This is a genomic window from Paenibacillus solanacearum, from assembly GCF_910593845.1.
Taxonomy (GTDB): Bacteria; Bacillota; Bacilli; order Paenibacillales; family NBRC-103111; genus Paenibacillus_G; species Paenibacillus_G solanacearum.
The window spans coordinates 1-115343 of sequence record NZ_CAJVAS010000013.1 but is presented as its reverse complement, the minus strand read 5'-3'; the positions used below and the strand labels follow the sequence as shown (position 1 = coordinate 115343).

The window sequence follows — 115343 nt, the reverse complement described above, 5'->3', positions numbered from 1 at the left end:
GTTGCTCTTGACAACCGTCGAAGCGTTATTTCATTTGCGACTCTTGGAACAACGCCTTGAGCGCAAGCTTCGTCACGGCATCCGTCGTTTCGTCGCCCTTGAGCTTCGGCTTGACCGATTGGCCGGCCCTGTCGGCCTCCGCTTCCGTATAGCCGAGCGCCATGAGCGCCGCCTTCGCCTCCGCCCATGCCGTTCCGCCATTCGATGCGGCAGCGACCTCCACGCCTACTGCGAACAGGCCGACCGCATCATCCGCAGCAGAAAGCGCTCCGAGCTTATCCTTCAGATCGAGCACCATCCGCTGCGCCGTCTTTTTGCCGATACCCGGCAGCTTCGTCAAAAAGGATAAGTTCTCCTGCCGGATTGCCGAGGCAATCACCTCCGGCTTTCCGCCGGCCAGTACGCCGATCGCCACTTTCGGGCCGATGCCGTTTACGTCCAGCAGCATGCGGAATAACGACTGCTCCTCCCGCGTTGTGAAGCCGAACAGCAGATGAGCGTCCTCCCGGACATGATAATGAATATATAATGTCACTTCGCCGTCTTTCCCGTCCTTCGGGAGCACTGCGAACGGGTTGGCGCAAAAGACGCGGTAGCCTACGCCCCTCACGTCCAGCACGACGTACTCCGTCTCCCGATGCGCGACGGTTCCTCTCAAAAAATCGATCATCGCTTGTTTACCTCGTTTATTTTTTGTTGAAGTGCGGACGAATGCGCATGACATATGGCAATCGCCAGCGCGTCGGCCACGTCGTCCGGCTTCGGCACGGCGGATAAGTGCAGGAACATCCGCACCATCTCCTGCACCTGTTTTTTCTCGGCTTTCCCGTAGCCTACGATCGCCTGCTTGACCTGAAGCGGCGTATATTCGGCGATCGGCAGCCCTTTTTGCTCGGCGGCCAGCATCAATACGCCTCTGGCTTGGCCTACCGTCAGCGCCGTCGTCACGTTTCGATTAAAAAACAGCTTCTCGATCGCCACCGCGTCCGGCTTGTATTTGTCAAGCAATTGGACCATGGCTTCGTATACTTGCTTCAGCCGCAAAGCTTCCGCCGTATGCGCCTCGGTTTGAATGGAACCGTACTGCACCGGCACGAGCTTATGCCCCTGCTTATCGATAAAACCGAACCCGACGATCGCAATCCCCGGGTCGATGCCCAATATCCGCATACCTGCACGCCTTTCGTTATTTGCTTCCTTCGTCTGTACCGGTTCCCTGCAAAAAACCGAACATATGTATTCCTTGTCATTATACCAGATATTCGCTCCTGTGACACGGCCTAGTTTCCCTAGGCTGTCCGGCCTGAGCGGCCTCATAAGGGGATAGGCTCGCGATTTATTGCCGCAAATAAAAAAACAGCCACCTCCTGAAGTTCCCCGATACGCATCCGGGGCGATCCTTCTTGAGGTTGACTGTTTTTCAGCTTTTCTTTATGGCTGCTGCGTCGTCTGCATGACCTTTTCCGTTTCTTCTACGGCAAAATCGCTCAGCGTCGACAGCACGCTGTTGTAATCGGCCAGATCGGTTACCCGGATGCCGCGGTACAACTGTTTCACCGTCTCGCGAGGCAAGCTGCTCTCCAGGTACTCGATATTGAGCTGGAAGAACGTTCGGATGACGCTGGTACCGCTGGCTCCCGGTATGCCTTCGAATAAAGACAAATTGCCCCCGGCGTCCAGACCGAAATACGCATTTTCCTTGCATCGAGGCGACAGGTCGTCCACTTTTTCCGTAAAATACACTTTGCTGCCGTCTACCAAACTGACCGATACTGCCGGATGCTCCTTGTAATAAGCCAAAATATCTCCGGCGCCCATGTAACCGATCAACTGCAGCTCTTCACCGCACACATAAGACTTTTTGGCAAACACTTCGCGCTGTCCGTCGATGGCGTTAATCATCGTCATCACATCTTTCTCCAGCTGCTCCGGTGGCTTAGCCATACTGCGGCCAAAAACGCTTTGCTCCTGCAAATTCCATGCGTTCGGCCCCGTTTCCTTGTCTCTAGCCAGCCAAATCCAAGTCGCGGCCACACCCGCCAAAAGCAGTACGGCGGCCAAATTTAGCCAGCGGCGTTTCCATCGCAGCTTTTTTTTCAATTGTTTCTTCATTTGATTCCAGAAGCTGAGCAGCATATGGCGATCCCCTCTTTAAGTTACTGCCTGATTGTCTTCCCTTCGGCCGGCTTCGGCCTTGCGGTATTCACCGTTCCACACCCGAAGCGCTTGTCGCGTCTGTTGTCGGATACGGAAACGATACCATTTTTCTTACTATTTTTCCCATTGGGATCGACGTTTATACCGATTGCATGTATACTAGACTGATTACGACCGTCTCATTTTCCCGGAAAGGAAGGATCCTTGTGCAATCTATCGTAAAAGAGATCTGGGCATGGGTTAGCTCGATCGCCATTGCCTTCGTTCTGACGCTTCTCATCGGTCTGTTCGTCTTTCAACCGACTAAGGTGCTCGGCCATTCAATGGATCCGTCCCTGCATAACGAACAGCGCATCTATGTATCCAAGCTATCGCATACGTTCGGGTATGAACCGAAGTACGGGGATATCGTCATCATTGACAGCCGTGTGGAACGTCCGCGCTCGTTCAAGGATGATGTGCTCGAGCATCCGCTACTGGAATTGATGCGCGGCGTACAGGATGAGAACATGTACGTCAAACGGGTCATTGGCAAGCCCGGCGATGTCATCGAGCTGAAAGAGCAAAAGGTGTATCGCAACGGACAGCCGCTGGATGAGCCGTATATCAATGAAACGATGCAGCCTGCCGCTGAGCGCAAATGGACGGTGCCCGAAGATTCCTTGTTCGTTATGGGAGACAACCGTAACCACAGCAAAGACAGCCGGGATATCGGCTTCGTCCCGCTCGATCACGTGCTGGGGATCAAGCTGTAACCGTACGGCAAGCGATCATTGTTCGCTTCGTGAAGCCATTCAGCGCATCGCCGCTGCTCGAATCGATTGATTCTCTACGATGAAACACATCCTTTCGGTCGCATGCCGAAATTCCACTACGGTCTCTTCATACAAAATGAGCGCTTCTTTCCACGACGGGTCGTGGCGAAGCGCTCATTTTTGTTACAGCCTGTTGCTGCGGCGATGCGATGATTCCTGCTGCTGCCGCGGCGTCCGATTACTGGTTCAACCAGGGCGAAGCTTTGCTCGAACGGGTAGAAGCCTGCGCGGCTCTTCGATTGCTGCGCGCGATCAAGCTGCTGATGGCTGCGCGCGCCGAGCTTTGCTTGTTTTTCCGTGCGGGCGCCTTTTTCTTCGAAGAAGCCGGCTCCTTCACTTGCGTAATTTCAGCTTTCTCTCCGCGCGATTTGCTGGCGGCTGCGACCTTCTCTTTACCCCCGATGTTTTCGTTCTCGCTCCCGCTCCACGGCATGTGCATTCCGAATGGGGAAGAGACATGCCCGGGATAAAACGGCTCATGCGGAAAACCGCTAACACCGGCTGCCGGATAAGCGCCCGGGAATGCCGCCTGCTCAGCAACATAAGGCATCATCGGCATATGGTGAGGAAAATACGATTGCGGTGCAAGGAACGGTTCGTTCGGCTGCACCATCGCCGGGAGTACGGCAGGATGCTCCCCAAAAGAAGGCGCATGGCCGCCGCAACCGCAGCCGGGGCCGTGGGCTATCGGTTCGACCATATTCGGCATCATCGGCATCGCATGCGGAGAAAACGAATGCGGCATCGCATAAAACGGTTCGTTCGGCTGCATCATAGCGGGCATCACCGACGGCTGTTCCGCATACGGAAACGCCGGACCTCCTCCACAGCCGCAGTCTCCTCCTGCCGACGGATGGCCAAACATGGGGAATCCGCTTTGCTGCTGTCCAAAATGGGGCATTTCCGCTGCATTCGTCATAGGCATTGCCGACATGTTTGGCATGTTCTGCATCATTGGCATGCTCTGCATCATGGGCATGCTTTCCGCTGTCGGCATCCCCGGAAGCTCCGGCTGTGCCCAAGCGTTCTCCTTGCTTTTGCCGAATGGCTGTTCATGTGTCATCGCTTCGACCGCAGGCATCTGGAATTGCTGGAACGGGTGCTGGGCCGGCTGCTCGTGGATCGCCCAATTCGGAAACGGATGATTCATATTCTCATTCGGTTCTGCATGATGAACGCCCTCAAGTCCAGGCATCGGCGAGGTGGCCGGGAACTCGATGTTCGGAAAAGGATGGATGTTCGGCATATTCGGCAAGTTCGGGACGTTCGGGGCCTCCATCACCGGCGCCACATCGGTCGGGGCCTGCGCCGGTGTTTCCGGCAGCTCCGAGATCGGCGCCGCTTCGATCGGCAATACTTGCGACGTGTCTGCCTTCGGGCTGGCAGCCGGACCGGTTGCCGGGTTCCCGTGCGGGCTTGGATTCGTTGCCGGTTTCAGCTTAGGAATATATACGATATCGCCGGTCATCAGCACATTCGGATTTTTCAGCTGCGGGTTGGCGGCCACCATATCTGCAAGCGGAACGCCCCAGGCTTTGCCGAGCTTCCAGAGCGAGTCGCCTTGGACGACCGTATGTTTATACAGGTAGTCGGTCGGCGGCGTCACCGGTTTGGCCTCGTTAGGTATTTTCACCTTCATCCCAACGTCGATCACATTCGGATCGGCGATTTGCGGGTTGGCAGCAATCAGCTTATCGAGCTCGATGTGATACTTTTGCGCGATCTCGTATAAGGATTCGCCCTTCTTTACAATATGAATCTTCACTGCAAAACCTCCTTCAAGTTTACGATCTAACGGCCTCCATCGGCCAGCCGGGTCATACGTAAGCAAACGAACTTGAAATGAGGACCTACCGCTTACGCGCCAGAGCAAAATGACATTACAGTTTATGCAGTAAGTTGGGCATTTGACCATCCGTTCTTGAAAAAAGTTCCTTTCCGTCACGACGACGAGGCGGGATCGATGCGTTTCGCTAAGCAATAATAACGATGTAACGCTGCTAAAGTTCAGGAAAAAGTGCCGTAACTCCATTTATATGCAAAAAAAGAACCTCAACTTCCGGATGAACCGCCCCCTACTGTTAGGTATGACTAACAATAAGAGCGCTGTTCAACTTGGAGTCTGAGGTTCTACTATGTTCTCGAATATGTTCCCGATGCACGTTATTCGAACACCTTCAAGCCGTCGATTCGACGAGCTTGCCGAATTTCGCATCTACTTTGCTAATGTACTGACCGTTTATGTAGATGATTTACGGCATGCCCACTACTCTTCCGCAATGTCGGCTACGTAATCGTAAGTCGGGTAGCAGCCCAATATGCGAACCAGGCAGCCGATCGCTTCGATTTCTTGAAGGGCCGCCGGGAGCAGGACGGAATCCATCGAAGCTTCAACATCGATGTAAAAGAAATAGGTGCCGAGCTTCTTCTTAGTCGGACGGGACTCAATCTTGGACAGGTTGATCCGTCTCCAGGAAAACGCCGACAACACTTGATGCAGCGCACCCGGATAATCGGACGGCAGCGTAACCAATATCGTCGTTTTCGTCCGGTTCGCCGGCTTCTCACCTTCGAATTTGTCGCGGCCGATCAGAATGAAACGGGTAAAATTATCCTCGTGATCATGGATGCCCTTCGCAAGCGTCTCCAATCCGTACATCGTGCCAGCGGCAAGCGGCGCAAGCGCCGCGATCTCGGGCTGTGCGAGCTCCTTCACCAGTCGCGCCGCCTCCCCGTTGCTGCCTACGGCCTCCAGCTCCACATGCGGCAAATACCGCCGCAGAAACTGCTGGCACTGCGCCAGCGTCACGCCGTGCGAGTACACCTTGCGGATTCGCTTGCAGCTGTCTTCCATCGTCTCAGATGCCCCGCCTTCCTGCGGAAGACGAAGGAGATTGATCGAAATCGGGTATACCCATTCCGCCTGGATCGGCAAATCGACTTCATGCACGAGGGTGTCCACATGCAAATTCACCGAGCCCTCGAACGTATTCTCGATCGGGATGACGCTGTAGTCCGTCGTTCCGCCTACCGTTGACTGGAATACGTCGGGGATGAGCTTGTAGTTCATGTATTCATAAGACGACCGGCCGAGAAAATAATGCGCCGATTCCTCGGTAAACGTACCCGGCCCGAGCAGAGCGATTTTCTTCACGCGCGGACATCTCCTTTGATTATTTCCATCAGTTCCGATTGCGGCTCCTCGCCTGCCGCCCATGCCTCCACCTGCACGCCTTGGCGATCGGGGTTCAGCCACATCATCGTGGCTTCGATGCCTTCCTTGCGCAGCGTGCCGATCATGAAGCTTTCCAGCTCCGCCTTGCGGGAGCTGGCTCTATCAACGAGCGCGAGCATCGTCGGTCCCGCGCCGCTGAGCGCTACGCCGAGGGCGCCGTGCTCCGTCGCCTCGGCGAGAATACGGCCGAGGCCGGGCACGAGCGGCGCCCGGTAAGGCTGATGCAGCGCGTCCTTCATCGCGCGCGGGATCATATCCAGCCGCCCGGTACAGAAGGCGGCGACCAGCAGCGAGGAATGCCCGACGTTGAAGACGGCATTCTCGAGGCTTTGCTGGCGCGGCAGGACGCCGCGCGCCTTCTCCGTCGACAGCTGGAAGTGCGGGATGGCTACCAGCACTTCCAGCTGCGGGTCCGGCTCCACGCGGATATGCTCCGCCCGCGTGCCGTCCCAGAAGGCGACGACGAGGCCGCCGAACAGCGACGCACCGACATTGTCGGGGTGGTGCTCGAGCTCCGTCGCCATCTGAAACAGCGTGTCATCGGACAGCGGACTGCCAATGAGCGCATTGGCTGCTGCGAGGCCGCCTACGATCGCCGACGCGCTGCTGCCGAGTCCCCTTGTCAGCGGGATATCACTGTACATCGCGATGTCCAGCTCGGGGACGCTGACGCCCGCTCGCTTGAATACCATTTGCGCCACCTCGTAGATGAGGTTGCTTTTATCTGTCGGCACTCCGTTCATTTGATCGCCGTACAGTGTAATCCGCGTTTCGTCGGCAATCCCCATTTCAATCCAAGCATACAAATCCAGCGCCATCCCCAGCGTATCAAAGCCAGGCCCGAGGTTGGCCGTGCTTGCCGGCACCTTGACGCGAACTTTACTGATGCGGTAATGGTTCTCCCCCATCCTGCAATCTCCCCTATCCTTCGAGCTTGCGGATCGCTTCCATGACCGCCGCTTCCGAGTCCTGCACGACGAGTGGTTCCGCGCTCACTCTTTTAATCGTAATATCTAGGTGGTGTTTCATGCCGTGGCCCGCCAAAATGCAGACCGCGGACTGGCCTTTCTCAAAACCGTCTCCCTGCTTCGGCTTCATTACGCCGGTCAGGTTTAACGCTTCATATTTGAAACAAAGATCCAGATAGAGCTCATTCGATAAATGTTGTGCACACACCAGCGGGGTGCGGCCTTCCTGCAGCGTCACAGCGGCGTGTTGTCGTGAATCGGCAAGTATGCTTTGTACGTTTGCAGCAGCCCCATGTCGCTCATGCAGCTTAGCCTTCCACCCGGTAAACGCTCTTGATCGAATGGACCACGCTCATCGACTCGAATCGGTTCAATACTTTGTTCATCGCCGCTTTATTGGCGTCATGGGTAATGATAATAATTTCGGCCAGCGGATTCGTCGCATTCGGATGCTGCAGCACCGACTCGAGGCTTACCTCGTATTCGGCGAACACTTGCGTAATTTGCGCGAGCACGCCCGCTTTGTCTTCCACATGCAGAAGTATGAAGTTTTTTGAAGAAATCTGCTCATCGGTCTTCAGCTTCTTCTCCTTGTAAGGTACGAATCCGCGGCGGCCGTTTACACCCAGATTCAAATTGCGCACGACAGCGACAAGGTCAGCGACGATCGAGGTAGCCGTCGGCATCTCGCCGGCGCCTGGCCCGTAGAACATCGTCTCACCCACCGCTTCGCCATACACGTACACAGCGTTGAACACCCCGTTGACCGAAGCGAGCGGATGCGACGTTCTGACCATCGTCGGCTGCACGCTGATGCTGATATGATCGTCCTGGCGCTCGGCAATGCCCAGCAGCTTTACTTCATAGCCGAGGCGTTTGCCATAGGCGATGTCTTCTTTGGTAACTTTCGAAATGCCCTTGACGGCCACATCGCTCAGCGACACATTGGCATGGAAACCGAGCGTGCCGAGGATGGTCATTTTGCGGGCGGCGTCGAAGCCTTCCACGTCGGAGGTCGGATCGCTCTCTGCATAACCGAGCTGCTGTGCTTCCTTCAGCACATCTGCATAAGCGGCGCCTTCTTGGCTCATTTTCGTAAGAATATAGTTGGTCGTACCGTTGACGATCCCCATAATTTTCGTGATCCGATCGGAGGAAAAGCCTTCGATCAGCGTACGGATGATCGGAATGCCGCCCGCTACGCTGGCCTCATAAAACACATCGCAGCCTTTATCGGCCGCTTTCTTCAAAATGTCCGGCCCGTGCAGCGCCATTAAGTCTTTGTTCGCCGTCACGATATGCTTTCCCTGCTCCAGAGCTGCAAGAATCAATTCTTTGGCTAGCTCGATACCGCCCATCACTTCCACGACGACGTCGATGTCCGGATTTTGCACCACGTCCCACGGGTTGTCGGTCAGTACATCGGACGAAACGCTGATATTGCGGTGTTTATTTTTATCCTGCACCAAAATTTTCGAAATTTCAATGGGAGAGCCCGACTGGCTGAACAAATCGGCTTGATGGCCCTCCACAATGCGGACGACTCCGGTTCCTACCGTACCCAGTCCCAATAAACCTACTTTGATCGGTTTCATGCGCATAACCTCCTAGTGTATTTTACCCCTGCCCGACCAACGTAGCACGGGTGACGCCGTCTTGCCGGCGCAGTTTGTCCAACAGCACAGCGACGCTTTCCTCCATCAATGACGTTTCTACGGAAATAACGACGTTCGCCACGCCTTGCAGCGGGATCGTCTGATGAATCGTCAGCACATTGCCTTCCAGCCCCGCGATCATCGCAAGCACTCTCGATAAAATGCCCGAGCGATGCTCCAGATCCATCGAGATGGTCACGATGCGTTCGCGATCCAGCTTGCTGAGTGGAAAGATGCCGTCCTTGTATTTATAAAAAGCGCTGCGGCTCAGCTCTACCTGCTCGACCGCTTCGTGGATCGTTTTGACCTCGCCCCGGGCAAGCAGTTCCTTGGCCTGGATCGTCTTGATCAGCGCTTCCGGCAAAATGTCCTCACGCACCAAGTAGTAACGCTCCGACCCTACCGGTATTCCCTGCGTTGCATCTTTGTCCGGCACTTTAACAGTCCTCTCTAAAAAGACGATTGTTTTTACCTAGTGGACATTATATCGCAAACCGGATCGATCCCGCAATAGGCTTTGTTATATAAAATGTGATAAAGTAGTTTCAAGTACGCATCATGCCGCCAAAAAAGGAGAGAACCCCTGTGATCAGAGCTCGCATTATGGCTGCTGCCATGCTGTTTAACGGCAACGATATGCTGATGATGAAGCGCTCGCCGCACCGTACGCTAAACCCCGGCATGTGGGCTGCTGTCGGAGGCCATCTGGAGCCGGAAGAGATCGGCGATCCGGAGAAAGCCGTGCTTCGCGAGATCCACGAAGAGACGGGACTGCTGCCGGAGGAAATTGCCGATCTGCATCTCCAGTACATTCTTCTGCGGCTCAATCAGCAGGAAGTCCGGCAGCAATTTATTTATACAGCTTACACGCCCCGGCGCAATGTATCCTTAACGGATGAAGGCGAGCTTCACTGGATCGCCCGGGACCAGGTGCTGCATCGCAACATCCCGTTTATTTTTCATACGCTGCTCGCCCATTATTTCGAACATGGTCCTTCCGAGCATATATGGGTAGGCACCGCAGGCTACGCGGGGGATGGCAGACCGGCCGTACACTGGACCGAGCTGATCGATCCGCGCCAACTTTAATTTGTATGCTTGTCGTTGTGCAGCGCAAGCTGCAGCATAATGCCTCGCCGATCCAAGAGGACGGAGCGGGGCATTTTATATTTTTATCGAAAAATAATAGTTTAATTTTAAAAAAAGAAGCCCTACCGGGGCAAAATCTGATATAGTAGTACATACAAATTATATCGAAAGGTATGATCAACATGTCATCAGACGAATTTGGGAAACGGCTGGTTATCGACATTCAATCGGCGACATATCGCAGAGAAAACAAAACACTGCTGAACGACGTATCGTGGCAAGTTCGCAAACAGGAGCATTGGGCGATCCTCGGGCTGAACGGCTCCGGCAAAACGACGCTGCTCAATATAATCAACGGCTATATTTGGCCGACCACCGGGACGGTCAGCGTGCTTACCGAAGCGTTCGGAACGATCGATCTTCGCGAGCTTCGCAAGTCGATCGGCTGGGTCAGCTCCTCGCTGCAGGAAAAGCTGTACGGCAGAGACCTTACCCAGGACGTCGTGCTCAGTGGCAAATACGCGACCATCGGACTGTACGACCGCCCGGAAGCAGGCGACTATGATCATGCGGCTGCGCTGATGGAACAGCTCGGCTGCAAAAAGCTGTGGGATCGCCCTTACATCACCTGCTCCCAAGGCGAAAAGCAGAAGGTACTGATCGCACGCGCGCTCATGGCTTCTCCGCGGCTGCTCATACTGGACGAGCCCTGCAACGGGCTCGACCTGTTCTCCCGCGAAACGCTGCTGTCGGGAGTCGATCAGCTCGCCGCCGGCGCCGATGCGCCTACAATATTGTTTGTGACCCACCATACGGAAGAGATTCTACCGATCTTCCGTCACACGCTTCTTCTGCGAAGAGGCGAAGTGTACGGGGCCGGAGAAACATCGAAGCTGCTTACGCCCGATCTTTTGAGCGGATTTTTCGAGACACCGGTCGATGTGCATTGGCGCAGCAACCGTGCATGGGTGACGGTTTGATGATTGGTGGTTCGATGGTGACGGTTGATAGATGATGGTGCGGGTGTCTGTTCAGCGATATTGACGGATCCCGTGACGATGGTAATGGTGACTCAACGGCGTGATGCTGGCCGGCGTGACGAATGGTGATTCAACGATACGGTGGTGGGCCGTGTTGATCACATTGACGACTCGACGTTATGGTCGTGACGAGATAATAGCCGCTCAACGATGTGATGCTGAACATCGTGACGATGACATAGCCCACTCAACGATCTGATATGGCTGACGGACAGTTTCTCCATAAACAGTAATTGCTTCTTCTGCGCTAGGCAACTAAACATTCGTGTATTTGTGATGATCATAACAAATTTCCCCACTTCGAAGTAAAGTTGGTCAGGATGCGTCATTCGTAGCAGCAGTAGCCCGAATACAATTGTTTGTTGGAATAACCGGACTATTTTTTGTTAATAACCTCAAAAATTAGCCGTATAATTGCCAAAACCTACTATTCAGAGGGTAAGCCCTTCGAATAGTAGGTTTTGGTTCATTAAATGGATAAAATGCTGTTTCATTGACGAATTGAGTTGGATTGGGGCTATAAATAGCAGCTTTTGCCCTGTTCTTTTTCCAAGCTGCTCCACTAGCATCAGCTCGGTCATCCAGAGCTACCATATGATCGTCGGCCAACTTCTCCACCGTTTTTTCTGACGCCCACCATCACCCCAGCGCACCCTTCATCGCCTGCGTCACCGGCTTTCGCCTGCTTATACGACTTCGTTTCTCCGTGCCCGTGCATCGGTCTGACGCGCCATTCATCGCTTACGCCACCGCCCCTTCGCCAGCACGCCGCTTTGCTTCTCCTTCGCCCTTGCGCGCACTTCTGCCGTTCACTTCCGGCCCTCGCTATAAAAAAAAACAGCAACGACCTACGCTTCAGGCCGCTGCTGTTTTTTTATTTTAGGCGAAACGCGAGATGCTGTCCGCCAAAACTACTCCTGCTCCACAAACTCGAATTCGAAGTCGCCGATGCGGATCGTTTGACCGTCCTTGGCGCCGCGGTCGCGCAGCGCTTTGTCGATCCCTTTCTTGCGCAAGATGCGGGCAAACCGCATCACCGACTCATGCGTGCTAAAGTTGGTGCGCTTGACCAGCTTTTCAATGCCCGGGCTTTCGATAATAAACACATCGTTGTCCCGGCGAACCGTAAATTCGTCCTCTTCGGTTTCGAGCCGGTATACTTTGCGCTCCTCCAGCTCCGTCACTTCTTCCACTACCGGCGCTTCCGGAATCGCTTCGAGCAGGTCCATCGCCTTGTACATCAGTTCCTGTACACCAGCGCGGGACACCGCGGAAATCGGATACACCGGAATGTCCAAGCCGATCTCTGTCAGCCGCTCCTTGAACTGCTCAAGCAGCTTCTGCGCTTCGGGAATGTCCATTTTATTCGCCGCGATGATTTGCGGACGTTCCTCCAGCTTCGCGTTATACAGCTTCAGCTCTTCGTTGATTTTGACCCAGTCGTCGAACGGATCGCGCCCTTCCGTCGCCCCCATATCGACCACATGAATGATCAGCCGGGTACGCTCCACATGTCGTAAGAACTCATGACCGAGCCCCACGCCTTCATGGGCGCCTTCGATCAGGCCCGGAAGGTCGGCCATGACGAAGCTGCGGCCGTCGCCGACATCGACGACGCCCAAATTCGGCGTCAGCGTCGTGAAGTGATATGCGCCGATTTTCGGCTGCGCACCGGAGACGACGGACAGCAGCGTCGATTTGCCGACGCTTGGAAAGCCCACGAGCCCGACGTCCGCCATGACCTTGAGCTCAAGAATGACCCACCGCTCCTGCCCTTCCTCACCGTTCTCCGCAATGGACGGCGCCGTGTTGTTTGCCGTGGCGAAGCGGGTATTTCCCCGCCCGCCGCGGCCTCCTTTGGCAATGACGACCTCCTGGCCGTGACGCGTCAAATCCGCAATCACTTCCTGCGTATCGTCATCCACGACAATCGTTCCCGGCGGCACGCGGACGATCATGTCGTCCGCATTGGCGCCGTGCCGGCTTTTGTTCCGCCCTTTTTCCCCGCGCTGCGCTTTAAAGTGCTTCTGATAGCGGAAGTCGACCAGCGTTCGCAAGCCCTCGTCGACGCGGAAAATCACGTCTCCGCCATGGCCGCCGTCGCCTCCTGCCGGACCGCCTTCCGGCACGTATTTCTCCCTGCGGAACGCAACCAGGCCATCGCCGCCGTCACCGCCTTTTACATAAATCTTCGCTTTATCAATAAACATCATGTCACCCCGTTATGTATCAATGCCGCTATGTCAAATGGATGGTCCAAATCACCCGGCTTTCGCCGTAGCTCGCTTCCGATCCGACACCGCAGCGCTCCGGCAAACCGCTTCGCAGTTTCTTCACGGACGCTTGCATCCGTTCCGGCTCATAAGCTCCCTCGTACTCCGCTATCAGTCGCAAGCCATCCGCTTCTTTGGCCAATCGCAAAATCACCGAATTTTGCATCTCCGTCGAATCTTCTGCTTCCCGCTTGAAGCTGTCGAGCACCGATATAATCCATTGCTCGGCGACCGCTGCGTGCCGGTATTTATGAAGATGAATCTCCTCCTCAAGCCGGATCAGAAGCTGAAGCTCCTTCACCTCCGCCTGGAAGGACAACAAGTACACGATCAACGAAGGAATGCCCAGCTTGGATACGCAGCTTTCCACGCGGACCTTCTCTTTTATTTTTTCCATTAAATCCGATAATTTATCAACTTTTTTCAATTGGATATAGCCCATGACCATCTGAAGGTCATTCATCCAATCATGTCTGTAATGGTTAAACAAGCGCAGCAAACGAAGGTCCGCATCGGACGGTTCCGGCAGTTCTCCCCCGGCCAACGTTTGTTCGTTCTGGATCCGAGATTTCCCTTCGGTCATACGACCATCGTTATTCGTCGTCATTCCCTTACCTCTCTCATCCCAGCTTTGCCATTGCATCTATAACAGTATAGCACGCGCAATGGAGAAGTACACATATTTTCCAGAAACAAGCCTATGCCGATAACGGCTTTGCTGCCTAGGTCCGGGACAGCATTGGTACGTCGAGTTCATGCAAAAACATGGCGATCTGCTCGTTTGACGCAAAAAAACCCCAGCGATGTTATCTCGCCAGGGTTCTCGGTGACGTGTATTACAATTCTACCGCGGCAGCTACCGGCGCAGCGGCAGCAGGGTAGACGCTCACTTTTTTGCGGTCACGGCCCAAACGCTCGAACTTCACAACGCCTTCGACCTTGGCAAAAAGTGTATCGTCGGATCCAATGCCCACGTTATTGCCCGGATGGATTTTCGTACCGCGCTGACGAACCAGGATGCTGCCCGCCGTTACGGTTTGGCCGTCGGCGCGCTTCACGCCCAGGCGCTTCGCGATACTGTCACGACCGTTCTTCGTGGAGCCTACACCCTTCTTGGATGCGAACAATTGAAGATTCAATTGCAACATGTCTGTCTACCTCCTTACTTCTTGTTTGGATCTTGCAGTTTTATATATGCACCATACGATTGTTCAATCGATTGCAGCATGACTGTCATCGCTTCGAGCAGCAGCTGTACTTTCTCTTCCGTCTTCGCATCGGACACAGCCGGAACCTCCACTTGAAGCAGTCCATGCTTCATGCGGGTCTTCAGCTCCAGGCCGGTCAAAGCCTCGACGGCATTCACGGTGCCCACGGTCACGGCCGAGACGCCGGCGCAAACGATATCTTTGCCCGATTCGTCGAATAACGCATGACCTTCAACGCCAAAGCGCTCTATCCGTCCATCGTCCCTACGTTTGATCGTAGCGCGAATCATGGATTAGCCTTGGATCTTCTCGATCACAACTTTGGTGTAAGGCTGACGATGACCTTGCTTGCGACGATAGTTTTTCTTCGCTTTGTATTTGAAAACGATGATTTTCTCGCCTTTGCCGTGCTTTTCCACTTTACCGGACACGGAAGCGCCGGAAACGGTCGGAGCGCCTACCACGAGACCGCCTTCTTTGGAAACGGCCAACACGCGGTCAAACGTTACGGACTCACCTTCGCCAGCAGTCAGTTTCTCGATGTAAACGACATCGCCTTCCTGAACTTTGTATTGCTTTCCACCTGTTTCAATAATTGCGTACATTGCTGCACCTCCTCATATCTCAGACTCGCCTAAAGCCAGGTGGCTTGACCGAAAGGACAAGCACTTCAGATTGACAACGCACATAGGTTTCCTTAGGTAGCAGTTGCAACGTTGTTGACAACTGACATTTGGTTCCCTTATGTATCCATTGCAACGTTACCCGCTTCGTGCGGTTACAGCATGTGCTTAGCAACACGCGCTAAAACAGTTTACCACAGGTAGCCTATGAAAATCAACTCATTTATTGACCATTCATCCACTCGAACCGCAGCATATGGATGCTCGTCGCCGCGTTAGCGGATCACGAGCCCGCTGCCGCCGCATGTCGCACACGGCTCCGGCACCGTCGACTCAATGCTGTCCCTTACTTTTTTGCGGGTCAGCTCGACCAGCCCAAGCTTCGTCCAGCCGACGACGACCGTTTTGGTCCGGTCTTTTCGCGACTCGCGCACAAGCTCATCCAATACTTGCTGACGCCTGTCCTCGGATTCCATATCGATGAAATCGATAATGATCAGCCCGCCGATATCCCGAAGCCGGAGAAGCCTTGCGATTTCCCGTGCCGCTTCCAAATTCGTATCGAATACGGTTTGCTCGAGGTCGACCGATCCCGTATATTTGCCTGTATTCACATCGAACACCGTGAGCGCCTCCGTCCGGTCCACGATCAGGTACGAGCCGTTATCGAGCCATACTTTCCGTTTGAGCCCGATCTCGAGCTGCCGGATGACGTCATACGTTTGCATCAAGTCCGCTCCGGTTTCCAGCTTAAGCCGGCCGGTCCTCGGCTGGGCGCCGGGAACGGCGATATACGATTGGATCTCGCTAAGCACTTCACTGGAATCAACGATCAGCTCCTGCACGTCGTCACGGAACAAGTCCCGAACAAGCCTCGGCAGCATTTGCAAGTCGGAATGAATTTTGCGGGGAACGTCCCCCGCCGCTTCTGCGGCCAGCTCCAACTGCCGCCATCTCGCCCGCAGTTCCTCCAGATCGGCCGCCAGCGCTTCTTCCGTCTCGCCCAGCGCCGCGGTTCGGACGATAAACCCTTCCTGCTGCCGCAAGTGTCGTTCCGCAGACCGCTTCAGCCGTTCACGGTCCGCCGCGCTTTCGATTTTGCGGGAAACGCCGACGTAATCGGCATAAGGCATATACACACCGAAACGGCCGGGGATGGAATAGTGGGTCGTAAGCCGGGCTCCCTTGGTTCCGACAGGCTCCTTAACGACCTGAACCATCAGCTCCTGGCCGACTTTTACCAGATCATGAATCGGCGGTTTCGTCTTCGGCTGCTTGTCGAGATGCGCCGGGAGCAAATCGTCAATGTACAAAAATCCATTTTTCTCCAAGCCAACGTCTACGAAGGCGGACTGCATACCTTGCAGCACCCGCACCACCCGGCCGATATAAATATTGCCGGCCAATTGCCCTTGATCGCGCCAGCCTTTGTAGTATTCAACGAGCTTTCCGTTCTCCTGAACGGCAACCTCCGTATGCGCTTCATCGCTCTTTACAACAATACGCTTCATGATAGCAACACCTCGGGCTATATTGTACCACATTCCGGCGGCGAAAATCTCCGCGATTAACCGGCGAACAGATCGGATAACGGAAGGCTCCGCTTCGTCTCGTTGAAATACAGCTGCAGCAGCGCCCGTTCGGGTACGACATGCCTGATGCTGCCGCGGTCGTCAAGCACATACACCAAATGGTAGCGGTCGCGCATAAACAGCCTGACAATATCCGCCACTTGTCTGCGGCCGCCCACCACAATCGGCCGGGCCAGCGTCCCTTCGGTCCACGACCGTTTCAAGCCGGCTTCCCGGTTGAGCAAAAAGCGCATGAAATGGTAGGGCAGCCCGCGGAACTCATACCAGTTGGAGAATAGCAGGAATATACCGATCATGAGCCAGTTCAACTGAATGCCGCCTTTGGCCGTCATGACGTGAAGCGCGCTCATGACGATAAACGCGGCGCTCAAAATCAAGCTGGTAAGGGCGGCGAGATGGATCGTTCTCTGGTATGGAAGCCACAAGGAGAGAAGCGCGCGCATCACCTTGCCGCCGTCCAGCGGCAGCACCGGCATCAGGTTGAACAGAGCGATCAGCAGATTGGCTTGGATGAAGTAGTGACCCCATTCCGCGGGCAGGATACCGGTCGCCGTCAACACCCACCCAACCAGCATCATCCAGACGTTCTGCAGCGGTCCGGCCAAGGCTACGGCAATATCCTCCCATACGGAGACGCCGCCCATTTCCTCCACAACCGCCACCCCGCCGAAGGGCAGAAGCTGCACCTCGGTGACCCGCCAGCCGAAGGCTTTGGCGGCGGCCACATGCCCCAGCTCATGAATGAGGACAATGCCGAACAGCGTAACGATTTCGATAAAATAGCCGGTCAGCACGGATAACAGAAGCACGATGGAGAACAGCGGATGGATTCGGTACCGGACGCCAAACCAGACGTTCCAAGCGGTTGTACGCCGTTTAATCAAAGGAAATCACGTCCGTCGGGTTGACGGGCTTGCCGTCTTTCGCCATCGCGAAAAATAAGGTGCCGGATGCTTGTCCCTGCGGTTTGGCTACCGTTCCGAGCGTCTCCCCTCCTTTAATCCAATCGTTCAGCTGCACCTTTCCTTGATCCAAGTGCCCGTACACCGTTTCGATCCCATCCGTATGCCGTACAACGACGGTGAATCCGGTATCCTCTTTATTCCCCGCGAAAGAAACCAGTCCCGTATCAACCGCAGAAACCGGCGCGCCCGGTTTCGCTTCGATCAAGACGCCGTTCTGGCCTGGCGTGAACGCAGCGATTAGCTTGCCCTGCACCGGTATGAAATAATGCTTCGTGAGCGCGCTCACTTTCGTGGCGTCCTGATGCTTGCCCGGATTGATGGCCGGCAGGAACGACGGCGCTCCTCCGAACTTTCGTTCATACCAGCCTGCCAGCTTGACCACGTCAATCGATTCGGTCAGCGACGCGGTTACCCACTTCCTCCCTTTATCGGCCAGCGGGTCTTCCCACTGGTACATGAGCCATACCGCCGCGAATAAAAAACCGCTGATCAAAATGCGCGCCCCCATACGCCCTCTCCAGGAGCCCCGCTCGGGAGGCGGTCCCTCATCATCTCTGCCGTAAACCGTAAAATCGCGCTGCCATTTGCGGTTCCACTCCACTTCGGGATCCGTGCGAAGATAATTGGGCGCTTCTTCCTTTTCCATCGCATCCCGTTTCTCAGGATAACGTTCCCGCCCCACAGCTTCCCTGGGGAGCATCGTATGTGAGCCGTGTGTTCCGGCATTAATGGTTCCCGCTGTGCCTTCTTTCAGTCGGCGTATTTTTTCCATGCGCCTGTCGCGAACGTTTTTCTTCGTTTCCATCCCATATCCTCCTTGCCCGCGGGCTTGTATACTCCATCCTATGAGCTCGTACCGGCAAATATACGGGATGTCCGGGACAAGGAGGCAACAAAACCGCGATCCGCCGCCAAACGCAAAAAACACCCCTCATTCGCTATTAGCGAACAAGAGGTGCACAGCTCTATCTTACGGTAACGGCAAAGCAGTGCCGCTCCCGGTCGTGCGCTGCGGCACAGCGCGGCATCATTCTTCATCGAGCAGCTTGTCGTCATGCAGCCGAACGCTCATAACGAGCCCCATCGCAATCATGTTGATCATGAGCGACGTGCCCCCGTAGCTAATAAACGGCAGCGTAATCCCGGTAAGCGGCATGATCCCAATCATCATTCCGATATTTTGGAAAATTTGGAACACAAGCATCGAAACGACCCCGATAATAATAAACGAGCCGGCATAATTGTTGCAATAAATCGAGATGAGGATCATCCGGTAAATGAGCACGAAATAGAGCAGCAGCAGGCAGGAAGCGCCGACAAAACCGAATTCCTCGCCCACTACGACGAAGATCGCGTCAGTGTAGGCTACCGGTATAAAATGGCTGTGGATCGACGTTCCCTTTAAATAGCCTTCGCCCCTGAGCATACCGGAGCCGATGGCGCGGATCGAGTTCACGACCTGGTACTTCTGGTCGTTCGTCGCCGTATCGGGATTGATGAACGTATTGACGCGCGCAATCCAGTGCGTCGGCAAATCTTTGGAATCCAAATATTTTTCCAGCGGCACATGATACAGCTGAAAAAAATAAAGGAACGCGTAAACGGTCCCCGCGATCAGCAGCACCCCGCCGACGACATAGACGGCGCGAATGTTGCCGATCCAGTACATACCGATCAGGATCACGCCCAGTATGATCGCATTGCCCAAGTCCGGCTGAATGATAACGAGCACGATCGGAATGATCGCGAACAGCGCAATCGGCACGACATCGCGGAAAAACTGCAATGACTCGCCCTTGCGGCGCGCCATGTAGGCGGCGATCGTAATGATCAGCAATATTTTCACCAGCTCGACCGGCTGAAAATTGAGTCCGAACGGCAGCTCGAACCAGCCTCTCGCGCCATTAATTTTGGCCCCGAATAAATACACGCCGACCAGCAGCAATATGCCGACGCCGTATAAATAGTATGCGAGCTTCACGAGAAACCGGTAATCAAGGGCCGCGGTAATAATAAATACAAAAAAGGAAATTGAATAGATGACGGCCAATTTTTTCGGGTCAAACTTGAGCAGGTTCGAATCCAAGGTAGCGCTGTACAACAAAACCGTGCTAATCGCAAGCAGTGCAATCAGGATCGCAACGATCAGCACGTCCACTTTTTTAAATTTGTGCAGCACGACGCGTCAGCCGCCCATTCCGAGAAACTTTTTCATTTTGATCAGCATGCCGGTCTTCTCTTCCATTTGCATGAGCGGCACGGAATCGCCCAGCATGCGGCGGGCGATGTTGCGGTAGGCAATGGCCGCCCGGGAATTCGGATTCATGACGGTCGGCTCGCCGGAATTGGCCGCTTTAATGACCTGCTCGTCGTCGGGCACGATGCCGAGCAAATCGATCGCCAGCACGGAGCAAATCTCGTCGATGTCCAGCATCTCGCCTTTTTTCACCATGCTGGGGCGAATCCGGTTAATGACAAGCTTCGGCGAATCGATCTGCGGCTCCTTCTCCAGCAGGCCGATAATCCGGTCGGCATCGCGCACGGCCGCATTCTCCGGGGTAGTGACGACGATCGCTTTATCCGCTCCGGCGACGGCGTTCTTGAACCCCTGCTCGATGCCCGCCGGACAGTCGATAATGACGAACTCAAAATCGCGCTTCAGCTCAAGCACGATTTGCCGAACCGCATCCGGCTGAATCGCATGCTTGTCCTTCGTCTGCGCCGCTGGGAGCATGTACAGCTCATCAAAGCGCTTGTCTTTGACAAGCGCCTGCGCAAGACGGCAGCGGCCTTCGGCCACATCGATCAAATCGTAGATGATGCGGTTTTCGAGCCCCATGACGACATCGAGATTGCGCAGACCGATATCCGTGTCGACCATGACGACCTTCTTCCCTTGAAGCGCCAGTGCCGTTCCGATGTTGGCGGACGTCGTCGTTTTGCCGACGCCTCCTTTTCCCGATGTAATGACGATTGCCTCTCCCAATAGGTTTCACTCCTTCTCCTTCAAGAGATCAGGTTCCAATCGAACTTGTGCAAATGATGCACTTTATCGATTTCCATCACGCCGTCCTTCACGTAAGCGAATTCCATATAAGCTTCATACGCTTCGCTCGTTCCCCACTCGTCGGGAGGACGGCTGATGATACCTGCAATTCTTAGCTGCGTGGGCCGCAAATGCGAGGCGGCGATAATCGCCCGGTCGTCTCCGTCGATCCCGGCATGCGCCATCCCCCTGAGCGAGCCCATAATATATATGCTTCCCGTACTCACGATCGAGCCGCCGGGGTTAACGTCGCCTAAAAACAAAATATTGCTGTCATGCGTTGAGGTTTGCCCGGAACGGACGATGCCGCGGACAATCGCAACGTTCGATAAGGCATGCTCCGGCTTCTTGCGCTCCGGATCCTGCGTCTCGACGGATTGGACGAGCAGATTGCCCTTCTGGCTAATAATCGAGCGAACTTCGTCCTTCTCCTCATCCGTTACGGCTCTGCTGCCGAGCTTCACATGAACGTGAATGATCGGGCCGGTCAATATTTGCTGATGAGTTTTTTCCAGCTTATGCTTGAGTTCCGCCAGCACTTCCGCAAATTCGCAAGTGTCGTCGAGGAGAAACACAAGGCCGTCTTTAACCCCTTTAATCGTGACAAGATGCTTGGCTGTTGCCGTCATAAACGCTTCTACCTCCTAAGCGTAAACAATTCGGCTTGAGACGGCCTATCTCCTGCATGCAAGCGTGAAAAAGTTATTCGTCCTTCTCCATCTGAGGCTGCGGCAAGCTCTCGAACATTTTTCGAAGCGGCACGTAGATCGCCAGCGCAAAGAGCAAATTGACGAGCATGCCGGGCAGCATTTGATGGAAAAAAAACCATTCTATATCCGAATGCGTGACTTGAAAAAGCCGGTACAATCCGAAAATGATCAGTTCGTAAAATAAATTGCCGAGCGCAATGACCAGCATGCTGATCACGATGCTCGTATAGACCCGTCCGTACATCAACCCCGCCAAGTAACCGGTGAGCCCCATTGCAAAGGAAACCGGCCCAAGCATCGGCGAATAATGAATGAAATCGTAAAGCATGCCGAAGATTAATCCGAACATAAGCGCCGTATGACGGTTCATGTACAGCCCGATGAACAGTACGATGACGAGGATGAAATGCGGATCAACGATAATTTTGGTTTGCCAGGCTACGGGGATGAGCCATGGCACGATCGTGCTTTCAAGCAAAAACAAAGCGATAAGAATGAGCCAAATTTTTATGTGATTCATCCATTATCACCTGCTCCTAGCTCCGGTACTTGGACGACGAATACTTCGCGAAGGTGATTAAAGGAAGCGAACGGCTGAACCGTAGCAATATAAGTGATGCCGAAATCGCCCTGCCTTTTCTCAACAACCTTACCTACCTCAATCCCTTTAGGGAACACAAGCCCCTTGCCGGAAGTAATGATCGTGTCGCCGGGCTGGATCGGGTCCTTCGCTTCGATCTTGGTCATGACGAGCTGCTGCGTCTCCTGATTGAACGATTCGATGAAGCCGTACGATTCGCTCTCATGGCCTTTGACGGTGACCGCGATCGCTTTGGATTCCATCGCCAGCTTGTCGGCCGAATCGACGACGGTCTGTAACCCGGTAAGCAGCTGCACGTCAGCATAGAAGGACGAGACGCGCACAACGCGGCCAACCAGCCCATCCACGGACATAACGGCCATATTGGCGCGTATCCCGTCTTTCTCGCCCAAGTTAATGGTAATCATTTTATTTTGCTGATTGAACTCCGTCACTTCGGCGATCCGGAACGTATAATTGTTCATTTGCTTTTGGCGATCCGTAAAGCCCAGCGCATCCTGCAAACGTTTGTTCTGCTGTTCCAGATCGTTCAGCCTTGCCGTATCCCGCGCATAGCGGGTCAGCGTCTGCCGGAGCACCTTGTTCTCTTCATGCATCGTACGCATCTTTCTGATATCTTCAATCAAGCCCACGACAAAACCCGCGGGCTTATAGAGCAAACCTTGCGTGAAAGAAACCGTATCCTTCAAAAACTTTTCCGGCCACGTCATGGAGAACCGCCCGAAGGTGAGCCCCATGAGCGCAATGAACAAAATGAGGCCGAACATTAATATAAGCAGCCTTTTGTTACCGAGTAATTTCAATGCTTACACCTTCCAAACTGAGAAGCTAAACGAGTCAGCGTCTGGATCTGCTTGTCGGACCGGATTTGGTTTTGAACAGGTGGATGTTTTCGAGCGCGCGGCCCGTGCCGATCGCTACGCAATCGAGCGGATTTTCGGCGACGAGCACCGGCATGCCCGTTTCTCTCGCGAGCAGCTTATCCAAATTGCGCAGGAGGCCGCCGCCGCCGGTCAGCACAATGCCGCGATCCATAATGTCGGCCGCCAGCTCCGGAGGGCATTTCTCCAGCGTCACTTTCACCGCTTCGACGATGCTGTTGACCGTATCGTATAGCGCATCCGTAATTTCGTCGGAAGTAACAGCCATCGTCTTCGGCAGTCCGGACACGAGATCGCGGCCGCGAATTTCGAGCCGGGCCGGCGGGTCCATCGGCAGTGCGGAGCCGATCTCCATCTTGATCTGCTCGGCGGTCCGTTCGCCGATCATCAGGTTGTAGGTGCGCTTGATGTACTGGATGATCGCTTCATCCATCTCATCGCCTGCCACGCGGATCGAACGGCTCGTCACGATGCCGCCCAGCGAAATGACCGCGACTTCCGTCGTGCCCCCGCCGATGTCGACAACCATGCTGCCCGTCGGCTCCCATACCGGCAAATCGGCGCCGATCGCCGCCGCGAACGGCTCTTCGATCGTATACGCATCGCGGGCGCCTGCCTGACGTGTGGCATCCTCGACCGCGCGCTTCTCCACGGCCGTAATACCGGAAGGCACGCACACCATGACGCTCGGGTGGCGCTGGAACAGCAGCCGCTGCTTCTGCGCCTGACGGATGAAATACTTGATCATCGTCGACGTCGTTTCAAAATCGGCGATGACGCCGTCCTTCATCGGACGGATGGCGCGAATGTTGCCCGGCGTGCGTCCGATCATTTTTTTGGCGTCGTTGCCGACGGCTTCAATCGACTTCGTATCCGTGCGAATCGCGACGACCGACGGCTCGCGTACGACAATGCCCTTTCCTTTGACGTAAACGAGCGTGTTGGCTGTGCCCAAGTCGATTCCCAAATCTTTTGTAAATCCTCCGAACATGATGGGTGCTCCCTTCCCTATTTAAGGCGTGCGTTACACACGCGAATGGTTGATCATAACATTCGTAATTGGCGCATGATGCGCTGATTGTTCCGCATCCGGGCCGCATGGCGCTGCCGGACCGGAGTCTCAAGAAACAAGAAATTTTCAGACGCTTATTTGCGGATGATTGCATGAAAGTCCGTGTCCAAATAAGGGCCTGAAAATCCGTTATTTCCTTGATCCCACCGTCTCATCCAGATTATTCCGGACAACCGGGCATTCTTTTAAAGCGCGAAAGCGCCCAAGCCCGCGGTGGCATCGTGGAGAAAAGCAGCCTTCAATCGGCAGCTATTTCTCATTATATTACATCAGTCCAAGTTCCTTCAAACTGACGAATTTTTGATCTCCGATAACCACATGATCCAGCACCTCGATGCCGATAATGTCTCCCGCCTGGACAAGCCGTTTGGTCATTTGTATGTCTTCCGGGCTCGGCGTCGGGTCTCCGCTCGGATGGTTGTGCGCGCATACGATTGATGCGCTGCTCCGTTTGATGGCCGCGCGGAATATTTCTCTGGGGTGTACGATCGAAGCGTTCAGGCTGCCCATCGACAGCGTTTCCTGACCGACTACATGGTTTTTCGTATTAAGGAACAAACAGACGAAATGTTCCTTCTGCAGGTACCTGAGGTCCTCGGTCAGCAGCGCCGCCACGTCCTGCGGCGACCGGATCGTTACCGTGTCGCTGAGCGCGCTGCGCGCCATTCGGCGGCCAAGCTCAATACCCGCTTGAATTTGCAGCGCCTTGGCTTCTCCGATCCCCTTGATCTCCGTAAGCTGTTCCAAGCTCATATCCGCCAATCCTCGCAGACTGCCCGATGAAGCAAGAAGCCGCTGAGCCAACAAAACGGCCGATTCCTGATATGTACCTGTCCGCAGCAAAATAGCTAGCAATTCTGCGTTGCTTAGTGCTCCCGCCCCATACTGTATCATGCGTTCTCTAGGTCGTTCTTCGTTTGGGACATCGCGCAATGTGTAATTGGGCGATTCCATGCATTCCCCTCTTTCTGGTCACGTATCCAAAATATCATTATAGCATGACGTTTCATCAAAAGACAGCGACGTCAAAACGCGCAAGCAGATCGCTCAAGAGCGACATCGGAAGCCCGACGACGCTGAAATAATCGCCTACGATTTCTTCGACGATCGTTGCGCCGAGCCCTTGGATGCCGTATGACCCGGCTTTGTCCATCGGCTCGCCTGTGGCGATGTAGCGCCTGATTTTCTCATCATCAAGCGGTTTCATTCTAACGTTCGTTCTCCGATGTGAAACGTGCCGCTCGCCGGTCTGCATATCGATGACCGCGACGCCGCTGAACACCTCATGCTCCCGTCCTTGCAGCGCGCGCAGCATACGCAGCGCATCCTCGCCGTCCTTTGGTTTGCCCAGCACTTCGCCGTCCAGTACGACGATCGTATCGGAGCCTACCACGACACCGCCGTTCCCATAACGCGCTTCTGCCTTACAACGTTCGTAAACCGCCTGCGCTTTGCGACCGGAAAGTTGTTCCACAATGTCCGCCGGGGACAGTCCCGGCTCGGTCGATTCGTCTACACTACTGACGATGATTTCATAAGGCAGGTTCAATGATCGGATCAGCTCCTGCCGTCTCGGCGACGAAGAAGCGAGTATGATTGGTTTTTCGCTAGCAATCGACATAAATCGATCCCTCGTTTCGAATATTGTTCATCAGGGCTCGTCTGCTTTTCCAAAGCTAAAAAGCTACAGCTTACGGTAAATCCAGAATCCTGCCGCCAGCCCGAGCAAGCTGATCAAGTTCAGCCGGATATATAAATTCAAGTCATAGCGGATCACAAGCAAATCCGCTTTCGGCTGCCACGTGAGCTCCACCGCTCTGGTCAAAAACGATAAGCCCGGCACCGGCGAGAGCAGCTGCCCTACGAGCGTTCCCGCAACCAGGCCGATCAGCAGCATAAGGATAAGGACGAATGTATTCTTTCTCAAAATGTAGCATACCTCTTTCGTTCGAAATGCAACCAAAAAATATGTAGAAATGCCAATCGTTATTATATCATATTTGCTTTGGCGCCATAGTCCATTTGTTCCGTTAGTTGGAGAAACTTGCTTGCTTACAGCGAAGAGCACAGCTTGTACAATGAACATGCGAGAGGAGTGAACCGGATGCGGAAGCGTTGGATGCAGACCGCGCTCATGGCGTTAAGTTTACTGATCATGCCTGGACCGGCGTCTGCCGCGAAAATTGTCGTCGACGCCGGCCACGGCGGCTCCGATCCCGGAGCGATCGGCGTGAACGGACTGCAGGAAAAGCAAGTAAATCTCGATATCGCCAGACGCTTGCGCGATCTGCTGGTCAAGGAAGGCTACGAAGTATCGATGTCGCGGGACAGCGACATCTACTTGTCGCTGCAGCAGCGGGTTGATTTTATGAACGCTCAAAAGGCGGATTTGTTCGTCTCGATTCATGCCAATTCCTACAGCAGTCCGTCGGCCCGGGGCGCGATGGTGCTGTATTACGACGATAATTACCCGCAAGCGAGCTACCCGGCCAGCGAAGAAATGAAAGCTTTGACGCCGCAAAGCAGGGAGCTTGCACAGAAAGTTCTTGACAATCTGGTCGATGCCGCCGGCCTCGAAAACCTCGGGCTTGTTCCGAGCGCCGTTTATGTGGTGCGGAACGGCACGATTCCGAGCATCCTCGTGGAAACGGCATTTTTGTCGAGCCCGTCCGACGCGGCGCTGCTCGGGGACGGCACGGTGCGCCAAAGCATGGCGCGCGGCATTGCCGACGGCATCGAAACGTACTTGCCGCCGAACGTCATGTTCCCGGATACGCTCGGCCATTGGGCCCGCGAATCGATCCTTCGCCTGCAGGCGAAGAAGATCGTCGACGGCATCGGCAACCGGTACGAGCCGAACCGGTTGCTGACGCGGGCGGAATGGATGACGCTGCTCGACCGCGTATTCGATCTGTCCGCGGCGAAATCGGTCGCGGCTGCTTGCCCGGCCGGCGACAACGCAGCTGGCAAAGACGCCGCCGCGCGTGCGGTCACTGCCGCGGTATACGGCGGCAGCGGCGCTGAAGGCGGAGACGGATGCCAACCCGCCGCCGGTGGCGGAGCGAGCGGCTCGGCCGCGGGCGATGCCGCGGCCCGTGGGGCCGGCGCGTTCAAGGACATGAACGCGAAGCATTGGGCTTTCACCGCCCTCGACAAAGCGGTGAAAGTCGGCGTGCTGGAGGGCTACCCCGACGGCACGCTGCGGCCCGACCGCCCGGTCACCCGGGCGGAGGTGGCCGCGATGTTCCAGCGGCTGGCCGGGACGCCGTCGTTATCGGAGGCGAAGCAGCCGTTTAACGACGTAGCGCCCGGTTATTGGGCGCTCGGCGCAATCGCTGCCTTGAAGCAGGCGGGATGGGTCGACGGCGTGACGAGCGGGCAGTTCGCTCCCGAACGGTCGATGACACGGGCCGAAGCGGCGGCGCTGCTTGACCGGTATGTATCCGCGAAAGCATCCGCAACGAAACAATAGGCTCCCGTATAAAATAAAACAAATCTCAGAGGTTTGACCAGCGCCGACGCCATTGCGACACCGGAATGCGGCTCTCTTGATTCGTTTGCATCAGAGAATGCTGCGAAACAATGGTTGTGGTCAAAATTCAAAGCATAAGGACCTCGTCCGCCACTAATCGTGGCGGACGAGGTCCTTTCTTTTGACTAAGCTTCAAGTGGCGGGACGCCGGCTCGGCATCGGAATGCCGTCTCCCGCTCCAACGCCACTGAGGTCCTGAACCGGGTGGCAGCATGTTACTGCACCGCTACCGCCTTCAGCAGCTCTTTCTCGGCGACAATATACTGCATGAGTGAGCTTTGGGCCTGCCACATGTAGGCGGCGGAAGGATTTTTCTTGTATTCGTCGAGCGAAACGACAGCCTGATTCAAGGAGCTGTTCATTTTCGGCAAAACGGATTTCCCCGCATCGCCTAAACCGTCGCTGACCGCGGAAGCGGAAGCCGACCAGCTCTGGTGCGTCGTCTTGATTGTCTGCAGCGCTTTTTCGTCGATCGCTCCCGGTTTGGCGCTGCCCAGGCTCGTCACGGACATCGACGCAATGAGCGATACGAGTTTATCGCCTTGACTCATATAATTTTGCAGCACATCCGTCTGCTTGCCATTCCACTTCACTTTCGTCACGGCGGGAATATCATACGCCTTCAACAGCACCTCGATTTTCTTTTGCTGGAACTGGGCGCTTAAGCCGAGCGCTTCGTCACGGTTGGTCGCCATGCCGACATAGACCGGATACTTGTCTCCGGTATCGTAAACACCCGCCATTCCTTTCTTTTTGAAGTTGGCCGATTCCGTCTCCGCGCCTTGCGCCGAGCTGAAGACGCCCCCTTGCAAAAACGTGTACGATTTGGAGGGCAAATTCACGGCGACGCCTCCCATCGCCGCTCCCGCGTTCGAAATGGCGCCCGATACCGCTGCGGCATCCGCCGAAGCCTGGGTTCCTGCGCCGGCGGCCGGTTGATTACCGGCATCCCCTTGCTTGACCGCGCCCTGGACTTGGCGGACGGCGGCATCGGCGCTGCCCGGCTTGATTTTACCCGCTTCGTCCTCGCCCGAGAACATGGACAGCACCAGAAATCCGAAGGCGATCCCGGTCACAACCGCTCCGGTGACCGAAGTCGTTATTTTGAGCCATGAACCGCCATCCGAGCTTTGTTTGATGTACGAGGATTCCTGCGGCGGCGCATACCACCGGTGATCCCTCAGTCCATCCGGTCCCACGGCGTCTTCCCCCAATCGTGCGTCCTGACTGCCTCTGCGATCCGGATATGGCTGCCGTTCGGGCGAATCAAGACGATCGGGATGCTCCTGCTGCCTTCCCCCGCTCCGGTGGCTGGTATAGCCCGGCTGTTCCTCCCGTTCGATATAACCGCTCTCCGGATCAACCGCGCTGCCGCCGGTGGAACGAATGATGTGCTCCACGCGCTGCGTTTCCGTATCGAATGAGGTTTGCCAGCCTCCGTAATCCGTCGTGCAGCTGTTTAAGGTTTGTGCATCGATCAGCACCGGCTCAACCGGCTTCACGAACGCAGAGCGGCTGTCGCCCAGCGTGAATGTATCTCGGTTTTGCTCCGCATGCTCCAGGCTTTCGCCGACGACCTGATATTCCGCGGTGTCGAGCGGAATCACCTGCGGCTCCGGTTTGCTCTCCCGCTTGCCGTACGGCCGGCCGCTATCAAAACGAAACGTCATTTTGGCTTTGTTCATTGCTCCAACTCTCCCTTGTCCCTTTTTCGTATTACTAGACTATGAGACTAGCAATTGAAATAGAACAAGATCGGGAAGTTTGAAGGGTGCGGATGTCCGTCAACGCCAAAAAGCCCCCGGGAGCGCGGGAACGCACAGGCGGGCATCGACAATCACTTCGATGCTAATCTTACCTGATGTGCGTTCTGCGCCTCAGAGGCTTTGTTCATGTGCATTGCACGGAGCAGGGCCGACTCACGCCCGCTTGCCCGTCCGAACCGTCTATGCGTTTTCCAGCGCTCTAGCCAAGCCTTCCGCCGCTTTCCATATGTCGCCGGCACCCATCGTCAGCACCAGATCGCCAGGTCGAACGGTATCCAGCAAATAGCTTTGCACCTGTTCTTTTGCAGGGATGTACTGCACGTTCGAATTGCTGTTTTGCCGAATGAGCTCCACCAGCTTCGCGGAATTGATGCCTTCGATCTGTTTCTCCCCGACAGGCGAATAGATGTCGGTAATGATCACTTCGTCCGCATCCGGAAATGCGCGGCTGAACTGCTCGAACAGGAAATACGTCCGCGTGTAACGCTGCGGCTGGAATACGGCAACGATCCGCTTGCCGGTTGCCTTCGCCGCCTGAATCGTCGCTTCGATTTCCGTAGGGTGATGCGCGTAATCGTCGATCACAAGAATATCGTTCACTTCCCCGAGCACTTGAAACCGCCGTTTGGCGCCCCGGAACTCGGTGATCGCGCCCGCGATCTGCTCGAACGTCAGTCCCGCTTCCATACATGTAATCAGCGTGGCCAGCGCATTGTATACGTTATGCCGGCCCGGTACGGACAACCTGATGCTGCCCAGCACGGTGCCGCCTCGCACCACTTCAAACGATACTTTGCGGTCGCCAAGCTCGATGCTGCGCGCCATGAAATCGGATTCGTTATCAATCCCGTACGTGATCACTTCGCTCTTGATGTTCGGAATCATGTCCCGCAGATGAGCGTCGTCATTGCATACGACCGCCTTGCCGTCCTCTTTCACCTGGCTTAAAAATTGCCCGTACGCTTTTTTCAAATTTTCAAAGCTGCTGTCGTAATATTCCAGATGGTCCGCTTCGATATTGTTGACAAGCGCGATGGCAGGCTGGTATTGCAGGAACGAACCGTCGCTCTCATCCGCCTCGGCCACGACCCATTCGCCTTTTCCCGCTTTGGCGTTGCTGCCCACATTCATAATTTCGCCGCCGATCAGATAGGTCGGATCAAGCCCGCAACGTTCCTGAACAAGCGCAATCATGGAAGAGGTCGTCGTTTTACCGTGCGCCCCGGCCACCGCGATCCCCTTCTTGGCATTCATTAATCGGGCCAGCATTTGAGACCGATGCAAAATCGGAATGTTCAGCTCTTCCGCCGCTACCATTTCTACGTTATCTTTCGACAACGCGGTAGAATAGACGACGACGTCCGCCCCTTTCACGTTTTTCGCTTCATGTCCGATATAAACCTGCGCGCCTTTGGCGGCCAGCTTCTCCGTCAGTTCCTGCTGCGCCAGATCGGACCCCGAAACCTGGTACCCCATTTCCAGCATGACCTTGGCGATCGCGCTCATGCCGTACCCGCCGATGCCGATAAAATGGATGTGCTCCGATGTATTCACGCTCGTTTCACCAGCCTTTTTCAGAATCGGATTGATGATTGATCCGGGAACGAACATCCCCTATCAAATATAACGTGCCGGTGACCACTGCCAAGTCTTCCTGTTCCGTCATGCCCTTGAGCAGCTCCAATGCCGCTTTCCAGTCCGGCTCCACGATGACGTTTACATCTTCGCGGCCCATTTCCTCCAGCAGCTTGCCGGCCAGCTCGGCGAGCTCTGCGGCGGACGCTTTTTTCAGCCAATCCGGTTCGGTAAGGATCAGTGTATCCACTACCTGCAGTATATGCCTGAAATACTCCGTATGATTCTTATTCGCGAGCATTCCCATCATCAAATGAAGCCTTTTATACGAATACGTATCTTTGAGCGCAGCCGTGAGCACTTGCGCCCCTTCCGGATTGTGCGCTCCGTCGATAAGAAGCCGCGGCTGCTGCTGGATCATTTCCATTCGTCCCGGCCATTGGGCCGCTTTCATCGCCCGAAGCAAATCCTCGTCTTCCACGATAAAAGCGTAATACTGACGCAGCACTTCGATGGTCATCAGCGCCACCGCAGCGTTTTTCGGCTGATGCGGTCCGTTCATCGAGATGGTCATTTCGGGCATAGGCCGAAATACGCCTTCGAAATCGAAAACTTGTTCGTTTTCTTTGGAGGACTTCATCGTATAGCGGAACTCGCGCCCCATCAAATACAGCGTGCTGTTTTTCGCTTTGGCCGTCTGCTCGATCACCTCGATGACTCCCGGCTGCTCCGCCGCACTGACGACCGGCACGCCCGCTTTAATGATCGCCGCTTTTTCCGCAGCGACCTTTTCCAGCGTATCGCCGAGTATATCCATATGGTCGTGGCCGATATTCGTAATAACCGAGACGAGCGGCGTCACGACGTTGGTCGAATCCAGCCGGCCTCCCATGCCCGTCTCCCATACGACAAAGTCGGGATAAGCGGTTCGCGCAAAATATTCGATGGCAACGACCGTGGAAATTTCGAACATCGACGGCTGGCCGTGCTCCGCAGCCACTTCGTCGACGATCGGCTTCACCTTGTTAATGATTCGCAGCAAGTCGTCGTCGGAGATGTTTTCCCCGTTCAGACGAATACGCTCGTTGTACTTTTCGATATAAGGGGACGTGAACGTCCCCACATCATAGCCGCACTGCCGAATGACTTCGGTCAAATAGGCGCACACGGAGCCTTTACCGTTCGTGCCGGCGATATGAATGAATTTCAACCGCCGGTGCGGATTGCCGAGCCGCTCCATCAGCTGCTCCATCCGCTCCAGACCCGGCTTGATGCCGACGAGCGGGATGAACCGGACAACCCAGTCCACCGCCTCCCGCGCGGTTTTGAACGGTTCAGCGATCGTCTGCTGTTCTTCGCTCATGTGTGCTCACCCTTTCAGCTCGGTCAAACGGGCATTCACTTTATCCCGCTTTTCCGCATAGTCGGCGAGTTTTACTTTCTCTTCCTCGATGACTTTAGCCGGCGCCTTGGAGACGAAGCCTTCATTCGACAGCTTTTTCTCAATCCGGTCAACTTCCGCGTGCAATGTCTTCAGTTCTTTCTCAAGCCGCGTTATTTCCTGGGCAATGTCGATTAATCCCGACAGCGGCAAATACAGTTCCGCGCCGGTGACGATTCCTGTCATCGCCTTATCCGGCGGCGCCAAATCGAAGCTCGGCGCAATATCCGTCGAATTACAGAAGCGCACGACGTACTGGGCGTTATTCGAAATGATCGAAAGCGCTTCTTTGGACGTGACCTTGATTTGCAGCTCGACTTTTTTGCTCATCGGCACGTTCACTTCCGCACGGATGTTGCGCACCGTACGAATGATCTCCATCAGCAGCTCCATTTCCTTGACTGCATCCGGCGATTCGAAGCGCGCTTCGTGCGTCGGCCAGGCCGCCAGTGTGATCGTCTCGCCTTCATGCGGCAGATGCTGCCAAATTTCTTCGCTGATGAACGGCATGAACGGATGGATCAGGCGCTGCGTACGGTCAAGCACGTAGGCCAGCACCGACTTCGTCGTATGCTTCGCTTTGTCGTCGGAGCCGTACAGCGACAGCTTGCTGAACTCGATATACCAGTCGCACAGATCATCCCAGATGAAGTTGTACAGCAAACGGCCGGTTTCCCCGAACTCGTACGTGTCGATCAGTCGGGTAACGTCGCGAACCGTCTCGTTCAACCGGTGCAAGATCCAGCGGTCCGCCGTGCCGAGATCACCGCTCAAATCGATATCCGACGCCTTGAAATCGCCGAGATTCATCAAGACGAAACGCGAAGCGTTCCAAATTTTATTGGCAAAGTTGCGCGCCTGCTCCACTCTCTCCCAGCGGAAGCGCAGGTCTTGCCCTGGCGTCGAGCTGGTGGAGATCATGAAGCGCATCGCGTCCGCTCCGTATTTCTCGATCACTTCGAGCGGGTCGACGCCGTTGCCGAGCGACTTCGACATTTTCTGCCCTTCGGCATCCCGTACGAGACCATGCATCAGCACATCCTTGAACGGAATCCGGTCCGTAAATTCCAAGCCGCTGAAAATCATCCGCGCTACCCAGAAATAGATGATGTCATAGCCCGTTACGAGCAAATCGGTCGGGTAATAGCGTTTCAAATCTTCCGTCTGATCCGGCCAGCCGAGCGTGGAGAACGGCCACAACGCAGAGCTGAACCATGTGTCGAGGACATCCTCGTCCTGCTTCAGGTGCGCTCCGCCGCAAGCCGGACATACATTCGCGTCCTCGCGGGATACGATGATTTCGCTGCAATCTCCGCAGTACCATGCCGGAACCCGATGTCCCCACCACAGCTGCCGGGAAATGCACCAGTCGCGCACATTTTCAATCCAGTTCAAATACGTTTTTTCGAACCGATCCGGTACGAAATGGACGCCTTGACCGGACTTTTGCGCGGCAATCGCGCGTTCCGCGAGCGGCTGCATTTTGACGAACCACTGCGTGGACAAGTAAGGCTCGACGACTGCGCCGCTGCGCTCGCTATGGCCGACTTGATGAACATGCTCCTCGATCTTGAGCAGCACTCCTTGCTCCTTCATGTCCGCCACAATTTGCTTGCGGCATTCAAAACGGTCCAGACCTTGATACTTGCCTGCATTGTCATTCATTTTGCCCGATTCGTCCATTACGAGCACTTGCGGCAGGTCGTGGCGTTTGCCTACCTCGAAGTCGTTCGGGTCATGTGCCGGCGTAATTTTCACCGCGCCGGTTCCGAATTCCTTCTCGACATATTCGTCGCCGACAATCGGAATTTCCCGGCCGATGATCGGCAGCATCAGCGTTTTGCCGACCAGATGCTTGTAGCGCTCATCCTCCGGATGAACCGCTACCGCCGTATCGCCGAGCATCGTCTCCGGACGGGTTGTCGCAACGACGATGTACTCTTCGCTGTCTTTTACCTGATATTTCAAATGATAGAGTGCGCCCTGCACTTCTTTGTACTCAACCTCGATGTCGGACAACGCCGTACGAGCGGCCGGGTCCCAGTTAATAATATACTTGCCGCGGTAGATGAGCCCTTTTTCGTACAGGCGGACGAACACTTCGCGAACCGCCTTGGACAATCCTTCATCCAGCGTGAACCGCTCGCGGGAATAGTCGAGCGAGAAGCCCATTTTCCCCCATTGCTCGTGAATCGTGCCGGCGTAGTGCTCCTTCCATTCCCATACTTTCTCGAGAAATTTCTCGCGGCCCAAATCGTAACGCGACTGTCCTTCCTCGCGCAGCTTCTGCTCCACCTTCGACTGCGTCGCGATCCCCGCATGGTCGGTGCCCGGCAGCCACAGTGCGTCGTAGCCCTGCATCCGCTTCGTGCGGATCATAATATCCTGCAGCGTAAAATCGAGCGCATGCCCGATGTGCAGCATCCCCGTCACGTTCGGCGGCGGGATCACGATCGTGTAAGGCTTCGCATCCTTGTTCTGCCCTGCTTTAAAATATTGGCCCTTCAGCCAGTAATCGTACCATTTCTTCTCGGCTTCCTTCGGATCGTACGTCGTCGGCATCGCCGTCTCCGGTGCCGCCTGCAATTTCGTTTCTTCCGTCATTGCTCCAACCTCCAATGTGCATTGTGCAAGTAATAAACAAAAAAAGCCTTCGCCGCAAAGGACGAAAGGCTCTCGCTTCCGTGGTACCACCTTTATTCCGTATCGCTGCTTTGGCGGAAAAGCTTAAAGCAGGCCCATACGGCACTTAAGCAGATAACGGCTGCAGCCGGCCATCTCTCCGCTCCTTGCGGGCATCGATACGGCAACTCCGGGGCGACTTCGACAGGTACATCCTGCGGGACCTTCCAGCGTCTAGCCGGTTCCGCTCTCTGTAGGGTTCGCTGCCTACTACTCCCTTTCCACGTTTTTCATCAACATCTATGCATCATATCATAAACAACATTGCATGCTGAGTCAATATACACCTTATGTTTCATTATGCCCAAAAAAAGATCCGGACAAGCCTGTTACGGCAAGATCCGGATCTTTTTTTTAAGCTGTCTTCACTTGGGGATATACACGACTTGCCCTTCGCTGACTTCACCGTCCCCAAGACGGTTGTGCAGCGCAATTTCGCGCGGATGAATCTCGTAACGCTTGGCAATCGTTTCGAGCGTTTCCTCCTTTTGCACGATACACATGCGCAGCCGTTTAAATTCATACTTCTCATCGCGCGAGCTGAGCAAAATCTGCTTCCATTCGACCCGCTCGGCCTGCGCCGCGGCCGCAGCCTCAGGCTCTGCCTCTTCCGGCTTACGCACGTCGGGCTTGTTACCGGACCCTTGCTTAAGCAGCGAAGCAAGCCCGTACGATTTGACGACCGGCGCAGCGGCTTCCTCCGCCGGCTTCTTGCTGCCGAAGGCGATTTTCATTTCCTGAGGCTCAGCCGAGGCAACTTCCTGTGCCTGTACGGTCGCTTCTTTGTCCGGTTCCGCGGGTTCCTTGGCTTCCGCCTCCGCGGCTTCCTTCGGCTCTTCCTTCGGCTCTTCTTTCTTCTCTTGCGCCGGTTCTACGTTAGAAGGTTCGACGGCTATGGGCTCCACACGGGCTGCCGTTTCTCCAGAGATAGAGGCTTGTTCCGCTGCAGAAGCGGCGGGCGAGACCGGTAACGGCTCCGGGAAGGAGGAAGGATTGCGGCTTGCTTCATGCACGAATACGACTTCTTCCTCCACTTCCTTCCATGACTCCGTTTCCGCCGTCTGCACCGTCTCCAGCCCATTCAAGGACAAGACGCCGGTGACATTCAAGCTGCGGGCGGACAACAGATCCACGTCGAAGTTCTCGATCTCGACAGCGATGTCCTCCACTCGGCTTACCCGGTTCATCGGCAGCGTGATTTCCACCGGGATCAGATGCTCGAGCGTCTGCCCCTGCCGGTTCTGCTCGTCGATGTAAGTTCCGGTTAGCAGCAAATTGCCCCGCAATACCGCTTGCTCTCCATACGGCAGCACCTGTATATGAGGAGCAAGCTCCACCTCCTCGAGCTGTTTAATGCCAAGCAGCCCTTCCAATAAATGAACGCGTTCATAAATATCGAATCGCAATCCGCTTTGTTGTGCAGTCAATTCAAAATCCTCCCTTCGTATTTCTACCTTTTCTACTCCATTGAAGCCGAAAAGAAAGATGGTCAGCGCGGTTCTCTTTACCATTTATACGCTGCCCGGGAGAGGAGCATGACTACTATTTTTTCAATCGTTCGCGAAGACCTGTGAGATCGGCAGGCCACGGCGCTGCAACGTCCATCGTCTCCTCCGTCAAAGGATGCGGGAACAGCAGCCGCTCGCCGTGCAGCGCTTGCCTGCTCAGCCCTCGAGAGTCTCCGCCATATAACGTATCGCCGATAAGCGAATGCCCCAAATAGCTCATATGTACGCGGATTTGATGCGTTCGCCCCGTCTCCAGTATGATCTCGAGCAGCGCGGCGGACCTGTACCGCTCGATCACCCGGTAGCGCGTAACAGCCGGCTCCCCCGTTCGGGATACCCGCCGGCGCGTCGCATGATGCCGATCGCGGCCGATCGGAGCGTCGACTATCCCTTCCGTTTGGGCCGGACGCCCCTGCACGATCGCTACATAATGCCGTCCGATCCGCTTGTCTCGCATAAACGCATCCAGACGCGATTGCGACCAGTCATGTTTGGCGAACAGCACCGGGCCGGTCGTATCTTCGTCCAGCCGGTGAATATGCCTCGCCCGGCACTTCTGCCCTTCCGCCTCCAGATGCCACTGCACCGCCTGCAGCAGCGTCCCCTGCTCGCCCTCCTGCGTCGGGTGCACCTTCATCCCCGGCGGCTTGTTCGCGACAAGGCAGAAGTCGTCCTCGAACAGCACTTCTACTTCCGCCCACTCAGACATATATTGTAGCGGCTCCTCGGGAAACAGCCGCAGCCGAATGCGGTTGCCCTTCCACTCGATGCCGCCGGAGCCGCGCCATTTGGCGATCCATTTGCCGTGAAAACATTCGGGAAGCAGCGCTTCCGCATCTTTCTTGTCCACAGGCTCGCGAGCTGCAGTCAGCTCAAGCCACTCTCCCTTGCGCCGCCACTCGATCATTTCGAACGCCCTTTCCCGCTGCCGGCCGCGGAAGAGCGTTTCGCCGCGCGGAGCGCTCCCAAGCTTGCGGCAATGAATATAACGACAAGCACGGCAAAAAAAACGCCCATCACTGCGATCATCTCCAAGGTCACTCCAAAAAAACTATAATGCTTCAACATGCGCTTGTCCTCCAAGAATGCTTCAAGTATTGTCATTTTACCAAAACGGACCGCAATCCTCAAAGCGGTTACAATGCCAATTTCACCTTCAACTTACAGCCTCCGCCCATCTGTTAAAAAAAGTCGGATTATGCTAGAATGAAGTGGATATTTGCTAGATTCGGGATATCTTGCAATCTATTTTTGTGTAACGGGAGAGGACTACTATTGAACAGTGCAATCCAGTCGCTTCGGCAATGGAGTTGGCTTAAACGATCGCTGTTTTGGATCGCTTTGATTACGTTTATTACTTCCAGCTTCCTCTTTTTGACGCCTCCGGGCGGTAAAATCCGAGACTGGCTGGCGCAAACGGTCATCACGACGCAGCACCGAAGCTGGGCGTGGATTTTCGTCGGCGCCGAACGGCGCGACCTCATGGTCCGGCAAATGCAGCAGGCCATCGAGGATGCAGCCGTAGAAGAGCAGGATATGGACATGATTCAAATTCGTCAGGAGAATGTGCGCAAGAAGCGTTCGATCGACGAATTGATCAAAGTTGAAGATATTTCGGGAAAGTTCTGGAAGGGCAAGAAACTTACCGTCTACGACCCGAAGACGATTCGCGTCATGACTCCGCATAAAACGGGTGAAGGCGAACGCATCTCTTCCATGGTTACGCGGACGGGAGCGGTCGCCGGCGTCAACGGCGGCGGGTTCACCGATCCCGAGGGGCTTGGCAACGGGTTCGCCGCGATCGGAGCAATCTTCTCCGGCGGCGAAATCATATTCAATGACCAGGACGGGAGCATTCCGCAGCATATCGTCGGGTTTACAAAGGACGGTACGCTTGTCGTCGGGAAGTACGACTTTTTCCAGCTCCGTGATATGGGTATCTCCGACGCCGTATCGTTTTATCCGCGGCTGATCGCAAACGGCAAACCGCTGATTACAAGCGGCGACGGCGGATGGGGTCGCGGGCCGCGTACGGCGGTCGGCCAAAAGGCGGACGGAACCGTCATTTTCCTCATCATCGACGGCCGTCAAGCGCACAGCGTCGGCGCGACGCTCAAGGAGCTACAGGATCTATTGCTTGAAGATGGCGTTGTCAATGCCGGCAACCTCGACGGAGGCGCTTCTTCCGAGCTTGTCGTCGACGGCGAATTGCTGACGAAGCCGTCCAGCCGCTACGGCGAGCGCAGGCTGCCTTCGGCCTTCCTGGTATATGACGATCCGTCCACTGTCGTCGCGGACAAAGTGTGGGAGAATATCGACAAGATCGATCCCGGCGGTTCGTATGACCATCCGGATTACTTGCGTGAGCAAGCGGAGCTGAAAGCCAAAGGGCTGCTCAAGCCGGCCACGCCGACACCTCCTCCGGCGAAAACCGAACCAAAGACGGAACCGAAGACGGAGCAGCCGAAGACCGAAACGAAAACAGAGCCGAAGCAGGACGCCAAAAACGACGCCAAAGCCGATTCGAAATCCGACGCCAAGGCAGATCCCGGAAAAACCGGTACAGGCGCGAATCAACCGGCGGACGACGCGAAGACGCCTCCGGCGGTTACACCGCCGAAGGAGCAGACTCCCGCCGGGGCAGGAAACGGAACGGACGCGAAGCCTGGCGCCAGCGGCACGCCGACCGACTCCGGGAATGGCCAGGGGCAGAACGGAGCCGGCACAGGAGCAGCATCCGGAGGTACGGGCTCAAACGGAGCCGGTTCAACCAGCGGAGCGGGCAGTACCGCTCCCGGCAACGCCGGCACGGGTTCGGGCACAAGCGGATCGACAACAGAAGGCTCCGGTAACCCGCCGGCGCAAACGCAGTCCCCTGCAGGAACGAACGGTACGACAACGGGCACGAATACGTCAGGGTCGGGGAACTCCCCGACGCCCGCGTCGCCGGCACCGACACCGACACCGGATCCCGTTCAAGTGACGCCGCCGCCCGCTGCGGTGACGCCTAGCGGCAACAACAGCAGCAGTAGCAACGGTAATGGAACACCGATCGGCTCGAACCCGCTTACGCTGCCGACGCCTTCGGAGACGACATCCAATTCATCCAATGTGCCGCAAATTCATTTGAATCCATAAGCAATCCACTGCTACATAGACGAAGAGGACCCGGCTGACCGGGTCCTCTTCCATTATATTCGCAGCCCTCTTCTTCGAATCCGCAGTCTCCGGGAGCCTGTGCCTTCGGTTTAAAGCTGTTTCAATGCCTCATAGTGTGCTTCGATCGTAGCGTCGATATCCGCATCCGTATGCGCTGTGGATACGAACATGCCCTCGAACTGCGAAGGCGCGATGCTTACGCCGTAATCGAGCAGCAGCCCAAAATATCGATTGAATTTCTGAAGATCGGACAGCTTGGCTGTTTCGTAGTTCACAACCTGTTCGTCTGTGAAGAACGGACAAACCATCGAGCCGACACGGTTGATCGTCGAAGGGATGCCGAACTGCTTCGCATTCCGGGTAAAGCCTTCTTCCAATCTGGCTGACTTCCGTTCCAGCTCCTCGTAAACGCCCGGCTCGCCCAGCAGCTTAAGCGTCGTATAGCCCGCTGCCATCGCGAGCGGATTGCCCGATAGCGTACCTGCTTGGTAGATCGGCCCTGCCGGCGCGATCTGTTCCATGATTTCCCGTTTGCCGCCGTACGCGCCTACCGGCAAACCGCCGCCGATAACTTTGCCGAGACAGGTCAGGTCCGGCGTAATGCCGTACCGTCCTTGCGCCGAGTTCAAGCCGACGCGGAAACCCGTCATGACTTCATCGAATATCAGCAAGCTGCCGTACTTCTGCGTTACTTCCCGCAGTCCTTCAAGGAAGCCGGGGAGCGGCGGCACGACGCCCATATTCCCCGCTATCGGCTCCACGATCACGGCGGCAATCTGCTCGCCAAACTTCTCGAATACGATGCCGATCGACTCCAGATCGTTGTATGGCACAGTAATCGTATTGACCGCCACGCTCTCCGGTACGCCTGGGCTGTCCGGCAAGCCCAGCGTCGCCACGCCCGATCCGGCTTTGATCAGCAGCGAATCTGCGTGACCGTGATAGCAGCCTTCGAATTTGACGATCTTGCTGCGCCCGGTATAGCCTCGGGCCAGCCGCAGTGCGCTCATCGTCGCTTCCGTGCCTGAATTCACCATCCGCACCAATTCGATCGACGGCATACGCTCTGTCACCAGCTTGGCCATGCGCGTTTCCAGCTCCGTAGGCGCGCCGAAGCTCGTCCCGAGCGCTGCCGTCTTCGTAACGGCCTCGATCACTTCGGGATGGGTATGACCTACAATCATCGGGCCCCAGGAGCCGATGTAATCAATAAATTCGTTACCGTCGATGTCATATACCCGGGAACCGCTCGCCCGTTCCACGAATAACGGCGTCAGCCCGACGGATTTAAAAGCGCGAACCGGGCTGTTCACCCCTCCGGGAATATAAGCTTTCGCTTCGGCAAAAGCTTGGGCAGACCGCGCGTCCGACCGCTTACGATGATTGCTCATTTCATTCACACCTTTATCTTATTATCGCTTCATCCTGCCATCCCGTCTGCATGCCTCGCCTGCAGCGAAGCCCGGGAGATCCGGGCTTCTACGGGCGTATTTAAGCGTGTTCGCTCTTCTCCAGCTCGGCAAATACCACATCGCTGAGCGTTTCAATATACAGCGGATCTGTATTCAGCGATCGGGTGCGGGCAAGCTGCAGTCCGAGCGCCTTGGCCGTCTTCTGCGCTTCAATGTCCAAATCGTACAATATTTCCAAGTGATCCGAAACAAAACCGATCGGGCAGATCAGCACATGCTCGGCTTGCTTTTCGCTGGATATCGTTTGCAGCACGTCGAGAATATCCGGTCCGAGCCATGGAACGCCGGTTTGCCCTGCACTCTGCCAGCCGAACTGCCAGTTCGAGATGCCCACCTCTGCGGCAATCGCCTTGGACGTATCGAGCAGCTGCTCTGGATACGGATCGTTCATCTCCAATATTTTTTCCGGCAGGCTGTGCGCCGTGAAGATGACTCTCACACGGTCTTTGTCGACGCCTTCAAACTTGCCCAGCCCTTCCGCCACGCGCTCGGACAAAGCCTTGACCAGTTGCGGATGCAGATGGTAGCTGCGCACGAAGCTCATCCGCACGCCAAGCTCATCCGCCTTGTCTTTCGCGCGTTTGATATAACCGCCCACGCTCATCACCGAATAATGCGGCGCAAGTACGACGCCTACGGCCTGCTCGATCCCTTCGCGCGCCATGCTCTCCACGCCGTCCTCGATATAAGGCGAAGCATGCTTCAACCCTTGGTAGCATACGAACGTCGTGCCGGGATGCTGCTCATTGAGCATCGCCTCAAGGGCCTTCACCTGCTTGTCGGTGTTTTCGCGCAGCGGAAATACGCCGCCGACGATGGCCTCGTAGCGGCTCGTCAAATCATGCAGCTGCTCCGCCGTAGGCGGGTGGCCCCGGCGAATATGCGTATAATACGCTTCAATGCCTTCAATGCTCTCCGGCGTCCCGTAGGACATGACCAGAACTCCGATTCGCTTCTGCTGCGTCATGCTCTAACACCACTTTCCTGGGTCAATGCTCCGCGGGCTTTCAAAGCCTGGCGGGAGTAGTCATGTACAAACGCCGTGAGCTCCTTCATCTTATCGATCGACGCCTCCGGGAATACCCCGTGGCCGAAGTTGAACACGTAGCCCGGCTGTTGAATGCCTTCGTCGATAATCGCCTTCGCCTGCGCTTGAATCAGAGCCATCGGTCCCGTCAGTACGAACGGGTCCAAGTTCCCTTGGATCGCATACTGCGAGCCTAACCGTTTGCGTCCTTCGGCAATCGATACTTTCCAGTCCAACCCGATCACATCGGCATGAATGCCGCGGACATGCGGAAGCAGTTCGCCGGAGCTGACGCCAGGGTAATAAATTTTCGGCTGTTCCAGATGGCTCAGTTCGGCGAAAATGCGCTGGATCGTCGGCAGCACGTATTTCTGGAAATCGGCCGGAGATAGCGCGCCGACCCAACTGTCGAACACTTGCACCGCTTTGGCCCCCGCAGCGATATGCGACTTCAAATACGTGATGATCATATCCCCGAGCTTATCCATCAGCATGAACCAGACATCGGGCTCGCTGTACATCATCGTTTTCGTGCGGATATAGTCTTGCTTCTTCGACGGCTTGCCTTCGATCAAGTAGCTGGCGATCGTAAAAGGAGCGCCGGCAAACGTAATGAGCGGCACGTTCAGCTCTTGAACAAGCAGCTCGATCGTCTTAATAATATGAGGCAGATCCTGCTCGACATCGATCGGTTTCAGCTTCTTCACGTCATCCGTGGTACGAATCGGATTATGAATGACCGGACCGACATCCTTCACAATGTCGAAATCGATACCGATGGACGCAACCGGATTCATAATATCGGAATACAAAATAGCCGCGTCGACCCCCAGCTTCTTCACCGGCATCATGGTCACTTCGGCCGCGAGCTCCGGCTGCTTGCTGATTTCGAGCAGGCTGTATTTTTCTTTAATTTTACGGTAATCCGGATCGGTGCGTCCGGCCTGGCGCATAAACCATACCGGCACTGTGTCGACCTCCTGCTTCATACAGGCCCTTAAAAACAAATCGTTATAACTCATGGCTCGATTCCTCTTTTCCGCATACTCCCATAATCTACTTCTCATTATGCCCTATTTGGAAGCGTGTAACAACCGATCGGGCCGTCAGTTTCCGACAAATGTTTGACAGTCGCCTTTGCGGCCGGTTTCGTCTGTGCACATTCTAAAAAAACTCCAATCCCGCAGGACTGGAGCTTTTTCCTTCAACATGATGCGGGGATCCGTCTGCTTCCGCAGAGGGCCCCATGCCCCAAAGCCGGAGCAAGCCTCAGCCCTTCAGCCATGCGGCGATGTCTTTGGCAAAGTACGTAATGATCATATCCGCTCCGGCGCGCTTGAAGCCGACCATCGTTTCCATGACAATCGCCTTCTCGTCGATCCAGCCCTGAAGCCCCGCCGCCTTGACCATCGAATATTCCGCACTCACGTTGTAAGCGACGATCGGCAAATCGTACCGGTCTCGAAGCATCCGCATAATGTCCATGTAGGCCATAGCAGGCTTAACCATCAGCATGTCGGCGCCTTCCGCGACGTCGGCGTCCGCTTCGCGGACCGCCTCGCGCGCGTTGGCCGGGTCCATCTGATACGTCTTCCGGTCGCCAAACTGCGGAGCCGAGTGAGCAGCTTCCCGGAAAGGCCCGTAAAAGGCGGACGCATATTTCACCGAATACGACATGATCGGCACATGCTCAAAGCCTGCTTCGTCCAGCCCTTGACGAATCGCGTACACGAAGCCGTCCATCATGTTGGACGGAGCGATCACATCCGCTCCCGCTTCGGCCTGAGACACCGCCGTCTTGACGAGCAATTCAAGCGACGCATCGTTCAGTACGTCCGCACGCTTCTTCGCTTCGTTGAAATGTACGACGCCGCAATGTCCGTGATCCGTGAATTGGCACAGGCATGTATCTGCGACGACCAATAAGTCCGGCGCCCATTGCTTGATGCGGCGTGTCGCTTCCTGCACGATGCCGTTCGGGTCGTAGGCAGAGCTGCCTTCGCTATCCTTCGTCTCCGGTACACCGAACAGCAAAATCGCCTGAATGCCGAGCGCGGTCACTTCACGAATTTCCGCCTCCAGCTGATCGATGGAGAAGTGATACACGCCGGGCATCGAAGCGATCTCCTCTTTCACGCCCGTGCCGTGCGTCACAAATATCGGATAAATCAAATCATACAACGTCACTGCGTGTTCTCTGACCAGATTCCGCATCGCTTGGGACGTGCGGAGTCGGCGGTTTCGTATAAGCGGAAAACTCATTGATGATATCCCCCTGTTGGTTTATGTAGCTTCAGATCCACATCCCGCGAATCATCCCTTGATAAGACGTTCTCCGGGCCGTCCGCACATGCTCGCGACCAATGAGGCAATCGTCGATTCTTCGGCCAAATAATCGACCGAAAGGCCGGAATCCTCCGCTGTTTTTGCCGTAATCGGCCCAATACAGGCAATTCTGCAGCCGGACAGCAGCGCCAATGGATCTTCTCCCTGATCCGTCAATGCGGTGAACAGGTTCGTCACCGTCGAAGAGCTCGTAAACGTCACATCGTGAATCATGCCCTGCTTCAGCAGTTCAACCATCTCTGGTGCATCTTCCGCGTCCAGCACATTTTCATATACATCGATTTCGGTAACTTCCAGTCCGAACGCCTTCAATTTGTGAGGAAGCTCCTTGCCGGCGATGTCCGCGGTGGCTAACAGCACCGTTTGTCCCGGGCGCAGCTCCTCGGCCAGCGTGTCAAACAGCGAATCGGCCTGAAACTTGGGCGGCAGCGTCTCGACAATCAGCCCGCGCTGCTCCAGCGCTTCGGCCGTTTTGGGCCCGACGGCGGCGATTCTCGCTTGCGCCATCGACCGGATGTCGACGCGCAGCTCGCGCAGTCGCGTAAAGAATGACTCCACCCCGTTTACGCTTGTGAACACCACCCAGTCGAACGACGGCAGACGCTGCATGGCCGCATCGCGAGCAGCCTGCGCTTCCGCGCCGCTTGGCGGCTGGATACGGATGACCGGAAACTCGATCGCCTCGCCCCCGAGCTCATCGATTTGGGCAACCAAATCGCTGGCTTGGCTGCGCGCGCGCGTCACGAGAATGCGCCGTCCGAACAGCGGCTTGTTCTCAAACCAGGCGAGCTTCTCCCGAAGCTTGACGACCTCGCCGACAATCGTAACGGCAGGCGATTGAAATTGAGCCGCCTTCACCTTGTCCACGATATCCGCCAATGTCCCCGTCAACGTTTCCTGCTCCATCCAGGTGCCCCAGCGGATTAAAGCGACGGGGGTATCCTGCGATTTGCCGCCCTGTCTTAGCTGCGAGCAAATATGCTCCAGGTTGGCTACACCCATTAAAAAGATAAGCGTTCCCGAAGCTTGGGCAAGGTTTTCCCAGTTGACGCTGGAATATGTTTTATTCTTATATTCGTGACCGGTTACGATAGAGAAGGACGACGTAAAATCGCGATGCGTTACAGGAATGCCTGCATAAGCCGGTACGGCGATCGCCGAAGTAATGCCCGGCACGATCTCAAATGTAACGCCATGCTCGGCCAGCAGCTCCGCTTCCTCGCCGACACGCCCGAATACGCTCGGGTCTCCGCCCTTCAGGCGGGTGACGGTCTTGCCTTGAAGCGCAAGATCCACCAGTAGGCGGTTGATTTCTTCCTGCTTCATCATGTGCTTGTCCGGCAGCTTCCCGACAAAAATTTTGTCCGCTCCGAGCTTCATATGCTTCAGCAGGCGCGGGCTGGCAAGGCGGTCATAGACGACCACATCGGCCCGCTGGATCGCTTCCAGCCCTCTTACCGTAATCAGCTTCGGGTCTCCCGGCCCGGCACCGACTAGATATACGACACCCTTCTTCATAAAGCGGCTCTCCCCTATTCGACTATTCGGTTGCTAATGCCAATATTTCTGATGCCCCTTTGGCAATCAAAGCATCTGCGAGCTCAAGGCCCAGCCGTTCCGGATCGGTTCCGGTCTTCGTTTCTTTTAACATCTGCTTGCCGTCCGGTGATCCCACCATGCCGGTCAACGTAATGCGACCGTCTTCCGCCAATTCAGCATAAGCTCCGATCGGCACTTGGCAGCCACCGTTCAACCGGCCCAAAAAGCTTCGTTCCGCCGTCACGGTGACGGTCGTTGCCTCGTGGCGGAATTTGGCCAGCAAATCGAGCACGAACGCATTGTCGTCCCGGCACTCGATGCACAGCGCCCCTTGCCCGACGGCAGGCAGGCAAAGCTCCGTCGGCAAATATGCGTCGATGCGGTCTTTCCAGCCCATCCGGTGCAGTCCCGCAGCCGCGAGCATGATTGCGTCCAATCCCTCGGTTTCCAGCTTACGAATGCGCGAATCGATATTGCCGCGCACCGAGACGATGTTCAGATCGGGACGCCGCTGCTGCAGCTGGCATGCCCGGCGCAAGCTGCTCGTTCCGAGCTTCGCGCCGTGGGGCAGCTCCTCGAAGCCGCCGCCGTTCTTCGTAATCAAACAATCGCGCGGGTCTTCCCTCTCCGGGATCGCGCCCACCACCAGTCCTTCCGGCAGTTGGAAGGGCATATCCTTCATGCTATGTACGGCCAAATCGATTTCCCCGTCGAACAACGCCTGCTCGATCTCTTTTACGAACAGCCCTTTGCCGCCGACCTTGGACAGCGTCACATCGAGAATGCGGTCGCCTTTGGTGACGATTTTCTTCAATTCGAAGCTGGCTTCGATGCCGTGCCGCTCGCACAACGCTTTCAGTTGATCAACGACTTGTCCGGTTTGCGTCAGCGCAAGCGCGCTCTGTCTTGTTCCTACTACGATTGTACGCATCTGGTCCACCCCTTGTCCATATCCTGAAATCCTCAATTATCCATTATAACCCGGTCTCTGCCCCTTTTAACCTCAGCCATTCGCCCGCGGCCCGAATGCCTTCCGCCGTCGGGTCCGCCTTGACGCGCCGCAGCAGCTCGTTCTGCAGCTCGTTCTGCAGCTCGTCCCGCGCGGTCTGCTCCGCGACGCGCAGCAGCGGCAGCAGGTCCCAGCCGAGCATCGCGCGGAACAGCTCCTGCCGGACGCCGCTGTCCGGCACCGCCCCTTGCACAGCGAGCCTCAGCTCGTGCAGCAGCTCCAAATACGGCCCGTATTCGGGGCCGAATGTCTCTTCCAGCTGCCGCCGCACCATGGCGGCGACGGCTGGGCTTGCGCCCGCGGTCGACACCGCGAGCGTCAATCTGCCGCGGCGCACAGCCGCCGGCACGATGAATCCGCTGGCCGCCGCGTCGTCGGCCGCGTTCACGAGCTTGCCGAGCGCCTCGGCCTCAGCGCGCACAGCCGCGTTCACCGACGCATCGTCGGTGGCCGCGAAGACGAGCCGCGCCTCCGACAGCGCGGGCAGGCCGGGCGCATAGCGGCTGGGAAGCGCCGCGATCACGCCTTGCGCCGCCCACGCTTCCAGCTGCGGCGTAAACTGCGGGCTCACGACGGTGACGTGAGCCCCTGCTTCCAGGAGCGCGCCGACCTTGCGCTCCGCCACCTGCCCGCCGCCGACCACGAGGCACGGCTTTTCCTGCAAAGCAAGCATAATCGGATAATACGTCTTCGGTTTGCCGGCCACCCCGATCCCCCCTTGCCTTAAGCCCATGGGTGAAACGTCGAATATACGCCGCCCAGCACGAAATTGAGCAGCGTGATAACAAATGCGGCCAAATTCCACAGCGCCAATCGGTTGCCGGGCGCTTTAAGCACCATCCGCTGAAAAATATAAAAGAAATAAGCCAACAGCACGAACCAGGAGTTCAACACTTTCACATCAAAAAACAACGCGTAATTGCCCTCCAGCGCGATCCATACAATACCGAGCGACAAGGACAGCAGCAGCAGCGGCACGCCGACGACAGCGGCAAAAAATCCGTACTTGTCGGTCGTATCCAAACTCGGCAGCCGCTGCATTTGCTGCGACCAGCGCTTTTCCTTCAGCATCCGGTGCAGGAACAAATACATGCCGGAGAAAATCGCCGAGACGACAAACGCCACATAGCTGGCTACCGCCAGCGAAATATGAATAAACAGCAGCTCGTCGTTGATGTTCCAATAGGCCAGCGTCGGCGACATCTGCGGGTTGCTGAAAATGTTCAGCGCCAATATGGCGAAACCGAACACATTGATCAGAAACACGAACAGCTCGATCCGAAAAAATCGATTAATAACCAGCGACACGGCCACCAGCAGCCAGGATAAAATAAACAGCGTTTCGAACCGGGAAAAGGCTATCAATCTCGTATGCGAATACAAGCTAAAAAACAAATAGGCCGTTTGCAATATCCATACAAACGAAAGCAACCCTGTCCCCATCCGTTTTGCGCTTCGATTCGGACCGACAAAGTCCGAGAAGTAAAACAGGAGGCTCAGGGTGTAAATATACAAGATGGCGTCATATAACCAGGTTTGCGTGACCATGGTCTCCGTCCCCGCTTATGCTTTGGCCAAAGCGTCAGCTGGCGCGGCGCCGGCTCTCACTTTGGCAAGCAGTTCTTCCTTGATCCGCTCTTGGGCGGCTTCGGCTTCGAGCTGCTTCCTCGCGAGCTCCGCGCGCTCTTGCTGCGCAAGCTGCTCTTCCAAAGCGAATATTTTTGCAAACAAGTCCAGCGCTTCGTCTCCATGGCGTTCAGCCGCCATTTCCTTAATGCGAACAATCGGGTCGCGAAGCATTTGGTTGACGATGCTTTTGGTCAGCTTGTGAATGACTTTCAGCTCGCGCTCATCTAAATCGGGCAGCTTTTTCATCAAGCTGTCCATCGTTTCTTCATGAATGGTGGACGCTTTGTCTTGCAGCGCCTGGATGACCGGCCTGACGCCGAGCGTCTTGGTCCACTGTTCAAAAGCTGCCATTTCGGATGTGATCATTTCCTCGATTTTCACCGCCGCCTTATGCCGCTCTTCGAGATGACTGTTGACGAGCGATTGAAGATTGTCGATGTCGTACAGGAATACATTCGGCATATCGCCAAGTCGCGGGTCCAGATCCCGCGGAACGGCGATATCGATCATGAACAGCGGGCGCGAACGGCGTTTTTGCAGCACGCCGGACACTTGCTCCGCGGTCAGCACGAGACCGGCTGCGCCTGTCGAGCTGATGACGATATCCGCTTCCTCCAGATGCGTCAGCAACTTGTCCATCGTGCTCGGAACGCCGTTGAACTTCTCCGCCAGCTCTTGGGCGCGTCCCAGCGTACGGTTCACGACGATCACCTTGTCGGCGCCGTTCGCGTACAAGTGCTTCACGGTAAGCTCGCTCATCTTGCCCGCGCCGATAATGAGCACCTTCTTGTGCTCATACGTGCCGAAAATGCGCTTGCCGAGCTCGACGGCGGCGTAACTGACCGAAACCGGATTTTCCCCGATGCCCGTCTCGAAATGAGCGCGCTTCGCCATCGTAATCGCTTGCTTGAACAGCGTGTTGAAAATGATTCCCGTCGTTTTTTCACTTTGCGACAGCAAAAAAGCGTCCCGTACTTGACCGAGAATTTGCGTTTCGCCGATGACCATCGAGTCGAGGCCGCTTGTTACCCGGAACAAATGCTTAATTGCGTCGTCGTTTTCGTAGACATAAAGATGCTTGTTGAACTGCTCTCTCGGTATGTTGAACCATTTCTCGAAAAATCCGCGCAAGTAATGCCCGCACAACTGCTGGCGGTCCACTACGGCATACAGTTCCGTCCGGTTACAGGTGCCCACGATGACGCACTCCATCACGCTCGTCGTTTCCTTGAGCTCTTTGAGCGCCAGCGCCAAATTCCCCTCGGCAAACGTAAATTTTTCTCTGATCGCTACGGGTGCTGTACGGTAATTTAAGCCGGCCACGACGATTTGCATCTGGTTCACCTGCCTCCCCCTCTTTAAATTCATTTTATTATAGCATGAAAAACGAGCATTCTCGACATAATTTATGAAAGTTTTATTACAGGAGAAGCAACTCTCCCCCTAAATCCCCCAAGGGGGGACCCCCATGGGGCTCACCGCCCCCTGGACCCCGGCCCGTGCTGTGAGTTACTGTGGCGTTATGAGAGCGCGTCTGTCGTTTGCAGCGTTGTTGGCAGACGGCTCCCCTTCGCAATGCTCGGGAAGCGTCAGCCGGGTTGCTGCAAACGAAACGCTTTACGGCGAGTATGGAGTTACATCAATAACGAAATTTGAAACAGAGTCGTTTTGTTGCCATACTACGTGCTTGGAACGCGCTTTGTTCAGGTGCGGAAGCGGCTTCCTGTCGAAAGCGCTTCTGGCCCATGAACAACGCTGAACATTTGGTGCGGAGCAAGGCGTGCTTTCGGATCTTGCTCATCAATTTGCTGTCTTTTAGCCTGTTCTCCGGCCAACTTCATCTTCACGATCATTACCTTACCACACGCATGCGATGCGTGGTGTGACCAAGATCACGTATGTAATGAAAGGCGACAGTCAGTCTCTTCCATTTTCCATAGTGTCCGCCGAAAGCTTAGAAGATATACCTTACTGCAGCAGCTTCTTCTTCAGCAGATCGGAGATCGTTTTATCGGCTTTTACGAGCCGATCGTTCTGGGAGCCGATGACGCTGCCGCGAGAAGTCATCAGTTTGCTGTAAGCGTCGTATATTTCGGCAAATTGCGCATTGATGTCCAAGAACAGCTGCTGTTCGTCCGGTTTGAGCGGACGGCTCGCGCCGACTTGGAGGCGCATCAAATATTGCAGCAGTTGCGACAGCGACTCCAGCTGCGACAACTCACTTGCGCCGTAAGCCATGGTGAGGTGCTCGTGCACATATTGCGCGGAGTAGACAGCCTGCCGCAGGGCGTTCAGCGCGCCGGTGTTCGTCGCTTTTGCACTTTCCGTCAAATAGCTGCCGAGCAGCTCCATTTGAAAAAAAGAGACTTGATACAGCAGCTTTTCGGCTTTTTCCCGCGGCTTGTCGCTGGTCAGCATGCCGATCATCTGAATCACGGGCCATCCGATCAATAAGATCAGGATGGCGTAGAGCCACAGTTTCTTTTTGAGCCTTCTCATGCGCCAGCCTCCTTCTCCGATACAAGCCCTTACCTTGAGATTGTATGGGAGGCGGACAAAAGAAATAACCACGGATTTCTCCGTGGCTACCATATATGAGCTTATATTATTTGACTAATTGAGCTTGCTTCATAACCGGTGTTTCCACTTGCAACTCACCCATACCGCGAACCAGTTTCTTCGCATGCGTAACCTCCGGCTTCAGCACGGACAGCATATGTTCGATTGCCAACTGAGGGTCAACCGTCTCGCCGCAGGTGTAGCAGTCGAGCGCCGCAAAGCCTTTCTCAGGATACGTATGAATGGAGAGATGACTTTCTGAAAGCAACACCAATACTGTTGCCCCCTGTGGTTCGAATTGCTTGGACTGTACAGACAATACCGTTGCTCCACAAACCTCAGCAGCTTCTACCATTTGCGCTTGTAACCATTCTGCATTGTTGAGAAGATCAAAGTCGACTCCCCAAGTGTCTACAGCTACGTGTCTTCCGAAAGTTGAGTATTCCATCTTTCGGTTCCCCCTTCCTAGGAATAAAATGTTTTGAAAATTTCATCCGCTAGGACCTACGTCATTCACTTCTCGAGGGAATAATCTCTCGCAACATACAATGTCCTGAGTGAATCCTGGTTCCTATTTTGTTTTCAACGAGATTAAAAATAACATCTATTGAACAGAAATGCAACAGTTTTTTTTGGGCAGGCAATCGTTTCTTCCCCGGGGCGGAAGCACAACATCAAAATATGTATTACGCCCGTCTTTGGTGTATGGCCGGCCCTATAAAAATCGCTGGTTTTGTCCGCTCCCTCCGTGCATGATCGCGCATAATAATTCATAAAAAAAGAGCTTGCCGCCGCTTCTGCATTAGAAGTGGGGGGCAAGCTCTTTACGCCAATGTCATCCTATATATTAAGCTTCGAGTACAAACAACCGATGCGTCAGCTTCTGCAGCCGTTCATCGATTTGTTCGCTTATGGCGGGTTCTTGCATCACGTTTCTCAAATCGAGCAAGGAGTTGATTTGCGCCTTGATGCGCCCGATTTCCTGCTCTACTTCGTTCTTGTGGAACATTTGCTCCAGCTGGCCGAGCGTGTTTTTGTATTCGAACACGATCTTGTCGCCCGCTTCGGAACGCTCCACGATTTTGACCACTGCGCCTTGCTTGTACGTATACACCATCGTATAGCCCGTGTAGATGCGATGCACGATAGCATCCCCCTTGAATAAGGAGACAGCTTTGCGCATTAGGTTGACAAGCTTGTTGTCCGTCAAGCGGCATGTTCCCTGGCATACGTACAGATTGGCTTGCTTCTCGAACGAAAGGGTAATTTCCTGGCCCGATTCGTTCCGAAAACCGATTTCCTGATTCCCGTTTTCATACACTTTCACTTGCAGAGAGGCCTCATGGTCGACGAACATTTGCGTAAACACGGCCATCTCGGCCTCCGTTAGTTGCAGGCAGGTTTTGACATATTCAGTCGCTAACCTCATTGCCATAAAAATCCCTCGATTCATTTTTTTCGAACCTTGAAGCTTCAGCCTTATTCTCTTGTTCTATATACATTATACTACATAAATATTTAATATTCCTGCCGCGCAGACCTTGAATTTCGCCGGGAATTCAGAAAATTTCGCGTTTTCCCCTCAGAAGGCGGCATGAACGATAAAAAAACTCGGTTTCCCTTACTATGTTCCGCGCATCCTTCAGGAATTCGGAAAAGCGCCCGAAAATGGTTTTTTCCCAAGTTTGGAGCATTTCCGCAGCTTTTATGCATGCATTATGCAAAAAAGAACCCGCAGGATGCCGCCATCCGCAGGTTCTTTTTACGCTTCGTTGCTATCTGTTCCCGCAGCCGAATCGGCATACCCGATTCGCTGTTCAATGATTTGCCACAATTCTTCCTTGCCGATGCCAAGCTCGGAAGAAAACAATACAAGCGGATCTGCCTTATCCATCTCCAGCGTCTCCCGCACAATTTTGATATGCTTCTGCCATTTTCCTTTCGGAATTTTATCGGCCTTGGTCACAACGACACAGCGGGGTACCCCGTTATGGCGCAACCAGTCGTGCATCGCCTGGTCGTCCTTGCTCGGCGGGTGGCGCAGATCAATCACATGCAGCACCAGCTTCAAGTGCTCGCGTTCCAGTAAATACTGCTCTATGAATTTTCCCCACTTTTGGCGCTCCGTTTTCGATACTTGCGCATACCCGTAGCCAGGCAAATCGACGAAAAATAAGTCCGTATTAATCCGATAATAGTTCAACTGCTGCGTTTTTCCCGGCTTGGAGCTCGTCCGCGCCAAATTTTTGCGGCTGATCATCCGATTAATCAGCGAAGACTTCCCGACATTCGAACGCCCTGCCAGAGCAATTTCCGGCAAGGCGCCTTCGGGATACTGATTCGGACCAACCGCGCTGATGACAAATTCAGCCTGATTGACCTTCATGCTTTCACTCTTTTCTAAGCTCCGATTTATCTTTTTTACGTTCCGTTGTGCTTCGCACAAAGGTCACTTTAAAAAAGATAAATCTTCGCTGAAATCTTATGCGTTTATACCCCTACCGGCTTGATCAGTGCGTGTTCCAGCACTTCGTCCATATGGGCCACCGGGATAAACGTAAGTTCGCGGCGTATGCTTTCGGGAACTTCTTCGATATCCTTCTCGTTGTCTTTCGGCAGGATGACCGTGCGGATGCCCGCGCGGTGCGCAGCCATGCTCTTTTCCTTCAAGCCGCCGATCGGCAGTACCCGGCCGCGCAGCGTGATCTCGCCCGTCATGGCCACATGCCGCGATACCGGAATGTTCGTGAGCGCCGAGATCAGCGCGGTTCCCATCGTGATCCCCGCAGAAGGGCCGTCCTTCGGAATCGCGCCTTCCGGGATATGAATATGAATATCGACTTTCTCATGGAAGTCAGGCTGGATGTGGAATTGCTGCACGCGCGAACGGATGTAGCTGAATGCCGCTTGCGCGGACTCCTTCATCACGTCGCCGAGCTTGCCGGTAAGCGTCAGCTTCCCATTCCCCGGCATTACCGTCACTTCTATGACGAGCGTATCGCCGCCGACTTCGGTCCATGCAAGGCCGGTGACGGCACCAATCTGATCGCGTTCCTCCGCCATGCCGAAACGGAACTTGGGCGCGCCGAGAAATTCTTTCAAATTATCCGCCGATACGGTGACAACCGGAGCCCCTCCGACAATTTGCTTGGCCGCTTTGCGGCAAATGGAAGAGAGCTGCTGCTCCAGGTTCCGCACGCCGGCCTCGCGCGTATACTCCCTGACCGTGCTCATCAGCGCTTGCTCTTCTACGACAAGCTGCTCTTCGCTCAAGCCGTGGTCGCGCTTTTGCTTCGGCAGCAAATAGTTGCGCGCGATGTGCAGCTTCTCGATCTCGGTGTAACCCGGGATGTATAGCACTTCCATCCGGTCCAGCAGAGGACGCGGAATGTTGTGAACCGCGTTGGCGGTCGTGACGAACATCACGTTCGACAAATCGAACGGCACTTCAATATAATGATCGCTGAACGTATTGTTTTGTTCCGGGTCCAGCACTTCAAGCAGTGCGGAAGCCGGATCTCCGCGGAAATCCATCGCCATCTTGTCGATTTCGTCCAGCAGGAAGACCGGATTGCCCGAGCCTGCCGTTTTCATCCCTTGAATAATGCGGCCAGGCATCGCGCCGACATACGTCCGGCGGTGTCCTCTGATCTCCGCTTCATCCCGGACGCCGCCGAGCGATATGCGAACGAATTCGCGGCCAAGCGATCTTGCGATCGATCGGGCGATCGATGTTTTACCGACCCCTGGCGGGCCTACGAGACAAAGAATCGGCCCTTTCATCTTCTTGACCAGCTGCTGCACGGCCAAATATTCGAGCACGCGTTCCTTCGGCTTCTCCAGTCCGTAATGATCCGCATTCAATATTTCCTCGGCCTTGCGAATATCCAGATCGTCCGCCGCCTGCACCGACCACGGCAGCGCCAGCAGCCAGTCGATGTAGTTGCGAATGACAGAGCCTTCGGCGGAGGTCGACGGCATTTTTTCCAGCCGGTCGATTTCTTTCTCTATCTTCTCCTTGACCTTCTCCGGCACGTTTGCTTCCGCAAGCTGATTGCGCAGCTCGTCGACTTCGCCCGCTCGGCCTTCCTTGTCCCCAAGCTCCTTCTGGATCGCTTTCATCTGCTCGCGCAAATAATATTCCTTCTGCGTCTTTTCCATTTGCTTCTTGACGCGCTGGCTTATTTTGCGTTCGAGCTCGAGCACTTCCCGCTCGTTGTTCAGGATGCCGAGCAGCTTCTCCAGCCGCTGCCGCACATCGACGGTCTCGAGTATTTCTTGTTTATCCTTAATTTTTAACGATAAATGACTGCAGATCACGTCGGCGAGCCGCCCCGGTTCATCGATATCCGATACAGCGGCAAGCGTCTCCGGCGTTACTTTCTTCGATAAATTGATATAATGCTCGAACTGGTTCAGCACCGTTCGCATCAAGGCGTCAATCTCTGGATCTGTCGATTCCTGCTCGGGCAGCTCCTTTACATTTACCTCGTAGTATTCGTCATTGACAAGAAACTCCGTAATTTCCGCGCGGTTAACCCCTTCCACGAGCACGCGGATCGTCCCGTTCGGAAGCTTGAGCATCTGCCTTACTTTCGCTATCGTCCCAATCCGGTATATGTCCTCGGTCTTGGGCTCCTCTATGTTCACCTCGGACTGCGAACAAAGCAGGATCATGCTGTCGTCGACCATGGCTTTATCCAGTGCCCGTACGGACTTTTCGCGGCCCACGTCCAAATGCAGCACCATACTCGGATACACTAGCAGCCCCCGCAAAGGAAGAAGCGGCAAGCGTCGCACCTTTTGTTTGCTCGGTCCCACCCTCGAGCACCTCCAGATTAGACTGACTTACATACTGTGATTTACATTTTAACAAAATTGATTTCAAAACACCAATACCGGTCCCGCGCCCTTAAAAAAGAGACGCCGCGGCTCTATTCGAGCGCATCGGCGTGCAGTATCGTAACGGAAGCAGGGGAAACGGCCTCTTGCGGAAGAACGGAATGATCCGTGGAACGAACAAACTCCAGTCCGAGCGCATGATGCAGCGCCTCCTCAATGGAGTCGACCGGAATCACTTCCAGCCCGTTCAATCCGGCGAAAATTTCCTGCCAATTTTCTTTCGGGATGATGACTTTCGTCACGCCGGCCTGGAATGCGGCTTCGACCTTGGCGATCACGCCGCCGACCGGCTTCACTTTGCCATGAATGCTGATTTCCCCGGTCATGGCAATATGGTTGTCCACCGGAATTTGCTTGACGGCGGATGTAATCGCGACTGCCATCGAGATGCCGGCGGATGGACCGTCAATCGGAACGCCTCCCGGGAAATTAATATGCAAATCAAAATTGTACGGGTTGATACCCAGTCTGCGCAAGACGGTGAGTACGTTTTCGACCGAACCGCGGGCCATGCTCTTGCGGCGCAGCGTGCGCGAGCCTCCGCCCATTTCTTCCTCGTCCACCACGCCCGTGATATTGAATTTACCGCTTCCGGGCTGAACGACCGGGATGGCCGTGACCTCGATATCCATAAGCGTGCCAAGATTCGGACCGTAGACAGCTAAGCCGTTGACTAGCCCGATCTCCGGACTGTGGGAAATTTTCTTCTCCGGTCTTGGCGGAATTTGCGAGCTGTTGACGACCCATTCAATATCGGCGGCCGACACTTCTTTGCGCAGGTCGGTTAATGCCATGCCCGCGGCCAGCTGGATAATATTCACAGCTTCCCTTCCGTTCGTGGCGTATTTTTTGACGACCTCAATCGCTGGCTTGTTTTCATGGAATCCGATTTTTTTCAGCGCCTTCGATGCGATCATGCCGATCTCATCCGGAAGCAGCGGCCGAAAGTAAATCTCCATGCAGCGCGAGCGAATGGCCGGAGGCAGCTCCTGCGGATTGCGTGTCGTCGCCCCGACAAGGCGGAAGTCGGCGGGCAGCCCGTTCTGAAATACGTCGTGAATGTAGCTCGGGATGTTGGTGTCTTCCGAATTGTAGTAGGCGCTCTCCAGAAATACTTTGCGATCTTCCAGCACCTTTAATAATTTATTCATCTGATGCGGATGCAATTCACCGATCTCATCAATAAATAATATGCCACCGTGCGCCTTCGTGACAGCGCCTTGCTTCGGCTGCGGAATACCGGCAACCCCCATCGCTCCCGCTCCTTGATAGATAGGATCGTGGACAGAGCCGATGAGCGGATCGGCAATGCCCCGCTCGTCGAAGCGCGCCGTCGTCGCATCGATTTCCGTAAACTTTGCGTCCGGCCGAAACGGCGATTCGGGATTTTTCTTCGCTTCTTCGAGAACGACCCGCGCAGCCGCGGTTTTCCCTACGCCCGGAGGACCGTAGATAATGACATGCTGCGGATTTGCGCCGCATAGCGCCGCCTTGAGCGCCCGCAGCCCTTCCTTCTGCCCGACGATGTCGTCCATCGCCGACGGGCGGGTCTTCTCGGCAAGCGGTTTATTTAATGAGATGGAGCGAAGCTTCCTCAGCTTCTCCAGCTCCTTCTTCGACTCTTTGTCGACAGCGGTACGGTTGGTCTGCTGGTTTCGAAGCAAATTCCAAAAATACAATCCGATCACAATGGCAAAAAACAGCTGAATCACCATCAAAATTACACTTATGCTCATCGTTCTCAACCTCCATCCTGTTCGCTAGCGCGCCCTCGCAAAGGGCGGCTGCAAACCACAATATAATTGGTAGTATTGCCCTACCATGGAAGCATTAATCGTTCTTTGAGCAGAAACTTTTCGGGAGATGCTATACAAAGGACGAGCCAATTAAACAGCTGGGCCATTGTATGTTTACATGCAATATCGAATATGAACGGCGAGGAGTTGATTTCCGATGATCCGGCATTTCCATCCATTCAAGATTGTGCTTGTAACCCTTCTTGTCGCATTATGCGCCTGGGCGCCGCCCGCAGACGCTTCGCCGGATAAGTTTCTGCTTCCGGAAATCCGCGCGAACCATCCCGCACTGACCCATGCCGATGTGCTGATCGACGTCGGACACGGAGGAATCGACCCCGGAACGAGCTACGGCACGCTGCTGGAAAAAGATATTAATCTGGCGATTGCCAAAAAAACATTCGAATGTTTGCGAAAAAAAGGGTACGTTGTTATGCTCAACCGCAGTGGAGATTATGCGCTCAGTTCGGAGAACGGCTGGCTTCGCACGCGTTCACGGCATATTAAAGATCTAGCCCAGCGCAGTCATCTGGCTAATGAAGTAAAACCGAAGATGCTGATCAGCCTTCATGTCAATTCGGCGCGAAGGCCGGAAAAACGCGGACCGCTCGTGCTGCATCAAAAAAACGAACGAAGCAAGCAGCTTGCCGCCGCGCTGCAAGCGGCTTTAAATCCGCTCTATGGCGTGTCGGAGACACCGGTATACGGTCGAACGTATTACTTGCTGAAGCATACGCAGGTGCCTGCGGTCATTGTCGAGCTCGGGTTTATTACGAATGCGGAGGACCGCAGCCTGCTGCAAAAGTCCAATATGCAGTGGACGATCTCAGATAAAATAGCCCAAGGAGTTACGTCTTATTTGCAGCAGCAGCCGCGATAGCAGCCGGCAAAGACAACTGGGTTCGCCGGATCCGCCACCAGCGCCATACCGCACACCGGCCAGAAATTCGTGCGCAGGAAATTAGTAAAAACGAGATGAGCTTACTCGCAATAGGAAAGGTGCTTGCTCTCGATTTCCTAAAATCATGCGTCGCCAGCTTCGACCCTTCACATGAATAAGACCGCTGCCGGGAGGCAGCGGTCTTATTATGGAAGCTAATGAACCATTTGGGAAATCGGGACGAATGTCCCTCCCAATCCTTGCAGCGTAGGAATCGATTGTTTCAGCACATCCGCCGTATGCTTGCCTGGCGGCCCGACGTGTCCGATTACGATCGTGTCCGCGTTGGTTTTCACGTGCTTCTGCACGACAAGCGCCTGCTTTGCAATATGGCTGCGGGTATACACATCATCCATAAATACATCATTCTCCGCAGTCGGCACGCCGAGCTCGGCAGCAAGTTTCTTAATAACGCTCTTGTTCGTCGTCCGGCTGTCAAGGAAAAACAAGTTTTTTTCTTTGCACACGGTAAGTACGATTCGCATGACACGTTCATCCGCCGTCACGCGGGAACCCATGTGATTGTTGATCCCGATCGCGTGCGGCACTTCGGCAATGGCCGCTTCGACCCGCTTCCGCACCTCTTCATCTGTCAGGCGCGTCGTAATCGCGCCAGGCCCGAGCCATTCCGGCTTACCTGCCTGCGGCTCCATCGGCATGTGCACCAGCACTTCTTTGCCCAGACGATGCGCTTCCTCAGCGTCCTTTTTCGTTGTCGGCAGGAACGGCATAACGGCCGCGGCAAATGGAATGGATAACTGCATCATTTGCTCGGTACCCGCCATCCCGTTGCCGAAATCGTCGATGACGACAGCGATTCGCTTCGCTGCCGGCGCTTCCGGTGCAGCCGGCTCCGCGGCTTCCGCCTGCCATGGTCCTAATGCTGCGCACAATGCCGTACCGGCCAGCATCCATACCGCGAGCTTACGATTCCAGTGCTTCATATGCTTCATGGATTGCAATCCCCTTTCTGCCATACACTTGTTATTTGTTTCCATCGCCTTTTTTATTTATGCATACGCCAAAAAAGCCCGCAAGCGGAGCACGGGCTCTGCAGCAGGCTTGGCAATTCGTAGACGATAATACGTCAGTTATTATGCTTGGGCGTGATGTTTTCTTCCCGGGATTTCTCCCGTTTTCTCGAAATGATCTACGATAATGTCGATTTCCTTCTTCAGCTCGCTGAGCAGCTCGGCTTCCGGCACTTTGCGGATCATTTCTCCATACCGGAACAGCATTCCTTCGCCGCGCGCTCCCGCGATGCCGATATCCGCTTCTCTCGCTTCGCCCGGACCGTTAACGGCGCAGCCTAATACGGACACCTTGATCGGCACCTTCAGCTTGGAAATATACGCTTCAACTTCATTGGCGATCGAGAATAAATCGATGTCCAGCCGTCCGCAAGTCGGGCAGGAAACAAGTGTAGCCGCATTCGTTATGAGTCCGAACGATTTGAGCAGTTCGCGGCATACTTTCACTTCTTCGACCGGGTCAGCGCTGAGCGAGATCCGGATCGTCGAGCCGATTCCCATGCTGAGCAGCGCTCCGAGCCCTGCCGCGCTCTTCACCGTGCCGGAGAACAGCGTCCCGGCTTCCGTAATGCCCAGGTGCAGCGGATACTTGAACGCGGCGGCCGCCTTCGTATACGCAGCGATGGCCATCGGAACGTCGGACGCTTTAAGCGATACGATAATATCGTGGAAGTCCAGTTCTTCCAAGATGCCGATATGATAGAGCGCGCTTTCGACCATCGCCTCCGGTGTCGGATAACCGTACTTTTCCAGCAAATGGCTCTCCAGCGATCCTGCGTTGACGCCGATGCGAATCGGAATGCCGCGCGCCTTGCATGCTTTCACGACCTCTTCCACTTTCTCCCGGCGGCCGATGTTGCCCGGGTTGATTCTTACTTTATCAATCCCGTTCTCGATAGCCTGCAGCGCGAGTCTGTAATCGAAATGAATGTCGGCGACGAGCGGAATCGAAATTTGCTTCTTGATTTCTTTAATCGCCGCTGCCGCTTCCTTGTTATTCACGGTCACGCGAACGATTTGGCAGCCCGCTTCTTCCAGGCGGTGAATTTCCGCAACGGTCGCTTTCACGTCAGCTGTCTTCGTTGTACACATGCTTTGAATGATGACTTCATTGCTGCCGCCGATCGTCAGATTGCCCACTTTTACCGGAACCGTTTCCGTTCTGTGAAACATGCGATTTCTTCTCTCCCATGATACCAAACATCCTCCGCTCCACTCAGACTTACCTGAAATTACCAGGGGCCAAAAGCGGATTGGAGGTGTCCGGATTAATATGATCTAACGCTTACGCGCTCTCTTCTTTTTTCTTCACATCGACTGCCGTAATCGACGGCGCGATCTTGGCTTGCACCGCTTCCTTCGTCACGATGCATTTGGAGTTCTCCGTACGCGAAGGCGCTTCGTACATCACTTCCAGCATAATGCCTTCGATGATGGCACGCAGTCCGCGTGCGCCGGTATTCCGCTTGATCGCTTCTTTGGCGATTTCTTCAAGCGCTTCGGCTTCGAATTCAAGCGTCACATTGTCCATTTCCAGCATCTTTTGATACTGCTTGACGAGTGCGTTTTTCGGCTCGGTCAAGATGCGGACAAGCGCAGCTTCATCCAACGGCTCCAGCGTCGAGATCACCGGCAGACGGCCGACAAACTCTGGAATCAAACCGAATTTCAGCAAGTCTTCCGGCAGCACCAGAGACAAGTATTCGCCTGGCTTCAAGTCCGCCTTTATCCCGTCGGTACCGAAGCCGATTACTTTTTTGCCGATACGGCGCTTGATGATTTGCTCCAGCCCGTCGAACGCGCCGCCGCAAATAAACAAGATGTTGGTCGTATCGATCTGGATGAATTCCTGATGCGGATGCTTGCGGCCTCCTTGCGGCGGAACGGAAGCAACCGTGCCCTCGAGAATCTTCAGCAGCGCCTGCTGCACGCCTTCGCCCGATACGTCGCGCGTAATGGACGGATTCTCGGATTTGCGGGCCACCTTATCGATCTCGTCGATATAGATAATGCCGCGCTCGGCTTTCTCCACATCGTAGTCGGCCGCCTGAATCAGCTTGAGCAAAATGTTCTCTACGTCTTCGCCCACGTAGCCGGCTTCCGTCAAGGAAGTCGCGTCCGCGATCGCAAACGGTACATTCAAAATTTTGGCCAGCGTCTGCGCAAGCAGCGTCTTCCCGCTGCCCGTCGGTCCGACAAGCACGATGTTCGACTTCTGCAGCTCGACGTCCTCGAGCTTGTTTTGGCCGGAGTTGATCCGCTTATAGTGGTTATACACCGCAACAGACAGCGATTTCTTCGCTTGCTCCTGCCCAATCACGTACGAATCCAGAATGGAGCGAATCTCCTTCGGCTTCGGAACGTCCTTCAGGTCAAGCTCTTCCTCGTGACCCAATTCCTCTTCCACGATTTCCGTACATAGTTCAATGCATTCATCGCATATATATACGCCGGGTCCGGCAACCAATTTTCGCACTTGTTCCTGCGACTTTCCGCAAAAAGAGCATTTCAGCTGGCCTTTTTCATCGTTAAATTTAAACATGGGATCACTCCTCTTCTATGTCAAGTCACTGCGAGTGATAACCGCATCAATGAGCCCGTACGCCTTGGCTTCTTCGGCGCTCAAGAAATTGTCACGGTCCGTATCGCGCTCGATTTTCTCGTACGGCTGTCCCGTGCGATCCACATAAATTTGATTCAGCTTTTGCTTGGTCTTAATAATCCAATCCGCATGAATCTTAATGTCGGATGCCTGCCCGCGCACGCCGCCGAGCGGCTGATGAATCATAACCTCGCTGTTCGGCAAAGCGAACCGTTTGCCTTTGGCCCCTGCCGTCAACAGCAGCGAGCCCATGCTTGCAGCCATGCCGACACAGATCGTCGAAACATCCGGCTTAATGAACTGCATTGTATCATATATACCCATACCGGCAGTCACCGAACCGCCAGGGGAATTAATGTACAAACTGATGTCCTTCTCGGAATCCTGCGCCGCCAAAAACAACAGCTGGGCAATAACCAGGTTGGCGACGTCATCGTCGATCGCACTGCCCAGAAAGATAATACGATCTTTAAGCAATCGCGAGTAAATATCGTAAGAGCGCTCGCCTCGGCCTTCCTGTTCTACAACCATAGGTACCAGACTCATCGTTTCCAACCCCTTTACCCCACTAGAGTAGCATTGCAAAAACGTTACCGTATCCATTGTAGCATTTTTTGTTTGTAAAGTCATTTCGGCGGTAATACCAGGTGAGATGTTGGAGTTCCGTTATGTATTGCTAATTGATACTTATGCCCCGCTTCATCGGGATTATGTATTCTGAACTTACCTTCGTTATGTACTTCCGCTTCCGTTATGTAAGGCATATGCTCTGTCCGCGCGCCTTTTTAGGGTAAAACAAAGGCACGCATTGAAGTACACGTGCCTTTGCCTCTTATTGTATCGCCCTGTTCAATTATACGGCGCTTGCTACGGATTTGCTGTTGTCCACCAGGAACTTCACCGTTTTGCGGGAAACCAGGTCATTCACGAGCGTTTGCATGTTGCCGTTCGCCGCGAAAATGCTGCGAACTTCGTCAGCCGAACGGCCGTACATTTTCGCAAGGTTTTCAAGCTCTTCGTTGATTTCCTCTTCGGTTGCCTCGATATTTTCCGCTTTCGCGATCGCCTCGATCACGAGGTTGTTAAGCACGCGTTTCGCGGCGTCATCGCGCATTTGGCCTTTAAGCGCCTCAGCGTCTTGACCGGTGAACTGGTAGTACATATCGATGTTCATGCCTTGCGAACGCAGACGGTTTTCGAATTCTTTCACCATTTGCTCCGCTTCGTCATTGATCATCACTTCCGGAATTTCCACATTCGCCACGGCGGACGCTTTTTCTACCGCTTCCGATTGCTTCTTGTTGTCCGCTTCAGCTACTTTGCGCTCTTTGAGCTTGGCAACAAGATCAGCCTTGTACTCTTCCAGCGTTTCGAACTCGCTCACGTCTTTCGCGAACTCGTCGTCAAGCACAGGCAAGTTTTTGCGTTTGATGTCATGGAGCTTAATTTTGAATACGGCTTCTTTGCCTTTCAGCTCTTCCGCATGGTAGTTTTCAGGGAAAGTAACGGTGACGTCTTTCTCGCCGCCCTTCTCAAGGCCTACTACTTGCTCTTCGAAGCCCGGGATGAAGCTGCCGGAGCCAAGCTCGAGGGAATATCTCTCGGCTTTGCCGCCTTCGAACGGAACGCCGTCAACAGAACCTTCGAAGTCGATGGAAACGACGTCGCCGTTCTCCGCTGCGCCCTCTTCAACAGGGATCAGCTCCGCATGGCGGGCTTGCAGCTTCTCCAGCTCTGCGTTCACTTCTTCTTCCGTTACTTCTGCTGCCGCTTCTTCCAATTCCAAGCCTTTGTACTCGCCAAGCTCTACTTCAGGCTTCACGGTAACTTTTGCTTTGAATTTGAGAACTTGTCCTTTGCCGAATTGCTCCACGTCTACTTCCGGACGGTCTACAGGCACGATGCCGGTCTCGCGGACAGCGGCCACGTAGGCATCGGGAACGATGATGTCAAGCGCATCCTGGTACAGGCTCTCAACGCCGAACTTGGATTCAAAAATCGCGCGCGGCACTTTGCCTTTGCGGAAGCCCGGAACGTTCACTTTCGCTACAACTTTCTTGAATGCTTTGTCCAAAGCTTCGGTAACTTGGTCTGCATTCACTTCAATATCAAGAACTCCAACGTTCTTCTCTATCTTTTCCCAGCTTGCTTTCATTTTATGCTTTCCCCTCCAAAAATTATCCATCACATTTTAGATTCGTATGCTTTCAATCGTCAGACACGGCTTACCCCGGAATATAACCATTCTATTATAACCATAATAGTTTACGTTTTCAAGGCTTGCTATACGTAATATAAGGAACTCATTATAAATTCAGGCTTTACCGGGAAATACCGCCTGAGCGAACTGCTGCATCATCCGGTACGCCTGCTCCCACTGAAACGCAAGCTCCGCCGTTATGCCGTACAGCTCGAAGAGCTCCTCCTTGTCGCCGCCGTCAAATACCCGCTCCAGCAAGGTCAAATGAAGCGCGCAAGCCCATACGTCCACACAGGCCGCCTCCTGCCTCAGCATTTGCCGGTACGCGGAGGTGCCGAATATAAAAGCGAGAAATTCGTTCCACGTCTCTTCGGCAAAGTAAGCGAGCGCCGGATGCTGCGTTTCGCTAATTTCCCGCACACGGCCGATGATCTCCTGAATTTGCGAAGGAAACTGATCGTAGTCGGCTGGCGTCTCCTCGATACTGACTTGCGCCGCCTCGCCGTTCTTGAACAGCGTCACAGTGCCTTCCGCCCCCCGCTTCTTCAGCGTTTGCAGCGCGCGGAATTGAATGAAGGGCGGCAGCGGCGTTCCGTTCAGGAAGCGGATCAGCGCTTCGTCAATCCCGGGATGATCGATGTAGGCAAGCTGGTCGAGCGCGATCATCTGCTTGTCCGCGGACGGTTGCTGGAACAAGCTCTCCAGCAGCTTCTCCGCATACTCCGGCGATTGCTCCGCTTTCGAATGCAGGTGCCGCTTCAGCAGCTCTGCCTCGCCTTCGTCCTCCTCTTCGTCAGACGCTTCCCAATCCCCCGCGGACAAGCCGGGAAACATCAGCTGCAGCCAATCGAGCAGCGACTGCCACTCTTCTCTTGTCCGGCTGTCATCCGTCTGACAGGACAGCAGGAACCGCAGCGTTCCAATCGCTTCCCCGTATCTCTCCGTTTCCAACAAACGCGTTAATTCGAACTGATAATACTCGACGGTTTTTGGAAATAAAATCACATTGTCGGTCGGCTGTTCCGTCATACAACACCGCCTTTCCTGCTGGCATCTATAGGAAGCAGTGTACCAAAAATCGGACGGAAAGCAAAATTTCCGGGCGATTCTGCCTGCCTATGACACGCCAAAAAGCCCGAACACTCCGTTTCGGGCCCCGGCGCGGATACGCAATGCCTTTGCGCTTCCCGGCGTTCTATGCCGCAAAGGGGCACAGGCTCTTAGTCCATCTTCATGGCCGCTTGAATCAGCTGCGCTTTAATGTGCGGATTTTTGTCGATGAATGCGTACATGCGGTCGACAGCTTCTTTATTTTGCAAATAATCGCGTTCGTTCTGAATCATTTCATGAGACCACTTCAGCAGCGCCGCCTCCGCCGCGCCGAGCGTGTTCAAAGCCGTGTGCAACCCGGTGTCCTCAACGAGCCGCTCCATCGTTTCCTGCGTTACCGTGCCGAGCTTCTTGGTCGTCGCAAGCTTCTGCTCGAACTCCTTGTTGACCTTCTCGAAATGTTCCTTGGCTTCTTTATATTCTTTTTGCTGCGCGGAGAGTGTTTTTTTCATCGGGATGACCACCTTTTCATGTTGATCGTCTGCCTTCGCATGTTCTTCCATACCCATATGGTTAGAGTGGGACAAAAGCAGCGGTTTCTATTCATAGAAACCTAATAGAATGTGAAAAACTTACCATTACCTCTATCGGTAGTGTAACTTTTCTTCGACCGTTTGTCCATTTCTTCGCCAAGTTTTTCATTTCGGCCGCAGCGGACAGACATTTTCGCAATTTCGGGCGCATAACCTTTATCATCCTGCCGTCCCTTGACCGAGGGGCTTGTCAACAGACGCCGAACTTTGAAGCAGAAAGGATGAAGTCTATGTGTGGAATTACGGGATGGGTTGATTGGCATAAAGATTTGACCCAATATCCGTCCATTCTCGAACAGATGACGGATACGATGAGCCTGCGGGGCCCGGATGCCTCCGGCACCTGGATTACCGCGCGGTGCGCGCTCGGCCACCGCCGTCTTAGCGTCATGGACCCGGCGAACGGCGCGCAGCCGATGATTCGCAAAGCCGGCGAGAATACATTCGCGATCGTATATAACGGAGAGCTGTACAATGCGCCGGAGCTGAAAAAGGAGCTGGAGCTTCGCGGCCACCGCTTCCAAACCACGTGCGATACGGAGGTGCTTCTCGCTTCGTACATCGAATGGGGGCGCGCCTGCGTAGACCGGTTAAACGGCATATTCGCCTTCGCCGTCTGGAACGACGAGGAGCAGACGCTCTTCCTGGTCCGGGACCGGCTGGGGGTAAAGCCGTTCTTTTACGCTTATCAGGAAGGCCGGCTGCTGTTCGGCTCGGAACCGAAGGCGATTTTGGCGCATCCGGACTTCCCAGCGCAAATCAGCGGGGAGGGACTAGCCGAAATATTCGCTGTCGGGCCGGCGCGTACCCCCGGACACGGCGTGTACAAAAACATGAACGAGCTGAAGCCGGGCCACTGCGCGCTGTTCGACGCCAACGGCCTGCAGATTCGTCCCTATTGGAAGCTGGAAAGCAAGCCCCATGAAGACAACGTGGAGACGACGGCGGCCAAAGTGCACGACCTGCTGAAAGATACGGTCATTCGCCAGCTCGCCTCCGACGTGCCGATCTGCACGCTGCTCTCCGGCGGGCTCGATTCCAGCGCCCTGACGGCGTTTGCCGCCAACTACTACAATGAAGCGGGCATGGATACGCTCCACACGTTCTCGATCGATTACGTCGACAACGACAAGCATTTCAAAGCGAACGTCTTCCAGCCGAATTCGGATGCGCCTTGGATCAAGCGGATGACCGAGTTTCTCGGCACCGAGCACCACGCCTTCGAGTTCGATACGCCGGAGCTCGTCGAAGCGTTGAAAACGGTCGTGTACGCGCGCGACATGCCCGGCATGGCGGACGTCGACGGCTCGCTCTACTTGTTCTGCCGCGAAATCAAGAAGCATGCAACGGTCGCCGTATCCGGCGAAGCCGCGGACGAAATATTCGGCGGCTATCCCTGGTTTCACCGGGAAGAGTCGCTGAACGCGGGTACGTTCCCGTGGGCGCTGGCGACCCGCGACCGCGTCGGCCTGCTGTCCCCCGAGTTCGTCGACTGGGTGAAGCCGGAGCAGTACGTGCAGGAGCGTTACCGCCAGGCGCTGTCGGAAGTGCCGCGGCTGGCCGGAGAAAATCAGCAGCAAAACCGGATGCGCGAAATGTCGTATCTCAACATATCGCGGTTCATGCCGACGCTGCTCGACCGCAAGGACCGCATGAGCATGGCCGTCGGGCTGGAGGTTCGCGTGCCGTTCTGCGACCACCGGCTCGTCGAATATGTCTGGAACATTCCGTGGGAAGTGAAAACCTCCGGCGACCGGGAGAAAGGCATTTTGCGCAAAGCGCTCCGCGGCGTGTTGCCCGAAGACGTGCTTACGCGCAAAAAAAGCCCATATCCGAAAACGCACAATCCGAATTACTTGGCGGCCGTTCGCTCCTGGGTGCTCGACATCTTGAACGACAGCTCGTCGCCGCTGCTGCAATTTATCGATACGGCCAAAATCAGGGCGCTGGCCGAAGACGACAACGGCCAATTCAATCTGCCCTGGTTCGGACAGCTGATGACCGGCCCGCAGCTGTTCGCCTACCTGGCGCAAGTAGACACGTGGCTTCGCAAATACAAGGTCGCCATACGGTAAGACGGCAGTTCCGCGCAGCGTTCGACCGCCGCCCTGTGGCCGAGCACGCGCCGGGAATGCGCGCCTTACAATGAAGCAAGACGGGACGTCATGCGGAAACAAGCATTTCCGTATGACGTCCCGTCTTGCTTGCGGTGCTCTCCGGTTTACCTGGACAGCGTTTCCCACAATTTGCCGAGCGCCTGCGCGCGGTGACTGAGCCCGTTCTTCTCGCTCACTGTCAGCTCCGCCATCGTGCGCCCTTGCTCGGGTATGTAAAAGAGCGGATCGTAGCCGAACCCGTGCTCCCCGCGCGGCTCGCCGATAATGACGCCTTCGCAGGAGCCTTCGACCTCTGCGACGGGACGCCCTGTTCGGTCGACCAGCGCAATCGCGCACACGAACCGTGCTGGGCTCAGCTGCGTCGGCCCTGCCGGCGAATCGGCTCCGTCCAGCTTGGCCAGCTCCGCGAGCAGCTTCCGGTTGTTGGCCGCGTCGTCGGAAGGCTCTCCGGCATAACGGGCGGAATAGACGCCTGGATCACCGCCAAGCCGGTCCACGCACAAGCCGGAATCGTCGGCGACCGCGGGAACGCCGAACCGGAGGGCGACCGCGCGCGCCTTAATGAGCGCATTGGCAGCGAATGTGTCCCCGTCTTCGACGATGTCCGGAAGCTCCGGATAATCGAGCAGGCTGCGGACGGTAATCCCCTGCTGCAGGAACATCGGTTCAAATTCTTTCATTTTCCCCTTATTCCGCGTAGCGATGATGATTTCAGATCCGAGCGGCAGCACCGGCAGCCCCCCTGATGCGGTCGGCGATCGGTCCGAGCGCCTGCTCCTGTTCGGCAATCATCGAAGCGATGCCTGACTCGGCCAGCGCCAGCAGCTCATCCAGCTCCTGCCGGGAGAACGGCGCTTCCTCACCGGTCCCCTGCACTTCGACGAATTTGCCGGCGCCCGTCATGACCACGTTCATATCGACCATCGCTTTGGAATCTTCCTCGTAATTCAAATCCAGCAGCGCCTTATTTTGAATAATACCTACGGAAATCGAGCCTAAGAAATCGGTAATCGGATAACGGGATAAATGCTTGTCGCGCGCCAGCTTGTCGATGGCGATCGCCATGGCGACGAAGGCTCCGGTAATCGAAGTCGTTCTCGTTCCTCCATCTGCCTGAATAACGTCGCAGTCCAGCGTGACGGAACGCTCGCCGAGCGCTTCCAGATGGACTACGGAACGCAGCGCCCGCCCGATCAGACGCTGAATCTCCATCGTTCTGCCGCCCAGCTTCCCTTTGGCCGACTCGCGCTGATTGCGTACGGCAGTCGCCCGCGGAAGCATGGAATATTCAGCCGTGATCCAGCCCTTCCCCTGCCCCTTCATGAACGGAGGCACCCGGTCTTCCACCGTAGCGGTGCAGATCACTTTCGTATCGCCTACTTCGATCAGCACGGAACCTTCCGCGTGCTTGTTGTAATTCGTCGTAATTTTCACGGGACGCGCCTGATTGGCCGCTCTTCCATCGTTTCTCATCGGTTCGATCGCAACCTCCTTTACTTTCCGACTTTCATTGTACCAGAGCGACTATCGAAAACCAAACGGTACGAAAGCCCTGCCGGCTCCGCCAAAGATCACGTCAAAAACGCCCTTCCCGCAGCGCCAATGGAACGCATCGGCAGTCTAGGAGAGGGCGTCGCTGTATCGCTCGGACCCTGTCGCTGCGGTCCGGGCTATATTACAATTTGACCTGGTTGAACGTAGCCGGACGCATCACCGGCTTGGCATAGCTCTGGTTATCGCTTGCGCTCACTTTGGCATCGCCGTTCACCAAGATTTGCACTTTGGACGAGGCGCCTGCATTTTCCGTTAAGGAAAGAACGACCGCCTTGAGCGCTTCGGCCGGCGCCTTCTTATCCGGTCCGAGTACCTTGTCGGAGAAATTGACAGTAATGACATCATCCGCCTTGCTTACTTTGAGCAGCTCGGCTCCCGGCGTCATGACGGCAGCCAGCCCCTTCTTGGCGTCCGGACCCTCGATCAGCTGCTTGATGACCGCTTCCGCAACATTGTCCGTCCGCTGGATCAGCCGCGTGACCGGGACATAATATTTATAATCGGCCTGATTCTGATTCAGGAAATACAGCGTAACCGGGGTGGACTGGCCGAATTCGACGCTTTCCGGCTTCTCGAGATTGATGCCCATCTGCCGGCTTAACGGTTCGTCCAGCGGCGTACCGCCGACCGGCATCTCTTTCAGTTCTTTGCCCTCCACCCGGATTTGCACTTTCTCTACGGTCGGAAAGCTGGTCAGCGTCCAAGTCACGGCCTCCAGTATTTTCCGTTCATCCTGCAGGTTATAATCCGTGAACGATTTGGAGAAATCAACTATAGCAAGCTTTTGATTGATATTAATTCCTTTGACCTGCGTGCCCTTCGGCAAAAGACTGATGAAGCCCGCCGGCAGCTGCCCTTGGGATGGTCCGCCCTCGACCATATACTCTAGCGCTCGCTTCGCCGTGCTTTCCGTCTTTTCCACCTGGATGGCGATCGGAGCGACAAATCCTTTCTCGTCTTTGGCATAGACGGTAACCTGCATCGGGTTGGCAATCATAACACCGCCAGCTTTCGCACTGGTTGCGGCGGCATCGGCCCCGGCCTGCGGAGGATCAATCGGCTGAGATTGTTCCTTCGGCTTCAACACCGAGCAGCCGGACGTCACCAACATTACGCCAATTCCGGTTACAGCGGCCAACCTTGTCCATTGATACGATTTCATTGCTTTTCCTCCTTGTGCTGTTGTCAACGCGGCGGCGTTTACGGCATGACCTGCGCCCGTTGCAACTCGTCCGTTTTACTTTATGTATACGGCCCGGACACAAGTTTATGACAACAATTTGTCCGCATTTTCCCAGCGCTCGTTTTAGTGCTTTAGGCTCGGATGATCCTTGATTTCGCCGGTACCGGAAGCCTATAATAAAGGTGTCTTCTTCCAAAAAGAGGTGATTCTGACGCATGGATGACCATCTTTCCGAATTTCCCGACGAACTGCTGCGGGCAGCGGTACTGCAATCTCCGGATTGGCTATGGATATTCGGCGCCTCCGGCATTCCGGTATGCGTCTCTCCTGCGTCCTGCGCCGGCACCGGCCTGTACGAGACGGTATACGAAAGCGATTCACCCGAAATACGCGCAGCCTGCGACCGGCTGTTCACCCAGTACGTGCCGTTTCGCTCGGCATTCCGGGTTGTACTGCCGAACGGCTCCTGCATTTGGCTGGAAGGCAGCGGATATGCCTTCCGCGCACCCGACGGGCGCAAGCGGACCGCCTTATCGGGCAAGGACATTACGCCATACAAGCAAATGGAAGACCGATTGTCCCGGCTCGCCTACTACGATCCGCTGACCGGGCTTCCGAACCGGCGGCTGTTTCAGGACCGGATCTCGCAGACGCTGCACACCGCCAAGCGATACCAGCACAAGCTCGCCGTCATGTATTTGGATATAGACGACTTCAAACTTATCAACGATACGTACGGTCATGCGACCGGCGACGAACTGCTTACGAAGGTCGCCTCCCGCCTATCCCACTCCATCCGCGATCCGGACACGGTGTGCCGCATGGGCGGAGACGAGTTCGTGCTCCTGCTCCAGCAGTTCCTGCTGCCGGAGGATATCGCCGGCATCGCGCGCCGTGTCACTCATACGCTAAGCCAGCCGTTCGACTTGAGCGGGCGAAAAATATCGCTGACCTGCTCCATCGGGGCCGCCTGCTTCCCGGAGCACGGCGACGACAGCGAGGCGCTGCTGCAGAACGCGGACGCCGCCATGTACGTATCGAAGCTGCAAGGGAAAAACCACTTTCATTTTTATGCCAATACCGAATAAGACGGGAGGCCTTTCCTATGACGTATAGCCTGAACAGTAAAAAAGTAGCCGAGGCTTCCAGACAGTGGCTGCTCGGCCGCGGGGTTCGCATCGAAGACATCGCCGAGCTGACCTACTTCCTGCAGAAGGATTATTTCCGGACGCTGACGATGGAAGATTGCGTGCAGAGCGTGGAGCAGGTGCTGACCAAACGGGAGGTGCAAAACGCCATCCTTACCGGAATTCAGCTTGATATTTTGGCTGAGGAAGGGAAGCTGCTCTCTCCGCTGCAGGAAATGATCGAGAACGACGAAGGACTGTACGGCTGCGACGAAATATTGGCGCTGTCCATTGTGAACGTCTACGGCAGCATTGGATTGACCAACTTCGGCTATGTCGATAAAATGAAGCCCGGCATTCTCAAAATGCTGAACGATAAAACCGGAGAGCGCAAGCATACGTTTCTTGACGACATCGTCGGCGCTATTGCGGCGGCGGCCAGCTCCCGGATTGCGCACCGCAAGCAGGAAGAGCGGGAACAAAGCGAGAGCTGAAGCAATGCGAAGCGCGAATACAATCAAGAAGCCTTCACCCCGGTCTACCGGCGGTGAAGGCTTCTTTTGCGCGGATCTTGAAGTCGCGCGCGACGGCGCGGCGGTCGGTCGAGCCTCGCGCCTGCGGGTCAGAGCGCGGTTACTTGAGCGGCGTCAGCGTATCGGCGATCGCCTCCAGCTCCGGCTTCGAGACGGCTTTGGCCGAGCTGATCGAGAGGAACGTATCGCCCAGCTTGACGAAAAGTATCGGCTGGCCGTTCACGCTCATCCATTGGCCCGTCCCGCTCTTCAGCTTGGCGTCCGACTGGTCCGTCACTTTCCCGACAGGGACCAGCTGCTCCGACGATTCGACGATGGCCATCTTCAAAAACTGCAGCGTCATCTGCTTGGCGGTCCCGCGCACAACGTCCAGCTTGTCGTCCGTCGCCCCCTGCTGCGGAATATAGACCGTCTTCACCCCGGATGACTGGGCCGTCGTTGTCAAGATCTGCTTGTCGGCGTCGGAATAAGCGATCGGGGTCAGCTTCGGCGCCGCGCCGGGCTGCTCCTTGTTCCCGCCTTGATTGGGAGCTTGCGCAGTGCCCCCCGCCGCTCCCGTGTTATTGCCGGGCGCTGCCTGCGGCTTGCCGCAGCCGGCGAGCAAGGACGCGGCAATCGTCAGCACGAAACAACAGCGCGCCGTCTTCGTCCACTTTCGACTGTTCCATAGGGCTACCTTACGGTTCATGGAATTGTTCCTCCAATCGGATTCAGTTTGACCGTCAGCCTCACGTCGGCTCGGGCTAAGGCGTCCCGCCATCGATCAGGCGACCATACGCCGGCATACTGCCGGCGGAACGAATCGCCAGCGTGTAGCGGATCGACGCGGCGTTCCTGCAATTCGCGAACGAGTGCGGCAAACGAGGCTTCGAGCGCTCGGGCGGCGCTCTCGATCTGCGCGGCGGATGCCGGTCTGGAGGTGACGCTTTCTCCTCGGACTGCAACATCGATCCTGACGACAGGGCTGCTCAGGCTGCCATTGCCCCGCACGTCGGACCGACACGACACGCGCTTCAGCTCGGCCGTTCCGTTGTTCGCCGCAGAAGTCGACCATGACAGCGCGGGCAGGTTCGCGACGCCGCGCAGGCAGGAGAGCATCGCGCTCTGCTGCGGGGACAGCATGCCTGCAAGCTGTCCTTTCTTGAACAGCGCAGCCTGTACCGTGGCAGCGGCTTCGCCGCCAAGCCCCCGCGATATCGGCAAATACGGGAGGACCAGGTCCTCTTCGTAGCTCGCCGACCTCGAACGCAGCGGGCTCGCCGTCCAGTCCGCCTGACGCAGCAGCACCGCGCTGCTGTGGGCGGCGGCTCCGCTGCGGACGAGATGCTCCGCCGCGCCTTCCGTGACCGCCAGGAGCGGCTTCCGCCCGTCCTTGAAGCCGAGGCGGGCGATCTGATTCGCCCATGCGGATGCGAAGCCGTGCAGGCGTATCCATTCTTCGCCGATCACGATAAGCTGCGGCGCGCCTTTCCGTTCCCACTGCCATATCGCGTCGGCCAAAGAAACGAATGACTGCGTGCGGACGGATGGCGTTCCGTACGCTTGCAGCCGGTCAGCCGAACCAGCGGGGAGCGTCTCCGCCGCCGTCATGTGCATCCCACCGGCTCCCGCATCGACGCCTACGACCGTCATCACACCGCTCTCCTCCGACATGGCGCGAGGCATGCCCCCATCGTATGAAGCGCAGCCGGCTAGCTGCGTCGAGGCTGCGAGCAGCAACATCGACGATATGCGCCCGCAGCGTATAAAGCGGAAACAGCGTTTCACCCGCACCTCTCCTCTCTTCATTCATCGCATCGTCCGTCAATTTTTCCCATATTGGGGTCATTCTATGCGCCGGGTGCTTTGTGAAAGGATACGGGAGCCTCCTCCCGCGCTTCAACGCATGAGAGCACGGACAGCCGCAGCGGGAAAGCAGTGCTTGCCCCATGCTGCCTGGCCAAGCTCGGCGCGCTGCCGCAAAAGCCATTCATGAACACGAACGTAGACGAAGGCTGCCTGAAGCGCCAAGCCGTTTTTTGCGCTGCCGCCTCCCTCAAACGACTGCAGCACAAAAACGGCCCGCTCCCGCTCCCGCTCCCTCGAAGGGATGTGAGACGGACCGCCATCACTTGCTTCTGTCTATGGATTCCCACTTATTCTGTCTGTCGCTTCGCGCTTATTGCTTATAATAAACGACGTCGCCGTCGTAGACCTGTTCCGCTTGCCCCGCATCCCGCAGCCATATGAGATGCGCGATCGTCTCGGACAGTGCGAACCGGAGCTGGTGCAGGCTGAGCCGGTCGCCAAACGTCAGGCGGCATACTTCGTAGGCTGTTTTCGGCTGATCCAACAGCCGGCGCATGCCTTCGAGCCGCTCCTCGTGGTGGCCGATCAGCTCCTGCGCGCGCTGAGCTACGTGCGGGAACGGCTCTCGATGTCCCGGGAAGGCGATCCGCACCTCGAGCGCGCCGATCTCCCGAAGGCTGCGCAAGTAGCTGGCCAGCGGATTCTCATCGATGCCGCCGGGCAAATAGCTGACGTTCGGCGATATTTGCGGCAGCACGTGATCGCCGCAAAACAACACCCCCGTCTCCGCCCGGTAAAAGCACAGATGCCCCGCCGCATGGCCGGGGGTCAGGATCGGCACGTACGCGTCGTCGCCCAGAAGCACGGGATCGCCCGCCTCCAGGACGGTGACATCCGGCTGCGGCGACACGGACGGAACGAAGCCGTCCATGTGTTCCCGCATCGGCTCGCAGAGCTCCGGTGGCAAGCCGTGCTCGCGGAACAGTGCAAGCAGCTGCTCCGTCATCGGCTGCCCGGCGCCCCACAAGCAGCGGGCTTGCTCCAGTCCCGTCCGCGACAACAGGACGGGCGCGCCCGAGCGCTGCTGAAACCACCCTGTCAGCCCGTAATGATCGGGATGATGGTGGGTGAGCACGATGCGCTCGATCTGGCTACAGACAATACCAAGCTCAGCGAGCGCCGCATCCCACACAGCTTCGGCGGCTTCTGTCCGAAGCCCCGGGTCTATCAGCGTCCAGCCGCTGCGGCCGGGAATGAGATAGCTGTTCACCCAACGCAGCGGAAACGGCAGCGGCACCTTGACCTGCACGATATCCCCGTGCCGCTTGACGACGGAAGCAGTAGAGACGTGTCCGGGCATTACGATTCCCTCCGTCCGACGAAGATGAGCCGCTTCGACGCCGCAGGCTCGTACGGCGAAGCGCCATAGCCGCCGTATATGGCATCGACCGCAAGTCCCGACTTCTTCAGATGCGTCTCGAACCATTCCCGGCCGAGCAGCTTCACCTGCTCGTCGTATACGCGGTCCTTCCTTCCATCCTCTTGCAGTACGATTGTTTTGCGCACAAAGCCATCCTCGATGCGCCGGTCTTCCACGATCCGCAGCATTCCGTCCGTTCGCTCCGAGTGCGGAACGACGTTCGCTTTCACATATTCCGGGTTCAGATAATCGATAATAAACCGTCCTCCCGGCTCGAGCAGCCGGTGCATCTCCCGAAGCACCTGTTCGTTATCCGCATCGTCGTCGAAATAGCCGAAGGAGGTGAACAAATTGACGACGGCCGCGAACGGCCCGCTCAGCGGCACGTCCCTCATATCGCCGCGAACCCAGTTCACTTCCTCCGCCGAATCCAGCCTCCTTGCCTCAGCGAGGAGCACCTCGGACAAATCGACACCGGTCACCTTGAATCCGAAGCTGTTCAGCGCCATCGAATGGCGCCCCATGCCGCAGCATAAATCGAGCACTTCGGCGCCTTCCGGCAGCTCCAGCCACTCCATCATGCTGCGCACTTCCTCATACGCCCCCTGCAAATCGCGATGCTTATATACAAGCAAATAATCGTTTCCAAAGCTTTTTTCATACCATTCCGACATGTCCGACTCTTCCTTTCTGCATCAAAACCAAGCTGTGTCACCATACCTTGCGGGCGTAACACGTAATGTTAAGCCCTATTTTACCAGATTTCCGCGCGAAAGAGCACCTCTTCCTCTGCGTCAACATAATATTGGCTTCAACCGCGCGGCCCGCAAAGGTGGACAATGCGGCAAGCGATAGAGTAAATTAAGCTTAGACATTCCGGAATCTTCCAAGGACGGAGATGCGTCATGGAGCAATTGCCTATCGAATCAAGGCTTGCGGGCCGCAAGCAGAAGGAACTGTTTGAAATTATCCGAAGGGCGGGCACCGTATCGAAGATCGAGCTGCTCGAACGAAGCGGCCTGACCGGCAGCACCCTAACCCGCGCGTTAGAGGAATTGACCGCGTACGGGATCATCAAGGAAGCAGGCTTCGGCGAATCGACCGGCGGCCGGCGGCCGATTCTGTATGAAACCAACCCCGGATACGCTTATGCATTCGGTCTCGACATTTCGCGCATGCACACCCGCTTGAGCTTGTTCGACCTGACGCTGAAGCGGCTATCTTCCAGGCACTGGCATATGACGGAGCGGTTGACTCCGCCCGTGCTGCTGGAACAAATTGCAGAAGCCGCTTCGGCTATGCTGTCGAACCTAAGCCTTGCGCCCAGCTCCGTGCTCGGCATGGGAATCGGCGCCGTCGGACCGCTCGACCGGGAAACCGGCGTGCTGCTCGACCCGCTGTACTTCCCGTCGTCGGGCTGGGGGAACCTTCCGATCCAAGCTATGCTGGAGGAACGGCTCGGCTTTCCCGTGATGCTCGATAATGGCGCGAACGCGGCGCTTCTCGGCGAATCGTGGATGGACCGGGACCGGGATTACCGGCATCTGCTGTACGTGCACGCCGGTGTCGGCCTGCGTTCGGCGATGATGTCCGGAGGCAAGGTCGTGTACGGCGCGGTCGATATGGAAGGATCGATCGGCCAGATGATTATCCAGACGGACGGGCCTCGTCTGCTCGACCAAGGCAATTTCGGCTCGCTCGAGTCGTACGCTTCCATCCATGCGCTGGAGCTGCAAGCGCGCTCACGGCTGAAGCAGGGCCGGGATAGCCTCCTTCTCCGCATGGAAAGCGATCCCGACAAAATTCAGTTCGCGCATCTGCAGCAGGCGCTTCGGGAAACCGATCCGCTTACGGTCGAGCTGTTCACGCAAGCGGCTACCTACTTCGGGATCGGGCTGTCCAACCTGCTCAACATATTGCATCCGGAGAAGGTCATTCTTGGCGGCTCCCTGATCAGCAGCCATTCCGGCTTCTTCCATATCGCCACCCGTATCGCAATTCAGCGGGCGTATTATTATCCCAAATATCAGGTCGTGTTCAGCCAAGGCTCGCTTGGCGAGGAGGCCGTAGCCACCGGAGCGGCGCTAATGGTGGTCGGCAAATTGACGGAGCCGGGCTGAGCCGGCACACCATCCACGGCTGCCCGGCTGCTATCAAGCCATGCGGCAGATTCAAGCAAAAAGCTCCGCCCCGCCATCGAATCGATGACGGTGCGGAGCTTTTTAGATGACGCCGGACTGCGAGGCGTGCGTTCTGCGCGTTCTTTTGCATCGCAGTCCTCGGCCCGGTCACAGCGCCATCCGGCTTACGCCGTCGCTTCGCTGTCTTCCACCGGATCGCCGTGCATTTCCTGGAACATCCGTACGAGCTTGCCGTGCTTGCGCAGCGACTTTTCGTGAATCAGATTCAGCTTGCCGTTGTCCAGCGACCCGAACCGTTCGATCAACTGCTCATTATCGTGCGACCAGTCAAAGCCTTCGAATATGCTCAGGCAGGACGTCCAGTTTTTCACATATTTACCGTCCACGAACAGGTGACGGTGCGCATACAGCGCAATGCTTTCCTGCATGGCGCGGGCCGACGAGCTGTACTGCGGCAGTCCCGGCTGTTCCGGCATCAGCGGCAGCAGCGTGCTGTAGAACTGGTGCAAAATCTCGATAAACGTAGACGGATCGTTTTTGATTTTGCGAGCCAGCTCATACGATGACTGCATTTTGCCGGTAAACAGCATCACCGCCGTCGAGTACAGCCAGCTGAAGGACGTAAAGTTTTTATTGTATGCCGTCAAATTCGCCCGGCGCTCGACACCCGCCGCCTTCAAGAAGACGTTGTGGTCGGACACCTGCTGAATGACGAGATTAAGCGGATCGATCGAGTCGAACGAATGGCCGAGCTCCTTGCTGACCAGCTGCACTTTGGAATTGATGTCCCCGAACAGCTGCTTCTCCTCTTCCTCGCTCAAGCCGATGTAAATTTGCGCAGCCAGCTCGCTCTCCATCAATTCCAGGCGGCGACGCTCAAGCTGCTCCACTTGACCTTGCAGCTGCTCAAGCTCTTCCTTCGCTCCGGCGTCATCCGGCATTTTGCGCTGCTTGATTTTGGCGGCGGCCAGCTTCTTCTCCAGGCTGCGCGCCTCTTTCGAGATTTGATCGTTGACGTAACCGAGCGCGAGAATGCGATGCTGGCCGTCCAAAATGCTGATTTTGGAACCGGGGCGCAGAAACAGCCCGTTCTCGGTTTTCGCCAGGCTGCTGACGTCGCGCAAGCTGAGCGTGACCGGCCCGAAGAAGACGCGATCAAGCTCGCGCTCCTGCAAGTAGTTGGCGATTTTCCGCCGCTGGCCGGAGCTAAGCTTCCGCTGCACCATCGGATCGATCATCGTGTAGTTGAGCAAATCCTGCACCTGAATCGGAACGGTAGCCAAACCGTATTTTCCGCAAAAAGGGTGGATCGTCATTTTGAGATTCAAGCCTTCCATCAGCTCGCGTCCTCCTTCGTGCCTGTCGTCTCTTCATCGAGGATATCGTCTTCCCGGATCAGGAACAGGTGATGCTCCTCGTAAAATTCCTTTATAAACTGATATGCCTTCATGATGCGGGAGCGACGGGGCAGCCGGTCCTTTTCATCCCCCGTATAAATGGCGTTCCAATCGATGTGAGGCAATATTTTGGCAACGTATTGCAGCGCATATTTGTTGAATGTGCCGGTTTTGGTCACTTCGCCGTGGAAGAACATGGACAGCGCGATCTGTATGTTTTCCGTCCAGCAAAGCTCGCCTTTGGCCGGGTCCGGCAAATATTTAAGCAGATGCTCGAAATAGAAGGAGGCCAGCTTCAAATGCTCCTCCACTTCCGCATCTTCGAAGTAATACCCGTTGTTGCGCGCAGCCGACTTCAAGCGGCCTTCGAACAGCCCCGTCATGATCTCGATCAGCAAATGATACGAGAACAAGTATTCCGGTCCTTTGCCCCGTTCGGTAAACATGTCGACCGGCAGCTGCTTCATCACCGGCGCATCGAGCGCAAGGCGCGTGGCCAGCACATGGTAGAATCGGCGCTGCTCGCGAAGCACCGCCAGGTTGCCCCCGATCTTGCGCGGCAGCTTGTTGATATCGGAGAACAGCTGGCGCTCCTGCCTCGCATTGATGTCAAGATAAATCATCGTGGACATCGGGAACGCATACAGCTTGCTCAGCTTGGCTGAAATTTCTTCCATCCGGTCGTATTCCCGGCGGTCCTTGGCGCGCGCCATCGCGCTTTGCAGCGTTTCCATCAGTCGGCGGAATGCGGCGAGACGATGCTGCCCATCGACGATGTACAGCTTCTCGATCGCCTGCAGACGGTACATCTTCGCCTCTTCGTCATATTCGCCCGCCCCGCGCGCAGACAAGATGATGCCCGGGAAATAAATGCCTTGCCCATGATCCAGGTACAGCATGATGTAATCCATCATCTTGGACAAGTTTTGCGGGACGATCGCACGCTGAACCTCCAGATCGACCTCATAAATGGCAAACAGCTTGCTCATCGGCAATGTTGTGGATAATGTTTTTTGGCCGAACGTTCGGGAAGCGACTCCTGGGATTTCGATGTAAGACGATGTTTTCTGCTCCGCCAGCAGTTCCGACAGAGAAGAGATTTGATCCATAACCATATTCCTCCTTGGCTCACTTGGGAAGTTAAGCGTTATAGTATTTTACTATAAATAGGTTCATATAATTCCATTATACACCGAAAAGTACCGAAACATTCAGGATATTGGGAGATTTTGGTCCATTTTTTGATTATATCGAATTTGACATGTCGGTTCGGACGCACTTTGTCGGTCCATGGAATCAACGTGCTCCATAGCTGATTATAGCGCAGATGAAGGACCAATTAAACTTTTGCGCAGCGCACCACAGCTTATGGTAAGGATGCTATAAATAGTAAGCTGGCCTGAGGGGGATACGGCTTCGGGGGTAAAAAAAGCCGATGCTTACGGATGGACCCGCAGTATCGGCCAGATGCGCACATCAAGTTTTTTTGCAAAATGTATTAGATTTCCCGCCTGCTTAATTGGTATGACAATGCCCGCCGCCAACCGGCGTATTTGGCTTCGCTGTACGCCTCGCCCTGCTCCGGCTGGAATACCCGGTCGAGCCCTTTGAGCTGCTCCAGCTCGGACAGCCCGCTCCAGAAGCCGACTGCCAGGCCGGCCAGAAACGCCGCGCCGAGAGCGGTCGATTCGGTCACCTTCGGCCGAACGACCGAAACACTCATCATATCAGCCTGAAACTGCATGAGAAATTCGTTGCGGACGGCGCCGCCGTCTACGCGCAGCTCGCTGAGCCGCACGCCCGTTTCCTGCTGCATCACTTCGAGCACGTCGCGACTCTGGTAGGCGATCGCTTCGAGCGCGGCGCGCACCAGATGGGCTTTGCCCGAAGCACGGGTCAGCCCGGTAATCATGCCTCTGGCGTCCGGCTCCCAGTACGGCGTGCCGAGACCGGCGAACGCGGGAACAAAGTAGACGCCTTCCGTATCGTCGACCGAACGCGCGAGCGCTTCGGTTTCCGCGGCGTCGCCGATGAGGCCGAGACCGTCCCGGAGCCATTGGATCACGGCGCCGGCGATAAATACGCTGCCCTCTAGCGCGTAATCCACGCGATCGCCGATTTGCCATGCAACCGTCGTGAGCAGCCCGTTCTTCGAGAGCACCGGCTTGTCGCCGGTGTTGTTCAGAATAAAGCAGCCCGTGCCGTACGTGTTCTTCGCCATGCCTTCGCGGAAGCAGCCTTGGCCGAACAACGCCGCCTGCTGGTCTCCCGCCGCACCGGCAATCGGTACCGGAATCTGCGGATCGAGCAGCGCCGTATGCCCGTACAACCCGCTGGATGGCCGTACTTCCGGCAGCATCGCCGCCGGAATGCCAAACTTCACTAATATGTCCTCATCCCACTGCAGCGTATGAATGTTGAGCAGCATCGTGCGCGAGGCGTTCGACACGTCGGTGGCGTGCACTTTTCCTTCGGTCAGATTCCAGATCAGCCACGAGTCGATCGTTCCGAACAGCGCCTCTCCCTTGTCCGCCTTCTCGCGAATATGCGGAAACGTATCGAGCAGCCATTTCAGCTTTGTTCCGGAAAAGTACGGGTCCAGCACGAGACCGGTTTTTTGTTTAATCATAGGCTCAAGGCCTTGTTCCTTTAATGTATGGCACAGCGCGCTCGTCCGGCGGCACTGCCAAACGATGGCGTTGTGCAGCGGCTTCCCGGTTACGCGGTCCCATACGACCGTCGTTTCCCGCTGGTTCGTTATGCCGATCGCGGCGATCGATCCTGCAGGGACTTGCGCGGCGACCTGTTTCATCACTTGCAGCTGAACCTGCCAAATTTCGTCCGCATCATGCTCCACCCAGCCGGGCTCCGGAAAAATTTGCCGAAACTCCTGCTGCGCCGTATGAATGATAGCGCCTTCACGATCGAACAATATGGCGCGGCAGCTCGTCGTTCCCTGATCCAAAGATAAGATGTATCCTGACTTCGTCACAGCTTTTCCTCCCCAATCGAACGAATGAATAATTCCGATGTGCTTGCACTCGCAATCTAACATACGCGCTTTTTCGCTGTCAATGGCCGTTTGAAAGCAATGAAAAAGCGATGAAAAATGGTTGCTTCCCTTCTGCTTTCGTGCTATGATGGGTGCAACAAGTTAATCAAGGTCAGAGAACCAGAGAAGACCGCGATACAACCTCTCGGCATTGCTATGCCGGAGCTTTGTTCCGCGTCTTCTCTTTTTTTTATGTCTTTGAGGCAGACTACAGAAAAGGGAGATCTTACTATGACAAACGCAATCAACTTTTCCAGTGAACGAAGAAGCCAACTGCTGGAGCAAATGGCGGCTAAGCCTCTCGACTTGCTGGTCATCGGGGGCGGCATTACCGGCGCAGGGATCGCGCTTGACGCCCGCACTCGCGGAATGAACATCGGCCTGATCGAGATGCAGGATTTCGCCGCCGGCACGTCGAGCCGTTCCACCAAGCTGATTCACGGCGGGTTGCGTTACCTGAAGCAGCTGGAATTCAAGATCGTGGCAGAGGTCGGTAAAGAACGCGCTATCGTATACGAAAACGCGCCGCATGTCACGACGCCGGAATGGATGATGCTGCCGGTCATCGAGGGAGGCACGTATGGCAAGCTTGCCAGCTCCGTCGGTCTGTACGTTTATGATATGCTTGCAGGCGTCAAACGCGGCGAACGCCGCATCATGCTGTCCAAGGAAGAAACGCTGCGCCGCGAGCCTCTTCTTCGCTCCGACAAACTGAAAGGCGGCGGCTATTACGTCGAGTACCGCACGGACGATGCCAGACTGACGATCGAGACGATGAAAGCAGCGGTAAACCGCGGTGCGCTTGCCGTCAACTACGCGAAAGCGGAAGAGCTGCTATACGAGAACGGAAAGCTGACAGGCGTTCGCGTCGTCGATCAGCTGAGCGGCGAGTCTTATGAGATCTACGCTCACAAAATCGTGAATGCCGCAGGTCCTTGGGCCGACACGATTCGCGAAAAGGACGGCTCCAAGTTCGGCAAACGCCTGCACTTGACCAAAGGCGTGCATCTGGTTATCGATGGCAGCCGCTTCCCGTTGAAGCAGGCGATCTACTTCGATACGCCGGACGGCCGGATGGTGTTCGCGATTCCGCGCGACGGCAAAACGTATGTCGGCACAACCGATACAAACTATCAAAGCGACATCGTGCACCCGCGCATGACGGTGGCTGACCGCGATTACATTCTCACTGCCGCCAACTTCATGTTCCCGACGATCAAGCTGACGAACAAAGACGTCGAGTCGAGCTGGGCCGGCCTGCGTCCGCTCATTCACGAAGACGGCAAATCCCCTTCCGAGCTTTCTCGGAAAGACGAAATTTTCCTTGCGAAGTCCGGCTTGATGACGATTGCCGGCGGCAAGCTGACCGGCTACAGAAAAATGGCGGAACGGATCGTCGATATGGTGGCAAACCAGCTGCAGCAGGAAGGCAAAGGCTCTTATCCGGGCTGCACGACGGATAAAGTACGTTTATCCGGTGGCGACGTTGGCGGTTCGCAAGGACTTGCCGCTTACTTGAAGTCGAAGACGGAAGAAGGCGTGCGTCAAGGGCTGAGCCGCGAGCAAGCGGCCAAGCTGACGCAGCGTTACGGCTCCAACATCGACCTCGTATACGGCCGACTGAACGCCAAACAAGAAGCCGAGCAAGCGGGCTTGCCGATCGACGTATTCGCTTCGCTGGTGTATGGTATCGAGGAAGAAATGACGGCAACGCCGGCTGACTTCTTCATTCGCCGCACAGGCGCCGTGTACTTCGATATCGCTTGGGCGAAGCAGTGGAAGACGCAAGTCATTGCCTACATGGCCAAACGCTTCGGATGGTCTGAAGAAGAGACCGGGGCACATACCCGTTTGCTTGATACGCTGATTCATGACGCAGTCGAACCAAAGGCGCAGGATTAATCCTGCGCCTTTGGCGTTTCATCGGCGAATGCGTTCCACAGCTCCTTCAGGGAGCTGGTCACGGCGACCGCCCCGGAAGCGAGCGCCAGATCGACATCGCCCGGCGTACGGATCAGTCCGCCCGCCAGAATCGGAATGTCGATCCGCTTCCGCATTTCCGCGATAATATGGGGCATAATGCCGGGCATCACTTCGATGAAATCCGGCTTGATTTTGTCGGATAGCTTGTAGGTCATCTCCAGCGCGGTCGAGTCGAGCAGAAAGTGCCGCTGAATGCCGAGAATTTTATGCTTCTTCGCCGTCATCACCGCGCTGGAACGGGTCGAGATGATACCCGCGGGCCGCATCGTCTGGCATACAAATTCGATGGCGTAATCGTCATTCTTCAATCCGTTGATCAAGTCTACATGTACCAGCAGCTGTTTGCGGTGCTTCCTTACAAGCTGCCCGATACTGGCCAGTTGCGCGATGTGGCTGTCGAGAAGAACGAGCGTCGTGAAGCTGGACGACATCAAATGCTCCAAGTCCTTCATTTTCCGGATCGCCGGTAAAACCTTTTGGCCGTGAAAGTGGGAACTGAGCAAGTATGCCACTCCTTCGGGGTATTTTGCCTATATCATATCCTGTCGGACGGAAACTGTAAATCTATTCCCGCCATGCGGCCTGTTTTCGTTTGGCGAACAGCGGCCTCCCCTCCCGAGAGGCCGCTGTTCCGCTTACGTTCCCCGGCGCCTGCATTGAGCCGGCAGCGTAATCCGTTCTAATCCATATTTCCTTCGAGCCGTCCATGAACCATCGCCTGGACGGCTTTTTTCCGTTCGCAGATGAGACTCATTCGCTCCTCCGCCTCGGCCGCGAAGCGCTGCCGCATCTGCACATGACGGATGGCGGGCAAGTTGATCTGCACGGTCAGCCATGCGGATTGCGCGGCGGCTTCGGCAAGAACAGCGCCAATGCCGAGATCGGAGAGCACGTTCGGATTGGCTCCTTCTTTCATCTCGTCGATCCATTGTAGTGTGTCATCGCAAAGACTAATCAATTCCAGCGGCACCTCCGTCGCCCGCGTCGCGGCCGCCGCGATCGCCTGCTTGCGCCGCTCCTTCTCCTCCGGCGACCCGTTGGGCCATTTCAGCGCCTTCATATATTCGCGGAACGAGTCCGCGTCTCCCGCTGCAATGCGTTCGCAGTCCGCAGCAATCGCATCGAGCCTGCGGGCCGCCTGCTCCATACGCGCTTCCCATTCGCGGAATTTCGGCCCGACGGACAGCTTCGCGGTCATCGCTCCCATAGCCGCACCCAGCGCGCAGGCGACGGCAGCGACGCCGCCTCCACCCGGCGTCGGCGCAGAAGAAGCCGCGGCCGTCACAAATTCGCGAAGCGATTGAGCAAAAGGCCGCTCTTCATGCTCGATCCGGACCGTTTCGCTGGCGCCAGGACCCAACTGAAGCACCATGCCGCGCAGCAAGTTATGGAACAGCATCATCGTCGTCACAGCGCCTACTCCTCCGGGCACCGGACTCATCGCCGCCACCGCGTCCATCGTCTCCGGCGCCGTATCGCCGGCGATGCGGCCGTCTTCGCCTTCATTGATCCCGGCGTCGACAATGACAAGGCCGCTATGCGTCATCTCCGGCGTCACGAGTGCCCTGCGCCCCGCAGCGGCAAACAAAATATCCGCCTGCCGAATATGCCTCGCCAAATCCGGAGTGCGCGAGTGGCATACCGTCACGGTTGCTTGCTCCCGGAGCAGCAGCTGGGCCAGCGGTCTTCCCACCGTCTCGCCGCGGCCGACGATGACGGCATGCTTCCCCGCCAGCTCATAGCCGTAATGCTTCAGCAGCCGGATGCAGGCGAGCGGCGTCGCCGGGAATATGCCGTCCGCTCCGGAATACAGCGCCAGCTTGTTGGCCGGCGTCACGCCGTCCGCGTCTTTGCGCGGGTCGATCGCCGCCGTCACGCGAGCCGTATCGAGATGTGGCGGCAGCGGCAGCTCCACCATGATGCCGTGAACGGTGCCGTCCGCATTCCACTGCGCGATCGTCCGCAGCAGCGCAGACTCCTGTACGTCCGGCTCGAATGCGTGCAGCTCAAAACGGATCGCAAGCCGTTCGGCCGCCTTCCGCTTCGCCTCCGCATAATACGCCGAAGCGGGATCTCCCTTGACGAGCACCGTCACGATGCGCGGCTCATGTCCTTTCGCTGTCCATTCCTTCGCTTGTCCCGCAATATCGGCCGCCAGCGTATCGGCCAGTTCTTTTCCTTTCATCCGCAATCCCATCCTGAACGCCTCCTCTTTTTTGTTCAAACTGTCGTTTGGAAAACAAAAAAAAGCATTCGGTTCCGAAGAATCGAATACTTTGCCCAGGCGACCGGCCGATATCCCCGCACGCTCCCCGGTGGTTGCTCCACCTTTATCGCCAGTTGCGCACGGGTTTGTAGTTGTATTCATCATAGCGAAAAAAACGAATCTTGACAACCGATGTTATCCATAAGCGACCAGGACGGTTTCATGAATGCAAGCGTATGATTCATTTGAAGCTGCTAAATCTGCACGCCTTTCTTTAGCGATTTCATGTCGATATTCGGGTTGGACAGCAAAGGAAGCATCTTCACGCTGCTAACCATCGGGGAGTGACACTGCCGGCAGGTCGGCGCGCATTCGAAAGAAAAGTTGTCCCGCATCCAGCCCTTACAGCCTTCTTGAGCGCATGACCATATCATCGTGTTTTCCTCCGGGACAGGCTCTGACGATCTTTTCTGAAAATACACGCGTAACCCCTCCTTTGATTTAAAGAAAAACTGCCCTCAACACATTTGTTAAGGGCAGTTTCGATTCGGGCTATTACAGTTTTACTACATTTTCCGCTTGCGGTCCGCGGTTGCCTTGCACGACGTTAAATTCGACGCGTTGGCCTTCATCCAGCGATTTGTACCCGTCACCCGTAATGGCGCTGAAGTGAACGAATACGTCATTGCCGCCTTCCACTTCGATAAAACCGAAGCCTTTCTCTGCATTAAACCATTTTACTGTACCTGTTTGCATTGTATTACCTCCAAAGTTTATTTAACATGTACTTTTTATTCCTTGAAGCAAATAAAAAATTCACACATTGAAAAAGGCTCCATCGCACAAATGATCCCCTTTGCAATATGTGAATTCAGGTTTCAAATATATGATTAACTTCATGATAACACACCCCTATGAGAAAAGCAAACTGCATCTTGCATTATGATTATCTGGGAAAATCTTTCTGAAAGAAAAACGCCTTATCCGGAGAATTTTTCCGGATAAGGCGCCATGTTCGTTCGCGTAACGCTTCTACGAACAAAGAGGGAACGAGCTGATGACTGCAGGGCGATGTTTGTTTCCGCGACGGGTATCAGCCATCCTGTGTTCCTGCTATGATAAGCCGCCTTGCGTTCCATCATCCGCTTGGCTTAAATGATATATAACTTTCTTCTCGTACGGGATCAAGTATGACCGGTCGGCATATTGATGAATGTAATACTCGTCTTTGGAAACGACGGTTACTTTTTTATTGGATTCGGCATCCAGCGCATTCAAGTCCCTATGAAGAAACAAGCAATTGTTATTGGCGGTCATAAACAATCGAATTTGTCGCAAGGTGTACAAGTGATTGACCTGCAGTTCTTTCGGTACTTCGTTGTAATGGTATACGGCCATTCACGATACCTCCCTGTAATCCTTATTCTTATCGATTCGAAATGTCCGCTGACCTGATCTTAAACCTGAATTCCTTTTTCAGAAAATAATCGCCGGCAATCCATACGGCATCATCGTTATGTTTAATAATTATTCCTCCGTAGTCGATATAGCGATTGTCTCTCCACACCGTGACCGGAATTTCCAAAAACATGGCATTATCAAAATCCGCTTGGTTCACCAGCCACGGATTGCTTGCAAACATCGGATTCATCTTCAATATACTTTTTCAACATTTTCAGCTTGGGAACCGCGAATGCTTTGCCCAACGGTAAATCGCACCTTTTGCCCCTCAACCAGTGATCTAAACCCGCCCCCCGTAATCGCGCTGGAGTGCACGAAGATGTCGTTCGCGCCGCCGTCCACTTCTATAAAACCGTACCCTTTTTCGGTATGAAACCATTTCACCGTACCCGTTTGCATACAGAACCCTCCTTCATTTGTACTTATCCGCATATCGTGATAAAAAAAAATCACATATTGCAACAAGTACCTTTCAGAAGACCGATACTCATTGCAACATGTGATTTTCAGATACACCAATTTAATTTATTATAGCATTGTTTTCGGAATAATCCAACAAAACAAAATATTTAGCGTATTATCCTAAGTGCCCGGAAACCAAAGAGCCTTCTTCGTAAACTTTCCTCGGAAGGAAAGTTTATAAAGAAGGCTGGGTGCGGTTGAATCTCAAACCGGATCCGCTTCTCCGATCAACCGATCAGATCTGCAGCTCCCCAAGCTTGATAAGCTCTACTACCGCCTGCGAACGGCCTTTCACATTCAGCTTCTGCATCACGTTCGAGATATGATTACGCACAGTTTTCTCGCTAATAAACAACTGCTGTGCAATATCTTTTGTCGTTTTATCCTGTACCAAAAGCTCAAAAACTTCGCGTTCGCGGTTGGTCAGTAGAAATTTGCTTTTATGTTCGCCCTTCAAGTGTCACCCCTCCTTGCCCGGGTTTTTATTTCAATACAAGGTCTAGGGATACAGTCAACACATTTTATGAAAGGGCGGCGCCTTTGGTGCTGTATGGATGGGGTGTATATAAAAAATGGGCATCCGTCACGGATGCCCATTTCAACACGCCTTATGCATTTTATTCCGCCGGTTTCCTTTCCGCCTTCACGGCCGAAAATCGCTTCAACACGATGAAGATGACGATGGCCGCCACCGGAAGCCACAGCAGCTTCAGCCCATAACGGTACACGACGTCGGCGACGGCCGCCGCATGGCTGCCTGCCAAGCTGCCGGCAATGAAAAACAGCAGCGTCCAAACGAAGCCCGTCGTGTAAGAGTAAAGCGCATAGGTGCGGAACCGCATTTTGTTCACTCCGACGATGTACGGCATCACATGCCGCACAACTGGGAAAAAATAGCTAACGACCAGAGCAAAGCTGCCGTACTTGCCGACGAGCTGCTCGCATCGCTGAATGTACTTGACCATGTTCTTCTTCCGCTTCAGCTTCTCCATGACGGGCGTCCCGATAAACCGGCCCAGCACATAGCCGAGCGACAATCCGGAAGCGACGCCGAGATACGTGAGCAGAAAGGCGGGAATCGGCTGGAGCAGCCCGCTTGCGGCGATCGCGCCGCCGGTCATCACGATCCCTTCGTCGGGAATCGGCATCCCCACGATGCCAAGCCACAGGGCGAAAAATAAAGCGGCATAGCCGTATTGTCCGATCATCGAAAGCAGCATATCGTTTATCATTAAACTCTTCCCCTCTAATGTGACAAGAATAATGAACAAATGACAAAATAAGATGGCGCCTTTTTCATTTAAAGGCTTACTTCTTAGCATAACCTAAAATGGTTCGGAACACGTACTCTAAATTCTAAAGTTTTTCTTAATATTATGAAATCCGGCGTATTGCCCGTTTATTTCAAAAAAATCCCGGCTGTAATATAAGCCGGGATACTCGCCTTATTTGCTGATAAAATGCTGCGTGTACATTTGGCCGCACGGTCCGCCGTCGACGATCCCGATGCCGATATGCGTAAATTGGCCGCTCAGAAGATTGGCGCGATGCCCGGAGGAATTCATCAGCGCCTGGTGAGCCGCTTCCGCGCTCCGATTGCATGCGATATTCTCGCCAGCCTTCTTGTAGCGGATTCCGAACCGCTTCATCATATCGAACGGAGAGCCGTAGGTCGGCGATTGATGCGAAAAATAGTTGTTGTCGACCATATCCGCGCTTTTCAGCCGTGCCGTTCTGGAAAGCTCCGCATCGGCGGCAAGCGGACGCAGTCCGGCCTTTGCGCGCGCTTCGTTTACAAGATCGATCATTTGCCGCTCATCCGTCGACTGCTCCGGAGCCGGAGATGGCGCTGGATTGGGTGCGGGGCCCGGACTTGGCGTCGGCTCTGGGTTCGGCGCGGGGCCCGGACTTGGCGTCGGCTCTGGGTTCGGCGCGGGGCCGGGGCTTGGCGTTGGCACGGGATTCGGCGCCGGACCCGGGCTTGGCGTCGGCTCTGGATTCGGCGCGGGACCCGGACTTGGCGTCGGCCGCTTCGGGAGCTTAAGGTTGCCGTATGCCCATAAAATCGACTGCAGCGTCTGATTGTCGACCGCTCCGGTAACCGGGAGGCCGTACGCTTTCTGAAACCGCTTGACGCCGGTTTCCGTCGCAGCGCCGTAATATCCCGTTATGGTGCCCTGGAAATAGCCGAGCGACTTCAGCATCCCCTGAACGGCATATACGTCCGGACCTTTGGCTCCACGGCCGAAGGCAAGGGCATATGCGGAAAACATCAGGCTTACGATGAGGCAGGCGGCTAGCAGCACCATTGTTTTTCTTTTGCGAAGGCTTTGCAGCATGTATTCCGTTCCTCCCACAGGTTGTGCAATGGAATAGGTTACTCCAGTTCCATCATCCCCCGCTGCGGGCAATTTTATGAAAAACGAAACCAGGGCTGTATCGATACAAAAGCCGCCTCTTCGCCGGGCGAATGCGCGGCTCAAAGACGGCTTGCGGCAATCCGGCCAATGCGAATCGGGACTCGTCTGAAAGTCTTCGTTTCGCGGGGCGGAGTGCGGTGCCTGTTTATTTACTTCCGTTTGCTTCTCGCGGAAATCGCGACGATCAAGGAAACGACGCCTAGTGCAAGCGACGCGACGGACAAGTACAGCGGCGTGGAAGACGCGGCTCCTCCTGCTTGCGCATGGCTGTCCTGCCCGCCTGCGGCTGCTGCCGGAGCGGCGGTCGTATTGCCGTGGCTATCGGCAGCCGCTCCGGCCGGTTTCGGGTTCACCTTCGTGACGGAGGCCGGCTTGTCGGAGCCTTGCGCGCCGACCCACTCGACGACGCTGCCGTCCTTGTAGGTTTGGTACGCCTTCCAGGAAATCGCGGATGCGCTGTCGGCTACTTTGCCCTGCATGTAGAACTCGGCGAATTCCGTCGCTCCAATGCCTTCGCCGGTTGCGGTCCAGATGACGCCCGTCATTTTCCCGCTGGCGTCCTTGGTCAATTCGTATTTCCAGCCCGGCTTCGGTTCGAAGCGGGAAACAGATACGGCATCCAGCGGAAACTTCACTTCCACTTTTACCGTCGGAATGTCTTTTTCGTTCGGTACGCGAACGGTGAATTTCTCGTACGATCCTTGCGTCGATTCATTCGGCAGCACCGTGACATGCGCGCTGGCCATCGCTGCCCCCAGCATGGATAGGATCAGCATGGCACAAAATAATACGGATATTTTTCTCATTGTCGTTCCTGCCTTTCAGCGGTCATTATCTCCATAAGTAATGTACCGTAAACCGCTGCATAAGCAACATGACCCAACCGGGCTATTTTCCCCCCGGTTTATGGCCGATCTGTGTCAGGCCGTGCCGTACCGCATAGGCGGTAAGCTGTACCCGATTGTCCAGCTCAAGCTTGGCTAAAATATTTTTGATATGATTTTTTACCGTATTCTCGGTAATGACGAGCGTTTCCGCGATTTGCCGGTTGCTTTGGCCGCTGGATACGCAGGACAAAATTTCGCATTCCCTGGGCGACAGCACGCCGGGACCGATCTCCGGTTCGGACGATTCGCCGGCCGTGCGAAACGATTGCAGCAGGCGATCCGCCATGCGCCTTGATATTTCACCGTCCTCGTCCAGCAGCCCTTGCAGGTAAGCGATCCAATCGTCGGGGTCCATGTTTTTCAGCAGATACCCCTGCGCACCGTACCGGATCGCCGTAAACAAATCGGCCGCATCATCCGATACGGTCAGCATGACGACGCGGATGTGAGGGTACAGCTGCTTGATGCGCCGGGTCGCCTCCAGGCCGTTCATGTCCTGCATGCGGATATCCATCAGCACCAAATCCGGCAGCAGCTCCCCGCACAGCCGGATCGCCTCCGCGCCGCTTCCGGCCTCACCGATCCATTCGAAGCGGTCCTCGCCTTCGATTAAAGAACGAACCGCCTGCCGGGCAAGCGGGTGATCGTCAGCTACGAGCACTCTTGTTTTCATCGGTTGCTCCCTTCTTTGTCGTTCCAGTCACGGTCAATTCCAATCCGTTCTCCGGGGATGATTGAATTTCCAGCGTGGCGCCGAGCTCTTCGGCCCGCTTCCGGATCATGGACAGGCCGTATCGCCCGCCCGCTTCCGGCACGGCGCCTCCGCTCATGCCTGCGCCATTATCGCAGATGTACAGCCGCCAGCCGCCTTCGTCCCCCATCCTGCCAAGCTCGATCGTCGCCTGATCGGCGAGCGAGTGCTTGCGGATGTTGGTGAACGCTTCGCGGATGATCGAGAACAGCGGCACTTCCGCGGGCGGCGGCAGCGTCTCCGCGGACTCGGAGATGCGGCTCTCCACGGCGATGCCGCTGAGCGCGCTCCACTCCTTCAGCCAGGCGCGAAGGCGAGCGGCAAAGTTCCCGCCTTCCTCCGGCGGCGTGCGCAGGTTGAAGATCGCCTGCCGCAGATGGAGGTCAATCTCCGCTGCGGCCGAGCGAGCCTCCTGAATTTGCCCTTTTTTCAACTGAACGTTCAAGAAGAATAAAATTTGCGCAATATTGTCGTGCAGCTCTTGCGCCAGTCGCTCCCGCTCCTCATATACAGCGCGTTTGGCCTGCTCCTTGGACAACCGCTCGTTCATCGTCCGGATGCGATCGAACATCCAGGTCGTAAATAAAAAGGACATCAGCAGCGTCAGCAGCGTTATGTACAAATTTCCAGTTTCCATGGACAGCTCGTGCAGCAAAAAGTCATGGCGAAAATATTCAAACCCGCCGATCAGCACCGGAGGAAGAAGAATGGATAAAATTTTCAACGTCCGCATCGACACATACGTCGAATTGGCGCTCGGATTGCGCTTCACCGGTCATCCCGCCTTTTGTAAGCTTTGCTGTCTATTATACAACGTTCGCCCCAAATCACGCATCCGGCCAGTTCTGCGCAAAACCTCCGCTTGACGAAAGACTGAAATCAGACTGAAATCCGCGCATTGACAGAAACGGCGAGATGGTGTAATTTGAATTTAGTATCTGGTACTAATACTTAATACTATATCTTAGTCATTAAATATTGCGAAGTTTTACAAAACAATTCGTCCAAGAGGTGATTCTAATGATGAGTATTCCGGCGACCGGCCCCGCTTCCACTTCCGCTTACCGCTCCCATATTACCGCAATCGGCACGTACGTACCGGAGCGAAGGCTTACGAACGACGACCTGGCGAACATGGTCGATACGAGCGACGAATGGATCGTCCCGCGCACCGGCATTCGCGAGCGTCGGATCAGCGGGGAGAACGAATACACGAGCCATCTGTGCATCAAAGCGGCGCAGAACTTGATCGACCGTTACAACGTCGACCTGCGCGACGTCGATCTGCTGCTGGTCTGCACCAGCACGCCGGACTTCACCTTTCCGGCTACCGCTTGCCTGGTCCAGACGCATTTCGGCATGGCGCAGACGACGGCGATCGATCTTAGCGCGGCATGCGCCGGCTTCGTCTACGGACTTCATCTGGCCGACGGCATGATCTCCTCCGGCCTTCACCGCAAGGCGCTCATTATTGGAGCGGAAACGCTGTCGAAAATTACAGACTATACCGACCGCACGACCTGCATTCTGTTCGGCGACGGCGCAGGCGCGGTGCTGGTCGAGCGGGACGATTCCCCGTCGAGCCGGCCCTCCTTCCTCGCGTATACCGGGGGGAGCGACGGCAGCGGAGGCGCGCATCTGTACAAGACGTTCACCGCTTCCTCGCTGAACGGCATCCCGCTGCAGGACAGTGGAAAGCTCGTACAGAATGGCCGTGAAGTGTATAAATTCGCCGTGCAGACGGTGCCCAAGGGCGTTGCGGAGCTGACGGGCCTCGCCGGCATCGAAGCGGCCGACGTCGACTGGTTCATCCCGCACAGCGCCAACCTGCGAATTATCGAGTCGGTTTGCGAGAAGACCGGCATCCCGCTGGAACGGACGCTGCACACGATCGAGCGGTACGGCAATACGTCGGCGGCAACCATTCCGCTGGCGCTGGATGAGGGCGTCCGCGAAGGCCGCATCCAGGAAGGCGACACCGTGCTGCTGTTCGGCTTCGGAGGCGGGTTTGTGTACGGCGGGCTGCTGCTGCATTGGAGAGCGCTGGACTGACGCAGGCGGCCCGCAGCTTCGCCTTGACCCGGGGCTGAACAGGCTGACCGATCTGGGCTCATGTCATGGCACTTGAACCGCGCCTCTGCATAAGATAGGAAGAGATATCTTTGCGAAGGAGGTCTGCGGGTGAAGCGTCAGGTAACCAGAATCATCGAGCATATGGCCTCTTCTCATTGGCATATGACCAAAATTATTGAGGCCAACCGTCAAATCGTCAATCACATGGCGCAAATGACAACCGACATTCCCAGGGAAGATCCGAGCTTCGGCAGCGTCGACATGCTGACGGAATGTACGCTGGGCGTGAACCGGATCGTCGCATCCTACCTGGTCGGTCTAGCGGACCTGGAAGATGCGATAGCCGATAATTTGCTGATGGTCATGAAAGAGGTCGTTGTTCCCGATGAGGGAGAATAGAATGGATGACGGAAACGAGGGTATGACATGAGCCGAACTGCCTCTTACCATAAAATGCTGCGGTCGATTCAAGATTTTCAGCACAACATCGCCCTGATTCTGGAAGCGCAGGCGCACGAAGCCGCCCGCTCCAGACACTGGGTGTGCAATCATCTGGATTCCTCGCACTACATGAATCACTACGAGCAGGTGAGAAGAACCGGAGAAATCCACAACCAGCTGCTCGAGGTGATCAACGGCTTGACGCGGATGGAGCAAGCGCTCGCCAAAAACTTGCAGGCGCTGCTGATCGAACCGGAACCCGCCGTCCCGGAGGCGACGGGTGGCGGCATGGAAAATTACGGCGACATGATGTCGCTCGGAGGAACCAACGATGTATCCGGATGATGGAGCCAACCGCGCCAAGCTTCATATTTTGAACTCCTTGGCCCGAAGCCAGCGCGCCCTGGCCAAAATCATCGAGATTATGGCCGACACGGCGGAGAACACGAAGGCCGGCCAAACGCTGATCGATCAGATCGATGCGATCAGCCGGTACCAGCGTCAGATCGCCGGCAAAATGATCGGCATCCGGTTCCGCCGCAAAACGTTCGGCCGGCCGGGCAAGCCGTGGATTCACCCGATGGCGACAGCGGGGAGTCCCGTGAACCGCCGGCACGATCCCGAACGCGACACAAGAGAAGACAATACCATGAATGCCTGACAAAAACGGAGCTATCCATCTCCGTTTTTTTGCTGTCTGGCTGACCGGTACACTGCGGCAGGGCTCGTCTTGCGGCGATTCGCGAGAAATCCTCCTCGCATGATGCTATAGGCATGATGCCGAGGAGGATTGTTTGGGCATGGCCGGGGCTATGGCGGCGCCTAGTCCGCTCCCGGTTCTTCCGCAGGTGCGGCGCCAGGCTCGCCTGCTGCGCTTTTTGCGGCCAATGCCGCAGGGAGCGCCCGCCGGCTCAGCCGTTCCCGCGTCTTAAGCTGGCGGTTGAGGTACGCGGCATACTTGACCGGCGTCGCAAAGGTCGCCCGCCATTTCTCCTTCTCCCCCGCAATCTGGAACGTAATCCGCAAATCGCGGAAGTTGACCTCGATCAGCCAAGGATGCTGCGTTTCGTCGATCGCGACGTCCAGCCCCAGATCGGCAATATGCGGCAGCTCCTCATCCAGCGTAGAGGCGATGCGGAGCGCCATGGCGGCGATTCGCCGCTCGACGACCGCCGCATTCCAGCCCCAGTGCGCGAACAGGTCGGACGCCTTCAGCGAGTCTCCTCCGCAATGGATGTTGGTGACGACGGCCCCCTTTCGCGCCACCTTGCCCACCATCCCGGTATACTGCCACACGCCGCTGCCGTTCTTTTGCACCGAAACCCGAAAATCGACCGGACTTCCCTTGTACTTCATCATCGCAATGCCCTGCTGCACAAGGTAATCCCGCTTCTTCGTCCTGACGATGTCGACGAGCTGGCGAATCCCTACTTTTCTCCGTCTCGTCCGGCCGAGCATGTTGATTTCCGCAATCATGCCCTCGTTCACTTTGCGGACGCGTATAATACCGTTGCCAACGGACGAGGTGCGCGGTTTCAAATACAGGCAGGCGTTTTCGTCCAGCAGCTGCTTTACCGAATCGTACGTGACGTCGTCGGTCATCGGCAAATGCGGCAGCAGCATCTCGTTTTTGGACAAAATGCGGTGAATTCTCAGCTTGGAGACGACATTATGCTGATTGAAGACGACCCTTCCCATTTGCTTCAAACGCAGAATCGCCCGTTTGACGTGCAGCATATTGCTCCTCGTCCGGTTGATGATGACGGCCGGAAGCGGTCGTTCCATCCTCGAGGTTCCCGTCCAGCCCATCACCGTGCTCTTGCTCCAGTTGATATCAAACAGCGAAAAGAAGATGACCTCTTCTCCCTCTTTGCGGGCTGCTGCGATGTAGAAGGCCGGCTTCTCGAAGCTGCTCCGGCCGTTCATGAGCCGCTTCAGGAGCGAGGGCTGATACAGTATTCCAATCATCGCATAACCTCCGATCCCAGATTACGGCTTCTCGTTTGCGTAAAGCGCAGTAATATAACTCCATTGCGCCGCCAAGCCCTGGTCCAGCGACACCTTCGGCTGATACCCCAGCTCTGCGCTGGCGAGCGCGATATCGGCTCGAGTGGCGAACGGGTCCCCCGGCTGCTCGGGCGAGTATTGCATGTTCAGCGGTTTGCCGGCGAGACGCTCGATCTTTTGCATGATCTCATTGACCGACGCCGTTTCCGTGCCGCCAACATTGAATACCGTTCCGTGCTTCGGATAGTGCATCGCCTTGATATTGGCGTCCACCAGGTCGCTTACATACGTATAGTCGCGCGTTTGCTCCCCGTTGCCGTAAATAAATAGCGGCTGGTCCAGCCAGGCGTTCTTCATGAAACGATGAAAGCCCATGTCCGGGCGCTGCCTTGGCCCGTATACGGTAAAATAGCGCAGCGCCGTATAAGGAACTCCGTATTGGTTGTAATACAGATAGCAAAGCTGCTCCCCCGCCAGTTTGGTAAGTCCATAGGGAGAAATCGGACGCGTCGGCGACGCCTCCGTATTGTACTGCCCCCCTCCTCCGCCATAGACGGAGGAGGATGATGCGAAGACCAGCTTTTGAAGCCGAGGGGCTTGCTTGCACGCTTCAAGCAGCTTTTGCGTAAGCAAGATGTTCGCCTGCAGGTAGTCGGCGAACGTCGCTCCCCAGCTGTTGCGGACACCGGCCAGGCCGGCCAGGTGAAACACCACATCGGCCTGTTCGATCAGCCGGCCCAGATCCATGCCCAGCAGATCGGCGGGATGCCACTCAAAGTGGGGATGCCCGATCGCATGCCGCAAATTGTCTTCCTTGATTTTCAAAGCGGACGCCGGCTGCAGCTGATCGACGCCCTTCACGAGATGACCCTGACTGAGCAATGCTTCGCATAAGTGCGATCCGATGAACCCTGCCGCTCCAGTGACCACAATGTTCATGTCGTTTCACCTCTGGCGATGCCCGTGAAATGCCACCCTTTGCTGCGCATTTCCGCAGGATCGAGATAGTTCCGCCCGTCGAAGAAGTAGGCGGTTTCGGCGATGGACGCCCATGCTTCCCATGGATAGGAGGAAAATTGCGGCCAAGGCGTCGCGAGCACGACCGCATGGGCGCCCGCGACCGCCTCGCTGGCCTCCGTCACGACGTTGACGCGGGACAACATCTTACGGTCAATGCCCTTGCTCCAATGAATGTGCTCCACCGATTCGACGGTCGGGTCGACGACGCGAATTTCCTGTACGCCCCGGTGCAATAATTGCTCGATCATCTTGATGCCGGGCGATTCCCGCTGATCGTCCGTATTCTCCTTGAACGCGACGCCCAGCACGGCAATCCGCTTGCCCTCCAGCGGAAGAACCGACTGCATCTTATCGGCGAACCAGGCGATCTGCGAGTCGTTGATGCGTTTGACCTGACGCAGCAGCTCGAGCTCCGTTCCTTGCTGCGTGCCGAAGTAGAGCAGCTCGTCGACATCCTTCGGAAAGCAGGAGCCGCCGTACCCGATTCCTGCATACAAGTGATGCGGCGATATCCGGGGATCCAGACCCATTCCTTGGGCGACTCCCCGGATATCGGCTCCTACCCGGTCGGCCAGTCGGGCCATCTCGTTGATGAACGAAATTTTGGCGGCCAAAAAGCCGTTCGAGGCGTATTTGATCATTTCGGCCGTTTCGTAGTTACAGACGACATAGGTCGTCTGCAGCGACGCGTACAGCCCTTTTACTTTGTCCATGGCGGATTCGTTCTCCCCGCCGATGACCGTTCTGGACGGATGGAGCGAATCGTACAGCGCCTCGCCTTCGCGTAAAAATTCCGGATTCGACACGACCTCAACCGGATAAGTTTGCATATCGATGATTTCCGAGAGCCGTTCCTTCATCCAGCGATTCGTGCCGATCGGCACGGTGCTTTTGGTGACGATGATTTTCGGTTCATTGATATGGGCTGCGATCGTATCCAGAACCTGGCGCAAGTACTTTAGGTCAGCTCCCCCGTTTGGCATCGACGGCGTCCCGACCGAGATCATCAGAACCTCGCTCTCCGTTACGGCGCTCCGGCTGTCGGAGGTGAACGTCATGCGCCCGCTGCCGAGCAGATCCCGGAGCATCTGGTCCAATCCGGGCTCCGTGAACGGCAGCTCTCCGTTATTCAGTCTTTCGACTTTGCCGGCGTCGATATCGTAGCCGATGACCTGGTGTCCCAGACTGGCAAGCACGAGCGCCGTTGTCGTACCGACGTAACCCGAACCGACGACAGTAACTTTCAAGTCCCTCTCCCCTTTGCAATAGCGTCGTATCCGGCCGCACTCAATCAGAAGATGGACGAAGGGTATCCGGGCTATCGGTTTCCTCCGGCCGCTCCGCCGATATTTGCGCTTCTGCCGGAGCCTTCTCCGGCGCCCGTTTGACGCCGTCTCGCTTCGGATTCCATGCCCGGACTTTCGGGTTGCCGCTGATCATGAATATAGCGGATTTGCCGAAGTCGACGGCAACCCTTCCCTGCTTCTCCGCCAGTTTTTGCGCCAGGATGACGGCGTTGACGCCGGCGGAGACGAAGACAATATCGCAATCCACCGATTTCATCTTTTGGAGCACGGCCGGTATTTCCCCATAGCGGTCGATCCGGATCGTTCGGACGATCTCAATCTCGAAATCGCCGTATTTTTTCCCGACGAGCCGTTTGAATTGATGGGCCCAGCGGGAAACGACGGCGACGCGTTTGCCCCGAAGCATTTCCCAGAACTCCACGAACTCGACCATGTGACGATTGATGAACGTATGACACAGCTTCGCCGGTTCGATCTCGAACCGTTCGAAGCAGGCATCCGTCAGCGGACGCAAATATTGCTGCTGCTCCGCCAATATTTCCTTATCATGCTTGTGAGGAATGCCGACAATGTCCGCCTTCTTGATCGACTTGATCAAGCTGTCGCGCAGCTCGATGTTCGGAAGGCGAACCCCCTTCCAGTTCGTGCTGCGCGATAACCTGGCCCAGCGGGTCGCCAGAATTTTGCGAATCGGCCAGACCTTATACTGGGCTAGGCAGAGATTCTCCCCGTCGCCGACACGGACGACGGAGAGCGGCTTTTTCTGCTCCACAGCCTTCTCGATCTCCTCAATGACCTCAAGCGTCGACAACCAGTTGCGCTCGTCTCTGCCCATCGCTCATTCCCGCCCTTCCGTTGGTTTGTTAACGTCTTCTGACGATGCGTCCCACCTTCAGCCGGCCTTTCTTCCAGACAAACTTCGCTTTATACCGGTTGCCCCAGCGCTTTAATGCGGTTTTGTACAAGTATCTCGTCACCTTGGCATATTTCTTGCGGTTTTGAATCCGCGAATTGTTGTCCTTATGCCGCAGCCGGTTATACAGCGCCTTGTGCGTCGCCTTGAATTTGTACCGTCCCGCCAGCTTGAGCAGAATTTGCCTGTCTTCGGCGAAGCGGCCGCCCTGCGGCACCTTCGTAGACCAGCCGCCTACGCTGCGGAGCGCCTTGGTCCGGTAGAAGCGCGGATAAATCATCGGATGGAACGTGATGAAGTCGTATTTGCCGCGAATTTGGCGTTTGACCTTCGTGCCCTTGTACCTCAGCTTGCCTTTCTTTAATTTCCATACTTTTTCGTTTCCGTAGACGACCGCGACTTTGCGGCTCGACTTCCTCATCTTCTTCAGACAGGTCGCCAGCGTCCGGGACTCATACCAGTCGTCCGCATCCAGCTGCGAAAAGTATTTCGTCTTGACCATCGACAAGGCGCGCTTGAGCGTAGCGGAGACGCCCCGGTTTTTTTTGCGCCGTACGTAACGGATACGGGGATCCTTCAGGAACGGCTTGACGACCTTGGCCGTTTTGTCGGTGGAACCGTCATCCAGAATAAGCAGCCGCCAGCGGCCGGTCGTTTGGCGCAGGATGCTCTTGATCCCCCGCTTAATGAACTTGGCGCGGTTGTAAGTCGGAATGACGACGGTCACCAAAGGCTTTTTTTTACCCGATTTTTTTCGCGAAATCCGAGCTCTAGCCTGCCCTTCGGCTTGATCCATGATTATTTTCGTCCCTTCTTAATTAAATGACGGTAAATGGACTCCAGTCTTCTGACTTGCTTTCCGGAATTGAACCGCTTTGCCACTTTCCTGCGCCCTCTTCTTCCCATCTTCAGCCGTGACGAAGGATTTTTGACCAAATGCTTCAATTTTTTCGCTAGCCTGCGTACATTTTTTTCCGGTACGAGAAACCCTTCCCGGCCATTCTTGACCAGCTCCGGAATGCCGCCGTGGCGCGTAGCGACGATCGGAAGGCCTGTTGCCATCGCCTCTTTAATGGCGTTCGGAATGCCCTCGTGGTTCCCGTCTTTGGTCGTCACCGACGGCAGGCAGAATATGTCCGCTTTCTTCAGCAGCCGCACCAGCCGTTTGTGAGGAACAAAGCCTTTCAGGCGGACCGATTTTTTCAGCTTCAGCTTGGAGATGAGCCGCTTCAGATTTTTGCGTTCCACACCGTTCCCGACGATGATCAGCCGGCTTGACGGCGCTTTGGCGTGTACTTTTTTGAATGCGCGGATTAAATAACGGAAGCCTTTCTTCTTGTGCAGCCGGCCTACCGAGATGATCGTCACCTTCTGGGTCGTAGCATGGCGCTTGATGTAACGGAATTTTTTGACGTTAATGCCGCTGTACATAATTTTGATCTTGTGCTTCGGGCATCCGTATCTGCGCAGCTGACGCTTCATCTGCCTCGATGGAACCGTAAACTTGTCGCCGACCTTGAACAGCCTTCTCAGCTTGCGGTAATACTTGCTTCTGCGTTTGATCTTGGCCGGCAGGTCGAAGCCGTGAAACGAAGTGATCATCGGAATGCGAAGGCGGCGCTTGACCTTCATCATGCGAACACCGGCAGGACCGAACCGGGCGTGAATGAGACGGATCCGCTTCCTCCGGAAGGTGCGAGCCAGTCTCTTGGCGCTGCGGGGCAGACGTTTGATTCTCGGAAACGGGAACCGCTTCAAGTTCATTCTTTTTCGCGCGAAGACGATGGCCTTGAATCGTTTAATATTTTTCAGTTCTTCGTAAATGAACGTTTCGGACGAAGGCAAATACCGGGTGCGGACAAAAGCGATTTTTTTCAAAGGAATCACCCCCCTGGCTTAATGCCACTGTTTGTGAGACAAAATAAGCGATACGTACATGGCCTTGCGTTTCTCTTGCTTTAACCAGTGCTTCAGCATTTCCGTTTTCATAGATGCATACACCTGCTTGCGCAGCGTTCGTTCGACGATATGCGGGAACAGGAAGTCGGTGAGCATCAGGCGCTTCGCCCCCGCAGGCAGCGGATGATGGCGGAAATACGTTTCCATCATGCTGTTGAACGTCTTCGTATCGAACGGATGGAAGCGGGTATACATGCTGTACAGGCGCAGCAAATCTTTCGAAGGAAAATCGTAGCGCACATCTTCGAAGTCGATCAGAACCCACTGGCCCTTGTGCTTGATGAGATTTTTCTGGTGGAAGTCGCCGTGGATCAAGCATTTGGCGGCAACCTGTCCGTTCATGTAGTTGTCGTAATCGCTTGCCAGCAGCTGTTCCAGCGCGACTTCGGCCACATGTTCGAAAAACGGAAGGTAGCGCTGAATCATGCTTTCTTGCGGCGATGACGGCGTTTGGTGAGACTGTGCCCAGGATTTCAAGGAGTCGATCCGGTCCCGGTACTCTTTCTCCCAGCGAACGTGCTCGTAAGGCATGATGTCGTCCGGATAAACGACCCGGACGGACCGTCTATGAAGCCGGGCCATCACCTGCGTCAAGGCGACAAGATCGCTGCGGTCGCGCAGCTGCCCGGTCTTGCCTTTAATCCATTCGTACAGCACGTAGGGAGTCTCGTTATAAAGGATGAACGGATGCTTGCTCAGTGTGCTGATCGGACGCGCAAGCTTCACTCCTTCCTGCGCCAGCCGCCGCTCGGATTCGACTATAAAGCGCTGGCGCTCTGCCGGGATAAACAGGCTTTTCAGCATATAGCTTTTGCCGTCTTTTGCAATGATTCGAGCAACCAGGCTGGAATCGGCAATATGTTTGACTAAGTTCCATGACCGGATTTGGAATCCGAACTCACTCTGCACTTGCCGTAATAGCTTCTCCAGTTTCCTCGCCTCCATTGCTTGAAGTGATTTCCCTAACACAGTATTCACGTACATATATAATGTGTGGGCAAAGCTCCCCTCCTGACAAATGCCCCCTATTGATAAATCCCCCTGATTTCTCCACAGCCGTCTATACATCGCTACCCATAAGAGAATAAGTATAAAAGAAACCATCAATAGGTAAGGGAGGCTCTTCGTTGAACCGTATTGCTGTTATACGATCCACCTTTTTACCGATTAGTGAGACGTTCATTTATGGAGAAATCCGGAAAATGAAGAAGTACGATCCTTACGTCTTTTGCCGAAAGCGTGTAAACCCGCAGCGATTCCCGCACACCCATGTGCTGGTCGACCCCAAATTCGCAAAATTGAATATGATGCTGCATCATCGTTCATTCTCGCTCATTCACGCCCGGTTCGCGCCGTCCGGCATACGGATGATTCCGTTCAAGCAAAAATGGAAGGTGCCGCTCGTCACCTCGTTCCACGGCTACGACACGCCGGGCTCCAATCTAATGAAGAAGCACGGAAGGTCGCTGCAGCGATTGTTCAAAGTGGGAGATTGCTTCACTGTTCCGTGCCAGGCCATGAAGAAGGAATTGGTTAAGCACGGCTGTCCCGAGGGCAAAATCGAAGTGTATTACAGCGGTATCGATGTCGAGCAATTTGCATATAAGGAAAGGTTTTTTCCGGAAGAGGGACCGGTGAACATCGTCTACGTGGGCCGGCTCGTCGAAAAGAAAGGACCCGACCTTCTGATCAGAGCGTTTCGGCAAGTGCATCGCCAGTTCCCTGAGGCCCGGCTTATTATGATCGGTGACGGAAGGATGAAAGCGAAGCTGCAGCAGTTAAGCCGGTCGCTGCGTCTTGAAAAACATATCGTATTTACCGGCGCTCTGCCGCATCAAGAGGTTGCCGTACAGCTGGAGAAGGCGCATCTGTTCTGTCTTCCGAGCAAAAAAGACCGCACCGGAAACCAGGAGGGCATTCCCAATGCGCTGAAAGAAGCGATGGCCTGCGGTCTTCCCGTCATCTCCACCTTCCACGCAGGTATTCCCGAATTGATCGAAGACGGGGTCAGCGGGCATCTGGTCGCGGAAAACAACTCGCAAAAACTGGCCGCCAAGCTGATCCAGGTACTGAGGCATCCGGAAACGTGGCAGCAGCTCGGCCGCCAAGCGCGCAGCAAGGTCGAAACCGAGTTCAACCGGAAAGGCCAAATCGCCAAGCTGGAGCAGCTGTTCGACCGGATTATCGCCGCCCATGAGGCGAAGGAACGCCAATCGCCGATGTTCAGCGTCATTATTCCGACGTACAACCGCGACCAGTATATCGGCAGAGCGATTGAAAGCGTCCTGAAGCAAACCTACAAAGACTTCGAGGTCATCGTGGTAGACGACGGTTCGACGGACAATACGGCCAAGGTCGTCCAGTCGTACGACGCGCGCGTCCGTTACGTTTACCAAAAAAACAGCGGCCCTTCCGAGGCGAGAAATACGGGCATTCGTTTTGCGAAAGGAACATATATCGCCTTTCTTGATTCGGATGACGCCTTTCTCCCGAATAAGCTGCTGCGCAACAAACAGTTTCTGGATAAACATCCGAGCTGCCGGTTTTTATACAGCTGGTACTACGACCGCAAAGGCGACCGAAAGCGTAAAATCGTCCGCAAGGTCAGAACGCCGTCCAAACTCAATAAATTCCGTTATTATCTCTACAAACGAAAATTTACGATCCGGACGTCGACGGCCGTCATCCACCGCAGCTGCTTCGATAAAGTCGGGCTGTTCAATCCGAATTACCGGTATTCGCAGGATTGGGATATGTGGCTCCGGCTGGCGCGCTACTACCGGGGATACTGCCAGAAGCTTCCGCTCGCCGTGTACCGCAGACATAAGCGGAAGTTTCTTCCCTCGTACCGCCGCCATCTGAAGATCCGGCGTACCGCAACCAAGCTGTACCGGTGGAATGCGTCCACCTTGCACGCGCTCGACAGAAAATATACGAAGCGGCGGCGGTATACGCTGTCCCGTCTCAGGAGGCGAGTGTAGACATGGCCGACAAACCAAACGATTGGGAGGAACAGCCTGTGAGTTCAGTCATACTGCACCACAAATATTCTTTGGAAGACGGTCATGTGGCAGCGCAAATTTGCCGCGTGGACGGGTACAAAGGTATCATGCTGACCAAGGAGCCCCGCTCCAGGCAGTCGGAAATCCCGTTTGCCTCCGTCGCTTCGCCTGCACAGGAATCGGCCGGCATGAAGCTGCTGAACGTATCCGATGCGCCCTCGATGACGCCGATCGTTTCGTTAGATGACATTAAGCGGGAACCCCGGCTGCTCAAGCAGCTCCAAATATCCGGCGTCCATATTCATCATGGATCGCTCGCTCCGAATTTTTTGTTCCTGAAGGAAAAATACGGCATCCCGCTGTTCGCCAGCTTTCGCGGGAAAGACGCCACCGTCTACCCGAAGAAAAAACAAGGCCGTGCGGAGCTGAGACGGCTGTTTCAAACCGGGGATCTGTTTTTCCCCGTATGCCATCATTTGAAGAAAATGATCGTCAAGCTGGGCTGCCCCGAGGAGAAGGTGCGCGTGCTGTACGGAGGCGTCGATCTGGACCGGTTCCAGGACCGTCCCCGGCAGTGGGAGCCCGGGAAAAAGATCCGGTTTCTGGCAATCGGGCGATTCGTGGAGAAGAAAGGGTTCAACGATCTGATTCACGCCTTCGCCGCCCTCAAGAAAAAGATACCGCATGTCAAGCTGACGCTGATCGGCCAAGGGCCCTGCGAGGCGGAATACCGCAAGCTGATCCGCCTGTACAGACTGGGACGCAGCGTGCAGATCATCCCGTGGGTCAGCTATCACGACATTCAAAAGAAATATTATCAATCGCATATTTTTTGCGCGCCGAGCTGCACGGACAAGGAAGGCAACCAGGAGGGCATTCCGAACACCGTCAAGGAGGCGATGGCTACAGGCATGCCCGTGATCTCTACGACGCATGCGGGCATCCCCGAGCTCGTCAAGCACAAAGTGTCCGGGCTGCTCGTCCCCGAGAAGTCGAGAGCCGAGCTGGCCAAAGCGATGATCTGGCTGGCCGGGCACCCGGAGATATGGAACCGCTACGGCATGGAGGCCCGCAAAAAAGTAGAGACGGACTTCAACTTGGCGCGCCAGCTGGAGAAGCAAAAGGCGTATTACGACGAGGTCATCATGAAAAAGGCAGGGAAGCGGTAAGCTCCCTGGACCGAACGCATCGCGATGCCGCACGCTTGCGGCTGAAACAACAACGGGACGAAGCAGGAAACTGCCTCGTCCCGTTGTTGTTTGCGGGCGCGCGCAACTTTGGCGAATGCCGCAGGCTACTCGTCCAGTGCGCTCCGCTGCGGTCTGCATAGACTGTACTATCATTACAAAGGAGGTTTCTTCTATTGGCTAATAGAGACGTAAGATTATCGATTTTTGAGGACAACGACTTCGGGGGACGGCGCGTACAGTTCCGGCGCGGCGGCGTGGCGATCACTAACATGCAGGCGATCCGCTTCGACCAAATGCTCTCCAGCTTTCATCTGAGAAACACCGTATCGCGAAATGAAGTCACGCTCGTCCTGTTCTCCCGCGATAACTTCAAAGGAACTTTCCGCGTCTTTCGCGGTACGCAAAATGTCGCAAGCCTCGGCGATTTCAACGATAAGACCGAATCGCTCCTTCTCGTCGGGCGGAACCTGAGCAACAGCGAAATCAACCGGATCCGCAATACAGGCACGCCGCCTCGCGATATTGTGATTATACGCCAGTAACGCTGCACGATCGCGGTACAAACGCAACGGGACGGAGCAGCTGAGGCTCCGTCCCGTTTGCTTTTACGATTCCTTGCGAAGCAGCTTGGCGGTTTCTGCGGGGCTGGGCTCCAGCGCTTGCTTCAAATACCGGATTACCGGCTCTCTCAAGTCTTCGCGATGCAGCGCGATCGATAGCATCGCCTTAATATAGCCGAGATGGTCGCCGACGTCATGCCACGTGCCGCTTACTTCGCAAGCATAGACGGCTTCCTGCAGGTTCAGCGTAGCGATGGCGTCCGTCAGTTGAATCTCTTTGCCGACGCCCGCTTCCTGGTACTCCAATATGTCGAAGATCGCCGGGGTCAAAATGTATCTGCCGATCATCGCCAGGTTGGACGGCGCTTCCTGCGGCTTCGGTTTCTCTACCAGCCTGTCGATGACATATAGCCGCTCCTGCAGCCTGCGGGCGTCGACAACGCCGTAGCTGGACACCTGACTCCGTTCTACAGGCTGTACGCCGATAATCGACGTCTTGTATCGGTCATAATAATCGATCATTTGCTTGAGGCAGGGCGGATTGGCGTCCAGGAATGTGTCGCCGAGGAGCACGGCGAACGGTTCATCCTTGATGAACTTTCTTGCGCACCAGACGGCATGGCCGAGACCTTTCGGCTCTTTTTGGCGAATATAGTGAATATCGATCATTTGCGACGGACGCTGCACCTTTTCGTGAAGCTCCAGCTTTCCTTTTTGAAGCAAATGGTACTCGAGCTCGAAGGCGGCGTCGAAATGATCCTCTATCGCTCGCTTCCCTTTGCCTGTCACGATAATAATATCCTCTATGCCTGACTCGACTGCTTCCTCCACAATGAATTGGATCGTCGGCTTATCGATAATAGGCAGCATTTCTTTGGGCATCGCTTTGGTGGCCGGCAAAAATCGCGTTCCGAGGCCTGCGGCCGGAATGATTGCTTTACGGACCTTCATCAGGTCTCACCTTCCTTCTGCATGTTTACTTCTACATGGCCTAAGCGCTTGTCAAATCGACAACCACAAAACTAAACCACTTCTTAAATGATATGCCCTACCACCTAGACAAGACATAGACCAATAACCTTGCCGAGCAAAATTGGCGTATGTCCTGCGCCGGTAGCGCGGCCGGATCCATCGGCGGCGGCACAAAAAGACGCTGATCCGGATCAGCGCCCCTGCATTGTATAGTTGACCATCCATCCCCGCAGCTCCGCAATCATGTCCATGTGGGAGCGGGCCGGGTAGCGGACATCCGCCCGGGTCGACGCGAGCGTTCGTTTCAGTACGACCGAGTCGTCGGGTTCGATCGAAATCTCTCTCTGGTCGAAGGCTTCCTGCAGCAGCAGCAGCAGCTCATGCTTGGAGATCGTGTGCGACGCCGTCAGATGAACGACGCCGCCCAAACCGGCAGCGTTATCGATGGCATAAGCAATAAACTTGGCGAGTTCCAGCGTCGTGATGCCGTTCCACTGTACGTTGACAAATCCACGCGCCGTTCCTTTCCGATGCAAAAACCAGTTTAACAGCCCTTCTTCCCGACCTTCCGCCGCAGGACCGAGCAAAGAGGCTCGCACCGTTAACGCCGGGGGGCGAATCACTTCCCCAAGCGCTTTCGTCTTGCCATAAACGGAGCTGCCGTTCGGCACGTGACGTTCTTCGTACGAGCCGCGCTCCCCATCGAACACGCTATCCGTACTGAGGTGAATCAGCTTGAACCCGATCCCGCTTGCGAGCTCGGCGAGCTGATGCGGCAGCAAGCCGTTCACACGGTAAGCATCCACCTCATGCTGACGCGCTTCGTCGTATACGATGCCCGAGCAGTTGACGACAACGTCAGGGCGAAGCGATTGCAGCAATTTGTCCACCATCAGCGAGTCCAGCGGGTCAAGAAACAACCGGTTCGGAGAGCGCCCGCGCCCGGAAGCGGAACAAGTCGAGTACAGCTCATGCCGGGTTTGCTCCATTAAATAATGACATATCATATGCCCTGTCAGCGATTGGCTATCGATAACAACAATCCTCATGAGCCCATTTCCTCTCTCAGCGGCTTCGCGCTCCAATGAAATATCGCAGATTCAGCCATCGGCGATTCCTGGATGCATTCCGGGCGCAGCCCGCAGCCCGCGTTCATGCGGAATCGCTGTATTATCATATGCCGCTTCGGTTGAAATCCGATAGACGCATACGGGGAAATTTCCAAAATTGGCTCCTGCCCATACGTCTCGCAGCACCGAGCAAAAAGCCCGCGAAACGCGCCATCCGGCGCTCTCGCGGGCTTCATCGGAAATTCGAACCGCTGATTAGGCTTCCGCTGTTCCGATGGCGATCCAGTTGACCACTCCGGACAACTCGGCTGCGCCTGCGGCTTTGCCACGGCGCCGGCTTCCTTCCCTGCGGACGATCTGAATCTCTGCCGCACCGCTCTCCTTGCCGCTCACGACGGCATAGCAGCCTGCATGATCCGTCGTCGCTACCAGCGCGTAGCCGTTGTCGGCAAACGGACGGTTGAACGTCAGCGCGATGCTGATCGTGTCTTCCCCTTCCTGAAGCAGGAACGGCTCAAGGCCGAACAGTTGCTGCGGCGCAAACGCGGTTTGCGCGGACACGGCCGGCTGCTGCTCCGGCAGCGGGGACGGCTCTGTCTCGATATCGGCAAGCGCCGATACGAATACATAGGCTTCGTCCGCGTCGCTGTCTTCCAGATTAAAGTCGCTGTCCGCAGCTCCCTCGCTTGCAAACTCAGCTTCGGAACAAGGAGGGGCTACCGCTGCTGCACGCTCGGCGCACAGCTCGCCGATCAGCGTCTGAAGCATCGGCTCCAGATGAAGCACGGATACTGTGCCGGGGATAAGATGATAGCCCGAGAGCGATTCCTGCTTCAAATGGATGCCCTCGATCGAATCCACCTGGAGGTGATCTCCGGACACGGATCCCGCCGACAGCTTCTCCGCCGTTACTGCGCCTTCAGACAGCTGTTCTGTTCCTACGGCACCCCAGAACAGCTTCTCCTTTGTCACCGCGCCTTCCGATAGCTGTTCCGTTCCTACGGCACCCCAGAACAGCTTCTCTTTTGTCACCGCGCCTTCGGATAGCTGATCGGTTCCTACGGCTCCAAACGACAACTTCTCTGTCGTTACCGCGCCTTCGGATAATTGATCCGTTCCTACAGCTCCCGTCGACAGCTTCTCCGTTGTTACCGCGCCTTCGGACAGTTGTTCCGTTCCTACGGCGCCTATGGACAGCTTCCCTGTCGTTACTGCGCCTTCGGACAGCTGTTCTGTTCCTACGGCACCCCAGAACAACTTCTCCGTTGTTACCGATCCTTCGGACAGTTGTTCCGTTCCTACAGCTCCAAACGACAGCTTCTCCGTCGTTACTGCACCTTCGGACAGCTGATCGGTTCCTACAGCACCCGACGACAGCTTCTCCGTCGTCACTGCGCCTTCGGACAGTTGATCGGTTCCTACAGCACCCGGCGACAGCTTCTCCGTCGTTACCGACCCTTCGGACAGCTGCTCCGTTCTCACGGCGCCCGTCGACAGCTTTTCTGTCGTTACCGCGCCTGCGGACATCTGTTCTGTTCCTACGGCTCCCAACGACAGCTTCTCCGTCGTTACCGCGCCTTCGGACAGCTGTTCCCCTCCTACGGCCCCCGCGGACAGCTTCTCTGTCGTCACCGCGCCTTCGGACAGCTGATCGGTCCCTACAGCTCCAAACGACAGTTTCTCCGCCGTTACCGCGCCTTCGGACAGTTGATCCGTTCCTACGGCTCCAAACGACAACTTCTCCGTCGTTACCGACCCTTCGGACAACTGATCAGTCCCTACAGCTCCCGTCGACAGCTTCTCCGTCGTTACCGCGCCTTCGGACAGCTGTTCCGTTCCTACAGCTCCAAACGACAGCTTCTCCGTTGTCACCGCGCCTTCGGACAGCTGTTCCGCTCCTACGGCCCCCCAGAACAGCTTCTCCTTCGTCACCGCGCCTTCGGACAGCTGATCGGTCCCTACGGCTCCAAACGACAGCTTCTCCGTTGTCACCGCGCCTTCGGACAGCTGATCCGTTCCTACAGCTCCAAACGACAGCTTCTCTGTCGTCACCGCGCCTTCGGACAACTGATCGGTCTCTACAGCTCCAAACGAAAGTTTCTCCGCCGTTACCGCGCCTTCGGACAGTTGATCGGTTCCCACGGCTCCGGGCGACAGCTTCCCCGCCGTTACTGCGCCCTCGGACAGCTGTTCCGTTCCTACGGCCCCCCAGAACAGCTTCTCCTTCGTCACCGCGCCTTCGGACAGCTGATCGGTTCCTACGGCTCCCCAGAACAGCTTCTCCGTCGTTACCGACCCTTCGGACAGCTGCTGCGTTCCTACGGCGCCCGCGGACAGTTTCTCCGCCGTTACCGCGCCTTCCGACAGCTGCTGCGTTCCTACGGCGCCGGGCGACAGCTTCTCCGTCGTTACCGATCCTTCGGACAGCTGCTGCGTTCCTACGGCTCCGGCCGACAGCTTCTCCGTCGTTACCGCGCCTTCCGACAGCTGCTGCGTTCCCACGGCTCCCAGCGACAGCTTCTCCGCTGTTACCGCGCCTTCGGACAGTTGTTCCGTTCCTACGGCTCCGGCGGACAGTTTCTCCGTCGTTACCGCGCCTTCCGACAGCTTCTCCGTCGTTACGGCACCCTCGGACAGCTGTCCCGTCCCCACGGCGCCCGTCGACAGTTTCCCTGTCGTTACCGCGCCTTCGGACAGTTGTTCCGTTCCCACGGCTCCGGCCGACAGCTTCTCCGCCGTTACCGATCCTTCGGACAGCTGCTGCGTTCCCACGGCTCCCAGCGACAGCTTCTCCGCTGTTACCGCGCCTTCCGACAGCTGTTCCGTTCCTACGGCTCCTACCGACAGCTTCTCCGTCGTCACAGCGCCTTCCGACAGCTGTTCGGTTCCTACGGCTCCCCAGAACAGTTTCTCCGTCGTTACCGATCCTTCGGACAGCTGATCCATGCCGACCGCTCCGGCTCTCAGCTTCTCCGACGTCACGGCGCCCTCGGCCAGCTGATCGGTTCCTACCGCCTCTCGCGCCAGCTTCCTCGAAGTGACCGCGCCCTCGGCCAGCTGATCTCCCTCTATCGCACCCGGGGCCAGCTTCTCCGACGTTACGGCACCTGCCGCGAGCTCATCCGTGCCGACCGACGCCGGCGCCAAATGCGCGGAAGTTACCGCCTGCGCGCCAAGCGCGTTGCCATCGATCGCACCGGGCGCAATATGCGACGCCGTGATCGCGCCTTCCGCCAACTGCTCGCTGCCGACTGCTTTCTCGGCCAAATGCTGGCTGCGAACCGCGCCCGCAGCGAGCTGCGCCGACGTCACGGAGCCTTCGGCCAGTTTTTCCACGGTCACGGCACCTTCGGCGAGCTTGTCGTTGGTGATGGAGCCTGTGGCCAGATGCAATGTTTTCACCGACGCTTTGACCAAATGTGCGGACTGAACAATGCCCGGAGACAAATGCTCCGATTGAACAGCCTCCTTGCCAAGCTTCTCCGATGTCACGCTGCCCTGTGCAAGCTTTGACGAAGTAATGGACAGATTGCTCACTTTATCGGTCGACACCGACTCCGGCGACAGCTTGGAGGCCGTCACGCTATGATTGGCGATGTGACCGGTCAACACGGCGCCTTCCTGCAAGTGCTGCGACTGTACCGCGGCCCCCGACAGCTTCTCCGACGTGACCGACCGGTCTGCCAGCTTTTCCGAGGCGACGGCGCGATCCTGTATATGCTCAAGGCTTATCGACTTGGGCGCCAGATGAGCAGATTGAATCGCTTTCTCGGAAATATGCCCCGTTCCGACCGATCCGGCCGCCAGATGTTCCCGCTGCACCGCGCGGCTGGCAATTTTTCGCGACGTTACCCCTTGCTCTGCAATCTTATCGGTCGTAATAGAAGCGTCCGACAGCTGCGGCGTGCCCACACTTCCTTCCGCCAGCTTATCGGTCGTGATGGAGCGCGCGCTCAAATGACGATTTTGGATAAGCCCTTCCTGCAGATGCTTGCCCGTTACCGCACCTTCCTGCAGATGGCCGCCTTGGACCGAGCCTTTGGTCAGCTTGTCACTCGTTACCGCGCCTTCCTTCAAATGAGCGGAATTCACGGCCCCTTCGGTCAAATGAGCCGATTCGATTTGCTTCGGCGCAATATTGACTCCCCTGACGACGCCCGGTGTCAAGTGCTCCTGAAGCACCGACTTTAATTTCAAATGATCTGAAGTCACGCTCCAAGGCGCGAGCTTATCCTCGGTCACCGATTGGCTGGCCAGCTTCGCCGACGTGATCTCACCGTCAGCAAGCTTGTCGCCGGTTATGGACGCATTTCTCAGCTTTTCCGTCGTCACCGCGCTATCGGCCAGTTTGGCCGTATTCACCGCATAGTTGGCGAGATTTACCGTGCGGATCGCGCCGCTGCGGATTTTCTCCGATGTAATGGACTGGTTTTGGATCAAATCGGACGTAATCGTATCTTCCGCCAGATGCTTCGAATGGATCGACCGTTCGGCGATCTTCATCGCGTCGATCGTTTTGTCGGCCAGCTTCTCGGAGGTGATGCTGTTATCGAGCAGCTTGTCGCCGGTAATGGCCCGGTCCTGTATTTTTTCCGTCGATACGGAACCGCTTGCCAGATGAACCTCTGCAATGGAGCGGTGCGCCAGCTTTTGATGCGTCACGCTGCGGTCCGCCAGCTTGGCGCTGTCCACCGCATAGTCGGCCAAGTGATCCCTTATGATGCTGCCTCGCTTGATCTTTTCTTGATCCACCGCAAATTTGGCGATTTTCTCGGTCGTGACGGATTGATCCGCCAAATCGTCCGTATAAATAATCGGCACGGAGGTCGAGGACGACTTGCGCTCCGTAATTTGCTTCATAGCCGAAGCGGGAATAGCTCCTTCTTCGAAACGATCAATCGGCTCATCGTACCTTTCCTGCTTCACCTCATCCATGGCAATCCTGCTAACTTTCACCACTTCATTTTCCGTTGCCATTTCGACTTTGTCCGGTTTCTCATCCAACCAGCTCAGCTCATTAATGTATGCGCCCAGCCTCTTGCTATTTAACGAATTATTTAACGAACTATTAAACGGACGATCCTTCCTGCCGGATCCACGGCGGCTCACCTTTTTCATGACGGTCCTCCCATTGTACATGATGACCTTTCAATGGCAACATTGCTTGGATATAACTACCATAAAGTCACTTGTAACATATGCATTTACCCATGAGATGGTCATCCGTCTATGTAAAAATAGGCGGCCGCACAGGAAACCGGCATGATCTCGCAAGCCAAGTTACTTTGTACCGGCAGGCGTCTCTTGAACTTCGAAATAACGGAAGCAGCTTGTCGTATGATCCATGACCATGCCTGTCGCCTGCATGAACGCATAGCAGATCGTCGTTCCAACGAACGTGAAGCCGCGCTTCTTCAATGCTTTGCTCATCGCATCTGATTCCGGCGTGCTGGCTGGCACTTCCTTGAGGCTTTCCCAGCGGTTCAGGACCGGCGCACCGCCAGCGAAGCTCCAGATGTACCGGTCGAAGCTGCCGAACTCCTCCTGCACGCGAAGAAACGCCTGCGCGTTCGTGACGGTCCCGCGAATTTTCAACCGGTTGCGGATGAGCCCCGGATCGGCCAGCAGCGCAGCGATTTTGTCCTCGTCATAGGCAGCCACCTGCTGCGGATCGAAGCCGTCGAACGCTTTCCGGTAATGCTCCCTCTTCTTCAACACGGTATACCAGCTGAGCCCCGCTTGAGCGCCTTCCAGCGTCAGCATCTCGAACAGCCGAATGTCGTCATGGACCGGAACTCCCCATTCCTTGTCGTGATAATCAATATATAATGGGTCTGTATTAACCCAGCCGCATCGGCAAACGTCCGCTTCCATCGCAAATCCCTCCTTGTATTCAAAACACTATACAGGACAACTATGACAATTCCTGTCTTAGTTACTCAACTTTCGCAGCATGAAATCGGCAAACAAGCCTTGATGTAACTGGGCAAAGCGGCAATCCACTGCTGGAGTTGACGCTGAATAAGAGCGGAAATCTTCTTACCGGCTTTTTGGGCTAC

107 protein-coding genes and 1 riboswitch are annotated in these 115343 nt (G+C 55.7%); of the genes, 18 read left to right on the top strand and 89 right to left on the bottom strand.

The features are described from left to right. Positions 1 to 25: 25 nt before the first annotated feature. The 3 genes from ruvA to KXG62_RS16250 form a co-directional block, all read right to left on the bottom strand. Positions 26 to 670, bottom strand: a complete 645-nt coding sequence (ruvA, locus tag KXG62_RS16260; RefSeq protein WP_218093043.1) for a Holliday junction branch migration protein RuvA — start codon at positions 668 to 670, stop codon at positions 26 to 28. Beyond that, positions 667 to 1170, bottom strand: a complete 504-nt coding sequence (gene ruvC, locus KXG62_RS16255) for a crossover junction endodeoxyribonuclease RuvC (RefSeq protein ID WP_218093042.1) — start codon at positions 1168 to 1170, stop codon at positions 667 to 669. Before ruvC ends, ruvA begins: the two co-directional genes overlap by 4 nt. Positions 1171 to 1431: 261 nt before the next feature. Further along, positions 1432 to 2136, bottom strand: coding sequence for a BofC C-terminal domain-containing protein (locus tag KXG62_RS16250; RefSeq protein WP_218093041.1), 705 nt, complete (start codon positions 2134 to 2136; stop codon positions 1432 to 1434). 227 nt (positions 2137 to 2363) lie between these two features. Here KXG62_RS16250 and lepB point away from each other — a divergent pair, with 227 nt between their 5' ends. Continuing rightward, the gene (gene lepB / locus KXG62_RS16245; protein WP_246627480.1) at positions 2364 to 2912 is read left to right on the top strand and encodes a signal peptidase I; all 549 of its coding nucleotides are present in this window, start codon (positions 2364 to 2366) and stop codon (positions 2910 to 2912) included. Between the two features lie 238 nt (positions 2913 to 3150). Here the strand turns inward: lepB and KXG62_RS16240 are convergent, their stop codons facing one another. The 6 genes from KXG62_RS16240 to KXG62_RS16215 form a co-directional block, all read right to left on the bottom strand. Then, entirely contained in the window at positions 3151 to 4737 is a 1587-nt protein-coding gene (locus tag KXG62_RS16240; protein WP_218093039.1) for a LysM peptidoglycan-binding domain-containing protein, read from the bottom strand. Between the two features lie 501 nt (positions 4738 to 5238). Beyond that, on the bottom strand, positions 5239 to 6126 hold the full coding sequence (gene pheA, locus KXG62_RS16235) for a prephenate dehydratase (protein WP_218093038.1): 888 nt from the start codon (positions 6124 to 6126) through the stop codon (positions 5239 to 5241). Continuing rightward, entirely contained in the window at positions 6123 to 7115 is a 993-nt protein-coding gene (gene thrB / locus KXG62_RS16230) for a homoserine kinase (RefSeq protein ID WP_218093037.1), read from the bottom strand. Before thrB ends, pheA begins: the two co-directional genes overlap by 4 nt. Before the next feature lie 13 nt (positions 7116 to 7128). Further along, the gene (locus tag KXG62_RS16225) at positions 7129 to 7413 is read right to left on the bottom strand and encodes a hypothetical protein (protein ID WP_218093036.1); all 285 of its coding nucleotides are present in this window, start codon (positions 7411 to 7413) and stop codon (positions 7129 to 7131) included. A 70-nt stretch (positions 7414 to 7483) separates the two neighbouring features. Continuing rightward, entirely contained in the window at positions 7484 to 8770 is a 1287-nt protein-coding gene (locus KXG62_RS16220; protein ID WP_218093035.1) for a homoserine dehydrogenase, read from the bottom strand. Between the two features lie 22 nt (positions 8771 to 8792). Then, positions 8793 to 9266: an ACT domain-containing protein gene (locus tag KXG62_RS16215; RefSeq protein ID WP_218093034.1), complete on the bottom strand. Its 474-nt coding sequence runs from the start codon at positions 9264 to 9266 to the stop codon at positions 8793 to 8795. Between the two features lie 149 nt (positions 9267 to 9415). Here KXG62_RS16215 and KXG62_RS16210 point away from each other — a divergent pair, with 149 nt between their 5' ends. Next, positions 9416 to 9919 carry an NUDIX domain-containing protein gene (locus KXG62_RS16210; RefSeq protein WP_218093033.1) on the top strand — a complete coding sequence of 168 codons (504 nt, stop codon included), beginning with the start codon at positions 9416 to 9418 and terminating at the stop codon, positions 9917 to 9919. Positions 9920 to 10101: 182 nt separating this feature from the next. Then, complete coding sequence (locus KXG62_RS16205) at positions 10102 to 10899, top strand: ABC transporter ATP-binding protein (protein WP_218093032.1); 798 nt, start codon at positions 10102 to 10104, stop codon at positions 10897 to 10899. 971 nt (positions 10900 to 11870) lie between these two features. Here the strand turns inward: KXG62_RS16205 and obgE are convergent. From obgE to KXG62_RS16120, 17 genes are all read right to left on the bottom strand, one after another. Beyond that, the gene (obgE, locus tag KXG62_RS16200; protein ID WP_218093085.1) at positions 11871 to 13169 is read right to left on the bottom strand and encodes a GTPase ObgE; all 1299 of its coding nucleotides are present in this window, start codon (positions 13167 to 13169) and stop codon (positions 11871 to 11873) included. A 28-nt stretch (positions 13170 to 13197) separates the two neighbouring features. Then, positions 13198 to 13839, bottom strand: coding sequence for a Spo0B domain-containing protein (locus KXG62_RS16195; RefSeq protein ID WP_218093031.1), 642 nt, complete (start codon positions 13837 to 13839; stop codon positions 13198 to 13200). A gap of 229 nt (positions 13840 to 14068) precedes the next feature. After that, positions 14069 to 14380, bottom strand: a complete 312-nt coding sequence (gene rpmA / locus KXG62_RS16190; protein WP_218093030.1) for a 50S ribosomal protein L27 — start codon at positions 14378 to 14380, stop codon at positions 14069 to 14071. A gap of 14 nt (positions 14381 to 14394) precedes the next feature. After that, positions 14395 to 14730 (bottom strand): ribosomal-processing cysteine protease Prp, encoded by a 336-nt coding sequence (locus KXG62_RS16185; protein WP_218093029.1) that lies wholly within the window; start codon positions 14728 to 14730, stop codon positions 14395 to 14397. 3 nt (positions 14731 to 14733) lie between these two features. Beyond that, on the bottom strand, positions 14734 to 15045 hold the full coding sequence (rplU, locus tag KXG62_RS16180; RefSeq protein WP_218093028.1) for a 50S ribosomal protein L21: 312 nt from the start codon (positions 15043 to 15045) through the stop codon (positions 14734 to 14736). A 293-nt stretch (positions 15046 to 15338) separates the two neighbouring features. Next, the gene (locus tag KXG62_RS16175; protein ID WP_218093027.1) at positions 15339 to 16574 is read right to left on the bottom strand and encodes an Rne/Rng family ribonuclease; all 1236 of its coding nucleotides are present in this window, start codon (positions 16572 to 16574) and stop codon (positions 15339 to 15341) included. Between the two features lie 56 nt (positions 16575 to 16630). Then, a complete protein-coding gene (locus tag KXG62_RS16170; protein ID WP_218093026.1) occupies positions 16631 to 17539 on the bottom strand; it encodes a M50 family metallopeptidase in 909 nt (302 codons plus the stop codon). Beyond that, positions 17532 to 18425, bottom strand: coding sequence for a M23 family metallopeptidase (locus KXG62_RS16165; protein ID WP_218093025.1), 894 nt, complete (start codon positions 18423 to 18425; stop codon positions 17532 to 17534). Before KXG62_RS16165 ends, KXG62_RS16170 begins: the two co-directional genes overlap by 8 nt. Before the next feature lie 222 nt (positions 18426 to 18647). Then, positions 18648 to 19799, bottom strand: coding sequence for an FtsW/RodA/SpoVE family cell cycle protein (locus KXG62_RS16160; protein WP_218093024.1), 1152 nt, complete (start codon positions 19797 to 19799; stop codon positions 18648 to 18650). Between the two features lie 6 nt (positions 19800 to 19805). Next, the gene (gene minD / locus KXG62_RS16155; protein WP_218093023.1) at positions 19806 to 20606 is read right to left on the bottom strand and encodes a septum site-determining protein MinD; all 801 of its coding nucleotides are present in this window, start codon (positions 20604 to 20606) and stop codon (positions 19806 to 19808) included. Between the two features lie 20 nt (positions 20607 to 20626). Further along, the gene (locus tag KXG62_RS16150; protein WP_218093022.1) at positions 20627 to 21295 is read right to left on the bottom strand and encodes a septum site-determining protein MinC; all 669 of its coding nucleotides are present in this window, start codon (positions 21293 to 21295) and stop codon (positions 20627 to 20629) included. A 73-nt stretch (positions 21296 to 21368) separates the two neighbouring features. Next, positions 21369 to 21896 (bottom strand): rod shape-determining protein MreD, encoded by a 528-nt coding sequence (mreD, locus tag KXG62_RS16145; protein WP_218093021.1) that lies wholly within the window; start codon positions 21894 to 21896, stop codon positions 21369 to 21371. Then, positions 21893 to 22780: a rod shape-determining protein MreC gene (mreC, locus tag KXG62_RS16140; protein WP_246627479.1), complete on the bottom strand. Its 888-nt coding sequence runs from the start codon at positions 22778 to 22780 to the stop codon at positions 21893 to 21895. Before mreC ends, mreD begins: the two co-directional genes overlap by 4 nt. Before the next feature lie 34 nt (positions 22781 to 22814). Continuing rightward, positions 22815 to 23849 carry a rod shape-determining protein gene (locus tag KXG62_RS16135; protein WP_218093020.1) on the bottom strand — a complete coding sequence of 345 codons (1035 nt, stop codon included), beginning with the start codon at positions 23847 to 23849 and terminating at the stop codon, positions 22815 to 22817. Positions 23850 to 24194: 345 nt separating this feature from the next. Next, a complete protein-coding gene (gene radC, locus KXG62_RS16130) occupies positions 24195 to 24884 on the bottom strand; it encodes a RadC family protein (RefSeq protein ID WP_218093019.1) in 690 nt (229 codons plus the stop codon). A 55-nt stretch (positions 24885 to 24939) separates the two neighbouring features. After that, positions 24940 to 25551, bottom strand: a complete 612-nt coding sequence (locus KXG62_RS16125) for a Maf family protein (protein ID WP_218093018.1) — start codon at positions 25549 to 25551, stop codon at positions 24940 to 24942. A 63-nt stretch (positions 25552 to 25614) separates the two neighbouring features. Then, positions 25615 to 25857 (bottom strand): DUF4321 domain-containing protein, encoded by a 243-nt coding sequence (locus tag KXG62_RS16120; RefSeq protein ID WP_218093017.1) that lies wholly within the window; start codon positions 25855 to 25857, stop codon positions 25615 to 25617. A 177-nt stretch (positions 25858 to 26034) separates the two neighbouring features. On the opposite strand from KXG62_RS16120, the gene KXG62_RS16115 reads away from it, so the two are divergent. Then, positions 26035 to 27402 (top strand): N-acetylmuramoyl-L-alanine amidase, encoded by a 1368-nt coding sequence (locus tag KXG62_RS16115; RefSeq protein ID WP_218093016.1) that lies wholly within the window; start codon positions 26035 to 26037, stop codon positions 27400 to 27402. A gap of 275 nt (positions 27403 to 27677) precedes the next feature. On the opposite strand, the gene KXG62_RS16110 is transcribed toward KXG62_RS16115, so the two are convergent. From KXG62_RS16110 to KXG62_RS16080, 7 genes are all read right to left on the bottom strand, one after another. Then, positions 27678 to 29147 carry a hypothetical protein gene (locus tag KXG62_RS16110; protein WP_218093015.1) on the bottom strand — a complete coding sequence of 490 codons (1470 nt, stop codon included), beginning with the start codon at positions 29145 to 29147 and terminating at the stop codon, positions 27678 to 27680. A gap of 261 nt (positions 29148 to 29408) precedes the next feature. Then, positions 29409 to 30782: a UDP-N-acetylmuramate--L-alanine ligase gene (gene murC, locus KXG62_RS16105; protein ID WP_218093014.1), complete on the bottom strand. Its 1374-nt coding sequence runs from the start codon at positions 30780 to 30782 to the stop codon at positions 29409 to 29411. Positions 30783 to 30789: 7 nt separating this feature from the next. Further along, positions 30790 to 32166, bottom strand: coding sequence for a bifunctional folylpolyglutamate synthase/dihydrofolate synthase (locus tag KXG62_RS16100; protein WP_218093013.1), 1377 nt, complete (start codon positions 32164 to 32166; stop codon positions 30790 to 30792). A gap of 6 nt (positions 32167 to 32172) precedes the next feature. After that, positions 32173 to 34848 carry a valine--tRNA ligase gene (locus tag KXG62_RS16095; protein WP_246627478.1) on the bottom strand — a complete coding sequence of 892 codons (2676 nt, stop codon included), beginning with the start codon at positions 34846 to 34848 and terminating at the stop codon, positions 32173 to 32175. Between the two features lie 443 nt (positions 34849 to 35291). After that, entirely contained in the window at positions 35292 to 36353 is a 1062-nt protein-coding gene (locus KXG62_RS16090; protein ID WP_218093012.1) for a LysM peptidoglycan-binding domain-containing protein, read from the bottom strand. A gap of 115 nt (positions 36354 to 36468) precedes the next feature. After that, positions 36469 to 37341 (bottom strand): RluA family pseudouridine synthase, encoded by an 873-nt coding sequence (locus tag KXG62_RS16085; RefSeq protein ID WP_218093011.1) that lies wholly within the window; start codon positions 37339 to 37341, stop codon positions 36469 to 36471. After that, complete coding sequence (locus KXG62_RS16080; RefSeq protein WP_218093010.1) at positions 37338 to 37502, bottom strand: hypothetical protein; 165 nt, start codon at positions 37500 to 37502, stop codon at positions 37338 to 37340. The genes KXG62_RS16085 and KXG62_RS16080 overlap by 4 nt, the downstream gene beginning before the upstream one ends. Before the next feature lie 207 nt (positions 37503 to 37709). Between KXG62_RS16080 and KXG62_RS16075 the strand changes: the two genes are divergently transcribed. Then, positions 37710 to 39572, top strand: a complete 1863-nt coding sequence (locus tag KXG62_RS16075; RefSeq protein WP_246627477.1) for a phosphodiester glycosidase family protein — start codon at positions 37710 to 37712, stop codon at positions 39570 to 39572. 110 nt (positions 39573 to 39682) lie between these two features. Here the strand turns inward: KXG62_RS16075 and hemL are convergent, their stop codons facing one another. The 16 genes from hemL to lonB form a co-directional block, all read right to left on the bottom strand. Continuing rightward, on the bottom strand, positions 39683 to 40984 hold the full coding sequence (gene hemL, locus KXG62_RS16070; protein WP_218093008.1) for a glutamate-1-semialdehyde 2,1-aminomutase: 1302 nt from the start codon (positions 40982 to 40984) through the stop codon (positions 39683 to 39685). Positions 40985 to 41084: 100 nt separating this feature from the next. Beyond that, positions 41085 to 42032: a ferrochelatase gene (gene hemH, locus KXG62_RS16065; protein WP_218093007.1), complete on the bottom strand. Its 948-nt coding sequence runs from the start codon at positions 42030 to 42032 to the stop codon at positions 41085 to 41087. Then, the gene (gene hemE, locus KXG62_RS16060) at positions 42029 to 43114 is read right to left on the bottom strand and encodes a uroporphyrinogen decarboxylase (RefSeq protein ID WP_218093006.1); all 1086 of its coding nucleotides are present in this window, start codon (positions 43112 to 43114) and stop codon (positions 42029 to 42031) included. Before hemE ends, hemH begins: the two co-directional genes overlap by 4 nt. A 247-nt stretch (positions 43115 to 43361) precedes the next feature. Continuing rightward, entirely contained in the window at positions 43362 to 44354 is a 993-nt protein-coding gene (hemB, locus tag KXG62_RS16055) for a porphobilinogen synthase (RefSeq protein ID WP_218093005.1), read from the bottom strand. Between the two features lie 51 nt (positions 44355 to 44405). Next, positions 44406 to 45956 (bottom strand): uroporphyrinogen-III C-methyltransferase, encoded by a 1551-nt coding sequence (cobA, locus tag KXG62_RS16050; protein ID WP_218093004.1) that lies wholly within the window; start codon positions 45954 to 45956, stop codon positions 44406 to 44408. 22 nt (positions 45957 to 45978) lie between these two features. Continuing rightward, a complete protein-coding gene (gene hemC, locus KXG62_RS16045) occupies positions 45979 to 46908 on the bottom strand; it encodes a hydroxymethylbilane synthase (protein ID WP_218093003.1) in 930 nt (309 codons plus the stop codon). Positions 46909 to 46951: 43 nt separating this feature from the next. Further along, complete coding sequence (locus KXG62_RS16040; protein ID WP_218093002.1) at positions 46952 to 47692, bottom strand: precorrin-2 dehydrogenase/sirohydrochlorin ferrochelatase family protein; 741 nt, start codon at positions 47690 to 47692, stop codon at positions 46952 to 46954. Between the two features lie 17 nt (positions 47693 to 47709). Then, positions 47710 to 48534 carry a cytochrome c biogenesis protein CcsA gene (gene ccsA / locus KXG62_RS16035; RefSeq protein ID WP_218093001.1) on the bottom strand — a complete coding sequence of 275 codons (825 nt, stop codon included), beginning with the start codon at positions 48532 to 48534 and terminating at the stop codon, positions 47710 to 47712. A gap of 15 nt (positions 48535 to 48549) precedes the next feature. Next, positions 48550 to 49950 (bottom strand): glutamyl-tRNA reductase, encoded by a 1401-nt coding sequence (gene hemA / locus KXG62_RS16030; protein WP_218093082.1) that lies wholly within the window; start codon positions 49948 to 49950, stop codon positions 48550 to 48552. Positions 49951 to 50318: 368 nt separating this feature from the next. Then, complete coding sequence (locus KXG62_RS16025) at positions 50319 to 50468, bottom strand: hypothetical protein (protein ID WP_218093000.1); 150 nt, start codon at positions 50466 to 50468, stop codon at positions 50319 to 50321. Between the two features lie 115 nt (positions 50469 to 50583). Then, positions 50584 to 51114 carry an S-adenosylmethionine decarboxylase gene (locus KXG62_RS16020; protein ID WP_218092999.1) on the bottom strand — a complete coding sequence of 177 codons (531 nt, stop codon included), beginning with the start codon at positions 51112 to 51114 and terminating at the stop codon, positions 50584 to 50586. 106 nt (positions 51115 to 51220) lie between these two features. Continuing rightward, complete coding sequence (speD, locus tag KXG62_RS16015; protein WP_218092998.1) at positions 51221 to 51622, bottom strand: adenosylmethionine decarboxylase; 402 nt, start codon at positions 51620 to 51622, stop codon at positions 51221 to 51223. Between the two features lie 399 nt (positions 51623 to 52021). Beyond that, positions 52022 to 52609 carry a non-ribosomal peptide synthetase module gene (locus tag KXG62_RS16010; protein WP_218092997.1) on the bottom strand — a complete coding sequence of 196 codons (588 nt, stop codon included), beginning with the start codon at positions 52607 to 52609 and terminating at the stop codon, positions 52022 to 52024. A gap of 327 nt (positions 52610 to 52936) precedes the next feature. Continuing rightward, the gene (yihA, locus tag KXG62_RS16005; protein ID WP_218092996.1) at positions 52937 to 53560 is read right to left on the bottom strand and encodes a ribosome biogenesis GTP-binding protein YihA/YsxC; all 624 of its coding nucleotides are present in this window, start codon (positions 53558 to 53560) and stop codon (positions 52937 to 52939) included. A 104-nt stretch (positions 53561 to 53664) separates the two neighbouring features. Next, a complete protein-coding gene (gene lon, locus KXG62_RS16000) occupies positions 53665 to 55995 on the bottom strand; it encodes an endopeptidase La (protein ID WP_218092995.1) in 2331 nt (776 codons plus the stop codon). A gap of 113 nt (positions 55996 to 56108) precedes the next feature. Then, positions 56109 to 57812, bottom strand: coding sequence for an ATP-dependent protease LonB (lonB, locus tag KXG62_RS15995; protein WP_218092994.1), 1704 nt, complete (start codon positions 57810 to 57812; stop codon positions 56109 to 56111). Positions 57813 to 58029: 217 nt separating this feature from the next. Between lonB and KXG62_RS15990 the strand changes: the two genes are divergently transcribed. Next, on the top strand, positions 58030 to 58752 hold the full coding sequence (locus KXG62_RS15990) for an N-acetylmuramoyl-L-alanine amidase family protein (protein WP_218092993.1): 723 nt from the start codon (positions 58030 to 58032) through the stop codon (positions 58750 to 58752). Positions 58753 to 58967: 215 nt separating this feature from the next. Here KXG62_RS15990 and KXG62_RS15985 read toward each other — a convergent pair whose 3' ends face one another. From KXG62_RS15985 to KXG62_RS15955, 7 genes are all read right to left on the bottom strand, one after another. After that, complete coding sequence (locus tag KXG62_RS15985; RefSeq protein ID WP_246627476.1) at positions 58968 to 59765, bottom strand: divergent polysaccharide deacetylase family protein; 798 nt, start codon at positions 59763 to 59765, stop codon at positions 58968 to 58970. A 141-nt stretch (positions 59766 to 59906) separates the two neighbouring features. After that, entirely contained in the window at positions 59907 to 61016 is a 1110-nt protein-coding gene (ispG, locus tag KXG62_RS15980) for a flavodoxin-dependent (E)-4-hydroxy-3-methylbut-2-enyl-diphosphate synthase (protein WP_218092992.1), read from the bottom strand. Positions 61017 to 61128: 112 nt separating this feature from the next. Continuing rightward, entirely contained in the window at positions 61129 to 62385 is a 1257-nt protein-coding gene (clpX, locus tag KXG62_RS15975; RefSeq protein WP_218092991.1) for an ATP-dependent protease ATP-binding subunit ClpX, read from the bottom strand. Positions 62386 to 62400: 15 nt separating this feature from the next. Continuing rightward, complete coding sequence (gene clpP / locus KXG62_RS15970; RefSeq protein ID WP_218092990.1) at positions 62401 to 62991, bottom strand: ATP-dependent Clp endopeptidase proteolytic subunit ClpP; 591 nt, start codon at positions 62989 to 62991, stop codon at positions 62401 to 62403. Positions 62992 to 63298: 307 nt separating this feature from the next. Then, the gene (tig, locus tag KXG62_RS15965; protein WP_218092989.1) at positions 63299 to 64600 is read right to left on the bottom strand and encodes a trigger factor; all 1302 of its coding nucleotides are present in this window, start codon (positions 64598 to 64600) and stop codon (positions 63299 to 63301) included. Positions 64601 to 64759: 159 nt separating this feature from the next. Then, positions 64760 to 65674 carry a hypothetical protein gene (locus KXG62_RS15960; RefSeq protein WP_218092988.1) on the bottom strand — a complete coding sequence of 305 codons (915 nt, stop codon included), beginning with the start codon at positions 65672 to 65674 and terminating at the stop codon, positions 64760 to 64762. 191 nt (positions 65675 to 65865) lie between these two features. Continuing rightward, positions 65866 to 66207, bottom strand: a complete 342-nt coding sequence (locus tag KXG62_RS15955) for a hypothetical protein (protein WP_218092987.1) — start codon at positions 66205 to 66207, stop codon at positions 65866 to 65868. A gap of 311 nt (positions 66208 to 66518) precedes the next feature. Between KXG62_RS15955 and asnB the strand changes: the two genes are divergently transcribed. Continuing rightward, positions 66519 to 68363 carry an asparagine synthase (glutamine-hydrolyzing) gene (asnB, locus tag KXG62_RS15950; protein WP_218092986.1) on the top strand — a complete coding sequence of 615 codons (1845 nt, stop codon included), beginning with the start codon at positions 66519 to 66521 and terminating at the stop codon, positions 68361 to 68363. 146 nt (positions 68364 to 68509) lie between these two features. Here asnB and KXG62_RS15945 read toward each other — a convergent pair whose 3' ends face one another. From KXG62_RS15945 to KXG62_RS15935, 3 genes are all read right to left on the bottom strand, one after another. Further along, on the bottom strand, positions 68510 to 69136 hold the full coding sequence (locus KXG62_RS15945; RefSeq protein WP_218092985.1) for an XTP/dITP diphosphatase: 627 nt from the start codon (positions 69134 to 69136) through the stop codon (positions 68510 to 68512). Continuing rightward, complete coding sequence (rph, locus tag KXG62_RS15940) at positions 69117 to 69878, bottom strand: ribonuclease PH (protein ID WP_218092984.1); 762 nt, start codon at positions 69876 to 69878, stop codon at positions 69117 to 69119. Before rph ends, KXG62_RS15945 begins: the two co-directional genes overlap by 20 nt. A gap of 202 nt (positions 69879 to 70080) precedes the next feature. Beyond that, a complete protein-coding gene (locus tag KXG62_RS15935) occupies positions 70081 to 71121 on the bottom strand; it encodes a GerMN domain-containing protein (protein WP_218092983.1) in 1041 nt (346 codons plus the stop codon). Between the two features lie 236 nt (positions 71122 to 71357). Between KXG62_RS15935 and KXG62_RS15930 the strand changes: the two genes are divergently transcribed. Both KXG62_RS15930 and KXG62_RS15925 read left to right on the top strand, forming a co-directional pair. Then, on the top strand, positions 71358 to 72230 hold the full coding sequence (locus KXG62_RS15930; protein WP_218092982.1) for a sensor domain-containing diguanylate cyclase: 873 nt from the start codon (positions 71358 to 71360) through the stop codon (positions 72228 to 72230). Between the two features lie 17 nt (positions 72231 to 72247). Then, positions 72248 to 72763, top strand: coding sequence for a phosphatidylglycerophosphatase A family protein (locus KXG62_RS15925; RefSeq protein WP_218092981.1), 516 nt, complete (start codon positions 72248 to 72250; stop codon positions 72761 to 72763). A gap of 139 nt (positions 72764 to 72902) precedes the next feature. Here KXG62_RS15925 and KXG62_RS15920 read toward each other — a convergent pair whose 3' ends face one another. The 4 genes from KXG62_RS15920 to KXG62_RS15905 all read right to left on the bottom strand — a co-directional run bounded on the left by KXG62_RS15920 (position 72903) and on the right by KXG62_RS15905 (position 76684). Further along, positions 72903 to 73490: a hypothetical protein gene (locus KXG62_RS15920; RefSeq protein ID WP_218092980.1), complete on the bottom strand. Its 588-nt coding sequence runs from the start codon at positions 73488 to 73490 to the stop codon at positions 72903 to 72905. Beyond that, positions 73487 to 74569, bottom strand: coding sequence for a Ger(x)C family spore germination C-terminal domain-containing protein (locus tag KXG62_RS15915; RefSeq protein WP_218092979.1), 1083 nt, complete (start codon positions 74567 to 74569; stop codon positions 73487 to 73489). Before KXG62_RS15915 ends, KXG62_RS15920 begins: the two co-directional genes overlap by 4 nt. Before the next feature lie 391 nt (positions 74570 to 74960). Then, positions 74961 to 75950: an MBL fold metallo-hydrolase gene (locus KXG62_RS15910; protein ID WP_218092978.1), complete on the bottom strand. Its 990-nt coding sequence runs from the start codon at positions 75948 to 75950 to the stop codon at positions 74961 to 74963. Further along, positions 75950 to 76684, bottom strand: coding sequence for a class I SAM-dependent methyltransferase (locus KXG62_RS15905; protein WP_218092977.1), 735 nt, complete (start codon positions 76682 to 76684; stop codon positions 75950 to 75952). The genes KXG62_RS15910 and KXG62_RS15905 overlap by 1 nt, the downstream gene beginning before the upstream one ends. 231 nt (positions 76685 to 76915) lie before the next feature. On the opposite strand from KXG62_RS15905, the gene KXG62_RS15900 reads away from it, so the two are divergent. Next, positions 76916 to 78130 carry an ROK family transcriptional regulator gene (locus tag KXG62_RS15900; protein WP_218092976.1) on the top strand — a complete coding sequence of 405 codons (1215 nt, stop codon included), beginning with the start codon at positions 76916 to 76918 and terminating at the stop codon, positions 78128 to 78130. A 185-nt stretch (positions 78131 to 78315) separates the two neighbouring features. On the opposite strand, the gene KXG62_RS15895 is transcribed toward KXG62_RS15900, so the two are convergent. From KXG62_RS15895 to glpK, 3 genes are all read right to left on the bottom strand, one after another. After that, on the bottom strand, positions 78316 to 79488 hold the full coding sequence (locus tag KXG62_RS15895) for a DNA sulfur modification protein DndB (RefSeq protein ID WP_218092975.1): 1173 nt from the start codon (positions 79486 to 79488) through the stop codon (positions 78316 to 78318). Next, a complete protein-coding gene (locus KXG62_RS15890) occupies positions 79488 to 80657 on the bottom strand; it encodes a DNA sulfur modification protein DndB (RefSeq protein ID WP_218092974.1) in 1170 nt (389 codons plus the stop codon). The genes KXG62_RS15895 and KXG62_RS15890 overlap by 1 nt, the downstream gene beginning before the upstream one ends. Before the next feature lie 389 nt (positions 80658 to 81046). Then, on the bottom strand, positions 81047 to 82540 hold the full coding sequence (glpK, locus tag KXG62_RS15885) for a glycerol kinase GlpK (protein WP_246627475.1): 1494 nt from the start codon (positions 82538 to 82540) through the stop codon (positions 81047 to 81049). 291 nt (positions 82541 to 82831) lie between these two features. On the opposite strand from glpK, the gene KXG62_RS15880 reads away from it, so the two are divergent. After that, complete coding sequence (locus KXG62_RS15880; RefSeq protein ID WP_218092972.1) at positions 82832 to 84502, top strand: glycerol-3-phosphate dehydrogenase/oxidase; 1671 nt, start codon at positions 82832 to 82834, stop codon at positions 84500 to 84502. On the opposite strand, the gene KXG62_RS15875 is transcribed toward KXG62_RS15880, so the two are convergent. From KXG62_RS15875 to KXG62_RS15820, 12 genes are all read right to left on the bottom strand, one after another. Beyond that, a complete protein-coding gene (locus tag KXG62_RS15875) occupies positions 84499 to 85086 on the bottom strand; it encodes a glycerol-3-phosphate responsive antiterminator (protein ID WP_281426832.1) in 588 nt (195 codons plus the stop codon). The two genes, KXG62_RS15880 and KXG62_RS15875, sit on opposite strands and share 4 nt — an antisense overlap. Positions 85087 to 85262: 176 nt before the next feature. After that, positions 85263 to 86780, bottom strand: coding sequence for a cyclodeaminase/cyclohydrolase family protein (locus KXG62_RS34520; RefSeq protein ID WP_218092971.1), 1518 nt, complete (start codon positions 86778 to 86780; stop codon positions 85263 to 85265). Between the two features lie 74 nt (positions 86781 to 86854). Then, positions 86855 to 86937, bottom strand: a riboswitch (ZMP/ZTP riboswitch). Positions 86938 to 87043: 106 nt separating this feature from the next. Beyond that, the gene (locus tag KXG62_RS15865) at positions 87044 to 87271 is read right to left on the bottom strand and encodes a cold-shock protein (RefSeq protein ID WP_218092970.1); all 228 of its coding nucleotides are present in this window, start codon (positions 87269 to 87271) and stop codon (positions 87044 to 87046) included. Between the two features lie 73 nt (positions 87272 to 87344). Then, positions 87345 to 87545, bottom strand: coding sequence for a cold-shock protein CspD (gene cspD / locus KXG62_RS15860; RefSeq protein WP_199620314.1), 201 nt, complete (start codon positions 87543 to 87545; stop codon positions 87345 to 87347). 357 nt (positions 87546 to 87902) lie between these two features. Beyond that, positions 87903 to 88187, bottom strand: coding sequence for a hypothetical protein (locus tag KXG62_RS15855; RefSeq protein WP_218092969.1), 285 nt, complete (start codon positions 88185 to 88187; stop codon positions 87903 to 87905). A gap of 255 nt (positions 88188 to 88442) precedes the next feature. After that, positions 88443 to 88649: a cold-shock protein gene (locus KXG62_RS15850; RefSeq protein ID WP_218092968.1), complete on the bottom strand. Its 207-nt coding sequence runs from the start codon at positions 88647 to 88649 to the stop codon at positions 88443 to 88445. 298 nt (positions 88650 to 88947) lie between these two features. Continuing rightward, entirely contained in the window at positions 88948 to 89169 is a 222-nt protein-coding gene (locus tag KXG62_RS15845) for a helix-turn-helix domain-containing protein (protein WP_218092967.1), read from the bottom strand. A gap of 160 nt (positions 89170 to 89329) precedes the next feature. Beyond that, entirely contained in the window at positions 89330 to 89944 is a 615-nt protein-coding gene (locus KXG62_RS15840; protein WP_218092966.1) for a DedA family protein, read from the bottom strand. A gap of 213 nt (positions 89945 to 90157) precedes the next feature. Continuing rightward, positions 90158 to 91051, bottom strand: a complete 894-nt coding sequence (locus tag KXG62_RS15835) for a peptidoglycan-binding protein (protein ID WP_218092965.1) — start codon at positions 91049 to 91051, stop codon at positions 90158 to 90160. A 230-nt stretch (positions 91052 to 91281) separates the two neighbouring features. After that, the gene (locus tag KXG62_RS15830; RefSeq protein WP_218092964.1) at positions 91282 to 91938 is read right to left on the bottom strand and encodes a YcnI family copper-binding membrane protein; all 657 of its coding nucleotides are present in this window, start codon (positions 91936 to 91938) and stop codon (positions 91282 to 91284) included. An 82-nt stretch (positions 91939 to 92020) separates the two neighbouring features. Beyond that, a complete protein-coding gene (locus KXG62_RS15825; protein WP_218092963.1) occupies positions 92021 to 92692 on the bottom strand; it encodes a response regulator in 672 nt (223 codons plus the stop codon). After that, the gene (locus tag KXG62_RS15820) at positions 92667 to 93509 is read right to left on the bottom strand and encodes a sensor histidine kinase (RefSeq protein ID WP_218093079.1); all 843 of its coding nucleotides are present in this window, start codon (positions 93507 to 93509) and stop codon (positions 92667 to 92669) included. The genes KXG62_RS15825 and KXG62_RS15820 overlap by 26 nt, the downstream gene beginning before the upstream one ends. A gap of 281 nt (positions 93510 to 93790) precedes the next feature. Between KXG62_RS15820 and KXG62_RS15815 the strand changes: the two genes are divergently transcribed. The 4 genes from KXG62_RS15815 to KXG62_RS15800 all read left to right on the top strand — a co-directional run bounded on the left by KXG62_RS15815 (position 93791) and on the right by KXG62_RS15800 (position 95945). Beyond that, positions 93791 to 94822, top strand: coding sequence for a ketoacyl-ACP synthase III (locus tag KXG62_RS15815; RefSeq protein ID WP_281426827.1), 1032 nt, complete (start codon positions 93791 to 93793; stop codon positions 94820 to 94822). Between the two features lie 129 nt (positions 94823 to 94951). Further along, positions 94952 to 95242, top strand: coding sequence for a nucleoside-diphosphate sugar epimerase (locus tag KXG62_RS15810; protein ID WP_218092962.1), 291 nt, complete (start codon positions 94952 to 94954; stop codon positions 95240 to 95242). A 27-nt stretch (positions 95243 to 95269) separates the two neighbouring features. Next, positions 95270 to 95629, top strand: coding sequence for an alpha-helical endospore appendage domain-containing protein (locus KXG62_RS15805; RefSeq protein WP_218092961.1), 360 nt, complete (start codon positions 95270 to 95272; stop codon positions 95627 to 95629). Then, a complete protein-coding gene (locus KXG62_RS15800; RefSeq protein WP_218092960.1) occupies positions 95616 to 95945 on the top strand; it encodes a hypothetical protein in 330 nt (109 codons plus the stop codon). Before KXG62_RS15805 ends, KXG62_RS15800 begins: the two co-directional genes overlap by 14 nt. Before the next feature lie 161 nt (positions 95946 to 96106). Here the strand turns inward: KXG62_RS15800 and KXG62_RS15795 are convergent, their stop codons facing one another. From KXG62_RS15795 to KXG62_RS15765, 7 genes are read right to left on the bottom strand one after another with little or no spacing between them, the layout of a single operon-like run. Beyond that, positions 96107 to 97252: a YheC/YheD family endospore coat-associated protein gene (locus KXG62_RS15795; protein WP_218092959.1), complete on the bottom strand. Its 1146-nt coding sequence runs from the start codon at positions 97250 to 97252 to the stop codon at positions 96107 to 96109. Between the two features lie 21 nt (positions 97253 to 97273). Next, complete coding sequence (locus tag KXG62_RS15790; protein WP_218092958.1) at positions 97274 to 98230, bottom strand: NAD-dependent epimerase/dehydratase family protein; 957 nt, start codon at positions 98228 to 98230, stop codon at positions 97274 to 97276. Then, positions 98227 to 99558 (bottom strand): UDP-glucose dehydrogenase family protein, encoded by a 1332-nt coding sequence (locus KXG62_RS15785; RefSeq protein ID WP_218092957.1) that lies wholly within the window; start codon positions 99556 to 99558, stop codon positions 98227 to 98229. Before KXG62_RS15785 ends, KXG62_RS15790 begins: the two co-directional genes overlap by 4 nt. Positions 99559 to 99598: 40 nt before the next feature. Next, a complete protein-coding gene (locus tag KXG62_RS15780) occupies positions 99599 to 100453 on the bottom strand; it encodes a GT-D fold domain-containing protein (RefSeq protein ID WP_218092956.1) in 855 nt (284 codons plus the stop codon). A gap of 28 nt (positions 100454 to 100481) precedes the next feature. Beyond that, positions 100482 to 101327, bottom strand: a complete 846-nt coding sequence (locus tag KXG62_RS15775; RefSeq protein WP_218092955.1) for a glycosyltransferase family 2 protein — start codon at positions 101325 to 101327, stop codon at positions 100482 to 100484. Positions 101328 to 101329: 2 nt separating this feature from the next. Then, a complete protein-coding gene (locus tag KXG62_RS15770; RefSeq protein ID WP_218092954.1) occupies positions 101330 to 102409 on the bottom strand; it encodes a glycosyltransferase in 1080 nt (359 codons plus the stop codon). Between the two features lie 18 nt (positions 102410 to 102427). After that, positions 102428 to 103435, bottom strand: coding sequence for a phosphotransferase (locus KXG62_RS15765; RefSeq protein WP_218092953.1), 1008 nt, complete (start codon positions 103433 to 103435; stop codon positions 102428 to 102430). A 257-nt stretch (positions 103436 to 103692) separates the two neighbouring features. Here KXG62_RS15765 and KXG62_RS15760 point away from each other — a divergent pair, with 257 nt between their 5' ends. The 3 genes from KXG62_RS15760 to KXG62_RS15750 all read left to right on the top strand — a co-directional run bounded on the left by KXG62_RS15760 (position 103693) and on the right by KXG62_RS15750 (position 107224). Further along, positions 103693 to 105471, top strand: a complete 1779-nt coding sequence (locus KXG62_RS15760) for a glycosyltransferase (RefSeq protein WP_218092952.1) — start codon at positions 103693 to 103695, stop codon at positions 105469 to 105471. 2 nt (positions 105472 to 105473) lie between these two features. Further along, complete coding sequence (locus KXG62_RS15755) at positions 105474 to 106661, top strand: glycosyltransferase (RefSeq protein ID WP_218092951.1); 1188 nt, start codon at positions 105474 to 105476, stop codon at positions 106659 to 106661. Positions 106662 to 106855: 194 nt separating this feature from the next. After that, the gene (locus KXG62_RS15750) at positions 106856 to 107224 is read left to right on the top strand and encodes a hypothetical protein (protein WP_218092950.1); all 369 of its coding nucleotides are present in this window, start codon (positions 106856 to 106858) and stop codon (positions 107222 to 107224) included. Between the two features lie 63 nt (positions 107225 to 107287). On the opposite strand, the gene galU is transcribed toward KXG62_RS15750, so the two are convergent. The 4 genes from galU to KXG62_RS15730 all read right to left on the bottom strand — a co-directional run bounded on the left by galU (position 107288) and on the right by KXG62_RS15730 (position 115158). Next, the gene (galU, locus tag KXG62_RS15745) at positions 107288 to 108193 is read right to left on the bottom strand and encodes a UTP--glucose-1-phosphate uridylyltransferase GalU (protein ID WP_281426826.1); all 906 of its coding nucleotides are present in this window, start codon (positions 108191 to 108193) and stop codon (positions 107288 to 107290) included. 212 nt (positions 108194 to 108405) lie between these two features. Further along, on the bottom strand, positions 108406 to 109263 hold the full coding sequence (locus KXG62_RS15740; RefSeq protein WP_218092949.1) for a sugar nucleotide-binding protein: 858 nt from the start codon (positions 109261 to 109263) through the stop codon (positions 108406 to 108408). Between the two features lie 276 nt (positions 109264 to 109539). Continuing rightward, positions 109540 to 114288 (bottom strand): WIAG-tail domain, encoded by a 4749-nt coding sequence (locus tag KXG62_RS15735; RefSeq protein WP_218092948.1) that lies wholly within the window; start codon positions 114286 to 114288, stop codon positions 109540 to 109542. Between the two features lie 276 nt (positions 114289 to 114564). After that, the gene (locus KXG62_RS15730; RefSeq protein WP_218092947.1) at positions 114565 to 115158 is read right to left on the bottom strand and encodes a DNA-3-methyladenine glycosylase I; all 594 of its coding nucleotides are present in this window, start codon (positions 115156 to 115158) and stop codon (positions 114565 to 114567) included. Positions 115159 to 115343 lie beyond the last annotated feature (185 nt).

Excerpts from the sequence above, each read along its gene's own strand:
- clpP (WP_218092990.1), bottom strand. The coding sequence starts at position 62,991 with ATGAGTCTGGTACCTATGGTTGTAGAACAGGAAGGCCGAGGCGAGCGC.
- hemH (WP_218093007.1), bottom strand. The coding sequence starts at position 42,032 with ATGACGCAGCAGAAGCGAATCGGAGTTCTGGTCATGTCCTACGGGACG.
- KXG62_RS16195 (WP_218093031.1), bottom strand. The coding sequence starts at position 13,839 with ATGACGACGAATAACGATGGTCGTATGACCGAAGGGAAATCTCGGATC.
- KXG62_RS15830 (WP_218092964.1), bottom strand. The coding sequence starts at position 91,938 with ATGAGAAAAATATCCGTATTATTTTGTGCCATGCTGATCCTATCCATG.
- rph (WP_218092984.1), bottom strand. The coding sequence starts at position 69,878 with ATGAGAAACGATGGAAGAGCGGCCAATCAGGCGCGTCCCGTGAAAATT.
- KXG62_RS15955 (WP_218092987.1), bottom strand. The coding sequence starts at position 66,207 with ATGAAAAAAACACTCTCCGCGCAGCAAAAAGAATATAAAGAAGCCAAG.
- hemB (WP_218093005.1), bottom strand. The coding sequence starts at position 44,354 with ATGAGTTTTCCGCTTATACGAAACCGCCGACTCCGCACGTCCCAAGCG.
- rpmA (WP_218093030.1), bottom strand. The coding sequence starts at position 14,380 with ATGTTGCAATTGAATCTTCAATTGTTCGCATCCAAGAAGGGTGTAGGC.
- KXG62_RS15910 (WP_218092978.1), bottom strand. The coding sequence starts at position 75,950 with ATGCCCGGACACGTCTCTACTGCTTCCGTCGTCAAGCGGCACGGGGAT.
- KXG62_RS16080 (WP_218093010.1), bottom strand. The coding sequence starts at position 37,502 with ATGTTGAAGCATTATAGTTTTTTTGGAGTGACCTTGGAGATGATCGCA.
- cspD (WP_199620314.1), bottom strand. The coding sequence starts at position 87,545 with ATGCAAACAGGTACAGTAAAATGGTTTAATGCAGAGAAAGGCTTCGGT.
- KXG62_RS15855 (WP_218092969.1), bottom strand. The coding sequence starts at position 88,187 with ATGGCCGTATACCATTACAACGAAGTACCGAAAGAACTGCAGGTCAAT.
- KXG62_RS15805 (WP_218092961.1), top strand. The coding sequence starts at position 95,270 with ATGAGCCGAACTGCCTCTTACCATAAAATGCTGCGGTCGATTCAAGAT.
- KXG62_RS16115 (WP_218093016.1), top strand. The coding sequence starts at position 26,035 with ATGCGGAAGCGTTGGATGCAGACCGCGCTCATGGCGTTAAGTTTACTG.
- KXG62_RS16125 (WP_218093018.1), bottom strand. The coding sequence starts at position 25,551 with ATGTCGATTGCTAGCGAAAAACCAATCATACTCGCTTCTTCGTCGCCG.
- KXG62_RS16250 (WP_218093041.1), bottom strand. The coding sequence starts at position 2,136 with ATGCTGCTCAGCTTCTGGAATCAAATGAAGAAACAATTGAAAAAAAAG.
- KXG62_RS15990 (WP_218092993.1), top strand. The coding sequence starts at position 58,030 with ATGATCCGGCATTTCCATCCATTCAAGATTGTGCTTGTAACCCTTCTT.
- KXG62_RS16025 (WP_218093000.1), bottom strand. The coding sequence starts at position 50,468 with ATGATCGTGAAGATGAAGTTGGCCGGAGAACAGGCTAAAAGACAGCAA.
- KXG62_RS15765 (WP_218092953.1), bottom strand. The coding sequence starts at position 103,435 with ATGGAGGCGAGGAAACTGGAGAAGCTATTACGGCAAGTGCAGAGTGAG.
- KXG62_RS15740 (WP_218092949.1), bottom strand. The coding sequence starts at position 109,263 with ATGAGGATTGTTGTTATCGATAGCCAATCGCTGACAGGGCATATGATA.
- KXG62_RS15780 (WP_218092956.1), bottom strand. The coding sequence starts at position 100,453 with ATGGGCAGAGACGAGCGCAACTGGTTGTCGACGCTTGAGGTCATTGAG.
- KXG62_RS16100 (WP_218093013.1), bottom strand. The coding sequence starts at position 32,166 with ATGAGCGAAGAACAGCAGACGATCGCTGAACCGTTCAAAACCGCGCGG.
- hemL (WP_218093008.1), bottom strand. The coding sequence starts at position 40,984 with ATGAGCAATCATCGTAAGCGGTCGGACGCGCGGTCTGCCCAAGCTTTT.
- KXG62_RS16205 (WP_218093032.1), top strand. The coding sequence starts at position 10,102 with ATGTCATCAGACGAATTTGGGAAACGGCTGGTTATCGACATTCAATCG.
- KXG62_RS15825 (WP_218092963.1), bottom strand. The coding sequence starts at position 92,692 with ATGAAAACAAGAGTGCTCGTAGCTGACGATCACCCGCTTGCCCGGCAG.
- KXG62_RS16175 (WP_218093027.1), bottom strand. The coding sequence starts at position 16,574 with ATGAAGCGTATTGTTGTAAAGAGCGATGAAGCGCATACGGAGGTTGCC.
- tig (WP_218092989.1), bottom strand. The coding sequence starts at position 64,600 with ATGAAAGCAAGCTGGGAAAAGATAGAGAAGAACGTTGGAGTTCTTGAT.
- asnB (WP_218092986.1), top strand. The coding sequence starts at position 66,519 with ATGTGTGGAATTACGGGATGGGTTGATTGGCATAAAGATTTGACCCAA.
- lonB (WP_218092994.1), bottom strand. The coding sequence starts at position 57,812 with ATGAGCATAAGTGTAATTTTGATGGTGATTCAGCTGTTTTTTGCCATT.
- KXG62_RS15960 (WP_218092988.1), bottom strand. The coding sequence starts at position 65,674 with ATGACGGAACAGCCGACCGACAATGTGATTTTATTTCCAAAAACCGTC.
- KXG62_RS15905 (WP_218092977.1), bottom strand. The coding sequence starts at position 76,684 with ATGTCGGAATGGTATGAAAAAAGCTTTGGAAACGATTATTTGCTTGTA.
- hemC (WP_218093003.1), bottom strand. The coding sequence starts at position 46,908 with ATGCGTACAATCGTAGTAGGAACAAGACAGAGCGCGCTTGCGCTGACG.
- KXG62_RS16150 (WP_218093022.1), bottom strand. The coding sequence starts at position 21,295 with ATGACGGCAACAGCCAAGCATCTTGTCACGATTAAAGGGGTTAAAGAC.
- KXG62_RS15930 (WP_218092982.1), top strand. The coding sequence starts at position 71,358 with ATGGATGACCATCTTTCCGAATTTCCCGACGAACTGCTGCGGGCAGCG.
- speD (WP_218092998.1), bottom strand. The coding sequence starts at position 51,622 with ATGGAATACTCAACTTTCGGAAGACACGTAGCTGTAGACACTTGGGGA.
- cobA (WP_218093004.1), bottom strand. The coding sequence starts at position 45,956 with ATGAAGAAGGGTGTCGTATATCTAGTCGGTGCCGGGCCGGGAGACCCG.
- KXG62_RS34520 (WP_218092971.1), bottom strand. The coding sequence starts at position 86,780 with ATGGGATTGCGGATGAAAGGAAAAGAACTGGCCGATACGCTGGCGGCC.
- KXG62_RS15895 (WP_218092975.1), bottom strand. The coding sequence starts at position 79,488 with ATGGAAGGCTTGAATCTCAAAATGACGATCCACCCTTTTTGCGGAAAA.
- KXG62_RS15775 (WP_218092955.1), bottom strand. The coding sequence starts at position 101,327 with ATGGATCAAGCCGAAGGGCAGGCTAGAGCTCGGATTTCGCGAAAAAAA.
- KXG62_RS16185 (WP_218093029.1), bottom strand. The coding sequence starts at position 14,730 with ATGATTCGCGCTACGATCAAACGTAGGGACGATGGACGGATAGAGCGC.
- hemA (WP_218093082.1), bottom strand. The coding sequence starts at position 49,950 with ATGCAAATCGTCGTGGCCGGCTTAAATTACCGTACAGCACCCGTAGCG.
- clpX (WP_218092991.1), bottom strand. The coding sequence starts at position 62,385 with ATGTTTAAATTTAACGATGAAAAAGGCCAGCTGAAATGCTCTTTTTGC.
- KXG62_RS15985 (WP_246627476.1), bottom strand. The coding sequence starts at position 59,765 with ATGAAGCATATGAAGCACTGGAATCGTAAGCTCGCGGTATGGATGCTG.
- ruvC (WP_218093042.1), bottom strand. The coding sequence starts at position 1,170 with ATGCGGATATTGGGCATCGACCCGGGGATTGCGATCGTCGGGTTCGGT.
- KXG62_RS15835 (WP_218092965.1), bottom strand. The coding sequence starts at position 91,051 with ATGCTGCAAAGCCTTCGCAAAAGAAAAACAATGGTGCTGCTAGCCGCC.
- KXG62_RS15920 (WP_218092980.1), bottom strand. The coding sequence starts at position 73,490 with ATGAACCGTAAGGTAGCCCTATGGAACAGTCGAAAGTGGACGAAGACG.
- KXG62_RS15800 (WP_218092960.1), top strand. The coding sequence starts at position 95,616 with ATGTATCCGGATGATGGAGCCAACCGCGCCAAGCTTCATATTTTGAAC.
- yihA (WP_218092996.1), bottom strand. The coding sequence starts at position 53,560 with ATGAAGGTCAATCAGGCTGAATTTGTCATCAGCGCGGTTGGTCCGAAT.
- radC (WP_218093019.1), bottom strand. The coding sequence starts at position 24,884 with ATGGAATCGCCCAATTACACATTGCGCGATGTCCCAAACGAAGAACGA.
- KXG62_RS15790 (WP_218092958.1), bottom strand. The coding sequence starts at position 98,230 with ATGAACATTGTGGTCACTGGAGCGGCAGGGTTCATCGGATCGCACTTA.
- KXG62_RS15880 (WP_218092972.1), top strand. The coding sequence starts at position 82,832 with ATGACAAACGCAATCAACTTTTCCAGTGAACGAAGAAGCCAACTGCTG.
- rplU (WP_218093028.1), bottom strand. The coding sequence starts at position 15,045 with ATGTACGCAATTATTGAAACAGGTGGAAAGCAATACAAAGTTCAGGAA.
- KXG62_RS15730 (WP_218092947.1), bottom strand. The coding sequence starts at position 115,158 with ATGGAAGCGGACGTTTGCCGATGCGGCTGGGTTAATACAGACCCATTA.
- KXG62_RS16095 (WP_246627478.1), bottom strand. The coding sequence starts at position 34,848 with ATGACGGAAGAAACGAAATTGCAGGCGGCACCGGAGACGGCGATGCCG.
- galU (WP_281426826.1), bottom strand. The coding sequence starts at position 108,193 with ATGAAGGTCCGTAAAGCAATCATTCCGGCCGCAGGCCTCGGAACGCGA.
- ispG (WP_218092992.1), bottom strand. The coding sequence starts at position 61,016 with ATGTTTCACAGAACGGAAACGGTTCCGGTAAAAGTGGGCAATCTGACG.
- KXG62_RS15900 (WP_218092976.1), top strand. The coding sequence starts at position 76,916 with ATGGAGCAATTGCCTATCGAATCAAGGCTTGCGGGCCGCAAGCAGAAG.
- KXG62_RS15760 (WP_218092952.1), top strand. The coding sequence starts at position 103,693 with ATGAAGAAGTACGATCCTTACGTCTTTTGCCGAAAGCGTGTAAACCCG.
- KXG62_RS16020 (WP_218092999.1), bottom strand. The coding sequence starts at position 51,114 with ATGAGAAGGCTCAAAAAGAAACTGTGGCTCTACGCCATCCTGATCTTA.
- obgE (WP_218093085.1), bottom strand. The coding sequence starts at position 13,169 with ATGTTTATTGATAAAGCGAAGATTTATGTAAAAGGCGGTGACGGCGGC.
- KXG62_RS16110 (WP_218093015.1), bottom strand. The coding sequence starts at position 29,147 with ATGAACAAAGCCAAAATGACGTTTCGTTTTGATAGCGGCCGGCCGTAC.
- KXG62_RS16085 (WP_218093011.1), bottom strand. The coding sequence starts at position 37,341 with ATGATCGAGTGGCGGCGCAAGGGAGAGTGGCTTGAGCTGACTGCAGCT.
- KXG62_RS16220 (WP_218093035.1), bottom strand. The coding sequence starts at position 8,770 with ATGAAACCGATCAAAGTAGGTTTATTGGGACTGGGTACGGTAGGAACC.
- KXG62_RS15925 (WP_218092981.1), top strand. The coding sequence starts at position 72,248 with ATGACGTATAGCCTGAACAGTAAAAAAGTAGCCGAGGCTTCCAGACAG.
- KXG62_RS15890 (WP_218092974.1), bottom strand. The coding sequence starts at position 80,657 with ATGGATCAAATCTCTTCTCTGTCGGAACTGCTGGCGGAGCAGAAAACA.
- KXG62_RS16010 (WP_218092997.1), bottom strand. The coding sequence starts at position 52,609 with ATGGCAATGAGGTTAGCGACTGAATATGTCAAAACCTGCCTGCAACTA.
- ruvA (WP_218093043.1), bottom strand. The coding sequence starts at position 670 with ATGATCGATTTTTTGAGAGGAACCGTCGCGCATCGGGAGACGGAGTAC.
- KXG62_RS16135 (WP_218093020.1), bottom strand. The coding sequence starts at position 23,849 with ATGTTCGGAGGATTTACAAAAGATTTGGGAATCGACTTGGGCACAGCC.
- KXG62_RS15840 (WP_218092966.1), bottom strand. The coding sequence starts at position 89,944 with ATGATAAACGATATGCTGCTTTCGATGATCGGACAATACGGCTATGCC.
- KXG62_RS15850 (WP_218092968.1), bottom strand. The coding sequence starts at position 88,649 with ATGCAAACGGGTACGGTGAAATGGTTTCATACCGAAAAAGGGTACGGT.
- KXG62_RS15935 (WP_218092983.1), bottom strand. The coding sequence starts at position 71,121 with ATGAAATCGTATCAATGGACAAGGTTGGCCGCTGTAACCGGAATTGGC.
- hemE (WP_218093006.1), bottom strand. The coding sequence starts at position 43,114 with ATGAGTTATAACGATTTGTTTTTAAGGGCCTGTATGAAGCAGGAGGTC.
- KXG62_RS15795 (WP_218092959.1), bottom strand. The coding sequence starts at position 97,252 with ATGATTGGAATACTGTATCAGCCCTCGCTCCTGAAGCGGCTCATGAAC.
- KXG62_RS15755 (WP_218092951.1), top strand. The coding sequence starts at position 105,474 with ATGGCCGACAAACCAAACGATTGGGAGGAACAGCCTGTGAGTTCAGTC.
- KXG62_RS16165 (WP_218093025.1), bottom strand. The coding sequence starts at position 18,425 with ATGGAAACGAAGAAAAACGTTCGCGACAGGCGCATGGAAAAAATACGC.
- thrB (WP_218093037.1), bottom strand. The coding sequence starts at position 7,115 with ATGGGGGAGAACCATTACCGCATCAGTAAAGTTCGCGTCAAGGTGCCG.
- KXG62_RS15815 (WP_281426827.1), top strand. The coding sequence starts at position 93,791 with ATGATGAGTATTCCGGCGACCGGCCCCGCTTCCACTTCCGCTTACCGC.
- mreD (WP_218093021.1), bottom strand. The coding sequence starts at position 21,896 with ATGAATCACATAAAAATTTGGCTCATTCTTATCGCTTTGTTTTTGCTT.
- ccsA (WP_218093001.1), bottom strand. The coding sequence starts at position 48,534 with ATGGTCACGCAAACCTGGTTATATGACGCCATCTTGTATATTTACACC.